This is a genomic window from Niallia sp. Kr1 (assembly GCF_050389805.1).
In the GTDB taxonomy this organism is placed as follows: domain Bacteria; phylum Bacillota; class Bacilli; order Bacillales; family Cytobacillaceae; genus Bacillus_BD.
This window is the reverse complement of record NZ_CP130945.1, coordinates 2464043-2579385: the sequence shown is the minus strand read 5'-3', so window position 1 is coordinate 2579385 and position 115343 is coordinate 2464043. Positions and strand designations below refer to the sequence as shown.

Genomic DNA, 115343 nt, shown 5'->3' with positions numbered 1-115343 from the left:
AAGGATCTATAATTTAAAGAGTATTTTGTAACTAGATTCAAACTTGATTCTTTTTCTGTAAATGACTTATACGCTAAATATAACAAATATACGGCTCCCGCATATGTGACTAAAGAGAAGGCTAAAGCTGAATGATAAATAACGGCTGATATTCCGATTGTCGCAGCAGTTATATGTACAAGTAATCCTGTGTAGAATCCGAATGTCGTATATATTGCATGCCTTCCTTTCCCTATTTTTTAGCCAAGCCGAATAAGTTATCAGGTACAGGCATAAGTGTAAGGACAATAGCTGCCCCCAAAAAAGATAAAAGCGTAAGAACTTCCATATATATTCCTCCACATAGATCTTAAAATGATTTTAACACAAACAGCAGCGTTCTTCTTGTATAATAGATATAAGCAGATGTATTCACTCCAAGATAAAAAGACAAATGATTGGAGGTGAAATGTATGCGTAAGCCCTTTTGGATCCCCTTATCCGTAGCTGTAGGAACCATAGTACTACTGTATATGATAGGCTTTATAGCTAATCTAGATTTTCTTCAATTTACACTCACACCCTCATATACGGAAATTTCATTAATGCCCATTGTTTTCGGAATATTGATTGGATTTATGACCGAGTATATCATCAAATTTAAAATCCAAAAATAAGAAGTTGTTTATGAAAAAAGGACATATCCTATGATTATGGCAAATAGGGTATGTCCTTTAAATTTGAAGTCGTTCATTTTTTATTAGATTTTCCACACTCTTAACACATATCCTCCGCATCCACATTGAGATTTAAATTCCGTTTTGATGGAATCGTTAAAATGGTCCACTAAGATTTTTGTTAAATAGTCATCAGGATTTCCAAAATTCGATGGTGTCACTACGTTTACATAGTAGCCAGCCTCCCGTGTCCTTCACCGCTTGGATCGCATCACGAACGACTAAACCTCTATCTTCTTCATATTCATCATGTTCAAGGGCGATTGACCAATTCTTCTCCATCATTTCACCTCTTTTTCTAAATCATATAATAAGAGTTTGAGATGAAATGTGATTTGTATCATTAGAACACTGACATAGATGATATAAATACGGATCCATGGCATTGCTTTGAGACGTTTGGTTATGAACAAAAATTTAAAAATCACCTTAAAGATAAACTATATTTATGTTAAAATAAAAAATGTAAACCATTATAGTATTTTAGTTTACAAATGTTCATTAGGAGAAAATTTATGTATAAATTACGAGGTCATCATCTATTTTGCCTTTTAGGCTATCAAGGCATGGGGTATTCTCAAGAATATGTTGAAAATATGACACAAGTTCATCAAACGTTAAGAAGTGATCCCCAAACCTGGGTACAAATCATTGCAGGACCTGATCATTTGTGTGAAAAATATCCAAATTCAGGTGAATACCATTGTCAAGACCCTCATATTGACAATAGAGATCGTATCATCTTGGAAAAGTTAGGACTAAAAATTGGTCAAGTGTTAAAATGGAAAGACATTGAAACGACGATCCAAAAAAATACAGTTCCCTCTGATATTGAGGTCATCTGTGAAACATGCTCATGGCGTTCATACGGGGTTTGTGAAGAAGGTATTCAGCATATTATGGAAGGTAAGGGCTTAAGGAAAGTACAATAAGTGAAGGGTGACAAAATTCCAGTCACCCTAATATTTAAAGGAAACTATTCATAATTTTCTTGCCCCTTAGCATTATTCTCATTATATAAAAGCAAGCGTTGAACCCAGTTGCCCAATATGTGGTGCGTCTGCCCAAAGAACAAAATATTGGTATCTAGTACCCTCTATTTCAATTGGAACAGGATATGTGACAATAAGTGCTGCTTGATTTCTCATCTCTGCCGGTTGGTCTGCAGAAGGGAAAATCAAACATGCTCTTTGATTTTGTATAGATAGATGCCTTGTTTGAGGAGACGATCCGTAAGGTAATAATGGATGAAAAGCTTCATTTTGACATACGGTTTCTAACCCTTCATCTGATGAAATGGCCGATATTTGAAAGAAACCATCCTTTCCTTCATACCTTTCTTCACTCACCTTTTGCCAATTGGATGGATATGAAAACCTTACTCGGTACAATTGACTGATAAAGGTGTTTATTGGAACCTCTGTAATTGGAAGCGGAGACCATTGAAGTGACGTTAAATGAGTACCCGATACCTGTCTAAACGGTACAGGATGGTTGATATCGATTATCCACATTTCAGTCGCAAATTCTTTTTGAGTACAACCAGAAAGATACCCAATGCTTCTACCAGTTATCGACCAGGTAACAGGAGTTGCAAAACAATTAGAAATAGCTAGAATTCGATCATTCTCCCCTCTTCTGCCGACTACTCTAATATGAGAAAAATAGCCCTGTGTTTCAGATGCGGTTGCACTATAGGCGATCCTAAAGGAATCTGGCGACCATGATGGGTAATAATTTTTGGCCAGAGGTCCTCCCGCTATTTCAAATACAGTACCCGTTGAAAGCTCCACAGTATAAATAATAGAAATACTTGCCCCAGGACTTGTATATAACGCAAAGTTTCCATCAGGCGAAAGCTTTACATCATTGATTGGACCCGTTGTCAGTTGCGTGATTTGTGTTTTTCCTGATCCATTAGTACGAATCCGATATAATTGATCAAGCCCTGATGAGTCATGAGCTTGAAAAAGTAATTCCACTCCGCTTGGAAACCATTGAACATCCCTTACACCAGGTTGAGGGATTCTTTGCGCCCGATGGGTAAGAATGTGATATAAAATGATCCCATTTTGCTTTACATAAGCTACTGTAGTGCTATCAGGAGACCAATCTAGCGTTAAACTTTCAGTTTCATTTAACTGATCAATAAGGGTAATGGCTCCAGTTTGAACATGAACGATATAAATATTTCGATTGATTCCCACAAAGGCAATATACTGACTATTTGGTGACCATTCCGGACGGGATAAAGAATCTCCTAATCCGTTCGTTAATTGACGATTACCTCCGGATTTGGGATTATACAACCAAATATCATCATGACCTCCACGTTGGGAATTATAAGCAATCAGACCCTCATCCCCTGTTGGAGCGTAAGGAATCGTTAACCTCATTCCTGGAAACAATCGATCGTTTGATAGTCCATTGGTTTTCCGAATAAGCTCAACGTTTGGTGAGCTTCCAGTGATAACATTAAACCTCAAAGCCAATTGATACAAAGTATCACCAGTCTGAACAACATAATAGGGAACTCCTGGCGGAACTTCTAACAGCTGTCCCTCGATGATCCAATACGGAGGCTGGAGTTGATTGGCTGCTATAATTACAGATGGAGGGATTCTAAAAAGTTGGGAAAGCTTATATACCGTATCTCCAGGCTTTACTCTTACCCGATTGACACCCAGAGGAATGGCTAATTGTTGCCCGATAAAAATCGTGTAAGGAGGTGATAGATTATTAGCAGCAATTAAACTTTCAAGTGGTAATTCCCATCTCCTGGATATTCCATATAAGGTATCACCTGATTGTACGCTGTAAAAATACTGCATACAGATTCACTTCCTTTTTTTCTAAAAAGACTTTAATTTGAAATGAGCTCTTTCATTATATTAATCAATAATCTGAAATATTTATGAACTTTAGGTTAATCAATCTTAATAAAGGCTCTTCCTCTAAGAAGTCAAAAATAAACAAAAAAAGGACGACTCTCATTCCATTATTAAATGTTGAGTCATCCTTTCTTGGTTTTGATCTGTAATGAAACTAATTAACACATAGTACGCCAAATCTCATTGTCGTCAATATTTAAATTACGTTCGATAATATTATAGGCAGCATCTGTGATGGCTTGTGCTTGCGTGTTACCAGTACCAGAAATATTGTTGAAACGAACTTCTGTTGGACCACTGTTTGTATACGTAAATCCAAATTGCTTCAACCTTTCCACAATTAGCATCGCATGTTCAATATTTTGCTCGGGTTGGAAATCTGAATCTTGGATAAACATACGGTTTTCATAATCGTACCAACGGTCCCATCTATTAAGTTTCCAACCAAGTATTCTTCTTGCAATAGAATCCACTTGTTTCATGTTACATCGCTCCTCTTTAGGATTTTCTTTTTTTAAAAATTAACTTACATCTTTCTCGAAATATTTGTTATATAACAAATAAATTAATTAAAGATATTATATAACAGAAGATGGATTTTTACCACTATTTTTTCTAAAAACTTTGATTTTACTCAAAAATACGTAAGACACCTATGACCTTCCGAAACTTTACAGTTTCGCGAAATAAAAAAATGATTTCTAAGATCCATCATCTATGAATCTTAGAAATCACCTTCTTGTTTCATTTCCTTATTAATCTGTAATATCCATATTTTCCATCATTTGCTCCATTAAATCTCTCGGATTAAAAATCAACTGATCAGTAGGCTGTGCTGGATCGTTTTCCTTTAAAATATTGATTTCCATATTGATCTGCTCCATTTTCCGATCGAGTTCAGCGACCATATCAGCTGCTTCTTTTAATTGTCTACTTAAATACTCAGGGATTTGCTTATTATATTTATAGTAAATTTTATGTTCAAGACTCGCCCAGAAATCCATGGCAATGGTACGAATTTGCATCTCTACGTACACATCTATTTTTCGATCAGACATGAACACGGGAATCTTCATAACAATATGTAGACTTTGATACCCATTTGGTTTTGGATGTTGAATATAGTCTTTCACTTCTACAACTTCAATATCTGATTGTGCTTGAATCATTTCACTAACACGATAAATATCTGATTCAAAGGAACAAATAATTCGAATTCCCGCAATGTCTTTAATATTCTCTTGAATCGCTTCTAATGATAGTGGCAAATTTTTCTTCTGCACTTTTTTCAAAAGACTTTCAATCGATTTCACTCGAGTATTGACATGTTCAATCGGATTGTAATCATGAACTAAACGAAATTCTTCTTTTAATATGTTAACTTTCGTACTAATTTCTTCTAAGGCAAATTGATAGGCAAGACCAAATCGGGTTATTTTCAAACGCAATTCATCTAATGTTTCTGTGTTAATTGGTTGTTGTTGTAATTTCATTCTTAGTGGGTTCCTTTCTATAAAGAAAAAAATCAAATACAATTGTTCAATTTCCTTCAATGTATAAATATTATTGAACTGCACCTACTGACTTATTCAAAGCTAAATGTTCATAATGTTTATATAAGGAATAGAATTTACCACTATAATGTTTCTTCCATGGTTTTTTCTTTCCGCAAAAATGAAGAATGACCGTATTTCTGAAAATAAAATCCATGTCACAGATGCCGCCATTCTTGATTTTATAATAATTGTAGTAGCGTACATCATAATTATACAATTTCTCATCTAAACTCTTTATTTGTTTCGAGTATAGAATATTAATCACATCTTGATCTGGCATAATTAATTTGGCTCGATTTTTTTCAACAAATTCAAAGATAGTGTTCTTGTCAATCCATTCTCTCTGCAATTCCAAATTCATTAATAGTACCCCTGAGTTATAATAAGCATCCATTTCGTAATGATTTAATCGAACCTTATTCACTCCTTTGACCATCACATGGTCATGGTATGCCGCTGCATACAAATAGCTATCCATATCCGTTTCATATAACTCTCTGACTGGGTTGATCACTAATATATCAGGGTCTAAATATAAAATTCGGTCTAATTCCTTCGGTAAGAATTCAAATGCTAGCAGTCGATAATACATTGCTTTTGTATAATGTAAAAGAGTCGGTGCGTCCTTAAAATAGCTATCGTCGATTCCAATTACTTCTAATTGACTACCATCATTTCGAATAAACAGATCTAAATCCTCTAATTCTTGTTTCGCTATACTAGAATGTATTAAATAGATAGTAAAGGAATTACCATGATTATTGAGAAAAAGAGATTTAAGCATCACTTTTAACGGTTTTATATAATTTGAATCCAACGTAACGAGTATATTCATTTTAAAATCAATCCTACCTCACATTCTTTTTACTCTTCATCATTTGAGAGTGTGACACTCTGTCATATATTGTATCACAAATGACACCGTGTCATAAAACATAAGGTAGGCTGATTGATCCCTTAATTTTTCATCTGCTAAAATAAGGATGTATAACTAATTAGTTGGACAAGACCTTCGATTTACTTTCATAAAGGATAGTCCAATTGTCAAGGCTATAATGGAATATTTCTCATGCCTTCAGATAAAATTAGGAGGAAACCGCAGTATGAATTCAAACAATCAATTAATGCTATCACCTTTAACCGTTCCTAAAAACATAGACATTTATAGTCATTCAATACAAATGCCTGTTCAAGAGATAAATTCTTGCACGTAAGACGAACAGTTTTTCTTACGAATCACGTTGGAGAGTCACGCTCCAAAACAAGAATGGAAACATCCATCTAGATAAGTTTTTAAACTCCAAATAGATTTCATTGTTTCCGTCACATGCCCATTACGTTGACCTTGAGTACAACGTACGCGCAAGGATACAGGAGTTCTATCTCGCTGTACTCTTTTCAGGCTGTTAGCCTCGCTATATAAAAAAATTAAATATGACGAGAACGGAAGTACGTGGTCCCTTCATTCCTTACAGGTATCAGGGAAGCGTTGCCCCCGTTCCAATGCAGTAAAGCCTGTTAGCGATCTGCCTTTAACAACTCAATTTTGTCCTGGAACGTATAATTCTTTTTGATATATTGGGTTAAACTCATCCAATTTCTATAATTGGATTTTTCTTTGTCAAATGTCTTTGGGAGTCCTAAAACCGTATCATATCTCGGTTGCTCTGTCCGGAAGCGAAAAGATTTTCTGGCAATCATACAAGCGGCGGAACCGTGTGAACTAAACCCGTAACGAGCCATAAACTTCATATGACCAATTTGACTTGTATAGGCGGGGTTAATAGACACTACACCTACACCCAGTTTCTTCCCCTTGGATTGGATGATTTCTTGGAATTGGGCAAAAGCAAATCCCGATAACATCCGAGCATATTTTTTTATTATTTTCTCCTAATGCTGCTTTTTTCTTGGAGAAGTTGAGGTTTTCAATCACTACCTGCTTTCCTTTTTCTTTGGCATACAGTAAGACACTTTGAATCCCATTACTCAGAGAAGCCGAAATTTGCTCTTTTCTTCTGTCATACATTTGGCAAGAAATCTTCCACTCACGTAATGGGTTCCCGAATCGATCAATTTCACAGGCAGTTAAAAAACCTGCATTTAAGTCAATTCCGATTGCTCCTCCAAGGTTTGTTGTCTCGATATCAGGTGTTTCTCTATCTACCGTCGCATAGAGATACCACCCTTTTTGTTCTCTTACAAAACGATAGGTGACGGCTTTAAAGTATTTCTGTGGTCTTCCACCTTTTGTGATACCGATGTACGCTTTCTTTGCTTCATCTAAAAAGGGTTGTCCATATGGAAATAACACGTTGGAAAAATAAATATATTTTCCGTATTTTCCTTCAAAGCAGTGGGAGACACGTAAACGAAGTTCATTCTCTAGATTGTAGGGAGCACTTTGATTTCCGAAGGTTTCGTCTTTTGACCCTACGACAAGAAATTGAGCACTGCGCTTGTTTTGCCAATCTTGTTTCCATTCTTCATGGGACTTGTACCCATTTTCTTCTAAATAAAATTGCTTGTGGAACAGTGCCTTCGAGCCAAAACAAATCCGGATTCGATTAACTTGTATATCATATTGTAACTTTGCTTGTTTCTGTTGGAGATTACGTAATTTTCGCTTCTTTTGGTGGAGGACAAACTTGATGTTTCGATATCTTTTAACGGTGTTCTCAAATTGGGGGTTCGTTGGAGTCAATTTTTGAATTTTTTCCTGCCACTTCTCTTTTTGTCTAAGATGCTTTTCGATCGATCGCTCAACTGCTATAATCTTCTCCGTTAATTGTTCGATTTTGAATTTTCTGTTTTCCTTGACCGAATCGATTTTTCCTTCCAATTGAATCCGAAGAGAATTGAATTGCCTCGCCGTGATTCCGTGATGGTTCGAAAAGGTAGACTTGATCGAGGAAACGGTTTGCTTATTCACATAAAATTGTACAAACAGTTTCCGTTCCAGTTGACCAAAAAACTCACCGTATTCCTGGAGGTAGTCTTCTGAACACAAACCGTTATTCAGTTGATTTCTCCTCAACCTTGTCTGGTAAGTTTGCAACATCGTGGATAGCTCCTTTCACTTTTTCTTGAATGATGTGATTTTTATGGCTGCGGCTTCCGTACAATTTTCCAGAAAAACTCGTTACAATTGCCAATAGATCTTCCACTAATTCCTCTTGAAGGGTTGGTTCCTTTTCTTTGTCATCCAGGACATGTAGTGTATCCCCATGACTATCGAAATAAATGTGTAAATATTCAAAGCCAAATCGGGTTAATCGATCTTTGTAGCGAACCGCCACGTCCGTAATTTGTTTGTTCTTTGCCAATGTAAGTAATTTTAGTAAACCTTTACGTTTATCATGTAAGCCCGATCCCACATCTTCTATGATATCAATCGTAGAGAAAAGAGAAGAATCGATTTTTTCTTTTATGATTTGTACTTGTCGTTCTAAATCTCCTTTTTTCTTTTGTTCGTGAGAGGAGACTCGGGCATAAATCACTAATTTTCTTTCCGTAGGTTGATCGGGATGTTTCCCTAAAATACGCTGAATCTCACTCTCAGGTATTCTCCGTTTCCCATTAGGCGTTCGTATACATTTAATTTTCCCAGCCACATCCCAACGCTGTATGGTGCGTGTGGAAACAGCTAAAATTCTTGCAACTTCACTTAATCGATATAATTTTTCCATAGTTAAATTATCCATTAATAACCACTGTTTGTCTATAAATGTCACGAAATAGACAAACAGTTTTTAACCCTTCCAAACGGAGTGGAGTTGAAAAAGCTAATCGTGATGGCGCCTATGACAAATTTCTCATCGAATCCAGATGGAACCGTTTCAGATGATGAGGTTAACTATTATGCCGGTCGATCAAAAGGTGTCAGCATGGTGATTACCGCTTGTACCTATGTTACTCCAAATGGTAAAGGTTTTCCTGGGGAGTTTGCAGGTGATTCCGATGATATGATCCCAAGCTTAAAAAGGTTAGCAAACGCAATTAAAGAACAAGGGGCAAAAGCCATTTTACAAATTTTTCATGGTGGAAGGATGTGTCCACCTGAATTAGTGCCAAATGGAGAAATTGTTAGTGCAAGTGATATACCTGCAGAAAGAGGTGGTGTTTCGACTGAAGAGCCCGAGGTCAAACCACGATCGTTAAGTGAATCAGAAGTTGAAGAAATCATTCATGCCTTTGGAGAAACGACTAGACGTGCCATTGAAGCAGGTTATGACGGTGTTGAAATTCACGGAGCAAATGGTTATTTAATCCAACAATTTTTTTCGCCACACTCCAATCGAAGAGAAGATCGTTTTGGGGGAAATTTAGAGAAACGAATGACCTTTCCACTTGCAATCATCAATGAAGTCATAAAAGTTGTAAAAGAACACGCTACCTCCCCTTTTATTGTTGGGTATCGCTTTTCACCCGAAGAGCCAGAAACTCCTGGGATTACAATGGAAGATACGCTTAAATTGGTAGATTCACTAGCTGACAAGGACCTTGATTATTTACACGTCTCATTATCGGATTTCTTTTCAAAACCTAGAAGAGGAGTCGAGAACCTTAATCAAACACGAATTCAATACCTGCTTGAAACCATTCGAGAGCGTGTTCCGCTAATTGCGGTAGGTTCCATCTACTCTGCCCAAGATGCACGTAAAGCCTTCGAAACAAGGATTCCACTGTTGGCAATCGGAAGAGAACTCATTATAGATCCTGATTGGGTTCAAAAAATAGCAGAAGGTAAAGAAAATGAAATTGTAACAGAATTGGATAAAAACAAACAAAAAGAACTGTTCATTCCCGACCCATTATGGAATGTCATCATAAATACACCAGGATGGTTTCCGGGTGTTTGATAACAAAAAAAGTTCATCTATTATAAAAGACGACTACCATTCATGTTTTGAATGTCGAGTCGTCTTTTATGATTTTGATCTAAAAAACTTTTAACACATTGTACGCCATATCCCATAGTCGTCAATGTTGCAGTTACGTTCAATTGTGTTTTTCAAATTCAATCGTTTTACTTGGAAAATTTCTATTGTTACAATAAATGGTGATTAAAGAATGGAGAGCCACTTCACTAGATTTTATAAAACAGCTAGAAAGGATGCGAATTTATGAATTACGTAACATTAAATAATGGTAGCAAAATGCCACAATTGGGATATGGTGTTTGGCAGGTACCGGATGAAGAAGCGAAACCTGCAGTTGCAACAGCTCTAAAGACAGGTTATCGTTTAATTGACACAGCAACCATTTATGAAAATGAAAAAGGCGTAGGACAAGCAATTGCTGAAAGTTCTATTCCAAGAGAAAATCTTTTTGTTACAACAAAGTTATGGAACGCTGACCAAGGTTATGAGAAAACACTAAAAGCATTTGATGACAGTTTAGATAGACTCGGTCTGGATTATGTTGATTTATATCTCATCCATTGGCCAACACCTAAATTTGATTTATATGTTGAAAGTTATAAAGCGATGGAAAAAATTTATAAAGAAGGTCGTGCCAAGGCAATTGGTGTGAGTAACTTCGATATTGAGCATCTGGAAAGAATATTAAATGAATGTGAAGTAGTTCCGACCGTGAATCAGGTAGAATGTCATCCATACTTCCAGCAGAAAGAGCTGAAAGAATTTTGTGCAAAACATAATATTTATATTGAATCTTATTGTCCATTAATGAATGGGCGCGATGTTCTACAAGATGAAGTAATCAAGGAACTTGCAACAGCGCATGGAAAAACGGCAGCTCAAGTGATTCTTCGTTGGCATTTGCAAGAAGGTTCAATTGTTATTCCAAAATCTGTAACACCTTCCCGCATAGAAGAGAACTTTAATCTATTTGACTTTGAATTAAGTGCAGACGATATGGCAAAAATCGCAGAACTTGATCGAAATATTAGAATTAACGCTGTGCCTAGTGAATATCATAGAAGATAAAGTAAAAATTCTATTTCTAGCAGTAGGGTCGTTTTCCGTCCCTACTGCTTTTTAGTGGATCTTATTGCCCATTAAGAGCGGGATAAGGTTTCGAATTTTATTCAAGTGTCTCAGAAGATTCGCACCTCTGACACACTGCTTATAAGACCATAAAAATAGAGTGGCAGATAGCTTCCATACAATAGAGGCTGTTTGTCACCCTATCATTTTTGCCTACCAACCTCCTACACTTATAGGGGCAAAGCCATAACTTTTCTTTATCATAGAATAAGCTCAAGGAATTGAATGACAAGAATCACTTCTATTTTTCTACTTTATTCCGTATACGATCATTTGTTAAAATATGATTATCATTAATAAACTTGTCCCTATAATTATATTGTTTTTGAAGATAAAAGGTTTTGGAGGAAAAAACAATGACTAGCATAGTCGAAAAAAATCTATCTGAGAGATTTGAAATCGCATTTAATCAGATTCATAGTTGGCTAAGGAAGAATATTAAAGGCGCCCATTCCGACAAATTTTCAGAGCTACTAAAAAATGGATTTCCGCAGCATTCAATCATTCGAAAAAATTATCATGATTTAAAGATGTTTGCCCGTTTACGAAATTCCATTGTTCATGAAAAGATTGGCAAAGGCTTCTATATTGCAGAGCCCCATGAAAAAGTAGTGGTACAGATCGAGAATATTGCTTCGTTAGTCTTTCAACCAAAGAACGCTCTACTAGTTGGATCCAAGCCTGTTGTGTATTACGATGAACATACTAAACTATTAGAGGTTTTAAGTGTCATAAAAAACAAACCCTACTCTATTTTTCCGATATATGACCAAAGAGGTTTTAAATGGTTGTTAACCGCAGAAAGCATTATTCAATGGCTTGCGCAAAACCTTTCGGATAAAACGATTCATTTAAATCATGTTCTAGTGAAAGATTTAGAAGGTATTAGCAAACCGAGGCCCGTTGAGTTTGTCGGTAGAGAAACAGATATGTTTGAAGTTGAAGAAATTTTTGAGGATTATCATCAAAAAAATCGGAGACTAGAAGCCGTTGTCATTACCGCTACAGGCAAAAAAACAGAAACCCCATTAGCCATTATTACTCCAAGGGACTTAGTAGAGATGGATACCATTGTTTAATTTGCAGAGTGACAGATTAAAACCAGACTGGAATACGTCTGCCGCCTATGTTAAGCATTCATGTGTTCTTTTGTTTTGATTGAAACTTTTTGACGGTGATGAAGATAATAGTAAATAATTGCTGAAAATATGACCAGTATGGCTGAGAAAAAGTACATCATTGAAAAACTAGTACCTGATACAATTATTCCTAACACAAAAGACCCAAGTCCGACACCAATATCAAAGAAAGTAAGATATGTTGCTGTCGCTAGACCACTTCTTCTAGTAGTCATTGATTTGACTGCAAATGCTTGAAGACTTGGACTCAACCTGCTGAAGCCTGCACCGATTATGGCTGCAGATAGTAAAAATACAACAGCAGTATTGGCTAGACAGAGGCAGATTAACCCTACTGTAAAAAGAAAAGCTCCACAATAGATGATGTAATGTTCATTATACTGGTCAAAAATTCTTCCAGTAACCGGTCGCAATAAAATTAGTGAGGTTGCATAAATAATAATAGAAATAACCCGCCACTGAACTCAGTTCAAGACTAAAGGTATATAAGGGAATATAAGTAAGAAAACCACTAAACGCAATGGCAACAAACATCGCTGTAATCGATACGGGAACCGCTTTGAGCTCGATCATCTTAATCCAATATGAGCACTTTTCTTGCTCACTTTTTTTCTCAAGCAGCATCTGATTGAGTTTAACCGTGCTGGAGAAAAAGAGTGACAGACAAGATAGACTAGCTAAAAAGATAAAATAGACAACATAGTTGAATTGATTAATCATCGTTAACCCAAGAAAGGGACCAACAAACATGGCCGTATTATAGGAAAGTGCATAATAGCCAATCCCTTCCCCTTTTTTGTTTGCCGGAAGGATCTCAGCAGCGATGGCTTCTGTTGCAGTCGAAGCAATTCCAAAAGATACGCCATGAAGAAAATGTAATAGAAAGAGCCCAATAAAATTTTATACAATGACGTATAGGAAGCTGGAAACAAGAAATAAAAGCAAGGATAAAACAAGAGCCTGTTTCTTGCCGTATTGATCCAGCCATCTTCCCAAAATAAACGAAATAAAACGGATGCGATGATAAAGATAGAGATGACTAGACCACTTTCATTCCCTCCGCCCCCTAATGCATCCGTCACATAAATTGGCATCGATGTAAGCAAGGAATAAAAAACAGTAAATAATAAAAAGGTACTCATCCATACCATGAAAAAGTTTCGATTCCATATTAATTGAGTATTCATATTGATCCTCTTTTTCATAAAAAGTGTATAAAACGAGAAACGAGGCCGCATAAAAAATGAAGGCATTCATGCGCGACCTCGCTATTTATCTACAATCAAATGCGCTAGTCGAATTTTAGTCTGTATACAATCTCTGAGCTTCCTCAAAACATTTCCTTCAAAAAATCCGAGACAGCCGGGGGTTGGACCCCCTGAATAGATAAAATCTTGCATTCATCTTGCCACATATAATCGTTAGGGACTTCTGTACCTGTTGCAAGCCTTCGGTACAAAAACACTTGCTGAAGGAAGTTACACTTGTAGCGTTTGTTTGACCGGCTTATGGCCCCATGCACTGATCGTATCATGTCTTGCTACTGTCCAATCATCATCAACCGGTCTTCCGTCCCACCCATACTCAACTTCTATTCCAGATGGTGTCATCGCATAAAAGGAAATCATATGATCATTGCTGTGTTTTCCAAGTGTTAACGTAATTAAATCCTCATTATCAAGACGATCGTAAGCATGCCCCACATCATCTAGTGATTTCACTTCAAACATGAAATGTTGAATCCGCTTCGGCATTGGCATACTTGCAAGGGCGAGCGTATGATGGCGTCCGTTACAGTGGAAGAAATAAATCGGGATCACGATATCAGGTCCAACACTCATTTCAATAATGTCGGATAATTTGAAATCTAATAGTTCCGTATAAAAAGTCATAGCCTCCTGAACATCTGGTACGTTTCGCACGATATGTCCAATTCCTTGTTCATCTGTAAGGAAACCTGAAACACCTGTTGGTGATACAAATGGCTTATTGAAAGCTTCAGTTGCGCCATAGTAGATTTCAAGTGGTAACCCATACGGATCTGTTAACGAGATGATATCAAGAACCCCGCGTCGTTTTGCTAGTTCTACATCACCTGTCTTTACTTCCACACCTGCATTGATTAACTTCTTCGTCAATCTTTCAAAACTTTGAGCGTTCGCAACTTCAAAACCTGCAAAAGTAACATCATCTTCTTCACCATAATCCACCGAGATTCTCCATGCTCTAGAATCTAAACGAAATAGAGCCGTTTCATGTTTACTTTCTACTTCTTCTAATCCCAGCCCACTCGTTAATAGTTTACGCCATGCAGGAACATCTTTTACGGAAAAACCTAGATAACCTAATTGTTTAATCGTCATTTTAATATCCTCCTTTTAATTATTTTTTCTACTTATTCCCCAATGAGCACTCCATCAAAATCGATATAAACGTCTTCCCCTTTAATAAGAGTCGGGTATGTTTTCAGCGGCTGACGAGGTGGTAATGATTTAACTCTTCCTGATTGAACACAAAATTTCCCCATATGCAAGGAGCATACAATCCGGTCTCCTTCCAAGTATCCAATTTCTGATAGTGACCAGAGCCCATGTGAACAAAGATCCTGAGTTGCATATACTTCTCTGCCTATTTTGAAGACAGCTACACTTAAGTCTCCATCCTTTACATTTAATCCCCTATCTTCTGGAATATCGATTAATGTACATACCTTTGTAAAAGTCATCTTCATTCACCTAACAATTTATTTTATTGAATAAAAAAGTACGCTTAAATGATCAGACATAATGACTCTTTTCCATACCGTCTTCGTTCCTGTTTACTATACTTCAATCGACTGTCCTATTTAGAACAAAAACTACAACTATAAATATAAGAAGCGATTCCCCTATTATTATTTAAATCTCCTAATTGGTGATTTTATCGTTTCATGATTGAATGAGGAAAAATTTTAAACTGAGTGCAACTTTTATTCATTAACCATTTCGTGTTGTTTCATAACCAAAGAGATTTTTACCGTAATCTGCAACCGAATCTTCATACAATGCTGTGATATGTGTTGCGACTGCTAAAATATCTCTCGTCATTATTTCTACGATGTCACCCTTAGAAAGGGCTGCTCCCCCTAAGGTTAACAGAATTCGATTGGCAATTTCTGTACAATGTTTGATCGCTGTTGCACGGATGGAAAAAAATTCCTCAGCAGAGGTCGGGTTATTTTCATCATAGTTTTCCAATAAATCAATATAATGGTCGACCAGTAACTCTGCTTGTTTATACTTCATCGTTAGCTCTGCAAGCACTCTCTGGCTGCGCGGAGATTCTTTTTCAGGAGTTCCGTCAAGACGAATTCGTTTTTCAGTTCGTTCTTTAAATTCTTTTAACAGACGTTTCGCTCCACCAAGAGCGATATTCTGGAAACCCAGATAGAAAGTTGAGAAAAATGGTTTATGGTAAAATGGATAATCCTTGTCATAATGGTCAAACGGTGGACGTTTCATTTCGACTGCAACCTTATCTAGTCGTAGGATTCGCTCAATCGGTACATACACATTGTCAACTACGACTGAGTTACTTCCTGAACCTCTTAAACCAAAGGTATCCCAATTATTTAAAATCTCTACTTCAGAAGTTCTCATGATCGGCATACAAAACTCAGGTCCTATGCCATCTGGCATTTCCATGATAACTCCTAGACCAATCCATTCACTATGCAAGACACCACTAGCAAAATGCCATTTTCCTGAAATGCGGTAACCATCGCCATCCCTCTCTGCTTTTCCTACTGGGGCAAAGACGTCAACGACTAATCCTTCGGACGTCGCAATTTCGTCCATTCCTTTTTCCGGTAGATAAGATGGGAGCGAATTATGAAGCGGGTAGAGATATGTCAACCAACCAGCTGAGATATTATGATAAGAAACCTTTCGAATAATATGAGCAAATGTTTTTAGATCAACTTGAGGACCGCCATATTTTTTCGGAAGTAAGATTCGTGAGATTTGGGTTTCTTTAATTAAATTGACAACATTTTTAGATACTGTCCGATTTTGATCTGCTTCTACCATTTCCTGTTCCGCAAGCTTACCAACTCTTTCAGCCCCAGCTAGCAGCTCTTCAACTGTTGTATTTTCTTCTTTTAATAATTCTCTTGACATCGTAAATCCCCCTTATTTTGAATATTCAAAATATTTATCTGAAATATATGCCAAGTATAATACTACCTGGCATATAACTATTTTTACATTATTAATCTAATTTACCTTCGAAAAACTGGGTTAATAGATTCAAGAATATTTCACGCTTTTCGATTTGAATCCAGTGACCACAGCCTTTGATTAAATGCAGTTGGGCATTTGGCAGATGTTGCAGCAACGATAAACTGCTTTCTTTTGCCACAAATCGATCTTCAACACCATGTAGGAGTAGAATTGGTTGTGTCATTTGTCTTAAAGCACTCGGAGGAATCACACCCTCCCCTGGCATCATTGGGAATGCATTATTGATGTAGGAATTTCTAATTTCAGGGCGCATGACGTTTTCATAACGTTCTTTTAGAACCGCTTCTAGTTCTCCTTCTATACTCTTTAAGTCATAAACAAACCAAGTCGTTAAATTCTTTAATGCTGTATACGTTGGGTTTTTATAAAATCCTACCATTCTTACAATTTCAGGAGTAGGAGCTGCTTCTCCACCACCACTTCCCATTAAAAGGACTTTTTCAAATCGTTCGGGTGCTGTCATCAACAAGTTCAATGAAATGGCGCCACCCATTGAGTTTCCTACCAGCTTTGCCTTTTCGATTTTTAAATAATCCATTAATTCCAGTATTTGCTCAACTCGGCATTGTGTCCACTCCCAAAAACTCTTTGGAGGTGTTTCAGGGTGATCTGAATTACCAAATCCGTGATAATCAGGTGCGATGACGTGATAGCGATCCTTTAATGCAGGTAGAATATTACGCCAGTTTGTTTCTGAATTCGCTCCTGGTCCTGAACCGTGAAGAAAAATAATCGTTTCGGAGTTTGATTCCCCGCCTTCACAGAAAAATGTATTGTAGTTTCCAGTATTGATTTTTTTCGTTTCATATGATCCCATTGTAAAACCCCTTTCTTGAACCTCTCATTTGATTTGAATTCGCTTTCAATTAATATAGCGAGAGTTTTGATGATCTTTGGTTCTAATTAAATGATATATAATTCTGAATAATTAGAACACAACAAAAACCTACTAAATTATTACTCTTTTTAGTAAATTTTTTATGGTACAGAAATGAGATCTGTATCAAAATTAAAAAAACACGGGAGTAATCCATGTTTTTTTAATGGGTTAGATGTAATTCACCCAAGGCAATCAAAGATTCGATTAAAAGTAATAATTGGTACGCATCTGTAGGGTTACGAAGATCTTTATCAATGAGGCTTTCAATCTTTTTAATTCGATACAAAAGACCACTCATGGAAATCGAAAGATCTGTAAGAGTTTGTTCAAGCTTTCCTCCATTTAGCAAGAATAGATATAATGTTTTCATTAACTCTTCCATTTTCGGATCTTCTCTATTGAGTAAAGGTCCCAGTTCTTGGTCCGCTAACATTTTAATGGCGCTCTTATTATTGGAGTTAATCAAAATTCCAACAATTCCCAAAGATTTAAATAGCACAACTTTTTGAGATGTATTAAGCCTTAATGCAACCGCTGCCTCCTCATATTGCTGCTTCAAATTCTTTATATTGTTTCCTTCATTGCTGATCCCTAGTTTAAATGAAAATTCCGGGTAATATGCATTTAATTCTTGGTACAATTCCAGCATAATGGATTGAATGTCGACCTTTTCTGTATCTTCTCTCGATATATAAAGAATGATATTTCCTTCATAGAGTCCGATTAAACTATTTAGATTGTTTCTTTTAAAATATTGAGAGATTGTTTCATAGATTTTTTCTTGAAAATGAAATGCAACCTCCATCGAAAGAGACTGATTATTATGTTCCAAAATAGCGATATAATAGGGTAATTCAAGATTTACCCCTGTATATCTACCTTTAGCAATCATTTCTTTTCGTGAAGTAATTGTTCCGTTTAAAACCTGCTCAAGAAATACCCCCTTCATTCTTGCAAACGATTCAAATCGAGCTTTCTCATTTAGTAGGAGCAAAGAAGCTGCATTTGCAATTCGTGCTAATAGAAAATAATCGTCTTCGTGATTAACAGGATCGATTTCATGATATAGAAATGTGCAATATCCAAACACTTCTTTTTCAATAAGGATCGGAACAATAAAGTGTACCCTATTCTCCATTTGGATAGTCTTTTTGCGAAAAGGCAGTTGAACCTTCTCTTTTCGGGTTTGAGGGAAGATTCCGCTATTTTCTTTCATATAATGATTCATTTCATCTTGAATCTGATGAAACTTATCCTGAGATAGACCTGAGTAAGCGATGTTTCGAAGGTCAATGTCATGAATGAGTATAGGAATATCAATTAAACGATACACCATGTCAATAATCGTTTGTAAATTACTCCCATTGGCGATCTCTTCTGTTAAAACCTTTTGAAACTCCATTAATCTTGTCACCGTATTTTTTTGTTGAAGCAATTGTTCATACGTATACTGCAGTTCTTCGACGATTGGTTGTTCATGGTAATAATGAAGTCCGCCCTTTAGTTCATCGTCCCATTCATGTTCAGTCTTCAAGACCCAGCGGCACTCTGAATCTCCCATGCCAATACAGGACACTTCTTTCGCTAATACTTGCTTTCCACTTATAGTTGACATGAAGCCACTTGCATAGCCAATAAGGGTATGACAAACGGGATACTCGGAAATGCCAAACCTTTTAAGATGCTCCATCGCCTCGTATGAATTTTCCCAAGTCCCAGATCCGGTTAAGGAGATAATCTGATCATAATCATCGATTTCAACACGACCGTCGTACACGGCACCTGAAATTTGTCCATTCATACAATGATAGATCGGTCCTTGTTTGAACAATTCTTCTGGTGAAAAGTTTTCATTCAAAGCTTGTTCTGCATCATACACACCCATTTCCCTACCAAATCGGATAAGAAATCCTTTTAATCGTTCTTGTCCAATATTTGAAACGAGAATTTCCCTTAGGATCCCAATAGCTGTCGCTGGAGTTTTGATTTGACGATTATGAATATCCACCTCATGATTATACGTTTTTCCTGATGAATGGATGATCATGAAAAATCCCCCACTTCTCTATTGTTCGCATCAATAATCATCGTTTTCTTACAATTATACTAGAAAAAATTATAGAGAGCATGGTTTTTTTAAAGATTATTACTTATTCGAATATTTAATGGATTTGTTACCAACATTTCACTTTTTTCACAAAGAAGAGGGGGTAAAAGTTGTATAATAAAAGAAAGGACATCCATGTTTATTTCAAAAGTGGCTTGTTGAAGGCTTAGGAAAAAATGTTCATTAATCCCCTTTTTGCTTACCTATCCGATTTAATAAGTGAGTAAAATAAAAGGAAGATTAGCATGATAAGAAAAAAAGCTTTTTTACTTTAGCCATTATGTTAGTGTTAGTCTCCTTGATTAACTTTTTCATTGAAAAAATTTGACAGCCGTGATCTATCTTGCTGGGGGCCGTATTATTTGGATTGCTTGCATTATATAAATCCATCTAATAAAAACCACTAAATGAATTGATATCATTTGAAGCAACGGGAATAGCATTCTACCCATTGCCCTTATTTTTAATCTTACTTAGAAAACGATCAAAGGAGCAAGTCCCTTGTCCATTTCCTAAGATACGTTATTTAATCACCTTTTTTAACAGCTTCAACCCATTTTTCCGATTTTGATAACGAAACGGAAAGTCAACCTTCGTGGTTTGTTTTAAGATACTTTTCTCATGGGAAAAGGTATCAAAGCTACCTTTTCCACGGTAAGCCCCTACCCCACTTTCACCGACTCCACCAAACGGCAGATAAGGAGAACTTAAATGATAGACGGTATCATTGATACACCCTCCACCAAATGAGATCTTTTCTAATATGGTTTGTTGGAAGGACTCACTTTCGGAAAACACATATAGAGCTAGTGGTTTCGGGCGTTGATTAATTCCATCTATCATATCACTGTGATCACTATAGGTTAACACAGGTAAAATCGGACCAAAGATTTCTTCCTTCATGACATCATCTTCCCATGTCACGTCCGTTAACACAGTTGGTTCAATCGTTAATGACGAGGATTCATGTTTTCCCCCATAATGTATAGACCCTTTTATAAAATGAGTGAGCCGGTTAAAATGTCGCTCACTTACGATCCGGGTAAACTCCCCACTTTTAAAAACATCATCTGTATATAATTCTACAATTGCTTTTTGGAACAACGATAAGAATTCATCTTGGACCTCTCGATGTATATATAGATAATCAGGTGCCACACAGGTCTGCCCCGCATTGATAAACTTCCCCCATGCAATCCGTTTAGCAGCCAATACTAAGTTGGCATCTTTATGGACAATACACGGACTTTTCCCACCCAGTTCTAATGTGACAGGGGTTAAGGATTTCGCAGCGGCTTCCATTATCATCTTCCCGACCGAAACACTTCCCGTAAAAAAGATATAATCCCATTTCTCCTTTAGGAGACCTTGACTAGTTTCCACTCCTCCCTGTACGACCGCAATATACTCTTCTGGGAAGGTACCTGAAATGATCTTTTCTAATAATTCTGAAGTGGCTGGTGTCAGTTCAGATGGTTTTAAAACAGCACAATTTCCAGCTGCAATTGCTCCAATTAAGGGTGCAACTGCTAATTCAAATGGATAATTCCATGGAGAAATGACGAGCGCTACTCCGTAAGGTTCTGTATAAATCATACTTTTTGCCCCAAACTGCGCGATGGAAGATTTCACTTTTCGAGGCTTAGCCCATTTTTTTATATGTTTAAGGGTAAATCGGATTTCTTCTAATAGAATTCCAATTTCGGTAATATAGGAATCAAATTCGCTTTTATTTAAAACCTTATTTAAAGCATCCATCAGTTCTTGTTCGTTGGATTTAATGGAATCTCTCAACTTTTGTAGAGCTTGGATACGGAACTCAAGACTTTTCGTATGCCCTTTTGAAAAATATTTTCTTTGTTTTTGTATTAATTCTTTGTAGTCATTCACTATGATCACTCTTTTTTAGTTATTAATTTTATCACCAACATTATTAGGGAAAGTTTCTGGTTAAGCAAGTGAAAAGTCAGTCGAAAAGAATCGATATAAAATCATTTTCGAAACATGGAAAATCAAGGAATCCCCCTTATGTTTTAAGGTATAATGGAACGGAGGTCACTAAATTGTATAATGGAGGGAAATTCATGTATCCAAATATTCTTAGACATCCCGGACCAACACCCATTCCGAAAAAAGTAGAGCTTGCTATGGCTCAGAATATGATTAGTCACCGCACCGAAGAGTTTGTGGAATTATACCAAAAAACAACACAACGTTTAAAACCTATTTTTGGAACAAAGCAAGATATACTGTTCCTACCCTCAGGAGGAACGGCCGCATTAGAAGCAGCAGCGGTCAACACTGTTTCCCCTGGTGAAGAGGTTGTCGTCATCACAGTTGGCGCTTTTGGTGATTATTTTGTTTCAATTTGCGAAAACTATGGATTCCATGTACATAAGCTCGAGAAAAAATGGGGCGAAGCCTGTACAAAAGAGGACCTTATTGAATTTTTGAAACCGTTGTCTAATATTAAAGCAGTTTTTGCTACGTATAATGAAACTTCAACTGGAATTTTAAATCCTATCGATCAATTAGGTGAAGTGGTGCGAACCCATACAGATGCTCTATTTATCGTCGACGGCGTCAGCGCTATTGGAGGAGCTGCCCCAAAAATGGACGAGTGGAATATTGATATTTTGGTAACAGGTTCACAAAAAGCGATGATGCTCCCACCTGGTCTTGCGCTTTTAAGCGTGAGTGATAAAGCGTGGAAAGTGATAGAGGAAAACAACACTCCTGCCTATTATCTAAATTTAATAAGCTACCGTGAGTGGGCTGCAAAAGGAATGACACCCAATACACCGTCGATTTCACTCATAATGGGACTTTCGGCTGTCTGTGATCTCATTGATGAAGAAGGTGGATTTCCAAAAACAGTTGAACGTCATCAATTAATGAAACAGATGGTTCGTGAAGCCATGATGGCTCTTTCGATTGAGTTATTAACAGGTGATGAATACGCTTCTCCAACAATTACGGCGATTAAAAAGCCTGAAGGAATCGATCTATCCACTTTTTTAGGACATTTAAAGAAAAAATATCACCTTGATTTTGCAGGAGGGCTCGGACCTTTACAAGGAAAAATTTTCAGATTTGGTCATATGGGCTATTGCTTCCCTTCCGATATTCTTGAAGCTGTTTCCTTAATCGAAGCGGGATTACAGGATTTTTCCTATCACTTTGATCCAGGTGCAGGTGTATTAGCGGCGCAAAAAGTTTTCTTAGGCTCACTAAGAAAGGAATAAATACAATATTAAGGGTGACAGGCGCCTTCCATAGAATGGAAGGTGCCTGTCACCCTTTGTCATTCAATCATATTAGGTAGGAATGTTACGATTTCTGGGAAAATAATGAGAACGACTGTTAAGGCTGCCATTGTAAGTATGGCTGGAATGACGCCTTTAAAGATTTGTTGAATCGGGACTTCTTTAACAATTCCACTTATGATATAAACGCTTAAACCTAGTGGTGGTGTTAATACACCGATATTAATGAGCATGATCATGATTACTCCAAACCATAATCCATCAAACCCGAGTTGTGTGATAATCGGAAAAACGATTGGTAAAGTCAAAGTCATAATGGCAATTCCCTCAAGGAACATGCCCAAAATAAAATAAACACCTAGAATTAAGAATAATATAACATATGGATTTACATCTAATGATCCTACTAAATTCGTTAAATACATTGGAATTTGGCTTAAGGCTAAAAATTTCCCAAATAAACCTGCACCAATTAAGATTAAAAATAACATAACCGTTAAACGTAATGTTTCATCTAATGAAGAAAGTAATTTTTTAAAGCTTAATTTTTTCGTTAAAACCGTTAGAAGAAAGGCTCCAATCGCTCCTACTCCACCTGCTTCACTTGGTGTAAAGATGCCTAAGTAAATACCGCCAATACTAATTGCAAAAATAACTAAAAAAGGCCATACACTTTTTAAAGATGTAAATTTTTCAGCCATCGATGTCGTTTCTTTTTTCGTTGGTGCAATCGCTGGATTTAAACGTACTTGAATGTTAATCATGACCATAAACAATAAAGTCATGATGATACCTGGTACAAGTCCTCCGATTAATAGAGGACCAATCGGTACAGACGTCAATGCTCCATAGATAATTAAAAGAACACTTGGTGGAATTAAAACTCCTAACGTTCCTCCCGCTGCTACTGCAGCAGTAGAAAAAGTCGTTTTATATTTGTACTCATTCATTTCTGGAATACAAATTTTTGATAAAGTTGCAGTCGTCGCATTGGACGATCCCGATATTGCTGAAAAGATCGATGCGGCGCCAATCGTCGCTATTGCAAGACCTCCACGTAAATGCCCAATCCATTTATCAACTGCAATAAATAAATCTTTGCCAAGTCCCGTATTGGACATAAACATCCCCATTAAGATAAACATCGGAATGACACTTAATCCATAGTTATTAGATGAACCAAATGCAGATGCCCCTAATTGGGATAATCCGACACTCCAATCGGATAACATCGATACACCAACAAAACCAACGAGAAACAAAGAAAGACCTACCGAAACTCTTAAAAGAATGAGAACTAATAATAAAACAATACCTAATACACCTATAATCTCAGGACTCATTTCTTATTCACCACCTTTAAAATAGATTGAAACATATCAAGTAAATAGGTGAGCGTAAAAGCTATGGCTCCAACAAAAGCAGCGAAAATAAAAATGTGTAATGGTAACCCTAAATCGCCACTTAACTCTCCACCAAGCATAGTTCTCATTCCGAATTCATACAATTGCCAGGTGGTTATGAACATAAGGACAAATAGGATAAAGGAAGATATCGCATATAAACCTGCTTGTATTTTTTCCGGCATCATATTGGTTAAAAAGTCGATCTCAATATGGTCTTTCCCTAGCTGACCAGATCCTAGACTAAAGAAAATCATTAATGCTAATACAAGTCCAGTAAGTTCATAAGTTCCCGTAATTGGACTATTAAAAATGTTTCTACCAATTACATCTGCAGCTGTTAAAAACATTAATAAGAAAAGAAACACACTTGAAATTTTGTGTAAAACATTATTTACGGTTTTTGTTATTTTTTCTAACCCATTGGTTAGTTTTTTTAAAAAAGAGACTTCGTTAGGAGCAGCTGCCCCTAACGAAAGATCTTGACCTACTTCTTGACTCATTTATGTCACCTCTTTTTATTTCTCTTCTATTAACTTCACAGCTTCATCATAAATTTTTTGTCCATCAATTCCTTTACTCTCCATCTTGGATAACCAATCTTCTGTTACCACTTTAGCAGGCTCTTTGAACTTCTTTAACTCTTCTTCTGATAATGTGATAAATTCAACACCTGCTTCTTTCGCCTCTTTTTCTGCTCTTTCTTTTTGACCATCAAAGGCTTGTCCAGCTTTTTCAGCCATTGATACACCAGTAAAGTTTTCTTCAATTAACTTTTGATCTTCAGGAGAAATTCGATTCCAACTATCTTTATTCATAGATACATAGAAAAGGTTCGTATTAAAGTTACCGATTGTCACATAATCAACAACATCCGTTAAATTGAAATCTTTAATTGCAGCAATTGGCAATACGCCTCCATCAATAACCCCTTTTTGCAGTGCATCATAGATTTCAGGAGCTGGTAATGATACTGGAGTGGCTCCCCAAGATTCAATCATCTTTCCACCTTCTACAGATGGTGTTCTTAGCTTTAATCCTTTTACATCTTCAAAGCTTTTCACTTGCTTCCCTTTTGTAATAATCGCATATGGATCAGCAGCGTGTACCCATAATAGTTTTACATCAGAATATTCTTCTTGAATTTCAGGAAATTGATCATGTAATTTTTGTGTTACAATACTTAATTCTGCAGCATTCCCATTTGCCATAAATGGTAAATTCATCACCGATTGAACTTCAAATTTCCCTGCATTATACCCGTGAATTCCTCTTCCTACATCCATAATTCCTGTTGTAATGTTATCAAGTGTTTCCTTTGGTCCCCCTAAAGAACCTCCCGTAAACATTTGAAATGAAACACGACCTTCTGTTAATTCTGTAACGTCTTCACTAAAATTTTTAAAGGTTTCAGAGTTCTGAACATGATCGGGAGCGTCCATACTACCGAATTTAAATTCTACATTTTTCCCTTCTCCACCAGAACCGCTACCACCACTTGCCCCACTCGAACAAGCTGTAAAGATCAATAACACCATTGCCAACAAGCTAACCATTGAAACTTTGAATCTTTTTTTCATTTTTTCTAAACCCCCATTGTTCAATATTCCGTTCTATATAGAACGCTTTCATTTTTTACAAAATCTTATCCTTAAAAAACTTCACCATTATATTTTATCTTGAATGGGATTTTTAAATATTTTATATTTTTTATATTATCTGATTATTTAACATAAAAACAACTTCTTTTTCCTCTATGTGGAACAATTAATGTTTTTTGTATTATTTTAATTATTCTGTTAAAATAATACAAATATATCACTATAGAAGGCTTAGCTAAATCCTTTTTCCTATTAGGAACTTATTTGTATTTTCATCGACCTTCTCCTTTCCTACTTTAATTAAGATAAAGTTTTCAAGCATCATCTTACAATACGAATTTTCTGAATAACACATTTTTTTACCTCTATTCGGAACAAAATAAATATATGAGGTGTTATAAGTGAAAAAAGAATCCATTCTTTCTTCTGTCCAAAATGGACTATCCATTATAAAAATTTTTACAAAAGAAAAACCAATTTGGGGCATTACAGAAATTTCTCGAACTTTAAATTTACCAAAAAGTACGGTAAGTAGACTCATTACAGACCTAGTCAACGAAGGGTATTTAAAGAAAGTAGGCAATAAATACAGCTTAGGTCTATCCATCCTTACGCTATCTGGTGTGATCATGTCCCGTTTAGAGATACATCGCGAAGCACATGAGCCACTCAAAGCTCTTGTCCGCAAAGTAAATGAAAATGCCCATATTTCCACTCTTGAAGGGATTCAACTCATCTATCTCTTGAAAGTAGAATGTAATCAGGCAGTAAGACTTCTTTCTCATGTTGGGCACTACCGCCCAGTTACATGTTCAAGTCCTGGAAAATTATTATTAGCCTACCAGACTTCGGATGTCATCAATGAAGTGATCAAGGCTGGACTGACTAAAAGAGGACCAGACAGTATAACCGATCCAGCGGAACTAGTGAATCGACTAAAAAAAATTAAACAACAGGGATACGATGTGTCCATTAATGAAATGAATGAGGATGTTGTTAGTATTGCTGCGCCCATTAAAGATTATCTCGGAAATGTGATCGCTTCTGTTAGTATTGCTGGACCTAGACATCGAATTGTTGATGAATTAGTTACTCAATATGTTCCTGAGCTTGTCAAAACAGGAGAGAATATTTCTCATCAATTAGGTTATATGGAAACACCGTTGTTTGGAGGTGGAGGATATGAATAAGATAGATTCCACAGAAAAAGTTTCTTCCTTAACGAATGCACTTCGTATGCTGAACTTATTTACAATGGATAATCCTGAACAGTCTTTAAACGAATTAGCGAATCAGCTAGGAGTAGGCTTGAGCACTGCATATAGACTGTCAAATACACTTATACAGGAGGGGTTTCTAAAAAAAGACCCGATGACAAAAAATTTACGTCTTTCGTCTAAAATCCTACCATTAGGACAACTTATCATCACATCCTATACGATCAATGAAGTCTCCCCCCCTATATTAGAAAAGCTAGTAAAGGATACAGGTGAGACGGTTCATTTATCCACAATAGAAGGAAATCATTCGATATTCCTTGCCGTATACGAATGTCAAAACTATGTTAATGTACGTTCACATGTAGGGAAGAAAAGTCCGATTCACAGTATGAGTGCAGGACAAACGATTTTGGCCTATCAATCCGAAACACGTATAAATGAAGTGATTGAAAATCACTTACCGAAGTATACAAAAACTACCATTACGGATCCAATTAAATTGAAAGAGCGATTGAATTTTATCCGAAAGAATGGATATACCATCAATTACGAAGAAATGGATAAGGGTGTTTCAGCCATTTGTGCACCCATTATAAATTCTAGGGGGAAAGTAAACTATGCTGTGAGTATTGCAGGACCTTCTTCAAGAATAAATTCTAGTACTTCTCCAAAACTGGTTAAGTTAGTCGTACAAGCAGCAAAAGAACTATCAAAAATGGTATAAAGTTCTATCCTTTCCTACCAAAATATTGTTTTTGTTCCACATAGCGTAATCCGTTTCTAGCTTTTGGAATGGTTAAATCATATGATAGAATAGTAATCTGAAAATTTATAAGTTTATAACTATTAATTGGAATGCTTCAAGGAGGAAAATATTTATGTTGTATGACTTTCATACTCACTTTATCCCAAGCGACGTTATGAGTTGGCTTAAGGATCATAAAAATAGGATACATGCCGAATGGGTACCTAAAGAACAAAAAGAAGATTTTCTCGTTATTAATGGCAAATGGGGATTTGAATTAAAAAAGGAATTTATCAACTTTGACCTATATAAGCAAAAACAGGAACATGTAGGTGTTGGGCATTCGATGCTTTCCCCTATCCCCCAGCTTTTTTTATATGAATTTCCGGAAGAAATCACGACAGAAATGTCGAGAGTTTATAACCATTCTCTGGCTCAATTAGCGATAGATGATCATGAAAACTTTTCAGCATTAGGAACAGTTCCACTTGCGTATCCAGAGAAAGCAGCAGAAATTTTAAATGAAGCGGTTGGACAAGGTCTTAAGGGCGCTATTATTGGTCCAGGAATTGGGGAACATATGCTGTCAGATCCCTTTTTTCAACCATTTTTTGAAGAAGCAAACCGGTTACATGCGATCCTTTTCATTCACCCATTACTTTGTGAAGAACCACGATTAAAAAGAAGAATGATGCCAAATTTAATTGGAGTACCTTGGGAAACGACTGTTACTGCAACAGATCTATTATTAAGTGGACTGATCGATCAGTATCCAAATGTTAAAATATTATTTGCTCATGGCGGTGGTTTTCTTCCATATCAAATAGGTCGTCTTGATAAAGGCTATGAGCAATGGGATCTCGTTTCTTCTAAATTACAAGCTCCCCCTTCCCAGTATCTAAAACGTTTTTGGTACGATACTGTTCTTTGGAACGAAGACAGTGTCAACCACCTTGTCAAAGTCGTTGGTGAAGATCGAGTTGTAGCTGGTTCTGATTATCCATTTGATTTAAGCGTATGGCCGCCTAAGCAAATTAATTCTACAGGGGCTCTATCTTTACTTGAATAAATGTTTTACAAAAATGCCTTAAATAAGACTCTTGTTGTTCCGCATGGAAGAATAAGAGTCTTGTTAACGGAAAAAGGAAACGCTATCATGAATTTGAGAACGGAATATTTTGATTAGTTTTTATTCTCAAATTTTATTGAGGGGGGATTTTTTCATGACAATTGAATTTAGTATTCTAGCGCCACATGTTCCAAGTATATGCCACGAAGATCAAGTACCTGAATTTCAACAACCAATGGTAGATGGAATGAAAGAAATCGCAAAGGAAATTACAACAGTTAAACCAGATGCGATTGTGTTGGTTTCCTGCCACTGGCCTTCCACATTTGCTCATTATGTAGACTGCCATCCTGTTCATAAAGGACTTCTTACCGCAACTGAAGCGCCGGAATTAATTAAAGATGTACCTTATCAATATCCGGGTGACGAAGAATTAGGGCTTCAACTGGTTCAAGCAGGTAAAGACGCCGGTATTCCAGTCATAGAAGTTCAAGATGACTATTTTGTATGGGATTATGGTACCGTTGTACCTTTACGCTATCTTGTACCAAATGAAGATATTCCAGTAGTCAACTTATCTGTAACTTTAGCTGCTAATCTTGAAGAAACCTATAAATGGGGACAAATTATTGCTAAGGTTTTACAGGAGAGTGATAAGAAAATTGTGTTTATTAGCAGTGGTGCCCTTTCTCATAATTTAGTTCGCGGTAGACATAACAAACCAACGTTGTCTGAACACGCACTTGATAAAGAGTTTGTTGAGCATATCATGAATAAAAATTATGACGCTGCCTACAATATGCTGCCACAATATGCAAATATGGCTAAAGTTGAATCGGGCGGTCGCCACTTATCCATGTTATTAGGGCTTTTGGATAAGGATTCAGAACCTACCTACTACGCAGACGGACAATCATCTGGAAGCTGGAATGCACTTATCACATTTGGAAAAACAAAGCTTTCACCTAAAAAAGAAAACAGCGAAAAAGAATACGCGAATTAAAAGGAAAGTACAGGCAAAACTGTGAACAAATTAGTACAAAAGCACAAAAAAGCAAGGAAAAAAAAGACTTGTTTATTTCCTTGCTTTCTTATGTTATGGATTCATCCGTCCCCTATCCTAAAAAAGATCGGTTAATTTTTCAAATTCATTTAAGGGGTCTTGGGATTTAGCGTGTATTTCTTCAAATTCCGGCTTTGCAGCCTCAAAAGCTTGGACTAAATTCGGATCAAACTGTGACCCGATTCCCATTTCTATTCTACGAAAGGCTTCTTCAATGGACAGCTCATTTCGATAAGCTCTCGTAGAGGTCATGGCATCAAAAGCATCGGCAATTGCCAAAATACGAGCCTCTAGAGGAATTTCGTATCCTTTTGCTCCAGTTGGATAGCCTTTTCCATCCCATCTCTCATGATGATATAATACACCACTCTTTAATTCTTCCAATCCTTCCACTTTTTCAAGCATATGAACTCCAAACGTTGTATGGGTTTTGATGATTTCATATTCTTTATCCGTCAATTTCATTGGTTTTGATAAGATGTGTTCAGGGATATTAATTTTGCCGATATCGTGAAGAAGTCCCGTTAATCTTAATTGTTTTAGTTTCTGTTCACTTTGATATTCTGGTAGCTTTTTAGCTATTGCAATCGCATATTGACTGACTCTTTCGCTATGACCATAGGTGTATGGATCCTTGGCTTCAACGGCGACAATAAAACTCTGTACCACTTGTTCGATGGTCTTTTCCATGGACTGAATCACCGTATGGGCTTGTTCCTTGTGAAGTTGCTTCAATTTATTTAACAACAAATAACCTAATGTAGCCACAATGATATAGAGTAAAAATCGATTAGAAATATCGATATTATCTACAGTATACGAGTAGTTTGGAAAATAGATACTAACAGCAGCCAAACAAAATAAACCTAAAGTGGAGTATGAAATTGATAAATAACGACTCCCATACAAGCCATTAATGATCGGAATCAGTAAAAAATAACTCCAAGACTCTCTATAACCCGAACCAAAATACAAACAAATGATGACAAATACCAAGTACAAGAGAACAATATGCTTTAAGATCACTTGAGGTACCTTTGTAAAGCGCGAGAATAGGAACACCCCTATCCATACAAAAGCACAGAGAAGTAATAAATTAAGATTTGCCCGAGAATAAGGCAGGTCAAACCACTGGAAAACTGAATTCCATGTAATACTTAGCATAATGTAGACAAAGGAAATTAATAAAATTTTATTATTTAATCCTTTTTCATGTTTTTTCAATAATTTTTTTAATAACTGTTCTTTCTCATTTACGAAACTATTCATATGTTGATCATCCTATATCTTTTATTACATGAAATGATTTTAACATTTTTGAAGATAATTAACTACAGTTATATAATGATATTGTCTATTAGTGTCGAAAAAGCTAGAAATTAAACTCTTACTGTCCTTTAATAGAATATGTAAGCGAAACTATTTTAGGAGAGTGAAAGATATGGATAAGAAAGAGTACTATTTTGGATGTGCAGAGGGAGATCTTCGACATGAGGCCATTACCTTACATCACACTCGCTATGAAGAAGTAGGTTTTTTCAAGAAAGATGAGGATGATCCGTATGCAGACTCTTCCACTTATTTTATAGTGCAGACGACCGATCCCAAGGAAGTAGTAGGTGTTACTCGCCTGATTTTTATGCCCGTAGACGAGCTTCCAACCATTAAACATTTCAATATTATGGATCTAAAAAAACGAAAGTTATTAAAGATGGATCAAAATCAATACGCCGAAATCAGCGCTTTTACAAAACTTCCAAAACATGATGTGGGATTAGGGTTAATTAAAACCGTTCTGAATTATTCATTAACCCACGATCTCACTCATTGGGTTTGTTGTATTGATGAAAGAGTATATAATTATATGCATCGTATTTTTAAATTTCCTTTTGAAGTAATTGGAGAATCAGATGTGTATCTTGGCTCCGTTACCATCCCGTGTCTGTTGAACTTAACAGAATGTCTAGACACACTTAAGAAAAAACGACCTCCGCTATATGATTATTTAACGGACGGTCTAGAACTAACAATGGAGGTAGTCAATAAATGATTAAAGAACAATTTATTCGAAATCTAGGAATTATGTCAGAAGAGGAAATTCAGAAGCTACACGAAACAACGATTGCCATCGCGGGCTGTGGTTGTATTGGAGGTTTTTCTGCTGAGTTGCTCACTCGTATGGGGATTGGAAAATTAGTGTTGGCAGATCCGGATGTATTTGATGTTTCGAATATCAACCGTCAATGCGCTGCAACCCATCTTACAGTAGGGCAGAAAAAGGTAGAAGCATTAAAGAACCATTTACGATCCATTAATCCTGACCTTGAAGTAGTAAGTTATATGGATGGAGTCAGTGAACAAAATATAGATTCTTTTGTAGACGGAGCACATTATGTGATTGATGCGATTGATTACTTTGCTTTTCCTGAAGCCGTAGCTCTTCATCGGGCTGCTCGTAAAAAGAACTTATTTGTGACAACTGCGGTTGCGCTTGGATTCGGAACTTCTGTGTTAACGTTTTCTCCTAGTGGAGTAAAACTTGAAGAATATATTGGGATATCTGAAGATGTATCGATTGAGGAATTAAAAGGACAAACCTTTCCCCCATCCGGTTATAGTCAATACCTTCCTGATTATGCGACGGAAGAAAAAATAACAGAATGGCTGACAAATCAAACCATCCCAACGATCAGTGTAGGTCAAGCACTAGGTCCTGGTGTGCTCGTTTCACAAATGGTGTTACATCTGTTAGGTCGAAAAACACCTCCGATTGTTCCAGAATCATTTCAAATGCAATTTGAGTAAGAGAGGAAAAAGGGACAGTTCCAGCTGTCCCTTTGTTGATGTGATTTAAATTTATTCGCCTCCCTCCCTATTCTTTGAGGTTCCGTTTTACGTGTGCTTAATAGGTGAAAGATTTTTCACCTATTTGAGACGCACCTTGCATTTTATGCTGCATTTGACACTTTTCTTTTTTTCATGACGTTACGAATATTTGAAACAGAAAACATCGCAATGGCGATCCAAATACAAGCAAAAGTGATGGCATGGTCTTTCGTAAAGGACTCCCCATACAGGACCACTCCTAAAATTAAACTTATGGTCGGGGAAAGATATTGAATGAAGCCTACTAGGTAGAGTGGAATCTTTTGTGCCCCTATCCCAAACCATAAAAGCGGAAGACCTGTCGCGATCCCTGATCCGATTAATAATAAATCATTTGAAAGGGATCCAGTTAAAAAGCTATGCTGTTCGTTTACACCTAAATACCCCAAAAATAAAAGAGCAAAAGGTAAAATAAATAATGTTTCTAAGAACAACCCTAGTGCGGAATCTACTTTTATTAATTTTTTAGACAATCCGTAAAAACCAAAGGATAAGGCTAATACAAGAGAAATCCACGGCAATGCCCCAACGGATATCGTCATATAGATGACCCCAATTGCCGCTACAACAAAAGAGATTGCCTGCAACTTATTTACTTTTTCACGTAATACAAAAACCCCTAACAAAACCGCAACTAGCGGGTTAATATAGTAGCCTAAACTAGCCTCTACGATGTGATTCGTATTCACAGCATATATATAAGTGAACCAATTCACACTGATAAATAAGGAAGCAAGTAAAAGTCCGAACCATGTTTTCTTCTGCCTCATTTGAACTTTAAAGAAATTTTTCAATAATTTTCTTTTTAAAATAGCCACGATGATTAAAACAAAAATAAACGACCATACGACTCGATGCGCTAAAATTTCAAGGGCTGGAACCTCTTCGATCCATTTCCAGTAGATTGGTAGAATTCCCCATAAGATATATGCACCTGCTGTATACATGATTCCTGTTGCTTGTTCACGTTCCATACTTTTACTCCTAGCATTTTAATTTAAATACGCTTATAAACATTAGCATTATATCATAATCATTTAATATTTGTTGTAGGTATGACATAACTTAGTGATTATCGGTTAAAATGGAAATATATTTTAAAAAACTAGTATGGTAGAAACGAATGGAAATATAAACGATGGAAGGAATTCTTATGACCAAAACATTTGCTATTCATGTGAAGGATTTCCCTTCTTTTTCAATAACGCAGGTCGAACAACGAGTTGTCCTTCATTATATGAGAATCCAAACGAATACAAGTAAATTTTATATAATGGAATTTCAGGAAGGTGTAGGAGATTGCCCTTTCCGAATTTATGTTGAATATGGGCGGATGGGAAGTCCTCCAAGAAAACATGAAAGGTATTTTCGATCCCGTTTGGAGGCTAGGAAGGAATTTGATCGAACGTTAACTACTAAACATAAAAAGGGATATGAATTAATTTTGATTGAGGAAGATTGGGATGATTTTTCTCATTTGATGCCAATTGAAGATTCCATTCCAAACTCAGATTCTCTTCCCCCTACTATCTACACGCCATTGGGGAAACTTTCGGAAATTCAGATTCAGAGAGGAATTCATATCCTGAATGAAATAGAACAGCGTTTACGTAATGGGCGGGAAGATATAATCGATTTGTCCAATCAATTTTATTCGGTGATTCCTGTGGCGCTTGGGAGTCAAATTGATAAAGGGTGTCTTTTGGATACAGTAGAAAAGGTGGATGCGAAAAAGGAATGGTTGAATCAAATGATTTACGGTTGATTCTATTGCTTTTACTTTTGCACCCCACAACTTGAAAAACAATTATTTTAAATAGTTAAGCGAGCAGCCACAATGTTTGCTCGCTTTATAGCTTTATATTAAAAAATTCATTTACAAATTTTCTCCTATCTAGATAATTTTATTTCCAACAAGTCTTTTAAACCAAATTTCAGAGCCGAGAACTTATCACTAATTTTATCTAAAACGTCAAACCATAAAATCCAACACGCATTCCACCTTCGTAATAGCTGATTAAGAATCTGTTAGCCCTCCCAAAAAAATTAACTCCTTCTAATCTATGTTAGATAAATTAATCAAATGAAGACTATCGCCAAACGTACACGAACGGAAAATTTTTAGTAATTTATCAAATATAATAATAGCTAAGTGAAATTTCATATTTTATTTAATTGAACGATTTTGACTCATTCTTCTGTTTTTTCTCCAAACGATCCATTATAAAAAGTCCGATTTGTCCCAGCCAAATGGACGAGATTAACCCGTATTTATACGTTTGGAAAAAATCTCGTCCAAAATCGAAAGCCGCGAACGTTACGGTCAATGCACCTAAAAAAGAAGTAAAGAAAAAGAACCCCTCAAGTATTTTTTTCACTTCATGATCCTCCAATAATTTTTTCAATCTCTTTGGTTTGAACGTTCTAACTCTCCCCGTTTAATGAGCGCCGTTAGATTCCCCACGTCTAACAGAAATGATTTGTGTTCCTTCTCCATATTCTGTTCGAACCGTTTTTCTTGCAGCTGCAGGAGTTCTCGCTTTCACCTGCTTTGTTTGTTTTTGTCCGTTCACTTCGATTTCAACTAAAAAGCATGCTGCTCCACATTGCACAAGAATTCCCCCTATAATAGATCTACTAATGATAATGATACACTTAATCGTACACGAACGAAAAAAATTTACATTCAACCTATCAAATTAAAATTTTTTTGGCTATAGGACAAAACACTCTTCGGAGATCCAAAAAATGGAAGGTGCCAGCGTATAATCACTAGCGTTGCTCAGTTGTAAAAAAATGGTATTTCTTACAAAAAACACCTGTCGCGTTCGGCTACAAAATTAAATTCGTAATGCAAAAGCTCAACACAGTTATAAAAATATAGACTTAATGTAAAATTTTACCAGTTATTTTCTTGATTTCAAATTAAAAAAGGGAACGAGGTTCTATTTGACCTTGTACCCTTTTTTTTTACAATTTTTCAAATAACTGCATTTCTTCTTTTACTTGTGTTTTTTGGGTCTTTTTTCCGTTTTCACTATAGCCACATTTCCAAAGTATGGTTTTTCCTTAGGTTTCGGAGGAACCTTTTGTCTTCCTTTTGAGTTCCTTTTCTTTTTAGATTTTAATGTTTTCTTAAAAGAACCCACTGTTTTATAAAGATAGGTTTGTAATAATCTAAAGAACTCCCAAGGTGTTTTATTAGATCCAGTTTGTATTTTTAGTATTAGCGATAATCCATATGCAATCAAAGCTAAAAACATTTGATTCCAGATTCCCTGTGGTTTCGTGCTCCATATCTTTGTTAATCTTAAATGTTGTTTAATCCACTTAAAAAATAACTCTATTGTCCAGCGTGCACGATACATTTCCATTATTTGTTCAGCGGTTAAGTCAAATCTATTTGTTAAAATTCGATAAGTTCTTTGCTTTTCATCCACGAATTCAATGTACCGAACAGGTTCTTCTCCTACTTGATAACACACTTTAGCATCTTGAATAACGGCTGGATGAGTAGAAGTGTACTCTTCTAAAATCCCTAAACGAAGGGATTTGGATATTCTAACTACGAACTTTATATCTTTTTTCTGCCAAGATGCAATATTCTCCTTAGAGGGATAACCTCGATCCATTATTTGTGTGGCATCTGATTCTTCTACGATTACATCAGAACTTTCATAATCACTAAAATTACCTGTTGATGGAACAATTTTGTCTGGGAAAGCTATATCTGACGATACTACAACTAAGCTCGTATGCATTTTTACAGCGCAGTGATCCTTTGAAATATACCCCCAATTACATAGATTTCGGGGTAATCTAATTTCAGTAGAATCGATGATTCGTAAGTAGCCTAGCCCGTTGGGCAACCCTTGCATTCCATCCGTTAGTTGCTTTAGCTTCATTACAATTTTCACAAATAGTTTCTGTAGTAATTCCGTTGGTAAATCATTAATACGACGACTTAATTGGGAACCACTTATACGAGTAATTCCTAGTTCTTCTCTACATAGTTTAGGGTAAGCTTCCAGCTTTTCCTCCATATGTCTGTAAGAACTCCACTGATCCAATTGGGCTGCGACAAAAATTTTAATTAGAGATTTCGTAGAAAGCTTTTTACCATAATCAATCGGAAGGTAATTGAAATCCTCTAGGGGTAATAAAGATAGACATTGACAAATGAGCATTTCGCGGTTTATACTTTTCTTGCTCAATTTTAAAACTCCTTTGTAGTAGACTTGTTTGTTTATGGGAACAAGACAAGGTCAACCAACTACTACAATAGGAGTTTTTTTCTTTTCTGTAAATACATATTTTTATAAAAATGGAAATTTTTTCAAGCTATGCAACGCTAGTGGCGTATAATGGTAAATAAGTCAAGGTTGAAATTTACCTAAAAAAGGCCGATTTTAAGTAAAACTCCACTTTCCATTTTTTGGAAGAAAGTTCAACTATCACAGAATTATTATAGAGCTCCTCTAGAACGTGAAAGGGATCTTGCGTTTTCACCCTGCAGAGGATACAACCTAGTAAATGTAAACTTAGATTTTCACGTATTATTCGTACTTGCAGGACAAGATCCATAACGCTGGCACACGAGGTCAAGAGCCTCAGGCACTAAGAACAATGTGATCTAACGTCCTAGAGGAGCTCCATTTTTTAAAAATCAATTTAATTAAGAGAATGGTCTAGTGACATTAACAAGTATAAATTGGCAAAAATACTTTGAAATAAACGACAAGGTCTATGCTATTTGTGCCGGTACTACAAATTTTTCATAAAATTTTTTTACGTTTGCGATATGCAGTTTCTTGTAAATTTGATCGTATAAAACGTAGTCTGGATTGTCTGTACGGTATAATGTTTGATGCTTAATCATAGAAAAGGCTAGACGAATCATTCGGTTTCCGAGAGCTATATACGCCTGACCTGTAAGTTTTCCACGGTCTTTTAGAGCTAGATATTTCTGTTTCATTTCGGGGTTATTTGCGGCTAAGGATTTTCCCACTTGATAAGTTATATTGCGGAAAGATCGCCTACCCTGCTTAGATATTGCATAATAAGAAGGCCTTTTTCCTCTGGATTGCTTAACAATAGGATTAGTTCCTGCCATTTTAATCAGTTGCCCCGCATGGTCAAAGTCAGAAATATCGCCCATTTCGGCATATAATTCAGCTCCAGTTACAACCCCAATTCCAGGAACACTTATGATTACAACTCCTTCAGTTTGAACAAATAAGTCTTCAATCTTTCTTTCTAATAATCGAATTTGTTTTTCCACTAAATCCAGTCGATCGAGACTTTGAATAAGCAAAAATTGTTCTGCCTCTACAAATTCCTTTGGTTGAGAGATTGATTGTTTTGCATAATTAACTAAACACTCAATTGACTGATCTCGTAATTTAAGATTTTTACGAATCGAAAGAGCCCGTAATCCCTCTTTTCCAAGGGAAAGAATGTCACTTGGATGTAGACAATGACGCATTAAATAGCGCGAAGACTTTCCCCAGAGATCTGATAACGGTTGTACATGTTCACGTTTTCCTTTTGTCCACACACTTTTCCCTTGAAACTCACGGAATATATGGTCCACATAAACGCGAATAAGATTCTTAGTAGCAGTTTGTTCTTGGACTAACTCACGGCGAGCACGTGTCAATTTTTGTAGTGTATGAACTCCTCCGCTAGGAAGCTCGTTTGACGTCCCACGCCCGTGAATGATTGACTGTAGTATGGCCATGAGATCTAGGTTATCGGTCTTTGACCAATTTAAAAGTGCTTCTCGTTCTCGAGCTGTGGTCGCTGCATTCAAAATGCGGACGTGATACCTCTCGGAAAAACAACTTCTTACTAGATCCTCGTAATAATGTCCTGTTGTTTCAATTCCCACAACTACCGCCTTCATGCCCATGCGCTCAACCTCAATTTGAATTTTCTTTTTAAGAATCTCAAATCCCGTTAGAGATGAGTCAAATTCAAATGGTTTTACTATTATGTCCCCATAAAATGTAGCTATCATAGCCTTGTGTGTGTATTTCGCTGCATCAATCGCCACTAGTAATAAATTTTCTGTACCTGTTTCCTTAATAAATTGTGCCCATCGACTTCCGTTTTTGCCCTGAATATGATTGAATAAGTTATACGCCATCATTTTCATCTCCTTGTGGTAGGGAATTGTAGTTTGGAAGTTCTGTGATAGGTACTTCCATTTTACTATGAAAATGGTGGCCTTTTTTATTGATTTGTTTATCTATTTACTATACTAGGCACCTTCCATTTTTTTCTCTATTTTTTTGCTAATTTTCCTTTTATTAATGCTATTATAAAAAGCAATGGTATGTAACCAAATAGTAAGATATGTCCAGTATGCATATAGATTTTACTCCATAGGAATGAAAATTGTAAATCGATTAGAAAGCTATTAATAAATAAGAAAATGCCTAGTAAGAAAATTAATAAATGAGTCGATTTTATTTTAGGGATTGTTAATTTGATCGAACGAATGGCGGACCATAAGTAGATGCAAGCCCCGGCAATAACGGATAAAAGCCAAGTAAAAATAAAGATGAACTCAAATCGTTCAATAAATGGAAACTGAATGATTTTAACCATGGTCAACGTTGGCCATGTTAAACGATTCAGTTTCCCCATCGTAAAAAACAAAAAAGTAAGAATCGCAATGCTTGTATACATAATTGTTGTAAAAAGCAATCCCAAATGCCCCCATTTAGGAGCCTTTTCACGATTTTTGATAAATGGAAAATAAATCAGTACATTTTCAAATCCTAAAAACAAAGGCACGGCTTCTCTTGCAGAGATAAGATGGTCCTTTACTCCGTGTAAAAAGATTGGCTGTAGATAGGATAGTTCTATATAATTAAAAAGGTATAAAAAGATAAGTAGAATTAAACTAGGTATAATGACGCCAAAGTATGCAATTGCCGCTATAATTCGAAAACCTCCTACAACAATGTAGAAAATAAGGATGATTAAAAGTATTGAGAATTCCCAGCTTAAAATTCCATCAAATACCCAAATCTGAAGAATATCGATATAGCTATAGATAGAAAAAAGACTCACGTTTAAAAAATAAATTGCCAAGATGATGTTTACTATCCCACCAAAAAACTTTCCAAAAACATCTCTGTGAAAAGAAAGGATATCTCCTCCACTTGATTGCTTCAAAATATAGAGCATCATGATAAAGATCACATGCATAACCAAACCTAACACTAAAACAGAGAGCCACGAGTTATGTCCTGCTCCCTTGATAATCTTAGTTTGAAAAGTTAACATGACAATCCCTGTTTGTGCGGCACTAATAAGAAAGAACAGAAAGTACGGTGATAACATTTTATTTTCTTTTACACTTGAATTCATCATAGACCATCCTAGAAAACTAGCCTTCAAGGCCAGAATGTATAATTTCTAAATTCACGTTGATATGAATTGGTAAGTCTGGATACTTTTTATAAAAGGATTCTGCCTCAAACGATTTATCCTTTGATCGCACGATATTTCCAATTCCAATTGGATCTACTCCATTTTCTTGAAAGTTAGTGATTAAATCCTCAAGCCCTGTTTTGATTTTTTGTGTAACAATTTTCCTCATTTCCTCTAAGTCTTTCGGATTTTCCACATCAAATTGATTTGGATATTGAAAGAGTGCCACTTCAAGTTTTAAATCACAATGTAATTCCTGATTTTTTTGATCCCAACCCCATTTCTTATTACTTCGGAAGGATCGAAAAACCATCACATCTCTTTTATTTTCCTGTTCATCAAAATTTACTTTATACGTGGCTTCTGTCTCACGATCTTTAAGAAATTTAAATAACACCGATTGTTCCGGATTTAATTGGAGTTTTAATTGATCATCTTTAAATACTCCCAGCCCTTCTACTTTGATTTTATCCTTTTCAATACCGAGAATAGGAACATAAGCATCCATTCCTTCACCGTAGAAATGATTTAAAAAAATATGAAGGTTCATTTTAGGAAGCATCTGACCTTGCATATTTTGTTGAATCCGTTCAGCAAGAGTAAAGGTTTTCTCTTTTTCAAATGTTTTCAACGTTTCCCTTGCAGATTGGGTCGTAACCACGATATGAGTATTTGTTCCAATCTGAGGGGTCATAATGAGTCGTTCTACCGTATCTCCAATGCCTGCTTTAGCAAAGTCTTTCCCAAATAAGATGACACGCATTTTAGCTATTTCTAATGGCATACTTGTATAGCTTGACATTTTTGATACAACTAAATTACTAGCCGGTGCTTGTTCTTCTAAATAACTAACCTTATCACCGGATTTGTTTTTCGTGTATTCAGGGTATAAAGCCGTTCCTACTAATTCCCCATTGCTGGCTTCATCGAATCCAAATAAATGAATAATACTAACTTTGTCGATAATTTTTGTTCTTGAGCAGCCGAAAAGAACAACTATGCAAAAAAATAAAATGAGTAACCCACGTTTTCTTTTCCATTTATTCATGTTGAGCCAGCCTTCTTCATATTATTATTCCGTATTAAGACCATCTTCTGGATCCTTTTTGGAGGACGGAGTATACCGTATAAAGCTTAATGGTCTTAAATACCAAGGACGCTTTTTATATTTGATAAAACCTGGTCTTACAAATGAAGGTGCAAGACCACCCTTTCGATAAGGATAAACGGGAAGTAGAAAGGGGACTCCTAATGATTTCAACCTTGCTAAATGTGCCGTTAAAAAGAGGATTCCTACATATATCCCGAAACCTCCCCAAATCGCGGCAAGCAGAATAAAAGGATAGCGCAATATCCGCACCGCATTCGACATTTTATAAATCGGTGTAGTAAAGGAAGACAGCGCTGCAAGCGCAACAATAATGAGTAAAATATTACTCGTTAAAGCCGCTTCAACCGTTGCTTGACCAATTACAATCGCTCCAACAATCCCCAAGGTTTGTCCAATTTTTGATGGTAGCCTGGCTCCTGCTTCTCGTAATAAGTCAATGGTCACTTCTAAAAACAACACCTCAATAACTGGTGGAAACGGTACATTTGCGCGAGAAAAGATAATCGGACCTAATAAATCCTTCGGGACTACTTCAAAATGATAAGTTAAGACTGCGACATAAAAAGAGGTAGCGAAAACAGAAAACAACATCCCAAAAATACGAATTAATTTAAAAAATGACGCAATGATCGATGGAAGGTAAAAATCCTCCGGGTTTGAAAAAAACTCCATTAATGTGGCTGGTCCAATGATCACATAGGAGGATTTATCACTTATGAGTAAGATCTGTCCTTGTAAAAGTCCCCCTACCGCACGATCCACTCGCTCTGTTGTGATAAAGGTAGGAAAAGGGGTACTGTCATTGTCCGAAATCAATTGTTCTAATTGTGTATTGTCAAAAGTGATATCGATATCAAGGTCCTTTAGCCGTTGTCTTGCTGTATGGATATATTCCGGATTGGTAACCCCCTCTAAGGATGCGATAACCACCTTTGTTTTTGATCTTGTCCCAATCATGATCTCCTCAAAAATCAAATCTGTTGTATTTAAATGGTCTCTAATTAAATGAAGATTCGTGGGTAGGTCCTCGATAAATCCCACTTTGGGACCAATCACACTAAATTCATTTTGCGTATCATTGACTTCACGCTGGCCCAACCTAGAATCACTTAACTCTAGAAGAGCGTATTCGTCCTTTTTGTCTTTAAAATAGATCGCAGCCGATCCATCGAGTAGTGCTTGTTCAATCTTAGTCGGGTCATTTATGATTTTGATATCACTAATCGGAACGATATTCTTTAGATCAGAAAGCTCTTTGACACGATCCCCCTTTTCTTTTATAAAAGGCAATACCGACTTTTGAAGGATGTTGGGATCAACCAATGATTTATAAAAACTCATGATTAAAAAATCACTATTTTGTAAAAGAGAAATGGTTGTAAAATCGCTTGATTTCTTAGCCTTATTAAAAACATCACTTCTCGTATTTTCTACCGTTTCATCATTTCTTCCGGGCTGTTGTTTCACTTTCTTTTTTCTAAACATTTCTTCACCTAACCCAGCTTTCAGAATCTTATCGTCATTTTAGTATTTAACAACAGAACTGGAATTATGTTGAAAATAATTTATTAGAAATTTATTGTTTTCATAGGTCTGTCCCTTTGTCGCTGTTCATGAAAGCTCTAAACGTTAATTCTGAGTAATGGATCATTTTATAAACATACATAAGATGGAAATAGAGTGGGAAAGTAAACTATACAATATTTTTCAAACGGGGGACTTTTTATGGATAACGAGAAGCAGATCAGGTTAACGGCAACGGAAATTTCCCAACTTTGGGCACAATTTTTAAACGATAGCGCAAGTGTGTGTATACTTACCTATTTCTTAGAAAAGGCTGAGGATGAAGAAATTAAGCCTGTTATCGAATATGCTCTAGAACTATCAGAAAAACATATAAAAAAACTAACTTCTATTTTCATCGAGGAAAAGAATGCTGTTCCTCATGGGTTTAAAATAGAAGAAGATGTTGATTTACATGCACCTCGGTTATTTTCCGACAATTACGTATTATCCTTTATCAACCAAATGTCAATGATTGGACTTACCACCTACTCAGCAAGTTTATCTGGTTCAAGTAGGTCTGACATAACAGATTTCTATATGGAATGTAACATTGAAACTATGGAATTATTTAAAATGTCAAAAGACTTACTTTTATCAAAAGGGCTTTATAATATGTCTCCTTATCTACCGAATTTAGAAAGGACCGATTATGTAAAGAAACAGCGTTTTGTATGGGATATTATTGGTGAAAAAAGACCATTATTAGCATCAGAAATATCCAACTTATTTTCAAACATTCAAAGAAATGCTTTAGGGGCAGCTACTTTAATGGGTTTTTGTCAGGTTGCTCAGGAGAAAAAAGTTAAGCAATTCTTTATGAGAGGAATCGAAATTGCTACTAAGCATATTAAACTATTCGGAAAAAAATTAGAAGACAGCTATCTCCCCGTTCCTACGAATTGGGCATCAGAAGTTACAAGTAGTAGCGTCTATTCTTTTTCGGATAAATTGATGATGTTTTTTACAACTGGTTTAATTGGATTAAGTATCGGATATTATGGAACAGCGATTGCTCAAAGTCCGAGAGTGGATATCGGTGTTATGTACAGCAGATTAATGGTAGAAATCCAGCTATATTCTGAGGATGGATCCAATATCATGATCAATAATAAATGGTTAGAACAGCCTCCTATGGCCTTGGACAGAGATGAGTTAGCCAAAGCGAATCTAAAGGATTAATTAAAAAAGGAATAGAGGGATCTATAAGTCCCTCTAAAAATGTTTTAGCTTATTTTAACCCTTTAAATCCCTGTTAGTTCTTTTTCAAAAACCTTTTCTGGTGAAACATAATCATACCCTAGGTCTTTTGCGACTGTTTCATAAGTTACATACCCACGTGCTGTATTTAACCCAGCTTTTAATGCAGGGTTTGCAGTAATCGCTTTTGTAACCCCTTTGTTAGCAAGTTGTAGGCCATATGGAACTGTTACATTTGTAAGAGCCATTGTGGAAGTTCTTGCAACCGCACCGGGCATATTAGCAACAGCGTAGTGAACTACATCATGTAGGATAAATGTTGGTTCATCATGAGTAGTTGGATAAGTTGTTGCTACTGACCCCCCTTGGTCAATCGCAGGGTCCACAATTACAGAACCTGGTTTCATGGATTTAACCATTTCTTCTGTTACTAGTTTAGGAGCTTTAGCACCAGGGATTAACACCGCACCAATAACTAGATCAGATTCTGCTACACATTTCGCAATGTTGTAAGGGTTAGACATTAACGTAGTGATTTGGAAACCGAAGATATCATCAAGTTGACGAAGACGATCGGCACTAATATCAAGTATGGTTACATCTGCACCCAGACCGATGGCCATTTTTGCTGCGTTTGTACCAACGTTACCACCACCAACAATCGTTACTTTCGCACGTTCAACTCCTGGTACACCTCCGAGAAGAATTCCTTTACCGCCATATGTTTTTTGTAAGTAGTGTGCCCCTACTTGCGTTGCCATACGTCCAGCTACTTCACTCATTGGAGCTAGTAACGGTAATGCACGTCCAACTTGAACCGTTTCATAGGCAACAGCGTTAACGCCTTTCTCAACTAAAGCTTTCGTTAATTCAGGTTCAGCTGCTAGATGTAAGTATGTGAAAAGAATTAATCCCTCACGAAAGTATTGATATTCGCTTTCAATGGGTTCTTTTACTTTCATAATCATATCAGCTTGTGCCCAAACTTCTGAAGACTCAGTAATAATTACGGCACCTGCTTCTTTATATTCCTCATCGGTAAAAGCACTTCCAAGACCTGCTCCAGTTTCTATTAAAACCTTGTGACCTGCTTGAACATATGAAACTACCCCTGCAGGTGTTAAAGCCACGCGATTTTCGTTATTTTTTATTTCTTTAGGGATTCCAATAATCATTGTAATACCTCCTATTAAATGTCTTTCTATGATTCTAGTATATATATTTATTATGCCTACTTCATTAGACATTCTGTCAAATACTTAGTAGAGAGTAAGCTACAATTTGGATATTTTGCAAGCATTTCATGGGCTTTTCCCTTTAAGATCATTCATTTCAATGGTCTAATTATGCATAACGTTTAAACAGGGACAAATTGTTATCCCTTTGTCCCTGCAAATTTCCCTTTTAACCAAACCCTTTTAAACGGAACGGATACTATCCTTCAACGTGTTGACGATGAAATGAAAGTCTTCCTCAGTAATGCTTAGAGGAGGAGCTAGTTGAAGGATATTATTATAACCTGCAACGGTGTCTCCATTCTTGCCTATAATTAGATTTCTCTGCTTACAAGCACTAATGATTTTATTGACAGATTCTACTTTTTCTGGTTTCTTCGTTTCTTTATCCTCAACCAACTCAATGCCAATTAAAAGCCCTTTACCTCGAACATCGCCCACAAATGGTAAATCTTTCAGTTCTTCCAATTCCTTTAGCATACGTTCACCCAAGACTCGAGAGCGATCAATTAACTTTTCTTCTTCAAAAATTTGAAGGTTTTTTAAAGCGAGGGCACAGGCGGCCGGACTTCCCCCGAATGTATTTACATGTCGAAAGCGGTCATATTGTGCGGTTCCACTATATGCTTCATAAACCTCTCTTTTTACTGCTGTAACTGATAGTGGTAGATAACCACTCGTAATTCCTTTCGCCATTGTAATAATATCTGGCTGTATATCATAATGCATGAAACCAAATGGTTTCCCTGTACGTCCAAATCCACAAATAACCTCATCACTTATCAAAAGCGCTCCATGCTTTTCACACACTTCTTTGACTTTTTTCATATAATTTTGCGGCGGCATCAAAATCCCACCACCTGTAATAATTGGTTCCATGATCATAGCTGCAACGGTTTCACTTAATTCCCACGTCATAACCCGATCGACTTCGTTCACACTTTCAAGGGTATACTCGTCCTCTGGATTACGGTATACATCAGGTGGATTTACATGGGTAAATCCAGTTGCAAGTGGTTCATATTTATATTTCCTTTCAGGCATACCTGTCGCTGCCAAAGCACCCATCGTATTGCCATGGTACGCCCGATAACGAGAAATAATTTTATATCGTCCATGTTCTCCTTTTTGCTGATGGTACTGTCGAGCAATTTTAAAGGCTGTTTCATTTGCCTCTGAACCACTATTGGAAAAGAAGAGTACATAATCATCCCCAAGCCATTCATTTAGCTTTTCTGCCAATTGAATCGCAGGGGTATGACTTTGAGTCATTGGAAAATAAGACATCTCAAGTAGCTGTTGATAAGCTGCATCTGCCAGCTCTTTTCTTCCATATCCAGCATTTACACACCAAAGACCAGACATCCCATCTAAATATCGATTGCCGTCAATGTCGGTTACCCATGCACCTTGCGCTTCTTTTATAATTAAATTACCTGCAACAGGAGCCGATCCTCTCATCGCATGCCATATATATTTCTCATCTTTTTTTTGTAAATCCTGTCCATTTTGGGTTACTTGCATATAAATACCCCCTCACTTTAATGGTTTCTTAAGAACTCACTGGTATCATCTTTTTCCGTGTCTAACATCCACTTTTTCCTTACCGTTAGCATGTAAGTCAGCGTAAAAAGAGTCTATTAGCCAAAAAACATGTAGAAGCCTATGGGGATCTGACTTCTACAATTGTTTTAAACTTAAAAACTACTTTTATTAAAAACCAATTGACACGTATTTCACTTCGAGATATTCATCCATGCCATAGTGACCACCTTCTCTACCTAACCCACTTTCTTTAATTCCCCCAAATGGAGCTTGGGCAACGGATGGAAGACCATCATTCAGGCCAATGATTCCATATTCTAGTTTTTCACTTATCCGAATCGCTTTGCCTAGGTTTTCAGTAAAAACATAGGCTGCTAATCCGTAATTGGTATGATTCGCTCGTTCAATGACTTCCTCCTCTGTTTTAAAAGTAGATACGGGGGCTAATGGTCCAAATGTTTCCTCAGACATACAAAGCATATCATCTGTAACATTACTGATAATCGTCGGTTCAAAATAATATCCATTGGAAATATCCGCTTTTTTCCCTCCGAGCAGGATCGTTCCACCCTTACCTACGGCATCTTCAATGTGCTCTTTTACCTTATCAATTGCATTTTGATCAATTAATGGTCCAACGTCTGTTCCCTCTTCTAAACCATTTGCCACTTTTAATTGTTTAACAGCTTCACTGAACTTCTCATTAAATTCAGCCTCAATCGACTCATGTACATAGATCCGGTTTGTACAAATACATGTTTGACCAGCATTTCTGAATTTAGAAGCAATAACGCCCTCTACTGCCTTGTTTAGGTCAGCATCCTCCATTACAATAAACGGTGCATGACCACCAAGTTCCAATGAAATCTTCTTTACCGTATCGGCTGCCCCTTTCATAAGGTGTTTGCCAACTTCCGTTGAACCAGTGAATGTAAGCTTACGTACGCGGCTATCTTGAAGCCATGCATCTCCGATCGCTTTAGAGTTTCCCGTAACGACATTTAACACACCTTTAGGAATTCCAGCTTCATGAGCAAGTTCAACAAGTCTAATAGCGGTTAAAGGGGTTTGTGTCGCTGGTTTCACAACAGCCGTACAGCCAACCGCAAGTGCTGGAGCTACTTTTCTCGTGATCATCGCAGCAGGAAAATTCCATGGAGTTATAGCGGCAATCACTCCAACCGGTTGTTTTTGCACAAGTAGTCGTTTATTCCGATGAGAGGATGGAATGGTTTCTCCATATACTCGTTTTCCCTCTTCTGCGTACCACGAAATGAAGCTATTTGCATAGTTTATTTCACCTAGTGCTTCTTTATATGGCTTTCCTTGTTCTTTTGTCATTGTAATCGCCAGTTCTTCTTTATTTTCCTCGATTAATTGAAACCATTTCATCAGCAATTGACTGCGTTCACCTGCAGTTTTAGCAGACCAGTCCTTATACGCAGCATAAGCTGCATCAACCGCTTTTATTGCTTCCGTTTTATTTCCATTAGGAACTTTTGCTATTACTTCATTGGTGGCAGGATTTGTCACCTCGATGAATTCGTTGTTTTCACTATTTACGCTCTCGCCATTAATCTGCATGAATTGTGTACTCATTTTATCTCTCCTATCCTCTTTATACTAAGCTTGTATCATTAGCTGTGATCATCGTTGCCTTGATGGATTCTTCTAAAATAGATAATCCTTCTTCCAACTGATCGTCTGGAATCACAATTGGCATTAAAAGTCGGATGACATTTCCGTATACCCCTGCACTCATCAGTAATAATCCTCGTTGATTCGCTTCCTTGATAATTTGGTTTGTTAATTCTTTTGCGGGTTCTTTTGTTTGGCGATCCTTTACAATTTCAATGGCACACATGGCACCAAGTCCTCTAGCATCGCCAATGCAGTCAAATTGATCTGATAACTGTTGAAACTTATCCATAACTGTTTTTCCGATTTCTTCAGCCCGCTTGTTCAATTCCTCTTCTTCAATAATATCTAAAACAGCCAATGCAGCTTGACATCCTAATGGGCTTCCACTATATGTACCACCAAGCTCTCCAGGATCAGCCCCATCCATGATTTCTTTTCGACCGATCACGCCACTAATCGGAACGCCAGCTCCCATTGATTTTGACACAGTAATTAAATCTGGAATCACGTCAAAGTGTTCAATAGCAAAATGTCGACCTGTACGGGCAAACCCTGTTTGAATTTCATCTGCTACAAACAAGATTCCATATTCTTTACAGAGTTCGTAGACTCCCAGTACAAAACGTTTTCCAGGAACAATGAATCCTCCCTCACCTTGTACCGGCTCCATGACGACTGCCGCGATGGTTTCTGGAGCAACGTCGCTGATGAAGAAATTTCGGAACTCCTCAAGTACATGATCTTCATACTGCTCTTCTGTTAACCCATTCGGGCGTCTGTACGTATATGGGTATGGGGCTCTGTATACTTCAGGAGCAAATGGACCAAATTCAAATTTATAAGGCTTCACTTTGCTTGTCATCGTCATGGTCATTAATGTTCTACCATGGAAACCTCTAGAAAAAGAGATAATTCCTTGCCTTTTTGTGTACTTACGAGCGATCTTTACTGCATTTTCCACCGCTTCAGCACCACTGTTTTGAAGAAGAACTTTCTTTTCATGACTTCCCGGAGCAAGCTGTGCAAGTCTTTCTGCCAACTCAATATAGGATTCATACATCATGACATTAAAGCCTGTATGAATAAATTGTTCAATTTGATCATGTAATGCTTGCTTGACTCTTGGATGACCATGCCCTACATTAATCACACCTATCGCACCCACAAAATCAATAAACGTATTTCCATCTACATCCGTAATTAGCGCTCCATCAGCACTTTCTGCAAAAGTGGGAACACCATTACTGACTCCCTTTGGCACAATATTTTTTCTTCTTTGTACCAACTCATTTGATTTTTGTCCTGGTAAATTTGTTTGAACGTTTGCATATCTCATGCTAATCTTCCTTTCTTCTGTGAAGTCATTATTTTAAAATCTTGAAACAAAGAGCAGGTTCCTACGTTTTGTTAGGAAAAGAAGGGAAATCAATAACAGCCCCATTTCTAGTCATTCACCTTTTAAGGTTCTGTATAAAATACAAGAACACCAGATGGACCATTTTACCCAAAAACGAAGGAGCACTTGAATCGATCCTGTGTTCATTCCTTTTTTGAAAAATAAGGGGGAAGGAGGAGCTCCCCCCTCATTTCACTTATTTATCATCTGAAAACCAGCCTGTTGGCTCAACAACCATGTTGATGTTAATTTGTTTGACTTCTTGGAATTCATCTAAGCCGTAGGTTCCAAGACTTGAACCGATTCCGCTCTGTTTGTAGCCATGCCATGGAGCTTCGTTATAAGTTGGACCAAACGTATTGATCCACGTGATGCCCGCACGTACTTCTTTAATGACGCGCAATGCTTTTGCCCCATCTGATGTAAATACACCACCGGCAAGACCATAGACCGTATCATTTGCTAGTTTAATAGCCTCTGCCTCGTCTTTGAACTTTTGAATAACGGCAACTGGACCGAAAATTTCTTCCTGAACAATCCGCATATCAGGAGTAACATCTGTGAATGCAGTTGGTTCAATAAAGAACCCTTTGTCTAACCCGTTTTCAGTTATACGATTTCCACCGCAAGCAAGTGTAGCGCCTTCGTTTTTTCCGATTTCAATATATTCAAGAATTGTATTTAGCTGCGCTTCGCTAACAATTGCCCCCATTTCGGAACCCTCTTCTAAACCTGGTCCGACTTGAATATTTTTGGCACGTCTGACAAACTCTGTAACGAATTGGTCATAAATGCTTTCCTCCACAATGATACGGCTTCCGGCAGAACATACTTGACCGGATCCATAGAATATACCCAATAATGCATGATCAACAGCCGCATCAAAATCCGCATCTGCAAAGATAATATTTGGTGACTTTCCGCCAAGTTCGAGAGAAATTTTCTTCAAATTGCCAGCAGCACTACGCATGATGCTTCTTCCCACTTCTGTGCTTCCAGTAAATGAAACCATATCCACATCATTACTTGAGGCAATCACATCCCCAACAACAGAGCCCTTTCCTAACACTAAATTTACGACGCCTTTTGGAACGCCCACTTCTTCAATGATTTCAATTAATTTCATCGCTGTTACCGGTGTGACTTCAGCAGGTTTGTAGACAATTGTATTCCCAGCCGCTAATGCTGGAGCAAATTTCCAAACACTCATGAGGAATGGGAAATTCCAAGGAACAATCAGACCTGTAACCCCTACAGGCTCCCGAACCACCATCGCTTGAACAGGTTCGCCAACATGATACGTTTCTCCATCAGGAGTACGAATCAGCCCGGCATAATAACGGAAACAAGATGCTGCATCACTGATATCAGCGTCAGCTTCTGCCCTAATTTTTCCATTATCCTTAACTTCCAATTCAACTAGTTCATCATGCTTTTCATCAATTTTATCGGCTATTTTCAAAAGAAAATTTGCTCGCTCTTCAGCACTTAATTTCGACCAAACTCCGCTTTCAAACGCTGCTTTCGCTGCTCCAATGGCTTCTTCCGCTTCCTCAACAGTTGCTCTTGGAGCGATCGCAATTAATTCACCGTTTGCTGGGTTAATTACTTTATTTGTATCCGGATTACTGGAAAATCTCCATTCACCATTAATATACATTTTCAATTCTAATACTCCCGTAGTTGTTGACATGACTATTCCTCCTATTATTTAAGTTTATGAATTTATTAAATGAAGTTTTTACAGATTTAGAACAAGCTCTTGTTGGGTTTCCTTTGCTCTCGAGCAACAAGTTAAAATAACGTTTTTCTTCCCTCTTTCTTCATCCTTATAGAAGTGATCTCGGTGATCCACTTCACCTTCAACCAGCTGTACTTCACAGCTTCCACAGCCACCTACTCTACAAGAATACGGGGCGGAAACCCCAGCTTTTAATAAGGCTTCTAATAAGGTTTCTTCTTCCGAAACCGCAACCTCCTTATTACTGTTTGCTAGTTTTACAACAAACGAATTTCTCGGGCCATCATCAGCTGCAGCAAACAGTTCAAAGTGAATCGTATGACTAGGATATCCGTAAGATTCAGCAGCATCCCTGAATTCTTTGACCATTGAAATCGGACCACAGAAATACACATGTGAACCAATCCGATGCTCCCCCATTGTAACCGGTGACATTTTATTCGGTTTTTCTGATCTTGAAAAATAGAAGTGGCATTTACCCGGATACTTCGCATTCAAGGTATCGTAAAAAGCACATTCTTCTTTCGTTCTCGCCGCATAGTGTAATTCAAATGATTTCCCTTCTGCTGATAAATCTTCCATCATCGTTAAAAATGGAGTAATCCCAATTCCAGCCGCATAAAAGACGTGATGTTTGACCCCATGGAAAGCGAGTGGAAAATGGTTTTTCGGCCAACTGATTTCTAACCTATCTCCGACTTTCATGTTTTCATGCCAATAGACGGAGCCACCACGAGATTGTTCATCCTTTCGAATCGCAATCTCATAACGAGTTCGATCCGTTGGATGACTAACGAGAGAATAGTTTCTTTCAATCATTTGGTCTCCATTTTTTACATATGTGACAATATGTGAACCACCGGTAAAGGCTGGCAGTAATTCGTCCTCAACTGGATATAAGCGGAAGCGCTTTACATAATCCGTTTCTTGGATAATTTCACCTACATATACATCTATTTTCAAAAATGATATCACTGTTATCACTCCTATCTTAGAAATTCAAAATCTATTTATTTAATAAAGCCATTGCAGGATTGTAAGGGTAGCCAATGTAGCCTTTACGCTCTTTCGAGAAGAATGGCCCCACTTCTAAGTCAATTTGGCAATGATAACAAGTTGTATCTGTTACCTCGGGTTCAATTTCTTGGAGATGGTAACATTTGATGCAATACAGATGCTTTCTCTTTTTACCCGTGATTTTCGTTTGGATTTCATCTTCTGAAAAACCAGCCTCAACTGCCTCAGTGAAAATTAGTACCGCATCGTCCCATTTCGCTGAAATATAAAGCTGCGTTCCCATCGTTTGGCAATTTAGAATCTCGCTAATACGATCGAGATTTAATTCACCGTTTACTTCCACTAATTCAAATTCTTTTCTACCACTGATTTGAAAAATAAACTCATCTTCATTGGATACGGTAGAAATAATCAAGCATTTTCTCCGATCTACTCTTAACGTAAATTCTTCTACGAGCGTTTCAGATTTATCGTATAATACCGGACTACTGTAAGTTGCCATTCTCCATCCCTCCTATTTTTATCGATTTGCCGCTTTGGTTTGTTCCAACAGATTTTTCAAATATTCTAAAGTTGGTTCAATAAATGGTGTAAACCCTTTATAATCAGCCATTGGCTTCGGAATATCTGAAAGGATAAAATAGGTTTGCTCCAACCATTCTGGCTTTAAGGCCAAATCTTCCATTGGTAGGAATTGAGTATTTAAGTTAAATAGAATTGCATTGCTTCTTGGCATCCGATAGAATTTCTGTTCTTCTACACGAAATCTTACAAGTTTCCCAGCATTTTCAGGAGTTATTAGCGAACGTGTTGGTCCCCATTGATCAAACGTTTCGTAGTTAACATCCCAGCGGTCTGCCATCAAGTTCCAATTAATCCTTGTCCATGGTTCACCTGGTAACACATTACGAATTAAGAAATCACGAACTCGTTGCGCTAACGGGACACCTGTGCGTGATACAAATGGAACAGGGCCATGAATCTCATCAAATGACATCCCCTTATTCCAATGTGGTGAAAAAAGAGCTCCATAAGATTGTTGTGCAACTTCTAAATAAAGATTGTCATCTCGATGAACCATTAAGACATAGTCAGGTGTAAAATGACGGCCAATTAAATCAAGTGGCTCAAGCTCGATGCTCGATGCATCCCCAAAGATGAACGATTCAGTTTCATTTAAAATTAAATTATGAAAGGTCCATTGATTTCCTTTCTTTTCAACTTGGAAATATTCAGGATAAGCTTCAACTGCCATATCAAGAAGCATTTCAGCAACTTCCCATTGCATTTCCATCGTATGTGGATAGGATTGGAACCTTACTTCAGGCTGTTCATTAAGCATTTCTCTTTTTCTCTTTATTTGCTTTTCATATTCTGGTGTAATTTGGATGGCGTTAAATTGATCCTTTTCTAGTTTTCTCATATCATTTGAATAACGATAATTTGTTCCTTCTTTGATCGTGTGAAAAGGATATGGAAATAGGTCGAGATTAGTAGATTTATACATAATCGTTCCTCCTTTTGATTTTTATACTTGAATATATTGCAAGAACTGTGCCAACTTTAAAACATTGATTTTTACCGTTTTTGATTACTTTCTATTTTCTAAATATTCCGTCTATGAAATATTCTTTCACGATTGAAATTTAGACCGTATCGATTCCTTCTTCAACCGATTCGACTCTTATTTTCTCCCCTTCTCTATCAACACTGTAGGCAAAAAGATATTTTGCTGAGATATAATAAGTAATAAGTGATGCAAAATAAGCAGGAATCCCAGCTGAAATATATTGAAAAAGTCCGCTCGCTGTATCTAACAGTGGGTTGTATAACCCCCAATAAACAATTGTTCCTATTACAAGACTTGTAATGGCTGAAGGATTAATCCCATGCCAATACTGGTATCTTCCTTTCGTATTATAAAGATCATATAAGGAGATCTTTTGTTTTTTTACAAAAAAGAAGTCTGAAATAACGATTCCACCAGCAATTGACATAATATACGCAATCACTGTCATAAATGAATTAAACGCATTATAGAAGGTTGAGCTTAATAGGAAGAAGATCGTTGGAACGGTTGTTAGCATTGCGAATAGCCAAGACTTCTTTGGAAAAATTGTTTTTAAACTAATCACTTGAGAATACATTAAAAAGATCGCCGCCGTTAAATTCCCTAGTGTCAGCAAGATTAGCCCAATTAATCCTAACCACGGTCCTGCAATCGCCATCATCCATTCTGTCGGATTTTGGGTACCTACCACTAATGTCGTTAATGCTCCTAATACAACAGCGATATTGAGTAGGATTCCGTAGCTGAAAAACGTTGCTTTGTAAGCTGCTTTTTCAGTTTTTACTAAGCGGGCATATTGTCCAAGATATGGAAGCCATGAAAATCCTAGCCCTACATTTAACTCCAAGGCGGTCATTAATGAGCGCGAATACTCTTCATATGGTTCGGGAGGAGTTAAAGCTAGAATGTTATCAAAGCCTTGCCCGACTACGATCATGATGAGTAAGCCAACTAATACAACTGCAATGGCTGGGACCCCAATCCAATTAAATTTACGAATCGCCAATGGACCTTTGAACGTGACGATGAAGGCGATGATAAATAGTAGAATCGCAAAAAATGGAACCCCAGTCGTGCTTGATGTGAAGAAGGCTGGCAAACTAGCAAAGCCTAATATTTTCACAATCGCTTCCCCTGCCATAAACAGAGCAACAGCCGTATAACCAAGCGTTAAGATCGCAAAAACAAAATAGAAGATTTTTGCCCCTAAGTAACCGAATGAACTTCTAAACCCAATAAAAGTATCAATACCATACCGGGCAAAATAAATCGTAATCGGGACAATTAATAAAATCGGAAATGCTTCCCCAAAAAGAATCGCCCCCATTCCATCCCGTGCATCAACCATTAGGCCTGTATATGCCCCTGTAAGAATTGCGATACAAGAAATCCCAATCCCCACTTGAATTAATATTAGATCCCACATTCCAAAAACACGATCGTTCTTTGACGCCGGGAGAAATCCAAACGCTACATCCTTTGAAATTGAAGCATTTTCCTTACTCATACGATACCTCCATTATTTTTTCGTTCTTTAGGTTAAAACAATATAAGCTAAAAATAACGTAATCAATCCAACAATAATGATAGAGCCGAAAGTGTCTGAGAACTTAATTTTTTCAACGACAGAATCATTCTCTTCATAATCTTTAATTCGGTTATAAAGATCTGAGTACATTTCTTTAATAAAAGGATCATTTGATTCCATATTTTCTTGGATATAATCTCCTTTGTTCAAGTCGATCCCTCCTTTCTAAGAAAGTGATAGTGATAGAAATGCAATTATCGTGCCAAAATTAGAATATTCAGAAAACAAATGTTTATAACATATTTCGACTTCCCGTTAATTCATAATTGAAATTTTCATACAATTATGAAATAATTTATTCAATAATCCTAATTTTCAAAATTTTAAATTAAGGAAGTGTGATTTTGGTGAAAACGCTCATTCTATCTAACGACCATCTGCTGCAAGCTTTTCAATCAAGTCTACAATTTATTTATGAGGAAATCCTAGTAACCAATGAAAACGGAATGATTTTATACCAAAGTGGAGAACTGAAAAACTTTTGGTCCACAGATGGGATTATTGGAAGGGTGATTACAGAAATAGAGGAAATTTCATGTTTTGGCGATTCTACTTTACAACTATTAAAAAGAGAGATTCGTTCTCTTGCATTAAAGGCTTGGAATGGCAGTCAAATATTAATAGCTGTTTTTCCAGTCACGGGACTTAATGATGACCTACTCGTATGGGGGCTTAAAAACATTTCCGACCCTTTAATAGAACCCATTGAGATAACCGATGGCCCAGTTGGGAACCCAGATCCATCTATTGTTGTCCATAGTCCAGAAATGAAAGAGGTACTTGGCACCATCGAAATGGTATCAAAAGTTCCCACAACCGTATTGTTATTAGGAGAATCAGGTGTCGGAAAAGAAATGATCGCTAAACAAATTCATCAATTAGGAAATAGAAAAACTCAACCATTCATTGCTGTTAACTGTGGGGCCATTCCAAAAAATCTTTTGGAAAGTGAATTATTCGGATATGTCGGTGGGGCCTTTAGTGGTGCCAACAAAAACGGTTCTCTAGGAAAATTTCAATTAGCAGATGGAGGCATTATTTTTCTTGATGAAATTGCCGAAATGCCCCTGAGCTCTCAAGTCAAGTTACTCCGAATTTTACAAGAAAAAGAGGTAACTCCCCTTGGAGGCACACAACCTATTCATATTGATGTTCAAATTATCGCAGCAACGAATAAGTCGTTAGAAAACATGGTTAAAGAGGGAAAATTTCGAGAGGACTTATATTATCGTTTAAATGTAGTACCCATTGAAATTCCTTCATTAAGAGAAAGAATTGAGGAAATTCCTTACTTTGTCTATCATTTCGTCGCAAAGTATAATGCGTTATACCATCGAAATATTACGATTTTACCAGATGCCGTGGATTTATTTTGCATATATGATTGGCCAGGAAATGTACGGCAATTAGAGAATACGATTGAACGAATTGTTGTGACTAGTAAAGAATTAAATGTAGACGCCAAACTCGTATACCCTTACATTCCATGGAAGAAGCCTATACATAAGGAACTACCAGTCATTCATCACATTATGCCTCTTCAAGAAGCTGTTGATATGATTGAAGAACAATTAATTACAATGACAATGGAAAAATATAAATCGGTTAAACTAGCAGCAAAAGTTCTAGATGTTAGCCAACCGACGATGAGCAGGAAATACAAAAAAATTCGTGAAAAGCTCCAACAAGAGACCAGCTCCCCATCAAGCAAACGAAAAATTTTAGAAGATCATTTAAATAAACAATTACGCTCCATGGCGATTATGACATCAGCCACTATCCTTCCAGAAGACATCTCTGAACTAGTGAGTCACCCTGGTTCAACATCGCATCCTACGTTTAAAAAGGTACAAGAAAGGTTAACGAAAATACGAGAACAAGAAGGAATTATCGAATGGGTCTATATTTTTAAAGCACTAGATAATAAACTATTGCTAACTATCGCAGCCGACGAAGGCTTTCCAATTCCACCTGGAGTCCTATATGACGGTCCCCCTGAAATTATGGAGGTCGCCTTAGGTGCAATGAATGGAAAAGCCGGTGTCACCCCACTATATAAAGATATATATGGAGAATGGAAATCGAGCTTTGCCCCTATAATGGATTCTAGCGGAAAAGTCCTAGCTATCATTGCCTTTGACCATAGTCGAGAATATATCGAAACTGAATTGAAGAGGATTGAAAACACGTTGTGAAAACGTAGGTGTTATTCCAGTGAAATTTAGGAAACATAGAATACGTGGGGGCGGGATGGTACCGACCCCCTTTTTTGGGAAGAATTCCAAGACACTTAAACTAAAACTATGTTCATTGCCTATTGAACCAAGCATCCATTCTTGTTTGTATTGCATCCATTGGTATATCCTTTTAGGTTTAAACAATCCTATAAGTTTAGACGTTATGTAAATCCTTCACTAGATATTTTCTACATTTACCACTAGTATAAATATTTAAATCTTGCTATTATCAAATTATCTAATTTATAAATTAAGGAAACGACTTCTTATGGATTTTGTCACGAAAGATCTACTCATCAGTTTTTTATTTATATTACTGGCTCTCTGTCTCTTACAAATCCTCTATATGGCTACCTATGTCTACCAGGCTAAAGAACTACAGAATTGGAAAATCGCTTTGTTCCCAATTGTTTCGCTTGTGTTGTGTATGGTATTTCCGGTATATGCAACTGATAATAATATTTGGGACCTACGCTATATTCCGTTTATTTTAGGTGGTTTATATGGGGGTTATAAACTAGGTTTGATTCAATTAAGTATCCTTCTATTTACTCGTTTCTTAGTGGGAGGGGTCGGATTTTATGCTGCAGCGACTGCGTCTATTATCATCGGGATTTCCATCTACTTCCTTTCTAAACCTTATTTAAACATGAAATTGAAGAATAAACTTCTCCTTTCATGCACATTATTGGTTATGGGCATTACCGTCTCTCAAACAATGGCATCGCTTTTAAATTCAGACATTTTGCCTATGCGATATCTCGTGGAATATTATAGTATTAATATTTTTGGAATCATCATTGTAACAATCCTTTGGGAAGGAATTCGCACCTACTCTAGTTTATTGCAAAACTTGATCAAGGCAGAAAAAATAAAAACGGTTAGCCACTTGGCAGCTAGTATTTCCCATGAAGTTCGAAATCCCCTCACGACAAGCAGAGGTTTTATTCAATTATTATCTGAAGATATTTCCCCTGAAAAGCGAGGAGAATTTGTCAACATCGCTTTAAATGAAATTGATCGGGCAACCAACATCATCAATGATTATTTAACGTTTGCTAAGCCGACCATTGAAAAAAAGGAAGAAATTAATATTCAAGAAGAAATTGAACAAGCAGTCAATGTGATTTCTCCGTTAGCAAACATGCACGGCGTCGGGATCACACAAAATATACAGAAACCAGAACATCATCAATTTATTACGATGGGCGAACGAAAAAAGTTCCAACAATGTTTGATCAATATGGTGAAAAATGGGATTGAATCAATGCAATCCCATGGCGGTAACCTTCATATTGACTTATCTAGTTTTCAAAATACCATCCAAATTGACATACAGGACCAAGGTCTTGGAATGTCACAAGAACAAATAAATCGTCTCGGTCAACCCTATTTCACAACAAAAGAAAAAGGAACCGGACTTGGCATGATGGTTTCCTATAGCATCATCAAAGGAATGAATGGAAAGATCGAAGTAAAGAGTGAACTTGGAAAAGGGACATGTTTTAGGATTATTCTTTCAAAAGAATAAAAAAGTTCAGAGGGAACTTTCATCAAAATCAATTCATAATGATCCAGCAATAAAAAGCAGGCAGAACCTATATGCATAGGATATCGCCTGCTTTTGTTTTTAATAGAAACATCAAAACTTGATTATCGTATTTAAAAAAATAACCGTAAATCATCAAATTGGTAGATTTACGGTTATTTCATTAAACAGATTCTCGCTGGAGCATTTCAAAGTCTTTCGTTTTCTCTATTTTAGAGGTATCTTTACGATTAATCATATATATGCTAAGTAAAATCAACACTAATCCAACGAATAGAGATAGTGTAAATGGTTCATTTAAGAAAATCGTTCCAAGTAATACAGCGATCAACGGTACCAGGAATGTAAAGGAACTGACTTTACTGGATTCACCAGAACGCATGAGTTTATTATATACGGCTGTAGCTCCTGTCACTCCTAACACGGCTCCAAATAAAAGAATAGATATAAATGTTAGATTCCATTGAATATCAGCCACATTCTCTACGCTAAGCCCAATCCCACTTAAAACGAGTCCGCCGATGATGTTTTGGATCGCAACAAGCCATAATCCATTGACCAAACGGCTTGTCTTTTTCACATAAACCGTTCCAATTGCCCATCCTAAACCTGTGATAAAAGCTAATAGGATCCCATAAAAGGAAACGTGCCCAGATAATCCATCAAAGCTGACCGCTACAACTCCTAGAAAACCAATGATCATTCCTACGATTTTCACAAGAGTCAATGATTCTTTTAGCCAAAGCCATGCCAATAAAACGACTAACACAGGCTGTAAGTAGACAATGACTGAAAACAAACCGGAAGGCAAAAATTGTAATCCGTACGTCTGCACCCCATTAAAAATCAAAATATTGAAGAAAGCAGCAATTACATAAATCGGCCATGTTTTCCTCCATTGGATTTCCTTCCATTTCGGCAGAAGAATTAGACTCAACAGCACCCCACCAAGCAATGTACGCATGCCAGCAAATAGAAATGGAGGTGTGTAATTTAATGCAACTTTATAGATCGGCCAAACTAACCCCCATGTTAATACAACAAAAGCAATTCCCCACATCGCTTTTGATCTAGACAACTTTCCCACCTAGGTCCCTTCTTTCGTAACAATCATTTTCTATTAAAAGATTGCTATCATTATATACGATATTTCGACAAAATGCCTAAAAATTGCCTGTACGTGAGATTCTATTAAGCTTTTTCTTGTAAAAATGAAGGATTCAAGCTCAAAAACACTCAGCCATATGCTTAAAGGACTAATTAATAAATGTAGAGAGATAAAAGGACATAACAAATGTTAATAAGTTACGTCCATTCAATCTTCTTTATTTTGCCCATACGTTTTCTTAAATTATCCTGTAAAGTCATCCGTTTATATAGGGTTTACTTTATGAGACGTTCATTATAAACTTAGTGCTAATTTGGTATTTATTACTGAGCCGAAAGTTCACTCTCTATAACCCACTTATGATTTTTAACGATCGGACCACCAGTAGTCGGAATGTAATCAATCATATAAACCGATGTTTGTACTGCTGAATCAATGATTGCTTTTGCACCCATCATACCTTCCATGTGGTTGGCTTCTAGAGTAACTTCCGTTCCAGGTTGGAGCGTTTTATTACCCGCATTTTTAATTTCTTCTTGGATCACCCACTTATGATTTTTAACGATTGGTCCCCCAGAAGTCGGTTTGGAGGTAACAACATATGCTGTTGTATCATAAGCACCAACAACGGTTGCTTTTGCACCATACATCCCCTTCATGTGGTGCGCTTTAACAATTACTTGACTTCCCACTTTATAAGTAGGATTTTTTGCATCTTTTAACTCTTTAGGGACATGTGCAGAACTAGAATGCATGTCGTCCATTTGTATTTATATTGAGACTATTTTGATTAGTACCGTTTGTCCATGCGGCTAACATTAGCACGAATAGCAGCATTAAAATCCCCGTTATCAATTTTTTATTTTTGATGATATCCTCCTAAAAACATGGTTTATGTACATTTATATATTTTCCTCACGCTTTATTAATTATTTATAAGTTTATAGAATGAATAAATTAGATCTCACAAAACAGATTTGCTCTTTTAACACACAACAATGGACTGCTAAAACACAGTCCATTGTTGCTATATTTTTGCGTCAACCATAGAATACGATAAAAAACAGTTTATTACATGATCGGATTTTTATGAATGGATTTATTACCCGGTGCAAACCATCCAATGAGCACGATACCGACTAATACCCCATAGAAGATGAGGGTCCAAGTCGTGCTATGTGGAAAGTCATGGTTTAACACACCAATATCTTCATGGGCTAGCGTAATGACAGCAAGTTTAACGCCTACCCAAGCAACAATGGCATAGGCGGTTGTTTCTAAAGCTGGTCGTTTTTCAAGAAGTTGCACAAACCAGGTTGCGGCAAATTTAATTAAAATAAGCCCTGCAATTCCTCCTAGTAGAACTACAATAAACTGCCCTCCGTCCATACCCCCAAAATTACCTAGTGGGGAGTCTGGTAATCCAAGTGCCAGGGCAACTGCAGCTAGAATCGAATCAATAGCAAAAGCTAGGTCAGCTAGTGCGATCTTTCCGGTTGTGACCCAGAACCCTTTACCTGCAGCTTCCTTTTCATTGTCTTTTCGTATCTTCTCATTATTTTTTCCAAAACGCGCCTGTATGACGTGTTTTAATCCCAGATATAGAAGATAGGCAGCGCCTATTGCCTGGATTTGCCAGACATTAGCAATAAATGAAATGGCAAAAAGGGCACCAAATCGGAACAGAAAGGCCATCATAATTCCGTAATTAATTGCTCTTTTTTTCTGTTTATCCGGCAAATGCTTGGCGATAACAGCTAGTACTAGTGCATTGTCGGCCGATAATAATCCTTCTAACCCGATTAGAATTAACAATGTCCAAGCATACTGTAGCCATAATGATTCCATCCACTTCTCTCCTCTCTAAATCGAAAATCATGTAAATGGACTGTAATCATAGAATTTCCCATAAACGTTAGACAATCCTGGTAAATAATGAAACGCAGGGACGGTTCTCGGGTTTCACTCCCTGCTTAATCCAACGGGTTCGAGTTCTAACGTTCGATTAAATTGCCAACTAGGAAACGCTAGAACCGTCCCGCTGTTTCACGAAAGAGTTCTTTTGTGATTTCGATAAATACTTGGACAGTACGTGAGGCTCCTTTTAATGAAGGCAAACCTAAAGCGATATGTCTATAAAGATTTGTTTCTAATGGTCGAACGTTTTCTTTTGGAAAGGATAGATTTTTCAATGAAAGTTCAGGTAGAATGAGTACCCCTAATCCTTCTTTGATCATCCCTAAAGATGTATTTAGGTTTGATGTATGATATTTCTCATTTATCGATATTTTTTCTTTCTTCATGAGATCGAGGATCGGAGCTTCATATCCGCCATTCGATACAATTAGCGGCTCTTTTCCCAATTCGATTAGACGTACCTGTTTATTTTGTAGCAATGGATGTCCATCAGGCAACATCACAAGATATCGATCCTTTACTAGAGGAATCGTATCTAATTCACGGCACGGCAAAACAACAAATCCAATATCAATTTCTCGTATGGACAACCATTCTTTGATCTCCTCGTGCGAACCCTCTTTAAACGTAATGGAAACATTCGGTCGCTTTTGTTGAAATGTTCGAATAATCTTTGGTAAAAAGTGAGCCGTTACACTAGGAAATGTCGCAATTCGAATCGTTCCTTTGACCAATCCTTTTTCTAGGGAGATTTCTTCGTCTATTTTTTCAAGGCTATTAAGGAGATTTCTTACTTGGACAAGAACACGTTTCCCTATATCTGTTACCATTAAATCTTTACCGCGCTCTCGAACTAATAAAGTCACTCCTAACTCTGTTTCTAGAGAGGAAATTGCATGACTAACCGCTGGCTGCGACATATGCAACTTTTGAGCAGCCTTGGTGAAGCTTCCCTCATCAATTACCTTTACAAAGATTTCAAATTGAGTAATGGTTGGCATAACTAATTACTTATCTCCTTCATAAAAAACATTCATTATATTTATCAATACTGGTATTGTATCATAAATATTACACTCGTCTTAAAACGATATCGTTCATTTCATACGATGTGTAAATTAGCGAATAAAAGGAGAGATTAGAAAATTGACTCGACCAAAGTTGTGGACAAAAGACTTCATTATGGTTTGTTTAACAAACTTACTTCTTAGTATGAACTATTTTTTACTTATGGTTATTTTTTCTGAGTATGCCGTAATCAAGTTCGATGCTCCCCAAAGTTTGGCCGGACTTGCATCAAGTATCTTTATTATCGGAACCCTTTGTTCCCGCCCATTAGCTGGGAAGTATCTGGATGTTATCGGAAGAAGAAAATTGCTTTACTCAGCTATTATTGTGTTTATCGTATCTACTGCTCTTTACTTAGTCATTGACAATTTAGCTTTGTTATTAGTTGACCGTTTTATTCATGGCGCAGCATTAGGGGTTGCTTCTACAGTCATTGCCACCGTTATGACAAGTTCAATTCCACATGAAAGAAGTGGAGAAGGAATTGGTTATTTCTCTATGAGTGTAACCATCGCGACAGCAATTGGACCGTTTATTGCACTGTTGATTGTTCAACAATTTGACTATAACATGGCATTTCTGTTGTGTGTTATTTTTGCCGTGATTGGATTGGTGCTTTCCTTAATTTTAAAGGTGGAAAATGTAAAATTGTCGAAAGAACAAGTGGAGGGCTTGAAAGGTTTCAAACTTAGTGATTTCTTTGAATTTACCGGTATTTCAATGGCTATATTAATGGTCGTACTGGGATTCGCCTATTCAAGTGTTCTTACATTCATTTCATCTTTTGCCAATGAGGTGAATTTAACAGAAGCCGCAAGTTTCTTTTTTATTGTATATGCAGTGTTCCTATTAGCATCTAGACCGATTACGGGGAAAAGATTTGATTTAAAAGGAGAAAATTCGGTTGTTTATCCATGTTTGATCTTATTTTTAGTCGGTTTGCTTTTCCTTAGTCAAGCTCAAAATGGCTTAATCCTTTTACTAGCGGGTGCTTTAATTGGGATTGGATATGGAACGACCATGTCTTCCGTTCAAACCATTATGATTAAAAAAGCACCGCCTCACCGTGTTGGATTAGCAAATTCAACATTCTTTGTTTCCTTTGATTTAGGTCTTGGGATTGGACCCTTTGTATTAGGATCCATCCTTCCATCATTAGGCTATCGAGGTATGTATATAAGCATGGCTGCCATTGTATTGTTAAGCATTGTTTACTACTTTTTCGCACATGGAAAAAAAGTTACACTTGTACAGGAAAATGTACAGACTGAAAAGTAATTGAAAAATGGTTCTCGCGTAAAGAATGGAAAAAGTCACTTGGAATATTAATTTATTTTGAACGATGAAACATCTTTCATGTCAACAAGTATGTGCAGTGAAACATGAGAACCGTCCCCTTGTTTCTATTCTTGCTTTAAATGAAACTATATTTCATTTTTAGACGTAAATTCTTTATAATAACTGAAATTTATTATAAAGGATTGGTCATATGATGGAATGGTTTGAAAAAAAGAAGCGAAAAACGAGAAAAAGGAAAAAGAATAGGCATGATTATACAGTTCTAGACTGTTTTTTAGACGTATTACTGTGGATACCTGAATTGCTTTTATTACCCTTTAGATTAATCTTTTGGCTATTTAGAGGAATTGGAAAATTAATGGATATCGTATAATGAGTTTGTTTATATGTAAACGATAAAAAGGACAGTCCATCGTTCATGGAGACTGTCCTTTTAACATTGCATCTATATCTTTTTCACATCTTTTTCACAAATTCAGATTTTAGTTTCACAGGTCCAAACCCATCAATTTTACAATCAATGTCATGGTCGCCTTCGACTAGGCGAATATTTTTTACTTTTGTACCTTGTTTTAAGACCGAAGAACTGCCTTTTACTTTCAGGTCTTTAATGACCGTAACAGCATCCCCATCGTTTAAAACATTTCCATTGGCATCTTTGATTACTTTTTCGTCCTCACCGTTTTCCTCGGCTTGATTGATTGCCCACTCATAGCTACATTCTGGGCAAATAAACAAAACCCCATCTTCGTATGTATATTCAGAATTACATTTTGGACAATTAGGTAAATGATTCATCGTTTCTTTCCTCCGCTTGTAAAAGTAGTATTACGTACCATACTACCCTATCTCTAAAAAATATCAATCGTTTTGAATATTTAAATATTATAAAGGTTTATAAATCGATAGACATGAACAAATTGTTTGTCTTTTTTCCCGTGAAGTAAATAGTACAGCCCTGAAGAGAACAGCACAACCATCCTATACTGATATAAAGGGTGCTGTAGTTGAACGTTGGAATAAAAAGTCCAAGGAGATTTGGACCAAATCCTATTCCTGCATCCAGAAAAATAAAGAATGTCGATGTTGCAAGTCCCATGATGAGGTGGTGTTAATTTAATGGCGATTGCCTATGTACATGATTGCATTTACCAAAACCTAATCCAATCAGGATTTCCAAATCGTTTTTTTAATAAACTATATCTTTTTGACTGTTTACAAAACTGAAACGCGAGAACCGTCCCCTTGTTTCAGTTTCTCAATTAGCTCATTTCCAAGTTCCACGCTTAATTCTGTCATTTGTTTGATTTCTTCTTTGGTGATGTTGTCGAGATGGGTACCACAGCAAATGGCAAAGTTCCCTTTAAAGTTTTTACGTAATTGTACTGCGATTTCTTCTGTGATATAAAATTCTTTATGGGTTTGAAGTTGGACCGTTTGAAGTGGTTCTAATCTAGCACCAGCAGTAATCGTTCCTAAATGGGGGCGATCCCCTCCCGAGATGAGGACGACTAAATCTTCTCCCATATAATAAGCATCAAGGGTTAAGGTAATCCGCCCCTGTATTTTTTCTAAATGGATCATGTTTTCTCACACCTTTAAGAAAATATCGAAACATGGGACCGTTAAAATCCATACGGACCTCATGTTTTAATGTAATGAAACGCGAGAACCGTCCCCCTGTTTCACTTGAGGTCGTTCTCATTTATTATTCCGTCCCATCTTTTTGCTTCTGGTACATGGATGCCAAATTGATCAACAACTCTGTAGACAATATGATTCACGGTATCCTCAATCGTTTGAGGGTGGTTATAAAATGCCGGCATGGGCGGAAAAATAATCGTACCCATCCGAGATAGTGCTAACATATTTTCTAAATGGATATCATTTAACGGGGTTTCACGGGTCATTAATAATAGTTTTTTTCGCTCCTTTAAAATCACATCTGCAGCGCGAGTAATTAAATTATCCGCTAGTCCCATGCGAATCGTCGCGAGTGTTTTCATGCTGCATGGAGCGACAATCATCCCATCCACTTGAAAGGAGCCACTCGAAATTCTCGCTCCTAAATCATGATAGGAATAATGACAATCTGCCAACTCCTTTACTTCTTTTACACGATAATCGGTTTCGGTTTCAATCGTAGCCTCCGCCCACTTTGACATCACCAAATGAGTTTCCACATTCATGTCACGAAGAACCTCTAAAAGTCTGATACCAAAAATCGACCCCGTCGCACCTGTCATGCCAACAATCAATTTCATTTCGTCTATTCTCCCAATCTTAGTGGCTTTTCAGTAAAAGCAGTATAAAAAGCATCATCTAAAGGACAGATGATTTTTTCCTAGAGATGATACTTTTTACTTTTATATACCAAATTAAAAATCATTTTTGAGGAATTCTTTTATATCGTTACCGTCAGCCGATCTAAAATTCCTGATAACACTTCTATTAAGTTTGAAAGCATTGCATTGAGATCGTCTTTTTCAATTACGAGTGGTGGTTGAAACGCTAAACAGTCACGGTTTAACCCGTTTTTTCCGATTAGGAAACCACGGTCTTTCATTTCTTCAAGAATGATATCTGTGATTTGAGCGGAGCTTACCTCGTCGTTTATTGCTTGAATTTGCAATCCAAGCATCAGACCTACTCCTCTAATTTCTTGAATAAAGGGTGAGGAAATCTCTTGTAATCTTTCTTTTAAATAAGAGCCTAATTCTTCTGCTCGTTGCACTAACCCATGTTGTTCAATATTGTTTAATACGCTTAGTGCGGTGGTTGCCGCTACTGGATTTCCACCAAAGGTTGAAGATGAAGCCTTATTAAAAGACTGAGCAATTGCATCCGTTGTTGAAAACGTGGATATTGGAATACCATTTCCAAGGGCTTTGGCAGTCACAATGATATCTGGCACAACTTCATAATGATTGATACCAAACATTTTCCCTGTACGACCGTATCCCGTTTGAACTTCATCCACAATTAATAAAACGCCATAATGTTCCAAAAGTGCTTTTGCTTTTATAATAAAATCACGGTGATACATAATGATTCCACCATTCCCCTGAATGGGCTCAAGAATCATTGCTGCTATTTTTTCACCATGTTCTTCTAAAATTGATTCTAATTGTTGTAAGGTATGATTCATAGCCTCTTCATCACTCTTCTCAAGAGAGTATGGACGATCGAGGAAAAAGATATCTTCCCTTACTAACTTTTCGTCTAATCTCCACATGGGGATTCCCGTTACACTTAGAGTTAAGTGGGTTCGACCATGTATAAGGGGTGTACACTACGGTTCTCGGTGTTTCAAAAGGAAAGATTGCGGTGAAATACTAGAACTACCCCCACTGTCTAAAGAAACCTTTCCGCTTGCCCCATCCTTGTCCAAACAAAAAAGGCACCTTTCATCTCTTCACATTGGATGCAAGACACCTTTTCAAGCCTATTTTATTTCGGTAAATGAATTACCAATCCATGTATTCCTAAATTCCGACAACGAATCCATGACGCCGCAATGACGGGACGTACAATGGATTCTTCCACGTTTCCTGACAACACAAATTGATTCCAAGCTTGTTTCACACTGGGCTTAATAGAAATGCTTGATGTCAGTAACAAATTCATCTCCCCTTTAGGTTAGAAAATGTCCTACTCAATCGATCTCAGTTCCGTTTGAAAACCTTTTCAACCGTTATTTTAACATATCAATTTGAAGATTTGTGTTATATAATTGTGTAGATTTTGAAATAGTTGGACGGTTCTTAAAGAGAACAATCGGAAGTTTCATGCGTAAAAAATCACATTGAGCGTTTTTAACTACACAATGTGATTTTTTTGTAATCTTGCTGAGGAAATTTGTCAATTATGAAGAGTTATATTTATTTTGTTCTAAAATCTTTTTAGAAGTACTCAAATAAGCACTACCACCAAGTAAAAACATCGAACTTACAAGAAATACGGATAAGATTCCCATCCATGATCCTATTATTCCGAATAATATAGGAGCAATTAATTGAGATAGTCTATTCGTGGAGAGTCTGAGTCCTAGAACTTCCCCTGTTCTAGATTTTGGAGAAACGCTATAAGTTATAGACATAGATATTGGCTGCCCACACCCTAAACCTACCCCCATCATAAAACTTAACATCCCTAACAAAATTGGATGACCTGTAAATGGCATGAATAGAAATGAAAATCCTGCCAAAACAATCGATAGTATCAAAACCTTTTTTTGTCCAAAAGCATTAGAGATCTTGGGTAATATAAAACGAATGATCATCATCGCAATCCCTTGAACCGATATAATCCATCCAATAGTTGAATCCGTAATTCCATTCTCTTTTGCAAACAAGGGAAAATAAGCGATAAAGATATCCCTAGAATATAATACTAGAGCACTGGATATTAAAGCTTGCTTTAAAATAGGGTTTTTTAACAGTCCGATTGAAGATAACAATGATCTCTTAACAAGCTTGTCTTTTTTGATAATCACCGGAATCAAAAATGATAAAAAAACTGGTATCACGCTAATCAAAATCGAAACCAGATAAACAAATGCATAAGAGTAATGTTCTGAAATATATCCACCTAAAACAGGTCCCACTAATACTCCCAAAGCAACTGCCATACCAAACATGCTATAATATTGATCCCGATTTTCAGCAGTTGAGATCTGGCCTAAAATATTCTGCAAGGACACTACTAAGAATACATTAGAAATTCCTACTATGAATTGACTTGCAAAAAGAGCCCAAATGTTTTGATAAAAAAATGGAACAGCTAATCCTACTGACATTCCAATCAATCCACATAATATCGGTAAACGATCTCCTATTTTATCTGCAATTTTCCCTGCTTGAATCGCAAAAATAAGTGGCAAAAAAGCAAAAGCAGCGGTTAATAAGCCAATTTCAAAGGTAGATGCACCTAATTCATTAGCATTTAATGATATTACTGGTCGAGTTAGGTTAAGGATCGTTTGAAAACCAAAAGTAATCACCATTACAAACCAAAAAATCATAAACATCCATCTCTCTTTTTAATTAAAATTTGGAAAAACACATTTTATTTCATTTATTTATGATCCTGAGTTATTTTTATTAACTTTAGAATATTCAAACTTTATTAGACAATTTAGTAAACCTTCCATTATAATGGTGATAATCCTATTCATATTAAAAGTCCTAATTTGGTTTTCTTATCATCTACTCAAATAAAGGGTGATACAAATGCAAGCAAAAATTGTCTACGTAGGTCATTCCCATTTCTCAAAGTTGGCGAAACAAGTATTAAAGGAAATTGACATCCCTCAATGGGTGAATGTTGAAGTAGAGGAATTCCCTTATAAATTTATTATTTCACTAGAATCGATTCAATCTTTACAAACCCTATTTGAACCCGCAACAATTGTTATTAGTGGTGACCGTAGTTCCATATTATTAAAACAATCTCTCAGTAATTTTGTGATTCCAGTAAAATTATCAGGTTTTGACATATTTAACCAAATTCAAAAACTTGATTCAGAAGAAGTTGTCGTTGTGAACTATCGGGAAAATATTCAGGCTTTAACCAGAATTTCAAATCTACTTAAAACTAAAATACGACAGATCTCATTTCGAGATCGGAATGAAGCATTTGAAATTATGGATCAATTAAAGGAACAAGGAGTACATGATGTGATCAGTGGAAGCTGGTTTTATGAAGCAGCTTCCAAAAATGGATTTAATGCTTACTGCTATTACACGTATCAATCCATGAAAGATGCCTCAAAAAATGCATTAAATATACTCAAGTCTTATCGAAACGAAATGGAAAAATCAGTTTTATTTAAGACCATTGTTGATATGAACCGAAGTGGAATTATTTCAACGGATACTCATTCAAAAATAGCCGTCATGAATCATTCAGCTGAGCGGCTGCTAGGAATCAAAAGGAACCAAACCATTAATAAAGATATCCAAACCATTATTCCTATTCTTATTGAAGAGTCACAGGTACCATTATCGAAAATTGATAAACCAACATTTAATATTGTTTTCGAGCACAAAGATAGAAAATTTGTAGCTGATATTGTCCCTGTTGAATTAAGTGGTGAAAACATGGGACATATGGTCGTTTTTGATGATATTGCTACCGTTCAACAAACGGAACAAAATATAAGAAAAAAAATGTCTCGTAAACCCTTAAAGGCTAATTATACGTTTAATGACATAGTAGGATCGAGCGAAGCGATTAAACAAACGATTTCACAAGCAAAAAAATATAGTCAATCTGACGCTTCTGTCTTGATACAAGGGGAATCGGGAACTGGGAAAGAACTATTCGCTCAAAGTTTACATCAAGCTAGTAGTCGTTCTTTAAATTCTTTTGTAGCTTTAAATTGTGCAGCCATTCCAGAAAATCTACTAGATAGTGAATTATTTGGATATGAAGAAGGTTCATTTACCGGCGCACAAAAAGGTGGTAAACCCGGAAAGTTTGAACTAGCTCACCGAGGAACCATTTTCTTAGATGAGATAAGTGAATTACCTTTACATTTACAAACAAGACTTCTTCGAGTCTTACAAGAAAAGGAAATTATGCGCATTGGCGGCGAGCAAATGATTCCAGTTGATGTTCGAATCATCGCTGCATCCAATAAAGATCTACTAGAATGTGTAAAAAATGGTACATTCCGTGAAGACTTGTATTATAGATTGAATGTGTTACAGCTACTCATTCCATCACTTCGTCAACGAAAAAAAGATATCATTGAGCTTTTTCGCTACTTTATAAGAAAAGAAGAGCACTTGAATGAAGCTCTCTCCGATAAAGATTTATTAATATTAGAACAGAATGAATGGAAGGGGAATATTAGAGAACTGGAAAATTTTGCTGAACGTTTCATCGTTTTATGTCAAAATGAGATCCTTTCACATGACCGGTTAACAAAATTACTTCGTAGTTCTTTAATCCCGTACACGTTTTCTCAAAATAATCTAGTCCAAATCCAAGAATCAAAAAAAGAAAATGAAAATCAAGAAAATGGGTTAAGTGAAATTACGCAAATTAAAGAGGCTCTACAACAATCGAACGGGAATAAAAGTTTAGCTGCAGAACTCCTTGGTATGAGTAGAACGACATTATGGAGAAAGTTAAAACAATATCATCTAGCGTAATTTTGATTAAAAGAATTTTAAAGCCCTTTTATCAAGATTAAATGGATAGAAGAATCCATCTAATCTTGATCAGGCATTAATAAAATTTTTCCTTGCGTTTTTCGATTCTCCATAAGTTCCTGAGCTTTTTTGGCCTCGTCTAGTGGAAAAGTTTCCCCGATATGCATGTTTATTTGTCCCTTTTCCAACAGCGGCACAACTTTTGTCGCTGTTTCCGCAACCCTTTCGGGGGAATACTTCTTAACAGTACCGAAACTGTATCCCAACACTGAACGACAACTTGAATGTACGTTAGTAGTTTCAACTGTCCCTGGCTGACCAGATGAATTCCCGAAATTAACTATCCTCCCAAATTGCGCTAGACATCTTAAGCTATCATTAAAGATCTTTCCTCCTATAGAGTCAAGAATAATGTCTACTCCTCTACCGTTTGTGGTCTCTAATACCCGATCTACGAAATCATCCTTACGATAATTTATTACTTCATCGGATCCCATTACTTTTGAAATAGATATTTTTTCATCACTACTGACCGTTCCGATCACTTTCTTCGCTCCGAGAATTTTTGCGATTTGACTTGCTGTCGTTCCGATTCCACCAGCTGCAGAATGAATTAATACGGTTTCCCCTCTTTGAATTTTTGCTATTTCTGCTAGAAGATTATATGCCGTAAAGGAAACCGTAGGACTTGCAGCGGCTATATTTGAATCCAAATAATCTGAAATCGGGAAGGTCAAATTTTCATTCGCTATTGCATACTGTGAATATGATCCTCCTATTGGAAAAGCGATCACGCGTTGCCCAACCTGTAGATTATGAACATTGGAACCTAACTTTTCAATGGTTCCCATTAAATCGATACCAGGAGTATATGGTGGTTTTTGACCACCATGATGTTCTCCTCTACGCACTTTTATATCCGCAAAATTAACACTTGTAGCATGAACTCGAATTAGCACTTCTTGTTCGGAAATTTTTGGAAAGGGTAATTCCTTATATATTAATCCATCTAATGATCCAAACTCTGTAACTACTATCCCTTTTATTCGAATCTACTCCTTATCTTTTATTCAACTCTATGAATAACTAAATTTAGGTTTTCTTTTTTCAAGAAATGACGCAACCCCTTCTTTATGATCGTCAGACGTATAGGATTCCATGACTAATCGTTTGGTTTCTTCGTTGTCCTCAATTATTCCCTCTGTAACTAACCCAATTATTCGTTTCATCCCACGTAAACTAGATTGTGATCTTGAACAAAGAATTCTAGCAAACTGATAGGTCTCTAACTCTAACTCCTCAGAAGAAAAGACTTGATGTACAAGCCCCATTTCTGCAGCCTGGTAAGCGTCAATTCTTTCACCTGACATTAATAAATATTTACCATTTGCACTTCCAATCAAGTCAATTAATTGTTTAGTTGAATTGAAAGAATAAACAAGTCCTATTTTGGACGGCGTGATCGCGAACACTCCTTGATCATCTGAAAACCTAAAATCACAAGCAACGGCAATTGCACATCCAGCACCAATACAATATTTTTGTATCATAGCTATTGTTGGTTTGCGAAATTGTTTAAGCATTTCCAGAGCGCGAGCCGTATATTTTTCATTGATTTCAGCTCGTTGCTCTCCTGTTTTAAATTCATGAAACTCACTCATATCAGCACCAGAAACAAAAGCTGATGAATCTTCGCCTCTTATAACTAGTACTTTGATTTCTGAATCTTGATCCGCTATCTCCAACAATCCAATAAGGGTTTCCCACATATTTTTATTAAAAGCATTTTTCTTCTCCGGACGATTGATATAGATCGTTCCAATTTCATCTTTTTTTATAAGATAAAGGTAATTTTCCATATTTATCATCCTCTATATATTTTGTTTTTCTTTTTTCTTCTGAAACTCTTCAAAATTCATACGAGGGATCGTAATATCATTTTCTACTGTTGTATAATTAAAGCCCGCCAAGCGACCTACTGGAGCTAATTTTAAGGTATCAATTCTACCCTCATGATATAAGGTTTCGTCAATATGAAAACAAACTACTTCTCCAATGATAAAATCCGAGCTGGGCACTCCATCCTTGTTCGATATTTCGATAATTTGACTTACTTTGCATTCCATTTGAATTTTTGCCTCTTTTATTCGTGGTACGGAAATATAATGACTTTCTTCAAGAGTAAATCCAACTTCCTCTACTTCACTATAATTCGGAGGAAATTCTATAGCTGCCTGAGTAGCTAATTCAACGATTTGTTCATCCACAATATGAACAACGAATTCTCCATTTTGTGATATATTCAAAGAAGTATCCTTTCGAACCCCCCCAGGCTTTCTTGCACAATTGATCCCAATCATCGGTGGATCACTGCAAACGACATTAAAAAAACTAAATGGTGCAGCATTGATTAAACCAGAGTTATTTTTGGAAGTAACCAGTGATGTTGGTCGTGGCAACACACTGCCAATCAAAAATTTGTAATTCTCTTTTCTGCTTTGTTTACTTGGATCGATCGAAATATTCCCCACTTTATACTCCTCCTTTTACTAAAAATTAGAACTAGATTATAAGTTTATGTTTTTTCCTTCGCTACTTTTGCGTTTAGATAGAATCATTCTGATTAACGGCAATATTAAAATGGCAATTGTAATGAATAATAGCGTTGCAGAAATGGGACGAGTGAAAAATACAGTATAGTCATTACCTGTAGAAGACAGTGTTTGACGTAAGCTTTTTTCCATCATTGGACCTAAAATAACGGCAAGAATCAACGGGGCAAATGGAATTCCGCATTTATTCATGAAATAACCAAAGAATCCGAAGAAAAACATAACCCCTACCTCAAAAAGACTGAAGTTCATTAAATAGACACCAAGAAAACAGAATACAGTAATGACAGGTACCATATAAGGATCAAGCTTTTTTACTAAGTAAGAAAAAACAGGGACACAAGCTGTGTTTAAGATTAAAAGTAAAATGTTAGCAATAAAAAACACAACTAAAGCTCCAGTGATAATATCGCCTGATTCTTGAAACATCATGGGTCCAGGCTGTAAACCGACCATCATTAAACCACCTAAAAGAATTGCAGTTGTTGATGAACCTGGTACACCTAAACTCAGTGTAGGAATAAGAGCCCCACCCACTGCAGCTGTTGACGCAGATTCCGGTGCACTTAAACCTTTAGATTCACCTTTACCGAAATTTTCAGGTTTTTTGGATAGTTTTTTTTCTGCGCTATAGGATAAAAATGCAGCTACTGTTGCTCCAGCTCCAGGTAATACTCCTACAAAGAAACCAATTAAGGATCCTCTAAGCATTGCCCATTTATCACTGATCACTTCACTTGCTTTTGGAAATAATGATTTAAAACTAAGTTTCGTATCTAATCCATTCATTTCGGAACCATTGTCCAAACGTGCTAAAACCTCTGATAGTCCAAATATTCCAATGGCAACAACAATAAAATCAATTCCTTCCCATAATCCTAACAAACCAAATGTTAATCTAGGCTCGCCTGTTACATTATCAAGACCAATTGTCGCGATTAGTAAACCAATTAATGTGGATAGAATCGCTTTAAATGGTTTCTTTTCGATTAAACCACTTGTCGCCACTAAGGCAAATGCCATTAAAGCAAAATACTCAGGTGGACCAAATGATAACGCAGCTTGTGCAATCGGAGCAGTTAAAAAGGCTAAACCCACGAATCCTATAACACCGCCAATAAAAGAAGCGATCGCACTTAATGTTAAAACATATCCAGCTTTTCCTTGCTTTGTCATCGGATATCCATCAAATGTTGCAACAACAGCTGAAGGTTCTCCTGGAACATTTACTAGGATCGAACTAATTCTTCCCCCGTACATAGCACCTAAATAGATACTCATCATCATGACCAATGCATTTAACGCACCTAATTCAAAAGTTAAAGGTAATAAAATAGCAATTCCTGATGAAGGCCCTATCCCTGGCAAAGTACCTGCAAGCATTCCAACAAAAACACCGACTAAACACCAAACCATCGTATTTAGAGAAATTAATTGAAACCCATCTAACAATGCATCAAACCCCACGTTTTCTCCCCCCTTTTAGTAAAATAATCCTGTTGGCATAACTAAGCCCAGCCATCGGACAAATACAACATGAATTAATACCATCATAGCAATTGTAAAAATAATAGATCGACGCCAAGACATTTTTTCAAAGAATTTTAAAATAGCAATCATAAATAGTCCTAAACTAACTAACATTCCTAACAAATTGATTAATGCTAATGTGACCAACAGGGCAAGACAAAATAGTAGTTGAACTTTAACTTTTTGTTTATCAATCGGCTTTGAAGTCTCTTGCTTATCATTATTGCGGAAGGTAGTTATAAAATAGAATAGAGTCATGATCATAACTAGAACGGATATGACTCTCGGAAAAAAGCCAGCTCCTAACAAACCACCGGTTACAGTCATTGATAGATTAAATGAAGCTACAAAAAACACTGTACTCATTAAAAATAGAAAACCTATAAATATGCGTTGAACTAACAAACTACTCCCCCCCAGATCGTTTTGGGTGGAATGCAGAATAACTTTAAATTCATGCATTCCACCATGTACTTATTATTTTATTTTTTTCAAATAATCTTGATACTGAGGTGCTTCTTCTAATATAGCAGCTTTATAATCTTCACTATCTTTAAACTGATTTAACATACCTTGGTCTTCTGAAAACTTCTTCCATCCTTCAGATTCTGTTAGTTCCTTGAAGGTGTTTTCCCAGTATTTTACTGCTGCTGGTGAAATATCGCCTGCAGCCCAGAAACCCCGTGTTCTGTAATAAGTGACATCATAGCCAACTTCTTTTAATGTAGGGATATCTGGGTATAACTCTAAACGCTCATCCCCTAGAACTGCTAGTGGTCTTAAACTACCATTTTCAACATTTCCTTTTAAAAGAGCTTGTGTAAGCATACCAGCATCAGAATGACCACCTAGTAAGTTTTGGAAGCTTTCAGCTTGCCCCCCAGTCGTCATAATATTAAGTTCTTTCTCAATACCATAAGCCTCTTTAATCGAATTCCATCTAAACGGTTCCCCTCCATCAATTGCACTAGAAGTACTGATTACAATTTTGCTTGGATCCTTTTTTAATGCTTCTAAAAATTCTTCAATTGTTTGATACGGAGAGTTCTTTTCTACTGTAATAATCATCGGCTCTGTTGCAACTTGGGCAATTGGCGTATAATCTGAAAACTCGGCATTGATTTTTCCTTCTTGCCAAAGTGGCTCAGCAATATTTGGAACTTGAATTAAGACATGCTCATCGCCTTTTCTTTTTTTCAATTCCATTAATGCAAGAGATCCACTAGCACCCGGCATATTGGTTACAACCATTGTTTCATCTACAATTCCTTCTTCAGCGAGAACTTTAGTAGCTGTTCTTGCTGTTAAATCACCGCCTCCTCCTGCCGCATAACCAACAATCATATCAACCTGTTTACTTGGTACAAATTCACCGTCATTTTTTACTTCCTTAGCAGTACTTGATGATCCTCCACAAGCAGTTAAAATGGCCGCAAAACAAAGTAATAAGCTAGCTAATACAATTTTCGAGAATTTCATATCGTTTCCCCTTTACACTTTATTTTATATATTTTCTCTATGAAAACACTTACACTATTTTGCAAAAAATACTATAATAGTATTTTTTTAAACACTAAAAAATATTATATCAGCGAATGTTGTCAAATACTATAATTTAAATGGAATATTCAAAATATTGTTTATATAATTTCTTCTTCTTTCATCTTTTCAATTTGTTCTTCGGTATATTTTAGTTCTGCTAGTATCTCTTCTGTATGTTGCCCTAATGTAGGAGGCGCTAATCTAATTTGAGCAGGCGTTTCCGATAGCTTGGCAGGGAATCCCAAAGTTTTCAGTTTACCTGCTACTGGATGTTCATATTCTAGAATCATATCTCTTGCTAACATATGTTCATCCTTCATCACCTCATCATACTTTTTGATATAGCTACAAGGAATCCCATTTTCTTCTAATTTCTCTATCCAATAATCAGAGGGTTCTTCTACAAAAATTTCTTCAATTTTCTGCTCTAATTCTTTCACATACTTAACTCTTTCTCGTCCGTTTTTGTATCGAGGATCATCTATCCATTCCGGTCGATTAATGACGTTTTGACAGAAACGAACCCAAAGTTTCTGATTTGCGGCTCCAACTAAAATATATCCTGTCTTTGTTCGATACCCTTGATAAGGAGCCATTCGTCGATGTGCTGTTCCCGTTGGTTCTGGAACCATGTTTGAGCCAAAGTATGCTGCCGCTTCCCAAACCGTCCAAACAAAAGCTGATTCTAGTAATGAAACATCAATATATTGACCTTTTCCTGTTCTCAATTTATGAATATAAGCAAACAGAATATAGTATAATGCTGTGATTCCAGCTCCAATATCATGGATTGGGACACCTACTTTAACAGGTCTTCCACCTTCTTCACCAGTCATACTCATAATCCCCGACATCCCTTGAGCCATGATATCAAACCCACCTTTATGACTATACGGACCGGTTTGACCATAACCCGATATAGAACAATAAATAATTTCTGGATTGATTTTCTTAATCGTTTCATAATCTACACCTAGTTTTTTAGCGACGCCTGGTCGAAAATTCTCAATAAAAATCTCTGCACTTTCAACTAGTTTATAGACAACTTCCTTTGCCTTTTCATTTCTAAGATTTAATCGCATGCCTTTCTTATTCCGATTAACCATAGAAAACCCATAGCTTTCTCCGTTTCGATGAGGCGGCATCGTTCGAATTGTGTCCCCCTCTGGATATTGTTCTATTTTAATCACATCTGCTCCCATATCTCCCAATGTCATTGTACAATACGGTCCTGACAAAACATGGGTAAGATCAATGACTTTTACTCCCGAAAGTGCTTGCACACCTTCCACCTCCAGCTTCATCGTAGATTTAGTATTCATTAAATATTAATGCAATAATCGTGCCAACCTAATTTTCGTTTAAAATTTAGCGAATATTACAAAAATTATAGTTTTATTTGGTTTATTGTTTCATTATTTGTTTCAAGTAGTGTTTCATGTTCAATGATGTTGAAACACTGTTTCAAACACTTACATGATTATGAAAAGAGGTATGATTGTTTGATATTAACATTGTAAATTCTCAACAATTGCCGTAATACCAAGTCCACCTGCAATACATAGTGTGACTAACCCATACTTCACTTCACGTCGTTCCATTTCATGTAGGAGCTTTGTCATTAAGATCGCTCCCGTAGCTCCAATTGGATGTCCGTGGGCAATAGCTCCTCCATTTACGTTGACTTTTACTAACTCCATATCCGTTTCTCTAATCACAGCAAGTGATTGTGAAGCAAACGCTTCGTTCAGTTCAATTAATCCCATATCTTTTATCGTTAATCCAGCTTGTTTCAACGCCTTAATGGTTGAGTAAACAGGTCCAATCCCCATAATCTGCGGAGATACCCCACTAACTGCATGGGCAATAACCTTGGCTTTTGGAACTACACCATATTCATTCATCTTTTCTTCCGTCATCATTAATAGGGCTGAGGCACCATCATTTCTACCACTAGCATTTCCTGCTGTCACGGTACCATTTTCCTTAAAAACAGGCTTTAAACGGTTCAACTGTTCCAATGATGTTTCTCGAGGATGTTCATCCATATCAAAGACGATCTTTTCCTTACGTCTTTTTATCTCCAATGGTACAATTTCATCTTGGAAACGACCGCTTTTGATAGCTTTATCTGCCAGCTCCTGACTTCGCAAAGCAAATTCATCCTGTTCCATACGAGAAATATGGTATTTTTCAGCTAAATTTTCAGCTGTCATCCCCATCGTTAGATTTCCATATATTTCAATTGGTTGTGAACATGGCTGACTTTCCGTATTAGGATCTAATATGAGTGCATTTCCTGCCTGAAGTCCAAATCTAGCATTTCGTATATAGTAGGGAGCTGTACTCATGCTTTCTGCTCCACCTGCAATCATCACTTCAGAGTATCCTAGTTTTAACTGCATATCGGCATTCAGGATGGCTTGTAAGCCTGACCCACACTGTCTATGCACCGTGTAACCTGTCACTTTTTCAGGAAGACCCGCTTTGAGGGTAGCAATTCTAGCAAGATTAGATGTATCAGCACTTTGTTTAGCCTGCCCAAGAATCACTTCGTCCACTTCAATATCTCTAGAAGTCCGATTTAATACTTCGCGAATCACTTTTTCCGCTAAAATATCGACGGTTGTATCTTTTAATGTACCTCCAATACGGCCAATAGCTGTTCTAACTGAATCAACGATATATACTTCTTTCACGATTATACCTCCACTAATGTATGTTCCCGTTTTAGTTCACCGGCAATAATATTGCGCTGAATTTCAGATGTACCTTCATATATTTTGGTGATTCTAGCATCACGATAAAATCTTTCAATTGGATATTCCTTCAAATATCCTTTACCACCATGAATTTGCACAGCCATATCAGCGATTTTGTTATAAACTTCTGAAGCATATAATTTAGCGATTGCAGCTTCTTTAATAACGCGCATATTTTGATCGGTCATCCATGCAACGCGATAAATCATCGAACGAAGCAGTTCAATTTGCATACTCATTTCCGATAACATATGTTGAATAGCTTGAAGCTCAATTAATGGACTTCCAAATTGTTCACGAACTTTTGCGTAAGAAACAGAATAGTCTAGTAGTTTCATACATGATCCTAAATTTCTTGCGGCAAGCCCTGCACGACTATTCGTTAATATTTTCAATGAATTGATATATCCTTGGCCCATCTCACCTAAAATGTTTTCTTCAGGAACTTCAACATTTTCCAAAATAATTTCAGCAGAGTGGGAACCTCTCAGCCCCATCTTCTCTTCAACTTTTCCTATTTGAAAACCAGGAAAATCTTTCTCTACTAGAAATGCTGTAATCCCCTTTGCCCCTTTTGAGGGATCTGTTACAGCCATAACAGTGAAAACATGAGCCTCTGGAGCGTTCGTAATATAGTGTTTTTTCCCATTTAAAATATATTTATTCCCATTCCGAACAGCTGTGGTTTTGATAGCAGATGCATGGGATCCAGCCATTGGCTCGGTTAAAGCGAATGCGCTAATCCATTCTCCAGATGCCATTTTAGGGAGATACCTCCTCTTTTGCGCATCATTTCCTAATTCCACAATCCCAACAGAACCAATGCCCGTATGCGCCCCAATCAATGTGGTAAATCCATTATGGGTTTTTCCTAATTCTTCATAAATGGCACACTTGCCAACCATATCTAACCCTAACCCTCCATACTCCCTTGGGATACTTAATCCAAATAATCCTAACTCTTGAGACTTTTGAACAATGATTTCTGGAATCTGATCCGTTTCTTCAATGATCGATGCAATAGGTTCCACCTCTTCTGTTACGAATATTTCTACTTTTTTTCTTAATAATTCAATTTCATTAGACAAAGTAAAATCCATGATCTTCACTCCTTTAGTTACTTCCAAATTGAGCAGGTCTTTTTTCTAAAAATGCTAAAGTCCCTTCAGACTTATCTTCTGTACCAAAGCTGATTGTTTGACACAGTTTTTCAATCAACATTCCTGTTTCAAGATCAACATCAAAACCTTTATGAATCGCTAGCTTTGCTAGTTTTATAGCAATGGGTCCTTTCTTCATGACCTCCCTCGCTATGTTTCTAGCTTTTGCTTCTAACTCTTCCATATCAGACAAATAAGAAGCTAGTCCGATTCTCTCAGCTTCAATTCCGTCAATGATTTTACCAGTAAGTACCATATCAAGTGCCCTACCCTTTCCAACGATTCTGGCAAGTCGTTGGGTACCTCCAGCACCTGGAATAATTCCTAGATTTAATTCTGGTAAACCAAATTTTGCCTTTGGTGTTGCTATACGAATATCACAAGAAAGAGCTAGCTCACATCCCCCACCTAAAGCGTAACCCTTTACAGCAGCAATGGTTACTTTACCACATTGTTCGATTTTCTTATAAAGACCCTGCATTCCTGGAATTAAAGCCTCAAGCATCTTTCTTTCATGGAGTTGTTGAATATCTGCTCCAGCTGCAAATGATTTTTCACCTGCACCCTGCAAGATGATGACTTTTATTGAATCATCCTGTTCAACATAATTAAAAACATCTTGTAATTCTGATAGGGTTTCTTTATTTAATGCGTTACGGTATTCTAGGCGATTAATTGTTAACCACAAAATTCCATCATCTTTGTTTAATAGTAGATTTTGATATGTCTTCATTGCTATTCTTCTCCTCATGATAATCGTAGAATCCTTTTCCATTCTTTTTACCCAATCGACCAGCCTTAACATATTTCACTAACAGTGGACTTGGTCGATATTTTTCACCTAATGTTTGATACAAATACTCCATATTTCTGAGTCGAGAATCTAATCCCACTAAATCTGCTAATTCCAACGGTCCCATTGGATGATTTAGTCCTAATTTAACAGCTTTATCAATATCCGCAGCAGAAGCAATTCCTTCCATTAACATATTCATGGCTTCATTTCCGATCAAACAATTCATACGAGATGTCACAAACCCTGGAAACTCATTTACTTCGACAGCCTCTTTGTTTAATCGAGCCGAAATTTCTTTAACCTTTTCAATTGTTTCATCCGACGTTTCTAATCCCCGAATGATTTCAATTAACTTCATCTTATGAACAGGATTAAAGAAATGCATGGCAACTACTTTATCTGGTCTTGATGTTTGCGCTCCTAATTCAGTAGGACTCATCGTAGATGTATTTGTTGCTAAAATCGCATCTTTTTGACAAATTTCATCTAGTCTTTTAAAAATATCCGCCTTAATTTCCATTTTTTCTATTACTGCCTCAATTACCAAATCTACATCTTTACCTGCTTTTACTATATCGCTTTCAATATATAAATTTTCTTTTGACTGAACTAATTGTTCTTTTGTCAAATAGCCTTTTAAGAAACTTCTTTCCATTAAGAGATAAATCTCTTTTTTTGCTTTTTCCAATACGTCCTGATTTAAATCATTCAGATATACTAAATATCCTGATGTTGCACAGGCGTAAGCAATTCCTTTTCCCATTACCCCTGCACCCACAACCATTATTTTTTCCATTTATTTTTCCTCCTTATTTTTAATGAGCAAATAACAATTTTCCTGTTTTTAGTCTTTTGGGAATATTCTTGCTTATTTATAATGCAATTTGCATGCCAATATTTTAAAAAAAGAACTAAATTTTTATTTTTCATTATTTAGCGCTCTATTTAGAGGCTAGTTTGAATCATCATTTTACATTCACATACATTAGTTGGTCCTAAAAACTTTTTAACTCCTCCCAGAGCGTTTCATGTTTCACCAATATGTTTCACGCGTTTCATTATGAAACACCTTTGAAACACAGGGACGGTTCTGCGCGTTACAAAACTGGAAGAATCCAGTGAAACACCGAGAACCGTCCCGCTGTTTCACTGTTATTAAATAATTATTAATTTTCAGTAAAACACTGGATTAGGTGGCATTCATGTTATATGCTAAATTACGTTACTCACTATTCAGATAAAGGGGTTCAATTTATGAAGGAAAATGGTTCTTCTTCTACATATGAATATTTAGCAGATGATCCGCGTTTTAAAGTTATGCCGATTATGATTAGCTTAATTATAGGTGCCTTTTTTGCCATTTTAAACGAAACCTTATTAAACATTGCCTTAACGACTTTAATGGAAGAGTTTTACGTTTCCCTCCCAACGGTTCAATGGATGGCAACAGGTTTTATGTTGGTTATGGGAATTGTTATTCCTGCATCTGCGTTATTGCTTCAATGGTTTACGACCAGACAGTTGTTTTTAGGAACGATGATCATTTTTACCCTAGGAACGACCATCTGTGGTCTCGCACCAAACTTTCCTATTTTATTGACTGGACGTCTGATTCAGGCCGCTGGTACTGGATTATTAATGCCTGTGATTTTTAATGTTTTTTTACTTATTTTCCCACCCCATCGACGGGGAAAGATCTTGGGATTAGTGGGACTCGTCATTATGTTTGCACCTGCAATTGGTCCCACCCTTTCTGGTGTGATTGTTGAATACTTTGGATGGCGTTTCTTATTTATTTTCGTAATTCCCTTTGCCCTTTTTTCCATTGCATTTGCCTTTAAATATTTAATCAATGTGTCAGAAGTAACCAAACCCAAAGTCGATGTATTATCACTCGTTTATTCGACGATTGGTTTCGGTTCGATTGTTTATGGATTTAGTTCATTAGGAAACGTAGAAACTGGATTCTTGAGCCCAAAAGTTTATCTTTTTATTATTATGGGAGTCGTGGGGGTTTTTCTCTTTACTTTGAGACAATTTAAACTAGAGGATCCTGTTATGGATTTAAGAGTGTTTAAGTATCCCATGTTTACGCATGGAATTCTTATGTTTCTGATTATTATCATGACGATGTTTTCATCTGAGATCATCTTACCTATATTCATGCAAGGACCATTGGCTTTATCTGCTGCAACAGCAGGTCTCCTGCTTTTACCTGGAAGTATCTTGAACGGAATGATGTCACCTGTGATGGGACATCTATTTGATAAATGGGGACCTCGAGTACTAATGATTCCTGCTTCCATTGTATTAGCTGGCACGATGTTCATGTTGAGCCGACTCGATGCCAACACGCCACCTTGGGTGATTATTGTCGGTTATATTTTAATCATGCTTAGCGTATCAGCCATTATGATGCCAGCAGAAACAAACGGTTTAAATCAGCTTCCTAAGCGGTTATACCCTCATGGAACTTCCATCATGACGACCCTGCAACCCGTTGCTGGGGCTATAGGGGTTTCTGTTTTCATTAGTATATTAAATGCCCGAAAAAATCAATTTTTACTGGAATCACCGACACCTGAGGCTCCCGCCACCATCAATAATGCGATGATCGCGGGGGTAGAGCTTGTCTATTTTATCGCCTTTGCGATCTCCATCATAGCCGTAATTTTAGCCTTCTTGGTTTATCGTGCAGAGCCTCATGTTCAAGAGATGGAAATACAGCAAGAGGAAAAACTTACTTAATCACCGAAGACAGACTGTTTTTAGTGTAGGACACTGAAGTCAGTCTGTTTTTATTCCTACACCCATTTGATGAATAGGAATCACAATGAATGATATCCATTTAAGAAAGTTTTAATGTTCTACCAATCACTAGAATAAGATAAGGTAATAAAGTCGTAGAAAAACGGAGGTTTGGTGCTTTGGGAGAATTTCTCGATTTTATTTATCAAGATGTTAAATATAAGGTATATGTTCCTGGTGATTATCATGAAGCTCAAGAGTATCCAATGCTCGTCATGCTTCATGGATGTGGACAAAATCCGGATGATTTTGCTATAGGTACCAACATGAACACACTTGCTGAAAAGGAAAAATTCTTTGTCCTTTATCCGGACATGAACAAATTCTTCAATCCTACCAATTTGGCTGGGTACAATCCTTATGGCTGCTGGAATTGGTTTTTAGATCAAAATCAACACCGCGGCAATGGACATCCAAAACTCATTTTTGAGATTATTCAGGAGGTCAAAAGAAAATACACGATTGATTCTAATAGAGTGTACGCTGCAGGCTTATCAGCAGGTGGATCACTAGCCTGTATTCTTGGTGCTACGTATCCCGAAGTCTTTAACGGGATTGGTATTTGTGCCGGACTTGCCTATGGCGCAGCCAATGTATTTTTGCTAACTGACCCGATGGCTGATGGCGCTAAACAAAAGATGGAAAAGGGCGTGCCTGACCCATTCTCATGTGGAAACCGTGCCTTTATTGAAATGGGAGAGAATAGAAAAAAGATGCGGGTGATTGTTTTCCACGGCATCTCTGATACAATTGTCCACCCCATCAACGGTCAACAGGTGATTACGCAATGGGCTCAAACCAATTTTCTCGTTGATGGCGGTATTGGTCGTGTAGATGTGACACCTTCCCTCATTCATTCAGATATCATGAATGGAAAAAGTTATACGCAGCATGTATACCTTGATGTAGACGACGAACCGTTAATGGAGCTTTGGATGGTCGATAATATGGGGCATACATGGTCTGGAGGAAACCCGAATGGTTCTTATACAGACCCATCCGGTCCGAATGCAACAGAAATCATATGGAACTTTTTCAATCAACCTCAGCAACAGACAGAAAAAAGATTAATGAATGATTTGGCACAGTATCCAACCCCAGCTCCACCACTTGAACTGATCGTTCATCCAACAGTCCAACCATCAACAGAAGACGCACCAGAATTATCAAAGCCATCATCAGTCAAAGAAACCATTGAGGCAACGGAAAAAACGCAACATGAACGAACAAACGAATCACCGATAAAGACCTTTTTCAGCAACCTTATTTCTAAACTGAGGAAAAAATAACGAAACATGGGGACGGTTCTCGCGTTTCAAAAAAGGAAGAATGTAATGAAACGCCAGAACCAATCCCTTTATCACGGGATTCACGATGACTTTTTGATGGAGAAGCGAAACAGGAAAGCCACCTAAAGATACGAAGTGTCAAGGTGGCTTACTCGTTACTGAGCTGCAAGCGATGTGCCTAATACGGAAACCAACAATCAAGTTCCAAAAAAGGATACTTTCTTCTAATGATTTCTGTTCTAGTTCAATAGAACAATCTAAAATCCATGTAAATTTGCGCTTAACCAAAAAGGAAAGCATCCTGTTCAACACAGAACACTTCCCTTTTAGATCTATTGAGTAATTTCAATTGTCAATGATTAGGCTTTTGGTTTTTCTTTCCCCATCGAGTTAAACAATTGTGTAGAGGATAGAGCATTAAATGGCATAGAAATATTATGTTTAATTCCTTCGTTGTAAGTTGCAATTAAATCTTTGAGTAAAACGGCTAAAGCCGTGTCTGCTGTCCATTCAGAAACATCACTCCAGTTTCTAACGACCCAGCTGTCACCCGTACTTACTTTTAATAAATTAAATATTTCTTCTTCTGGTAAGCCATAATGGTTACCTAATTTTAAACCTTCTGCAACAGCATTCATGTTAACACCTAGAATCATATTGTTTACTAATTTTGCCACTTGGCTGTTGCCTGGTTCAGCACCATAGTAGAATGTATTTGAGCCAATTGCATCAAAATATGGCTTGAAAGATTTCACGATCTCCTCAGAACCTGAAGTCATAATGGATAATGTTCCAGCTTGAGCACCTGAAGCACCCCCACTAACCGCTGCACTAATTAATGTTAATTCACTTTCTTCTCCAACTTTTTTGCCTAATTCATTCATAGTATCAGGAGCAAGTGTACTCATCACAATAATCGTTTTATTTATTGGCTGTGCAGATAATAAACCGCCTTCACCAAAAATAACATCAACATTTTGAGCATAGTCACGAACCATAGAAATAATTGCTTCGTCTGCTTGTTGCGCCACTTCTGTTATTGTTTCTACCATGGTAATTCCAGCAGCACTAGCTTTCTCATAAACTCCTTTAAAAGCATCATAACCAATGACCTCAAAACCAGCTTTCTTTAAATTTACTGCCATTGGGAAGCCCATTGTTCCTAGTCCGATAAATCCAATTTTTTTACTCATGTATAATTCCCCCTATATCGATGTTTTTAATCAGAATAAAATATATATTTAGTTTAAATACTTTGTTATGGTTGAATGTTCCATAAAAAGTATTAAACTTACTACAGTTAGATCGTTAAGCTAAACCTAAGATTGCCATGATGACAATAACGGCCATAGCTACCCAGTGGGTAACACTTATACTAATAAATCCATTTTTGAAGGTGTCTTTCATCGTTAATCCCGTTAAATTGTTAAAGATTATCAAGAATCCAGAGTAAGGAACAATTGATAGGGCTCCTGATCCAATTGCGATAGCACGGTGAACTGTTTCCGGATCTAATCCCATTTCCAAATAAATAGGTGCAAAATTCGCAACAGAAATCCCAATTGCTCCAACAGCTGAAGCCGTAATACCACCTATTAGTCCTGTACCAATCATTAATGAGAGTACAGGAGGTCCTGGAATCGATTGAATCAATTGGAATACACCATTAAATGCTGGAACACCTGTTGCAATGCTACCAAACGCAATGGTACTACCCGTTGTGATCGTTGATGATAACGATTCGGTAGCGCCTTGATTTAATGCTTCCTTTTGGTTAGAAATTTGTTTACGGAATAATATAGCACTCAATAGTATGGCAACAATTAAGGCGACAATAATAATGTTACTCACTGAACTAAATAGTAATATGATGCCCAATAATACGATGATAGGAAGTAAACTGAACATGAACGATGGGAGCTCAAGTTTGGATGTCGTATTACTATTTTCATCCTTCGCATTCACATGGAATGTCTCGTTCTTACGCAAGCTACTAGACAACGAGAATTTCATAAAGACGAGTATGAAAACAATGGCTGCGATAGAAGTGACAATTCCGATAAACGGAGCAGCTGTTAATGTCGTTCCCAAAGCCGTTGAGGGCACAATATTGTGTAAGGAAGGTGCCCCAGGCAACATAGTCATTGTAAACGTTGATGTTCCACCAAACACAGGAATGGTCACTAATTTCCATGAAATATTAAGTTGCCTGAAAATTGGTTTAGCCATAGGAATTAATGCAAATATAATAACGAATACATTAATCCCACCGTAAGTGAGAATGGCAGAGATAATAAATAATGCCACTAATGCATTGTACGGGTTCTTCGTTCCTACGACCGACAATACTTTATTTGCAATGGATATCGTTGCCCCACTTTTATCCATGTATTTCGCGAGTATGGAACCTAATAAGAAAATAGCGAAATTGGATGCAACAAACCCGGCAAGTGCTGTCATATACGAATTTTCTTTGCCGAATACAGTTTCAAGTATAGGTACTCCGCTAAACAGCAATACCACAATTGTTGCTATCGGCGCAGCAACGATGATACTAAACTTTTTAATAATGAAGAGAATAATTGTTAAGATTCCTAACAATATTCCTAGTAAACCTAAAATATCCATTTGAAGGATCCCCTTTGTTCTTTCTAACTCTTAACCTATTAAGTTAAAGATGAATTTCTAAATTCCAGTGATAAAAATAGTAACGTCGACCGATCTAAAAAATACTTCTAGTTACGTAATTCTAAAATTACTAATCTCGAATTCGAGATAATTGGAAAATATAAAAATACAACCGAAGACTAATTTGATTAAAAAAGTATTTAACTAAAGATATTCTTCAGTGTTATCCTTATCTCGACACTGTGGTTTCAACAATTGTGCACCATTCATTTCAGGTAGCATTAAGTGGTGCCGGTTACATTAATCTTGTAAAACCAATGAAACACCAGAACCGTCCCTATGTTTCACACCTTTCTTTTATAAAGTTCACAAATTGTTTCTTTTTTTGTTCACATTTTGTTCACAAACTAGTATACAACACAAATTAATATGAGTAAAATGAATTATAGGAATGAAACATATGCATATAATTCATAGATTGGAGATTATATTCATGGACATACGTCATCTTACTTACTTTATAGAAGTGGGCAAATATAAAAGTTTTACAAATGCTTCCACCTCCCTTCACTTATCACAATCTACACTAAGTAAAGCCGTCAAGAGTTTGGAAGAAGAATTAAAAGTAGAACTGATAGACCGTTCCTCAAAGAAAATTGAATTAACAGAAGCAGGCGAAATCGTTTTGGCGGAAGGGGAAATGATTTTGGAATCGCTTAACGATTTATCGTTGAATCTATATGATTTATTGAATTTAAAAAAAGGAAAAATAAAAATTGGGATTCCCCCTATCATTGGTTTTTTATTTTTCCCTAAAATAATTAAAGGGTTCCATAATCTGTTCCCCGATATCAAAATTCATATTTCGGAAGATGATTCACAAAAGGTTAAACAGGAAGTCAGTGATGGAATATTAGATCTAGGTGTAGTTATGCTTCCAGTGGATGAAAAGGAATTTGATGTTCTCCCTTTAGTTCATGGAGAACTATCGCTCTTCGTTCATCCTACCCATCCATTAGCGAGGAAAGAAAAAGTTGAAATGAAAGAGTTACAAAATGAAACCTTCATTCTATTTAGACATCCCTATATTCATGACCTCATTATTCAGGAATGCCAAAGAGCTGGTTTTCGTCCGGAAATTGCTTATGAAATTTCGGAGTGGGGTTTTATGAGTGGTATGATTGCTGAAAACTTAGGGGTTTCGATTTTCCCAAATCCCGTTGTTGAAAGGGTTGGTCAAGATGTAATTAAGGCGATCCCCTTTCAGCCAAGTTTTCCTTGGGATTTAGGACTGATCACCAAAAAAAAGAAACGCGCTTCACCAGCGGTTAGTGAATTTATTCAATATATTTCAACTGCATTTCCAAATTCATGATGAAGCAGCGAATACTGTGTCTACTCACTTATAATATCATCGAGTCTTATACCTTATAGAAAAAACCGTATGCCCTGATCTCTTCAGACATACGGTTTTTTCACCTCACTCAGTTTTGACTAGCAGCCGTCAATGTGTTCTTTTGCTTTTCATAATCCTCAATTGTGATCAATTCTAGATTACTTTTTGGAGTCATGCAGCAAGCTAATGCGAAATTATTTTTTAGTTCTTCATCAGAAAGATATTCATGTGATCGCGTCGTTTCGTGATCGTACTCCCCTTCTAACACTTTAACCTTACACATCCCGCATCCTCCACGCTGGCATCCAGTTGGAAATGGAATAAAATGTTCCCGAGCTGCTCTTAATGGCGTTTGGCTCGGTGCACACTGATACTCAAACTCTTGGTTTCTAGCTTTTAATGAAACTTTATACATGCCTTCACCTCACTTTGTAAATATAGAATTAGGTTAATGCCTTCATAAAGGATTCGGACAATTCTCTACGGTGATAGAAAATTCCGGTTCCAATTTCAGATGCATCCCATGTAATCGTCGGCATATCACGGAATGCCATATAGCCGCCAGCAAATGCTTCATTTCGGTTTCCAGAAGGATCGAAGAAGTAAATCGTTTGTCCTCGTGTAATACCATGACGAGTAGGTGTCACATCAAACGGAACTTTATGCATCGATAAGAGGTCTGCTGCTTTAAATACATCGTGTAGGGAATCCACATGAAAAGCCACATGGTGCAACTTCGCATCCGGTCCATGGACAAACGCAATATCATGTGCTTTATTACTGGAAAACAAGAAACTACCTAGTAATTGTTCTTCGCCTTCCGTTACAACTTTTTCGCTTTGTTTAAAATTAAGCACTTCGACAAAGAATCGAGTAACAGTCTTCAAATCATCTCCTGTTAGTAACAAGTGATCAAGACGATGCGGTGCAATCCCTTTTGCGGTTAATGGCCATGGATGTGGGTTGCGTGTACCCACTGCCGTACCAAGGAAACCGATTTCATAATAGAGTTCACAGTGATGACCTGTTGGTAAAATAAAATGGACCGCTTCCCCTTCGGCTAATCTTGAATGACTAGAAATACGAGAAGTGGTACAGCCAAACTCCTCAACCTTCTTTTCATAATAAGCTAAATCATCAAGGCTCTCGACCTTAAAAGCCATATGAACCAAACCCGCTTTATTCGATTTTGTAAGAATTAAACTGTGATGGTCAAATTCATCCCATGCTTTTAAATAAACACTGTTTCCTGCCCGTCCAGTTTCTTCTAATCCAATCACATTTGTATAGTAGTCTACCGATTGATCTAAATCTAGTACATTTAATTCTACACGGCCAAGACGAAGTACATTTCCCATATTAGTCCTCCTTAGATTTACTCGGTTCTTTAACTCGTTCCACTAACTGCAACAACTCACGGTTCGGTCCATGAAAAAGGATCATTCGTCCACCTTCAAGAGTGGGTTTTACGTCCTCTGAAGTAAAGGTAATATCCTTCTCCCTCAAAAATTGAATGGTCTCTTCAATATTTTCGACAGTGAATGCAAGGTGATTGACAATCCCCGTTTCACTGTATTCGCTTCCTTCTGTTAGTTGCTGAATCAGCTCAATTTCCATGCTCCGCTGTGTATCAAGATATAAAAAAGCCATTTCACGGTCAGATTTACGACCACGAAGTCGTACTTTAAACCCAAACGTTTCTGAATAAAACTGAATGGTTTCATCCATATTGCGAACGATAATCGCTACATGCTCCATTTTCTGAATCATCTTAGTCCCCTCTTATTTTACTAAGTTTATAGATAGCTAGATTGAACTCTCTTTTTTATTTCGTTTGATATAATTAACCATCAACAAGAATGAAGAATCTCACGTTGATGGAAGTTTTACACTATTGCTGTACATAATTCAAATTGTTTTTTAATGCCTGTACCCACTGCATCGATTTCTCGTAGCAGTCCCCAATTTGCAGTACTCTTTGATCAGTAAAAGGCTTTCCAATCAACTGCAATCCGACTGGCAGTTTTTCTGAAGTAAACCCACAAGCAACTGAGAGAGCCGGAAAACCGAGAATATTGGCTAACGGCGTTTTACCTAGAGTAAACATATTGCTGATCGCCATTTCCGGTACCATGGTTCCAATTTCAAACGGTGGCTGAACATTGGTTGATCCAACTAAGGCATCGATGCCATGCATTTGTTTGATCGTTTCCTTAACAAACTGTTCTCTCCTACGCTGGGCACGAAGGTAAACAGTTGCAGATATATCACTTCCAAAATCAAAACGGTATTTCAAATCATCTCCATATAAATGACCATATTTTTTCAAGAATGGTTCATGCACGGAGACGACTTCTGATTGGGCAATCGCCTTTAACGCGTTAAGGGCATCATCGATTCCTGGTAAATCAATTGGGATAATTTCCACTCCTAATGATTCGAGTTGTTGGAAGGCTTCTTCTATCACCTTTTTCACATCATCATCGATTCCGGCAAACATATAAGGTTCATAGAAACCAAGCTTAACTCCTTTTAAATCTTCTAAAGAGTCTGATAGAACATTCACCGTTTTTTTGGCAGACGCTGGATCCGATGCATCATGACCTTTCATGACCTCAAGCATAATAGCCGCATCCTGAACCGTTCTTGTCATTGGACCGACATGATCCAATGACCAACTAAATGGTAGACAGCCGCGTCTTGAAACCAGTCCGTAGGTTGGCTTAAATCCAACGGTACCACACATCGCTGCTGGTAGTCGTACAGACCCTGCTGTATCGGTTCCTACCGCTCCAAAAGCCATTCCTGTTGCGGTTGCTACCGCAGATCCCCCACTTGAGCCACCTGGAATTCTTGTCACATTCCAAGGATTCTTCGTGCTGCCATAATGTGGATTTTCTGTCGTCGCACCCATGGCAAACTCATGCAAATTCGCCTTGCCAATGATCACTGCACCGGCATCGATTAATTTTTGAACCGCTACCGCATCCTCAGAAGGAATCCAGTTATCGAAAATTTTGGAACCACCTGTTGTTTTTACACCCTTTGTTTGTAAAATATCTTTAACAGCAATAGGAATTCCGTGTAACGGTCCTCGTACTTGATTGTTCGACATCTCTGCTTCTAGTTGTCTTGCTTGGGACATTGCCTCTTCTTCCATAACCGTAATAAACGCATTCACTCTTGGTTCATGCTCAGAAATTTGTTTTAAGGTCATCTCTGTTAATTCAACCGGTGAAATCTGTTTATTTTTAATGGCATTCGCTGCGTTTTCAATCGTTTCAAAAAGAAGTTCATTCATAGCTAGTCACCTTATAACCTTCTAAACTAAAAGTAAAGGCCGGCTCTAGTATCGCTAATTCTACTTCTTCTTCATTTAAAATTGTTCGTAGATACTCTTCTAAAGTCATGCAATCCCTGCTTTCACTTCAAAATTCTCAATCTATTAAACAAGATATCAGAGGGGTGATTTCCTTTTGAAAGGAAATCACCCTACTTTCATATGGTTTGTCGTAACCTACTTAAGTCAATCTAGTTAAAGTCAAATGGATCGATTATGATTTTACCTCTTGTCCATCCACTTTAAATTGTTCCTTCATTGGAAATGCCTCTTGCCATGATTTTTGATTGCTATCATAGATTCCAGCACTATATAAATCCTTTAAGGAGTTATTATCTAACTTAAAATTCTCTGCCCCTTCTTGGAATGCTTTCACTTGCTGAAGCAATAAGCGACGCATATGAATAATTGGTAAATCACTTGTTCCAAGATGCTCCTTCGAACGGTCAACAATCGGTCCCATCGTTTCAGTTGCGGCATGGTCCTGATTAGCTATTCCACGAATACCCGTGAAGTTTCCTGTTCTTTGTAGCTCACGATCCTGAGCATAATCATTTTCAAGACTGATTTGCTTTTTGAAATGTTCATCTAGTTTTAAACCACGACGCTCATGGTTAGCTTGAACATCGATTGGTCGATCATGGGAAAATTGGACATCCCATGACCAAGTGCTATAGTCATCTCTAGGAATGAACGCATGCCACATTCCATCTTCTCCTTCAAATCTTGGCGGATACGTATAGAACGGGAAGATATAGTGAATTTCCATAAATGCGTTGTCTGTTTCGTTGCCTATTCCAACCGCTACACAACGTTTTCCATAGTTGGCATCCTCGACATCTTGCTTAACCGGTGGGTTTTTTACAAGTGGATGATCCGGATCAATTCCTAAATCTGTACTTAAAATCCCTTCACCTGTTTCTTGTTTTCCATGTGCTTTATGGAGAAACGCCGCATGGACATAATCAAGATCATTTTCCATTACTTGTGCATAGTTACATTCCTGCCAAACTCGCTCAGACATCATATAATCATCAGGCAATCCCATCCAATAAAATTCAGGGAAGTCAGGTTGAGTATCTTCTGGTCCCATATACGTCCAAACCATTCCTTTTACCTCTTTTACTGGATAGCTTTTAATTTTGATTTTCTGTCTAAACTTCGGATCTCCTTCTTCTGATGGAATCTCCGTACAATCACCATTCGTATCAAACTTCCAACCATGGTACATACAACGAAGACCACAGCCATCATTAATTCCGTAATAGAGTGATGTACCACGGTGTGGACAGGCTTCCTCCATCAAACCAATTTTCCCTTCTGTATCACGGAAGGCAATTAATTCTTCACCTAGTAATTTCACTCGTTGCGGCTTACCATCAGGCTGTAATTCATCTGATTTTAAAGCTGGAATCCAATAGCGTCGGAACAATTCTCCCATCGGTGTACCAGGACCTACTCTAGTTAATAAATGATTATCTTGTTTTGATAGCATATCAATTCCTCCATTTTATATTTACTGTGTTTTTTGAAAATTTAGATTATATGTTTATATTATTAAATCAAACGCTTTCAATCAATAGACGATTAGGTTGGAAAAAATCAATAGGATGTAACCGAAACATACAGTTCACTTGTTTTAAATACGATCTGTAATAAAAAACAGTAACTACAATTTTAACAAAAATAAAATCCCCCACCTTAAGCTAGCGGGAGACTTCTGCTAAATGTGAAATGTTGAAATAATTTTTCCATAATCGGATAAAATCGGGCCACGATCGGACCGAGTGATACAACCATAATAATGGTCCCTACACCTATTGGACCACTAAAAAGGAAAGCAAGTACGACAACAGCACCCGAAAAGATGGTCCTGGAGGTGGCGCGATTCATTCTAAATTGTTCTTCTAGAAGAAGGACCATTCCATCAGGCGGTGCTGGAGAAAACTTTGCTTGTAAATAAAGCGATACACCTAGCCCAATGAAGATTAAACCTAGACAGAGGAATAGGATCTTCCCCACCCATAGTTCAGGAATCCACACTTGTTTCGTAATAAATAACCACATATCTATTCCCATACCCGTTAAAAAAGATGAGAGAAAGGCCAATACATCGGGACGACTTCTTCGGATAACTGCCATGATGGTAACCAAAATTGCCCCTATGAGAAACTCCCAAGTGCCGACCGTTAATCCAAGTGTTTGCTGCAAACCAACTTGTAAAGAAGGCATAGGAGCAGCCCCCAACTGGGAATTAATTGAGCAACTAATCCCAAATGAGAGGCAAAGGATCCCGATTAAATAAAACGCGAGACGAACCTGGAATTGTTTACTAAACGTCAAACCAATCACCCCAATTATATATAATCCCGAAAAAAAGCTATGGGGAAAACCACATAGCAAAAATAAACCTGTACCTACTTTTTATGGATATTCCTTCCCTTTATACTCATTTCGAGAACCATGTCGTTTCCACGCGATTGTGCGTCGTTTTCAGGGATTATGTGTCATTTTATCTTATTTTCCAGGAAAAGGTCACTTTCCCATTAATGGAAGTCAATTACAAGAGGTTAAACACCATATACGTTTGTAAGGAAATTTGAATTTCAAATTTTGATGAGGCCTTCGACAAATCAACCCCTATGATCTCTTCAATTCTAGTTATTCGATAGCGCATCCCACTTATCGAAACATTCATTTCTCTTGCGGTTTTATGGAGATTGCATTCATTTTCAATATAATAATAGAGTGTCCGTATCAGTTCTGTAGAATTTTTCTCATCATAGGACTTTAAGTCAGCTAAAAACTCATGAGCATATGCCAGCAACTCCTCTGGTTTCCTTGCATCTAGCAAAATCATAATGTGTCCTAATTCATCAGCATGGACGATCGTACTGTTTATCGTATTCATCAATCGGTTTCTTGCCTTTGACACCTCAATCGCTTTAATAGACTCTTTATATCGTTTGCTGTATTGCTCAGCGTCTGTACATATTTTGCTTACTCCGATATAGACTAAATCCGTTTTTTGCTCTTTTTGGATCAAAGCATAACATTCCTCAGCGAATCTTTTGATGTCTATTTTTTTCTTATGAAGATACCCCTCTGAAATTAAAACAGTTACTTTGTTATACTTTTGCAACTTTACAAAGTTCGTGTGGAAGTGCGTTTCCTCTCGATCAAAAAAATTCATCAATGCTTTTAAGGGACTGTTCCCTTTATTTGTGTTAGGTACTTCAGATTCAGGGAAGAGGCTATAATTTGGCAGTTCGAAAGTTACCACATAATGGGGCGTATTCATGTTATAACCAAAATAAGAAAATCGTTTAACAATATCAGCCGTATTGGTCTCACTCTTAAAGAGTTCTTCCAACAAGTCCCCCTTCATTCTCTCTTCCGTTTGAATCGCTGTCCGTTCATTTAACATTTTTACGGCACAAATACTTGCAGCCCTTTCGAGAAAATCGGTTTCAGCATCTCCGAAAGGGGCCCGTTCCCGATAAATAGAAATGTAGCCATATACATCATTTTGAATAATAATTGGTGAAACGAGTAAATGCTGATGCGAAGTCATTTCATAGGACTCCGTTTGCGTCAAGACACGATCTGACACTTTTTGTTTTATAAATTCTCTCATGTTTTCCCATTGATACTCTTGAATATTTACATACGTTTCTTCCGCATAATGAGCAATGTCCTCAAAGTACTGATTCTGGATAAAAACAGGAAGACTTAAGTCATCAGCAAGGATCTTTGCAAAATCATTCATTCCCTTGTCCTGAAGGAGTGCAAACGTCAAGTTCTTGGTGATCGATGTCCCGACATGCAGAATCTCACTCTGTCTTTCCACACGACGATAGACGATATCGAGTTCATCGGCAATGTCTTGTTCTTCATAGTTAATCAAATCATCATCAATTTCAGAACCCCATTCTTCCACCGTTTTGGCCACATAGCGACACTGTTTATCGCCTTTTCCAACACATTCCGTTTCTTTAAAAATAACCCTTTTCCCCATGCACTCACTTGTATAGCCCCCGCCATAACCAATTAGAAAATAACAAATGGGCTCATGGTACAAGGCGTAATGCTGCAAATGCTGCTTGGCTTCATACGAATCAACCCAGTGACCGGAAACATGAAATGTTCCTTTCTCCATATCTACCTGAAAGTACTCTGGATAAGATAAAACACGTCCACCAATTTGGTGCATTTGTGAACCCGCTACAAGCCAATCCATATCATTCTCCCAATCAACTAGATCCTTTAACATCCTTGCTTCATTTTTCCCGCAATTCCAACCATATCGAAGAAGAAACCTTTTTGCCCTTTGGATACCCAACGTATCGATAAGGTCCTTTCTTAATACCCCCCATGCATCCGTACTTGAAATGACCATTCGCTTTTCTTGGAAATAATAATCTCCCCCATGATTAAAAAAGGAAAAAATATTTGATAACTCGTTATTTTTTGTTGATGTCAAACCGACCTACCTCTTTCCTTATAAAACTATTAATAAACGAATATTGTAAAACACAAGATATGAATGTGGTTTAAAATAATTCTGATATCATAGAAAATTTTGAACTTTCCTTTATTTTACCTTATACATCGTAGTTCTTCCATTTTTATAACTTATATTAGTAATATTTTTATAGTTTTTATTTTTATAAATATAGGGAAATGATTGAGAGGATAATCGCTAAGTTTTGGGGGTTTAAATACTTTTTATAAATTAATGATTGAATCAAAGAGCTTATCAGTATTCATCCCTGTATTTCCACACAGGGGATGAATACTGATGAAACCATCATTCAACAATTCTTTAAATGAAGCCCGGGAATGGCTTTGTACCAAGTAGTACGGAACCAGCACCGTCATACATGCCTTCGCTTAAAAATGCGTGCTGCGTTACGACCATCGCATCTCTCAAATAACGTTGAAGCGGATGCCCGTCATAGATGGCTGTAATACCAGCGAGCATGTAAGCGGATTGAACAACACTCGCACCTACACGGGTTGCCTCTGCTCCAGCTAAACGAAGCATACTTGTTTGCTCAGGAGAAACACCGTCGCCTTTTAAAATCGATTCCCATGCGGATTCAGTTGTCTCGTAGAAAAACGCTCTTGCTGATCGAAGTTTAGCTTCTGCCTCTGCTATCCCCATTCGCACATATGCGCGATCGGCCATCTTAGGGGCACCAGAAACACTATTGCGCCCAGAAGCCATTACAGAAACTTCATCAAGAGCAGCACGAGCTACACCAAGGTTCACTACTGCTAGAACCTGAGCCGCATAAGCGATCGTTGGGTACTGGAAAATCGGTTCATCTATCGTTGGAACACCGCCGCGAACAAAAGTCCATTCTTCAGGAACGAATACGTCATTCACCTTTAAATCATGACTACCTGTTCCACGCATTCCCATGACTTCCCAGTTCTCTACGATTTCCACGTCCTCAGGTCTTAATACCGCCGTTAAAGGTTTACCGCCTTCCCCAACGCCAATCCCGACACCAAGCACATCAGCGCCCTTTGAGCCACTTGCAAACTTCCAAAGACCATTCACATCATAGCCGCCTGCTACTTTCTCGGCAGGTTGAACTGGGAATAGACCGCCTGCGAAGGCAACGTCCGGTCCATCGGCATATAATTTGGCAAGTGTCTCTTTCGGCAGAGCTGCTAAGTAGACATTAGCAGAGCCAAAGCTTGCTACCCATCCTGCAGATCCGTCTGCTTCAGAGATTTTCTCGATTAGCTTAAGAAATTCTGATGGCGAAGTACCAGCCCCGCCAAAGCATTGTGGCACGTGAGCACGATAAACACCCAGTTGCTTTAGCTGTTGAATCATATCACGAGGAACATGACGCTTTGCTTCAAATTCATCCTTTCGATTTCGGATTTCATCCAGTACATGGTTTAGTAGGTCCTTACTTTGAATCTCAACAGTCATCTCTTTTTCCTCCCCATTTCGTTTCATTTTTTTCTCCTCTTTATACCAATTGGTTTCTAGCCTAAGGATTAAGCGTTGCTTTACCTCATCAGTCTTCCACCATTAATGTCGAAGGTGGCTCCAGTTGTAAATCCACCTGATTCTGAAGCTAAATAGGAAACCAAGTCAGCTACCTCCTTTGGTTCTCCTACGCGTTTAACTGGAATGCTCTCAACCATTTTTGCTATTTTTTCGGGGTCCATTTTATCCATCTCTGGCGTACGCACAGAAGCTGGAGTGACTGCATTAACAGTAATTCCATATTCCGCTAAGGATCTAGCAAAGGTTTTACTTAGGGCTATTTGACCTGCCTTTGACGCAGAATAATGAGCACCTGAAGTTAATGGACCCGCCTGACCACCGAATGAAGACATATTAATGATTCGTCCCCAGCCTCTTTCTTTCATCGCTGGAATAACGGCTTGAGAGAAAAAGAATGTGCTTTTTAAATTCACATTCATGACTTGATCCCATTCAACTTCATTAATCTCTTCGATAGACGTTTCATAACGGATCCCCGCATTATTAACGAGAATATCGATTCTTCCCCACTTCTCTACAACTTGATCAACAGCTCTTTTAATTCCGTTAATATCAGAAACATCTAATTGGACAAACATTACTTGCTCTTTATCAAATGCTTCTTGAAACTGCTGCTTTGTTTGTTCAAGATTCGCTTTGTTTCTAATGACGAAGACGACCTTTTTTTCCTCATTGACAAAATTTTCAGCAACGGCTAATCCGAGACCTTTATTTGCTCCTGTAACAATCGCAACTCTTTGCTCTTTCATTTCCATTAAACATCTCTCCTTTTGGACTCCGGCTATAAATTTGAAAAAACCAATTATTATTGAACTAAAACGTTTTCATTAGGAAGATCGATTTCATAAGAATTAGTTCATCTACAATATTTTTCTCTTTGAGTATAATATAGAATATTTAGAATAATCTAACTACAACAGTTTAGGTTTGAAAAACTAAGAAATATTAGTACGATTCATATCAGATCATTCTTATCCCGCATTTGTTATTAAAAAAAGTGCCAAAAACCGTAGAACAACCTATCCAGTACCTAGTCTAAAGTACTAAATGGCATTCTTTGGTTTCCAGACACTTTTAATGATCAAAAGATTCTGAACCTTAAACCAAAAATGTCACGATTTCTGGGAATAGGATAAGAATGGCCACAAGAATCGTGTATGTCACGATAAAATACCCAGTCCCTTTGAAAACCGTTGTGATCGGGATTTCCTTTGATATCCCTTGAACGATAAAGGCGTTCACCCCAACTGGCGGTGTAATCCCACCAAGGCTTGTTACGATACATAGAAGAATTGAGAACCAAACCGGATCGTAGCCAAGTGCAATGATCGCTGGAAAGAATATCGGAATCGATAAGATTAAGAAGCCTAACGCATCCATAATCGCCCCACCAATTACATAAATCAAAAGAATCGCAATAAGGATCACAACAGACGGTACCGCAAGATTACTAACAAATTCAGCAACTGCAAACGGAAGTCTTGTTGCCGTGATAAAACGTCCGAACACGACCGCACCTACGACTAAAAATAACACCATGGCTGTTGAACGAATCGTACTATCTAATGCATCTTTAAATCGTTGCCATGTGAATTTTCTCATCGCTATGGTTATGATCAGGGCACCAAATGCTCCAAATGCCCCAGATTCTGTTGGGGTAAATAAACCATAGAATAAGCCCCCAATAACAAAGGCAAACAAGACAAATACTGGAATAACTCCTCTTAACGATTTTATTTTTTCCTTTAAAGGAAATTTAGGTCCTGCCGGTCCCATATTAGGGTTCTTTTGGCATAGGAAGATAACCGTTAAAATCATTAGAGTAGTAAGGAGAAATCCTGGCAGTAAAACCGCAGCGAACAAATCCTGAACCGATTGCTGGGTTTGAATCGCAATAACGATTAACACGGTACTCGGCGGGATCAAGATTCCTAATGTTCCTCCCGTTGCCACACTACCTGCACTAATAGCAGGGTCATATTTATATTTTTTTAATTCAGGTAAGGCGATGGTGCCCATTGTGGCTGCCGTGGCTGTATTCGATCCACAAATGGAGGAGAAACCAGCACTCGCTAAAATGGTTGTGCTTGCCATGCCTCCTTTAAATTGTCCCAGCCACTTATAGGCTGCATCAAACAAGTTTTGCGTGATCCCAGAACGGAAAATGATTTCACCCATAAAGACATACAATGGAATAATGGCTAATGTATAACTAGAAAATTGACCCCAAATATCAGCACTAAGTACATTGAAAGCCGCTTCTTTTCCCATAAAGAGGAATAATCCAACAAATCCGACGATAAACATCGTGAAACTGACAGGCATGCGCAGAAAAATGAGAACTAATAAGGCAATAATCCCGATTAATCCGATACTAATTGGATCCATGAGTTTTCCCTCCTTTTATTTCAGCAATAAGGTCTGTTAAAAGAACGATTACGAAAACCAAAAATCCAAGAGCAGAAAGAAAAACAAATGGGTAATAGATGATCCCTAATGTTTGCGAAACATTTTGATTGCCAGATAAGGTAATCGCATATTGAAATAGTTGCCAGCCCACGATACTAAAGAAACCTAGCGAAACAAAAGCAATCACAATTCTTAGACCCTTTTGAACTACTTCAGGGAATTTTACAACAAGTAAGTCAATCTCTACATGACCACGGTGTATTTGTGTATAACCAAGTGCAAATGAAACGGAAATGGCAGCCAACCAGCCGACTATTTCGGTTGTTCCTAATATGGGGGTTGAAAAGGATCGTTTAATCCCATTGATAACAATCAGAAGCATCATCGCCATCACGGCACTTCCGGAAATCCAGGCGAATAATTGACTAACTCTTAGGGCAAATATTTTTAATGCACCCTTATCTCTTGTTTTATTTTCTATATTCAGGCTCACTGTCCCTTTTTCTGTTGTTAACTCTGTAGCTTCACTCAACTTAGATCCCTCCCGAATGCCCATTTAGATTAATAAATGATTACCCCCTAGTGAAGGTGGAATAGGGAGTAATCATTTTTTTTATTCTTGACTATATTTTTCAACAAGTTCCTTTAAACGCTCATGATATTCTTTCCCAGGTAAACCTGACTCTTCTGCTTTTTTCACGGCGTCTAACTGTAGTTTTTGACCAATTTCATCCCACTTATCTTTATCTTTAAGGGAAACGACTTCAATGTTATGTTCAGCTTCGCTCCACTTTAAGACTTCATCCACATAAGTGTCTAAATAGTCACCTGTAAAATCAGTCATTTCCTTATTTAACTCATCAATTACCGTCTTTACATCTTCAGGAAGGGAATCCCATTTACTTTTATTCATAACAGCAACGAATGTATTTAGTGTAAGTGGGTAATCAGTTACATAGTTCACCATTTCAGCGTATTTCATATCTTTTAATACTTCACGCGAAGACACATAACCATCAACAATTCCAGTTTGCAGTGCTTCTGCGACTTCCCCTTGTGACATCCCGACTGGAGAAGCTCCTAGTTCTGTAAATAAATCAGTTGTTGCACCTGAAATACGTAATTGTTTTCCTTTTACATCTGCCAAGCTTTCAACCGGCTTTTGTGATTGAATATAAGCTGGTTCTGAAGCAAAGGCTGTGATAATTTTGAAATCTTTTAACGCATCTGGTGGATACTCATTTACTAAATCGGCCACAACTTTACTGGCTACTGCTGCATTTGGGTATCCAGAAGGCATATCAGAAATCGCTAATAATGGAAATCTTCCAGGTTCATAGGTTGTTGACGATAACCCAATATCAGCAAGTCCATTCGCTACTCCATCATACATATTTTCCGCAGTCAATAAAGAGCCACCAGGGAATGTATTTACCTTTACTTTTCCATCTGTTCGTTTTTCTACTTCTTCAGCCCACTTCTCCATTTGAACGGCTGGGAAGGTTCCAGCAGGAGCAAAGAAAGCATAATTTAGTTCAATGACATCTCCACTACTTGAATTTCCGCCGCTTGATGATGAACCACTACAGGCTGTAATAATTAGCATTGTTATCGCCATTAGAATAAATAGTAATCTTCTTTTCATAGTTTCAATCCCCTTTTATTTTTCAAGTAAGAAAAACGGTCTGCCAATTACAGCCTCTAATCGGAAATACTTGTCCAAACCTGTTGCACGGAATGCATTCGTCATATCTGCAACAGTTTGTAAATCTGGAACATTATAAAGGAAGCATGCATGCCATCCAGCACTTCCCGCTGGTCCAGCTGTTAAAATGTCTCGATCAATAGTTCCTAGTAACTCGGACCCATTCTCTCTCCATGAAGCAACAATTACATTTAATTGAGGTAAAATCTTATTCGTTTTTTCCTCTCCAGTTGTGTTAAACCACCCTGTTGATTCAAAATAGAACATAACTCGTAGTGGTGATGGTACTTGTGGGGCATCATGCTTAATTCCAGCCATTTTTAAATTCCTCCTTATTTTTAAGACAATATCGTTTGTAAAACTCGTAATGCATTTCCACCGACAATTTTCTCGATTTCTTGAACCTTGTAATTTTTCTTAATCAACCATTTAATCATATTGCTCATTGCTTCGGTTGGGTTCTCTAGACCTTTGACATATGGAGAAGCATCATAATCTTGATTTCCATGTGACTCGTGAAGCGAAAGCATCGAATCAAACGCATTTTGCAGGGCAACATGGTCTCCAAAGAATGTATCAGGTCCTAATCCCACATGATCAATTCCGACTAAATCGATTAGATACTCTAAATGCTCCATAACCGATTCAATCGTATGCTCATTCGGATTTTTTGAAGAAAGTGTCGTATTTGGTGCGGCACAAACTCCAATCACTCCACCTTTCTCAGCACAGGCTAAAAGCACTTTATCTGGTTTCATTCTAGGTGAATCCCAGACTTTTCTTGCTCCCGCATGAGTAATCATGACAGGAGACTGACTTGCTTCTATCACATCTAGGCTTGTTCGATCTCCACAATGAGAGATATCGATGACCATTCCTAGCGTGTTCATTCTTTCAACTACTTTTCTACCAAACTTCGTTAATCCGCCATCAAAGCTTTCCGTTAATCCAGAGCCTAGTGTATTGGCGTCATTATACGTAATTCCCATACAGCGAATGCCGAGTCCATACAGAACATCTACTCGATCCACTTCATTTTCAAGAATGCTAGCCGCTTCTAATGAAGGCAGAATCGCTACTTTCTTTGATATTTTCGCTTCCTCAAGGTCTTTGTAGGTTTTAGCCAGATAGACTGTATCCTGTTTGGCTATGTCACAATAACGAATACCCAATGTTAAAATCACATCGTCCCACTTAAGCCCATTTTGAGAGGTAATAATGGAAATCCCATCCATAAAATTCTCAAAGATCACATCAACACCGGAACGTGCTAAACCCTCATAATCAAATTCTGTATGAAGCTGGCGACAATATGAAATGATATCGTCGGGATTTTTCGGAACTATAAAACCATGGTCCCTTAGTGAAACGATCGGATAGTATTTTTGAATCGTATCGAAAATGCGTTTCTCCGAATCCAATAGCTTCATCTCATAAGTTTGCCGGTATCTTTCCGATTGAGGGAGAGGATACGGTTTATAGTGTTTTCCCGGTGTTAAATATTGAAAGGATCGGTATCCGTCATACTGTTTTTCTGTCATCATCTTCCCCCCTGTTAGTGAAATTATTGTCTACAATCGGTTCCTTGTAACCGTTAACACTTCATGCAATTAAAAGAAAACACATCGTGTTAATTGGATAACTAGACACAATTTTTGAGGCAGTTACAATCCGTTGTTCTCTCCTTCACGACCATTCACTTATGCGAAAAATGGATCTTTCTGTATTCTCTTGCTAGTTTATATCATAGAATATTCTAAAAGTTCTGACTACAGCACAATCAGTTGGAAATACATGTTTCAATTCATATGAATCGTACAGTGAGACAGAGGGAGAGGTTCCTTGACCTGAAATGGCAACAACTGATACATGGTTTTCAGCTGTTTGGTTAATTACAAGGGACCTGTCAACCTTTCACTTATTGAAAAATAGAGATCAAGCAGTGATACATGATCACGGTTCTTATGTTTCAATAGATAAGAATGTGGCGAAACGCCCAGAACCGTCCCCCTGTTTCATATCACTATAGTAGAAGCAGATAAGCGATAACATCTACCGTTATAATTAGACAGATGGTATATCCCAAATTCCATCGAACTAGTCGAATGGGATTGATTCCGATTATATTTGTCATCATAGATGAAACTACATTAAATGGATTGACCATTAATAACGCTAATAATGTTGCAATTAATAAAAAGGCAAGACCATTTTCATTCCCAATAAAAAATGGATTTAAGATTTGGGCTAACAAAACAATTAAGACAACAGCATGGATCCCTAAGTAAGATAAAAACCACAGGACCAAAGATACGAAAATACAAAAAATAAACAAATGCATAAAATCAAACTGGGTCACTAATATTTCATTTAGAAAGCTGAATACAGGTGATTTTTGTACCATCGTTAGGAAAAAGCTGGCTGATAGAAAGAGAATATTAAAGTTTGCCATTTTTATCACACCTTCTGGCCACGTTTTTTTCAGCCTCCGAATGAGAATGGGAAACTTACGAATACACATACTCCATATTAAAGAAAATGGTGCCAAAATGAAAATGATCGAAATCAGCATACCAAAACCTAATAGACGATTCGTTAACATAACCATCGCGAATAGCACCAAGATGACGAGTAATAATTGTCCTGATTTTTGTAGTTCTTTTTTGGGAAATGCCTCGATCGGTTTTTCTTCAAATTCATGGATTAATATAGTATATTTTTTTCTTTGCAAGAACCAATCGAAGGTCAAAAAACAGATACTGACCCCTAAAAGAATAGGCAAAATCACTCCATAATCGGCATTCGTTACATCTACTCCGACAAGCACCACCATTTCAATCGGACTCCAAAAGAGTGCGAGAGCAAATGGACGTATCATCGAACTGTTTAAAAAATGCTGTTTCAATTCATTCGTGATAACGGGTATTTTTTTACCAAAACTATGTGCACCAATCGGAATTGCAGCAATCGCTAAAAAGACACTTAAAATATAGACCCCCAATGAGGTTCGACAGTATACACCATGTACGGTTTGCACGCGATAATGAAGCAATTTATTCATGGACTTGTCATACTTCCCTACTCGTATGATGCTTTGTATAAAAGGCAGGACGACAAATAAACCAAGGATACCAGCCATTTGATGGAAGGCTGTTCGCAATATATCAAGCTCGAAAGATGAATAAGACCATAACCAAATCCCAATTAGTAGGAAAATACATCCAACCGTACGGTATAACCGATTTGCTTGCTTGAATGAAAACACAATAGATAGGATCGCAAAAGTTAATATAAGGGTATCAATGATTCGAACATTCATAAACAATTGGGTCAAATATAAAATAGGTACTGCAGCATAAACGAAAACTCTCACAAGCACCCTTCTTTCAAAAGTCTATTTTTTCAACCTATTGTTCTCTTACAATAAAAAACTCTGGGATTTCCCAGAGTTTTGTCGCTGTTCACCCCTTAGGCTTTCATAAAGCCTGTCAACCAAGTGGCTAGTGAAGGGAACAAGATAATTAAAACGATTAGGACTAAATTCAAACCAATAAACGGTAAGATCGCCTTATAAATTTGACCCATCGAATAATGTGGTGCCGCAGCTTTAATAGCAAATAAGTCCATCCCAAATGGCGGCGTCATCGTAGCCATTTGCATGTTGATTAAGAAAATGACACAGAACCAAATCGGGTCGATTCCCATTGCGCTAACAATTGGCATCACAACTGGCAATGTCATCATCATAATTGACATCGGTTCAAGGAAACAGCCTAGAACAATTAATACAAGTTGTATTAAAATGATTAGCATGATTGGCGTCAAATCTAATGTTGAAACAGTTTGCACCAGACCTTGCGTAACACCTGTAAAACTTAGAATTTGACTAAAAGTCGTCGATCCAACCATAATCATCAGGATCATTACCGTCATTCTTGCTGTTCCAGTTAAGGATTCCCATAATAGTTTCCATGTGAACTTACGATAAGCAATCGCCATGACGGTTGTCCCAGCAGCACCTAGTACAGCAGATTGAGTTGGCGTTGCAATTCCAAGAATAATCACACCTAATACTAAAAAAACGATAAAGCCGAGAGGAAAGATATACTTAAAGAAATCCGTTATCTTTTCCTTTATGCTATAGGTTTCAACTTCATAAGATGGTGCTAAGTCAGGTTGCAGAAAACAACGCACAATAATGTAAGTTAAAAAAAGCACAGCAAGAATCAAACCTGGAACAACAATCGCTACGAGAAACGTTCCAACTGGGACACCCGCAAGTGTTGCCATTAAAACACCAAGTGCAGTAGGAGGGATTAAAATGGCTAAACCTGCACTACCTGTAATAGGACCTAAAGTCATAGCAGAATTATAGCGATGTTTGTCCATTTCAGGAACTAGAAGGGATCCAAGCAACGAGGTAGTTGCGACACTTGATCCACATAGTACAGCAAACAATGTTCCGCTACCAACAGCCAAAATACTCAATCTCCCTGGAATTTTCCCCATCCATTTTCCCAATGCGTTAAATACTTGTGTTCCAATCCCTGTTCGAAACATAATTTCTCCCATAAAGAGGAACATTGGAATTGCAAGCAAGGAAAATAATGAGATCGATTTAAACATATTTAAAGGCAATTGTTGTAATCCCGAAGAGCCGCCCCATAAAAGATACACGCCTACAATATCGATAATCAAAAAGGAAAAGATAATGGGTATACCTAATGCAAACAAGATGATTAACGCTAAGAATATTAAAGGTAAAACAATATACCATTCCATTGTGCTCTAACCCCCACTCACTTGTTTGTTTAGCTCTTTAACAAAGCTTTGAAATTTGTTATATGCTGGATAGAGCGACGAATCAACTGTATGGCAAGCAAGGCAAATCCAACTGGTATAGAAGCGATAAAAATCCATCTTGGCCATTGTAGGACAGATTCAAATAGTGCTCCTTTTTCATAAAGACTGATAACCACCTCAATACCTGACCACACAATTACTAAAGAAACAAGGAGACATATAATAGAAACAAATATTTCGAGAAACGATCTTATTTTCTTCGGTAATTTCTCTAGTACCATTTCAAATCGCAAATGTCCTTCCTCTCTCATCAGCCAACCCGCTCCTAAAAAGGCTATAAAAGCTAGCGCATATTCAGAAACCTCCAATGCCCACTGTAGGGGGGCATTGAAGAAATATGTCATGATAACATCTAGAATTACAATGACGATTAAAAGGGACATGAGTACATTTACGATCGCTAGGCAACCATCAAACAATCGGTCTAGCACATTCTTTTTCTCTTTTATCATTACTCATTCACCCTTTATTCGCTTAATTTGCGTAGGTTCTCCACTTCATCTGGAATTTCAGACTTTAGATAATCCCACTCTACATCATAGGCTTTATCTATCATTTCTTTCGCATCTTCCTCTGGTAATGTAATAAATTCAACTCCAGCTTCAGCTAACACTTCTCTTTCTTTTTGTTCAGCTTCCGTATGGTAATCGACCATATAACGTTCAAATTCTGCAGTGGCTGTTTGAATGGCTTTTTGTTGTTCTTCTGAGAGTGAATCCCATTTATCTGGATTCATAATAATGGCACAGTTCGCATTCCAAAATGGATGATCTAATACATATTTAGATGAATCGGTCCATCCATTTTTATGAGGACCACTTAATCCGCCAAACGCAAACCCTTCCACTACGCCTGTTTGAAGAGATGTATATACCTCACCTGGATCAATAATAACGGTTTTGATTCCTAAACTATCGAAATAACGAGTGTAGTTTCCTGTAGCTCTTATCTTTTTATTTTTTAAATCTGCTAAACTGCTAATTGGTTCATTTAACCAAATTTGTGGAGAAGTATTCAACCATCGTCCTAGGTAAACTAAATCAATCTTTTTATGAGCATCTACCATTGCTTCATAGAAACCGCTTTCTCTTTCTTCCCATGGTTCTAATTTAGAAAGAGGCATCGCTTGAACAGCACGGTTTTGCGATTCATATTGACCTGTGTGAGCAGCAATTACCATATCAATAACACCCGTTTGGACAGCATTTGCTTGCTCTCCGACCGGGATAATATCAGCACCGCCGCGCCAATTAATTTTAACTTCACCATTTGTGGCTTCTTCGACCATTTTGACATATTCATTGAGAGGTTGAACCAATGGATCATCTTTTGGTAAGAAACTTACAGCATTAATGGTGATGCTATCCCCTGAGCTTTCTGATGAGGAAGAGGTAGAATCAGAAGAACAAGCTGCCAAGAATATGACTAATAAAATTAGGGAAAATCTACTTAAAACTTTTTTCATTGTTTTGGTACCCCCTTGGATATAGTTGTTATTTAGTTGTGAAGTAATATTACAACTGGGTTTTAACGGATTACCATCTTCCTTTGTGAAAATGATAAGGTTAAGCAATATGCATTTTTACACTTTTTTATTGAATGATCTGTGTAGCTATTTCCACCCCACCTTGTCAAATTGTTCATTCTGATGACTCCCCTTAAAGACCCATCATTATGAGAAAAATGGCTCTTTCTGTAGTTTATATAATAGAACATTCCGAAAATTCTGACCACAACACAACCAGTCGGAATTACAAGTCCTCATTCATACGAATCGTACAGTGAGACAGAGGGTTCCTTGCCCCAATTAAAAAATTGAAACAATTAACAGTGTTTTCAGCAATTTGGTTAATATCAAGAGTTTTGACAACCCTGTACTTGATGAAAAAATATCAGCAGTCAAATAAGGTCACCATTCTCATGTTTAAATAAGTAAAAATGTGGCTAAACGGCAGAACCGAACTCTGTTTCGTACCGGTAGAAATAAAATCAAAAAAGCACATTAAGCAATTAATCTCGCTCAATGTGCTTTATTTTAAAAAATGAAACATGAGGTCTGTTCTCGGGTTTCAATAGATTTGGTACTAGTGCGAATAACACAGAACCGCCTCCCTACTGTTTGACCGCTTTTTAAAAATCTCCCTAAATTCATATATTAGTAGAAGAAGTACAGACTCCTTGTCTCACTGCTTGTTTTTCCCGTTTAAACACAAGTAAATGATTGAACTTGCCTCAAACTAGTTCCAAAAAACACCCATCTATAACCGGTCCAACGCCATCCTGATACAGATGTTCGACCTACAAAAGTTGGATAGAACCAGAATTGTTCACGATTTCTTAGCCATATATAGGTATATCTAAATAAACATCCACGAATGCTGCCAGGATCCACAGCAAAGGTTCCAGCTTGCTGTTGTTGAGTTTGTGCTGGAACAAAGGTTGGTGGTGGTGCACTCGGAGGTCCTGATTGGGCTCCTTGTCCCCCGCCTTGCCCAGGGAATCCGGGTGGTCCAGGTGGTGGTCCCATTGGTCCTCCTGGTGAAGGGAAAGACGGGAATGATCGATCATCAAAAAACTCAGGAACATCATATTCAGAATAATAAGTTGTTTCACTTGTTGGGTCATACGGATGATAATAATCGGCATGAAAATGATATGGATACATAAAGGCACTCCTTTTTTGATTTCTACACCATCCTATTCAAATGAAACTATATATTCAACTTGTACCCCGTTAAGTGTGTATATGCCTATTATCAGTTAAGAAACAAAGGGACGGTTCTCGCGTTTCAAATTGAAATAATACGGTGAAACACCCAGAACCGTCCCCCTGTTTCAAATGCGGTGAAACAATAGAACCGTTGTTTTAAATCTTCAAACTTACTTTTTCTCCTGGTTTGTACCGTTTTTGGGTTGCGGAGGTTGTTACGTTGATATTGCGTTCTTTGATTAAGATGCTATAGTGGATTTCGTTTCCTTGGAATTGTGAGTATTGGACTTCTCCTATGATTTCATTCTGTGCTGGATGGTCTATTGTCCATTGTTCTGGTCTTACAGGGAAAACTTGTTGCTCTTTCAGCTCTGGAGGAATACCGATATCCTTCCATGAGACTCCTGGAAATTCGTCTGGAACAAAGGTAGCCTCTGACACCCACTTCCCCTTGATGATAGTGCTTTTTCCTACAAAAGTTGATACAAAGATCGATTTAGGCTTACTGTAGAGAATTTCCGGTGGATCGACTTGTTGGATTTCCCCATGATTCATTACGACAATTCGATCAGCCATCGCGAGTGCCTCTCCTTGATCATGGGTGACAAACACAATCGTCGTCCCTAATTGACGATGGATTCGTTGAATTTCCTTTCTCATTTCCATTCTTAATTCAGCATCTAAGGCACTAAGTGGCTCATCCATTAATAAAAGATTTGGTTTTGGTGCAATTGCTCGAGCAAGAGACACTCTTTGCCTTTGACCTCCAGATAGTTCGGATGGGTAGCGTTTCCTTAACTTTTCTAAACCTACCATTTCCAACACTTGGTTGACAACTGCATCTTGTGCAGATTTGTCCAATATTTTCCCGTAATGATGATGCTTCAATGGAAAATAAACATGTTCCTCAACAGTCATATGTGGCCAAAGCGCATGGGATTGAAACACCATACTGATATTTCGTTTTTCAGGAGGAATTAATGTTTTATCAGACGCAATCAATTGCCCATCCAACAGGATCTGCCCTGATGATGGCTGCATAAACCCTGCTAAAAGCTTCAACAATGTCGTTTTCCCACATCCGGATGGTCCAAGGATGGCGACAAATTCATTTTCCTGTAATTGAAGATTAATATTTTTTAAGGCAGTAAAATCGCCGTATTGTTTACTGATTTCTTGAAGTTGTATCATCTGTTTTGATCACCCTTTTTTCCCACATTTTATTAACAATTATATAGAGGATCCCAGCCAGCAGAATTGCGAGAACAATGATGCTCGAAAACGCCGTTGAATGAGTGCTAAACCCACCTTGTTCATAACTAAAGATCACAACGCCAATCGTTTCAGAGCCGCTTGACCACAGTAAACTTGAAACCGTTAATTCGGTTAATGCCGTAAGAAAGACAAGCAAGGCACCGCCCATGACGCCAGGTAATAACAATGGCATGAGGATTTTTTGCCATTTCACCCACACTCTTGCGCCAGACACACGTGCAGCTTCTTCCATGGAAGGATCTAATTGCGAGAATGCCGCAGCACTGCCACGAACTTGTAAGATCGTAAATCTTGTCACATACGCAATGAGTAAAATCCATATCGTCCCATATATACCTGGTTGCCAGCCGGGAATAGGCTGAAGCCACATTAAAATGATCGATAAGGCAAAAACAGTACCTGGAAGAGCATATGGAATTGTAACCAGAACTTCTGTTACCTTTATGAGAAACGAAGGCTTTTTAAAGCGAATATATGCAATCGCTGTTCCGATGATGAGACAGCAAAGCAACGTTACTGAAGCCAGTAATAAACTATTTCCTACTGCATTCATGACTTTTTGGTCTTCAAACAAAATGAATCGATAATTCTTTAATGAGAGGTTTTCCCATTTTAACGGTAAACCATAGGCTTTGATGAACGATGTGGCACCCATCGTTAGAAAAGGGATGAAACTTGTTAAAAGGATAAACCCCCAGAGGCAACATTCGACGGTAAGACGTTTGCGATTCGATAAAAAATAACGCGGCTCCATTTCCATTTTCGTCGTTTCGTTTACTTTACTTTTTCGCACAATGACCCATTGAACAATCGTTCCAATAATAGCAATCACTCCGAGCAAAACAGACAGAACAGAAGCCCTTGCAAATGCGCTTGGTCCATACCCAATCACCTGCTCATAAATATACGTACTTAGCACGCGAATATTCGCCGGGATTCCTAAAAAGGCTGGAATGCCAAAGTTATCTAAACTGGATAGAAAAGCGAGTAATCCCCCACCGGCAATTCCTGGTAGTGCCATCGGGAGTACAATTTTCCGAAAAATCGTTCCGTTTGAAGCTCCCCCTACCTTTGCGGCATCCTGAAGTTCTCTTGGTATTTTCCGAAAAATCGCCACACTGAATAAATAGACAAGTGGAAAATGAGTGATTCCTAACATAAAGATAATGCCTTCCATACTATACAGATTCAAATTAGGAGCCTCAATCGATAAAAGCTCAAATATCGCTTGAATCGGTCCATTTTTTCCAAGAAATTGAACCCAGGCAAGCGTTGTGATGTAGGATGGGATAATAAATGGCAGAAAGATTAATAATTGGATCCACTTTTTCCCTCTAATATTGACATAGGCCATAATCCATGCCAATAAAACGCCCACTACAAGTGCAATCAGCGTACTGATCACCGTAATGATGACGGTACTTTGCACCGTTTTCCACGTAATAGGATTTGATAAAACCTCTTCATACATCGCTAAGCTTAGTCCATCTTCAGAAGAAATGCTTAGCCAGACCAACCGGATAATCGGCAATATAAATAGAAAAACGATGAGAACAAAACCTACTAATCCATAGCAGCTTCTAAAGAATGAAGAAAAGGAAAACGAGTATGACCTACTCGTTTTCCTTTCCGTTTGTAGATGCTGTGGAATCATATGTCCACTTCCTTTGCTGTCAATACTAAAATTGATTATTGTGCCGTCATTTCTTCAAATTTCTTTTTGTCATCTTCTCTTGCTTTGTACAGCTCTTTCATATCAGCCGAAATAACGGTTAATTCTTCAATTGTCTTTAACCCTTCAGGAGCTTCTACTCCTTCACGGATTGGTGAGTAGCCAAGTTCAGCTGCTAATTCTTGTCCTTCTTCTGATAAAACGTAGTCAACAAAGCTTTGCGCAGCTGCTTCATTATCAGTGCCATTCATAATTCCAATTGGTTCTGTAATAACTGGAACCCCTTCTGATGGGTAAACAAACGCAACAGGAGAGCCTTCTTGTGCCGCACGCGCAACAAGATAATCAACAATCATCCCATAATCCTTCTCGCCGCCTGCTACTCCTTTTAACACATCCCCGTTTCCTTTTGTTACTTGTACATCGTTAGCTTGAATTTTCTCATAGAATTCCCAGCCAAAGTTATCTTGGCGAGTTAAAACCCCAAGGTTATAGGCTGCCGCGCCAGAATATAACGGACTTGGCATAATAATTTTCCCCTTAGAGTCTTCAGCTGTTAGAACGTCCCAGCTCGTTGGTAACTCTTTTACG

General features: G+C 37.3%; 105 protein-coding genes (2 of these 105 running past the window's edge). 21 read left to right on the top strand and 84 right to left on the bottom strand.

Annotated features, from left to right (window positions below; genetic code table 11):
• Positions 1-173, bottom strand: the 5' portion of a protein-coding gene (locus Q5760_RS12430; protein WP_428912568.1) for a LysE family transporter. The gene continues 31 nt to the left of window position 1, outside the view; the window shows 173 of its 204 coding nt (coding positions 1-173); it begins with the start codon at positions 171-173; its stop codon lies beyond the left edge, outside the window.
• A gap of 675 nt (positions 174-848) precedes the next feature.
• Positions 849-998 carry a hypothetical protein gene (locus Q5760_RS12425; protein ID WP_428907964.1) on the bottom strand — a complete coding sequence of 50 codons (150 nt, stop codon included), beginning with the start codon at positions 996-998 and terminating at the stop codon, positions 849-851.
• 233 nt (positions 999-1231) lie between these two features.
• Between Q5760_RS12425 and Q5760_RS12420 the strand changes: the two genes are divergently transcribed.
• Positions 1232-1648, top strand: a complete 417-nt coding sequence (locus tag Q5760_RS12420) for a DUF1284 domain-containing protein (protein ID WP_428907963.1) — start codon at positions 1232-1234, stop codon at positions 1646-1648.
• 81 nt (positions 1649-1729) lie between these two features.
• Here Q5760_RS12420 and Q5760_RS12415 read toward each other — a convergent pair whose 3' ends face one another.
• The 7 genes from Q5760_RS12415 to Q5760_RS12385 all read right to left on the bottom strand — a co-directional run bounded on the left by Q5760_RS12415 (position 1730) and on the right by Q5760_RS12385 (position 8852).
• The gene (locus Q5760_RS12415; RefSeq protein ID WP_428907962.1) at positions 1730-3547 is read right to left on the bottom strand and encodes a LysM peptidoglycan-binding domain-containing protein; all 1818 of its coding nucleotides are present in this window, start codon (positions 3545-3547) and stop codon (positions 1730-1732) included.
• 218 nt (positions 3548-3765) lie between these two features.
• Positions 3766-4089, bottom strand: a complete 324-nt coding sequence (locus tag Q5760_RS12410; protein ID WP_428912462.1) for a BC1872 family protein — start codon at positions 4087-4089, stop codon at positions 3766-3768.
• Positions 4090-4362: 273 nt separating this feature from the next.
• A complete protein-coding gene (locus Q5760_RS12405; RefSeq protein WP_428912461.1) occupies positions 4363-5100 on the bottom strand; it encodes a GTP pyrophosphokinase in 738 nt (245 codons plus the stop codon).
• A 70-nt stretch (positions 5101-5170) separates the two neighbouring features.
• Positions 5171-5998, bottom strand: coding sequence for a glycosyltransferase family 8 protein (locus Q5760_RS12400; protein WP_428912460.1), 828 nt, complete (start codon positions 5996-5998; stop codon positions 5171-5173).
• 683 nt (positions 5999-6681) lie between these two features.
• Entirely contained in the window at positions 6682-6954 is a 273-nt protein-coding gene (locus Q5760_RS12395; RefSeq protein ID WP_428912459.1) for a hypothetical protein, read from the bottom strand.
• The gene (locus Q5760_RS12390) at positions 6944-8224 is read right to left on the bottom strand and encodes a hypothetical protein (RefSeq protein ID WP_428912458.1); all 1281 of its coding nucleotides are present in this window, start codon (positions 8222-8224) and stop codon (positions 6944-6946) included. The genes Q5760_RS12395 and Q5760_RS12390 overlap by 11 nt, the downstream gene beginning before the upstream one ends.
• Positions 8178-8852 (bottom strand): IS607 family transposase, encoded by a 675-nt coding sequence (locus tag Q5760_RS12385; RefSeq protein WP_428912457.1) that lies wholly within the window; start codon positions 8850-8852, stop codon positions 8178-8180. The genes Q5760_RS12390 and Q5760_RS12385 overlap by 47 nt, the downstream gene beginning before the upstream one ends.
• 48 nt (positions 8853-8900) lie before the next feature.
• On the opposite strand from Q5760_RS12385, the gene Q5760_RS12380 reads away from it, so the two are divergent.
• The 3 genes from Q5760_RS12380 (at position 8901) to Q5760_RS12370 (ending at position 12253) form a co-directional block, all read left to right on the top strand.
• Positions 8901-10025, top strand: a complete 1125-nt coding sequence (locus Q5760_RS12380; protein ID WP_428912567.1) for an NADH-dependent flavin oxidoreductase — start codon at positions 8901-8903, stop codon at positions 10023-10025.
• A 264-nt stretch (positions 10026-10289) separates the two neighbouring features.
• Positions 10290-11114 carry an aldo/keto reductase gene (locus Q5760_RS12375; protein ID WP_428912456.1) on the top strand — a complete coding sequence of 275 codons (825 nt, stop codon included), beginning with the start codon at positions 10290-10292 and terminating at the stop codon, positions 11112-11114.
• 416 nt (positions 11115-11530) lie between these two features.
• Complete coding sequence (locus Q5760_RS12370; RefSeq protein ID WP_428912455.1) at positions 11531-12253, top strand: CBS domain-containing protein; 723 nt, start codon at positions 11531-11533, stop codon at positions 12251-12253.
• A gap of 50 nt (positions 12254-12303) precedes the next feature.
• Here Q5760_RS12370 and Q5760_RS12365 read toward each other — a convergent pair whose 3' ends face one another.
• The 8 genes from Q5760_RS12365 to Q5760_RS12330 all read right to left on the bottom strand — a co-directional run bounded on the left by Q5760_RS12365 (position 12304) and on the right by Q5760_RS12330 (position 21470).
• Positions 12304-12726 carry an MFS transporter gene (locus tag Q5760_RS12365; RefSeq protein WP_428912454.1) on the bottom strand — a complete coding sequence of 141 codons (423 nt, stop codon included), beginning with the start codon at positions 12724-12726 and terminating at the stop codon, positions 12304-12306.
• Positions 12698-13162, bottom strand: coding sequence for an MFS transporter (locus tag Q5760_RS12360; protein ID WP_428912566.1), 465 nt, complete (start codon positions 13160-13162; stop codon positions 12698-12700). The genes Q5760_RS12365 and Q5760_RS12360 overlap by 29 nt, the downstream gene beginning before the upstream one ends.
• A gap of 629 nt (positions 13163-13791) precedes the next feature.
• Positions 13792-14676, bottom strand: coding sequence for a biphenyl-2,3-diol 1,2-dioxygenase (bphC, locus tag Q5760_RS12355; protein ID WP_428912453.1), 885 nt, complete (start codon positions 14674-14676; stop codon positions 13792-13794).
• 32 nt (positions 14677-14708) lie between these two features.
• A complete protein-coding gene (locus Q5760_RS12350; protein WP_428912452.1) occupies positions 14709-15038 on the bottom strand; it encodes a non-heme iron oxygenase ferredoxin subunit in 330 nt (109 codons plus the stop codon).
• 250 nt (positions 15039-15288) lie between these two features.
• Positions 15289-16470 (bottom strand): acyl-CoA dehydrogenase family protein, encoded by a 1182-nt coding sequence (locus tag Q5760_RS12345; protein ID WP_428912451.1) that lies wholly within the window; start codon positions 16468-16470, stop codon positions 15289-15291.
• Positions 16471-16561: 91 nt separating this feature from the next.
• Positions 16562-17410 (bottom strand): alpha/beta fold hydrolase, encoded by an 849-nt coding sequence (locus Q5760_RS12340; protein WP_428912450.1) that lies wholly within the window; start codon positions 17408-17410, stop codon positions 16562-16564.
• 223 nt (positions 17411-17633) lie between these two features.
• Positions 17634-19520, bottom strand: a complete 1887-nt coding sequence (locus Q5760_RS12335; RefSeq protein ID WP_428912449.1) for a V4R domain-containing protein — start codon at positions 19518-19520, stop codon at positions 17634-17636.
• Positions 19521-20102: 582 nt separating this feature from the next.
• Positions 20103-21470, bottom strand: a complete 1368-nt coding sequence (locus Q5760_RS12330; RefSeq protein WP_428912448.1) for an aldehyde dehydrogenase — start codon at positions 21468-21470, stop codon at positions 20103-20105.
• A 194-nt stretch (positions 21471-21664) separates the two neighbouring features.
• On the opposite strand from Q5760_RS12330, the gene Q5760_RS12325 reads away from it, so the two are divergent.
• A complete protein-coding gene (locus tag Q5760_RS12325) occupies positions 21665-22825 on the top strand; it encodes a pyridoxal-phosphate-dependent aminotransferase family protein (RefSeq protein ID WP_428912447.1) in 1161 nt (386 codons plus the stop codon).
• A 59-nt stretch (positions 22826-22884) separates the two neighbouring features.
• Here Q5760_RS12325 and Q5760_RS12320 read toward each other — a convergent pair whose 3' ends face one another.
• Genes Q5760_RS12320 through Q5760_RS12310 form a run of 3 tightly spaced genes read right to left on the bottom strand, consistent with a single transcriptional unit; the run spans position 22885 to position 25829 of the window.
• Positions 22885-24189: a TRAP transporter large permease gene (locus tag Q5760_RS12320; protein WP_428912446.1), complete on the bottom strand. Its 1305-nt coding sequence runs from the start codon at positions 24187-24189 to the stop codon at positions 22885-22887.
• Positions 24186-24752 (bottom strand): TRAP transporter small permease, encoded by a 567-nt coding sequence (locus tag Q5760_RS12315; RefSeq protein ID WP_428912445.1) that lies wholly within the window; start codon positions 24750-24752, stop codon positions 24186-24188. The genes Q5760_RS12320 and Q5760_RS12315 overlap by 4 nt, the downstream gene beginning before the upstream one ends.
• 15 nt (positions 24753-24767) lie before the next feature.
• Positions 24768-25829: a TRAP transporter substrate-binding protein gene (locus tag Q5760_RS12310; RefSeq protein WP_428912444.1), complete on the bottom strand. Its 1062-nt coding sequence runs from the start codon at positions 25827-25829 to the stop codon at positions 24768-24770.
• 422 nt (positions 25830-26251) lie between these two features.
• Between Q5760_RS12310 and Q5760_RS12305 the strand changes: the two genes are divergently transcribed.
• The 4 genes from Q5760_RS12305 to Q5760_RS12290 all read left to right on the top strand — a co-directional run bounded on the left by Q5760_RS12305 (position 26252) and on the right by Q5760_RS12290 (position 29887).
• On the top strand, positions 26252-27040 hold the full coding sequence (locus Q5760_RS12305) for an IclR family transcriptional regulator (RefSeq protein WP_428912443.1): 789 nt from the start codon (positions 26252-26254) through the stop codon (positions 27038-27040).
• Entirely contained in the window at positions 27033-27794 is a 762-nt protein-coding gene (locus Q5760_RS12300) for an IclR family transcriptional regulator (protein ID WP_428912442.1), read from the top strand. Before Q5760_RS12305 ends, Q5760_RS12300 begins: the two co-directional genes overlap by 8 nt.
• Before the next feature lie 157 nt (positions 27795-27951).
• Positions 27952-28884, top strand: a complete 933-nt coding sequence (locus Q5760_RS12295) for an amidohydrolase family protein (protein ID WP_428912565.1) — start codon at positions 27952-27954, stop codon at positions 28882-28884.
• A 154-nt stretch (positions 28885-29038) separates the two neighbouring features.
• Complete coding sequence (locus Q5760_RS12290) at positions 29039-29887, top strand: extradiol ring-cleavage dioxygenase (RefSeq protein WP_428912441.1); 849 nt, start codon at positions 29039-29041, stop codon at positions 29885-29887.
• A gap of 117 nt (positions 29888-30004) precedes the next feature.
• Here Q5760_RS12290 and Q5760_RS12285 read toward each other — a convergent pair whose 3' ends face one another.
• Positions 30005-31216: an HD-GYP domain-containing protein gene (locus Q5760_RS12285; protein WP_428912440.1), complete on the bottom strand. Its 1212-nt coding sequence runs from the start codon at positions 31214-31216 to the stop codon at positions 30005-30007.
• A gap of 172 nt (positions 31217-31388) precedes the next feature.
• Here Q5760_RS12285 and Q5760_RS12280 point away from each other — a divergent pair, with 172 nt between their 5' ends.
• Both Q5760_RS12280 and Q5760_RS12275 read left to right on the top strand, forming a co-directional pair.
• Positions 31389-31997, top strand: a complete 609-nt coding sequence (locus Q5760_RS12280) for an N-acyl amino acid synthase FeeM domain-containing protein (RefSeq protein ID WP_428912439.1) — start codon at positions 31389-31391, stop codon at positions 31995-31997.
• Positions 31994-32752 carry a ThiF family adenylyltransferase gene (locus Q5760_RS12275; RefSeq protein WP_428912438.1) on the top strand — a complete coding sequence of 253 codons (759 nt, stop codon included), beginning with the start codon at positions 31994-31996 and terminating at the stop codon, positions 32750-32752. Before Q5760_RS12280 ends, Q5760_RS12275 begins: the two co-directional genes overlap by 4 nt.
• A 143-nt stretch (positions 32753-32895) precedes the next feature.
• Here Q5760_RS12275 and rarD read toward each other — a convergent pair whose 3' ends face one another.
• Positions 32896-33807: an EamA family transporter RarD gene (rarD, locus tag Q5760_RS12270; protein ID WP_428912437.1), complete on the bottom strand. Its 912-nt coding sequence runs from the start codon at positions 33805-33807 to the stop codon at positions 32896-32898.
• 179 nt (positions 33808-33986) lie between these two features.
• Between rarD and Q5760_RS12265 the strand changes: the two genes are divergently transcribed.
• Positions 33987-34598 carry a WGR domain-containing protein gene (locus Q5760_RS12265; protein WP_428912436.1) on the top strand — a complete coding sequence of 204 codons (612 nt, stop codon included), beginning with the start codon at positions 33987-33989 and terminating at the stop codon, positions 34596-34598.
• Between the two features lie 406 nt (positions 34599-35004).
• On the opposite strand, the gene Q5760_RS12260 is transcribed toward Q5760_RS12265, so the two are convergent.
• The 7 genes from Q5760_RS12260 to Q5760_RS12230 all read right to left on the bottom strand — a co-directional run bounded on the left by Q5760_RS12260 (position 35005) and on the right by Q5760_RS12230 (position 42872).
• Entirely contained in the window at positions 35005-35238 is a 234-nt protein-coding gene (locus Q5760_RS12260) for a hypothetical protein (RefSeq protein ID WP_428912435.1), read from the bottom strand.
• A 33-nt stretch (positions 35239-35271) separates the two neighbouring features.
• Positions 35272-35445 carry a hypothetical protein gene (locus Q5760_RS12255; protein WP_428912434.1) on the bottom strand — a complete coding sequence of 58 codons (174 nt, stop codon included), beginning with the start codon at positions 35443-35445 and terminating at the stop codon, positions 35272-35274.
• Positions 35446-35835: 390 nt separating this feature from the next.
• Complete coding sequence (locus Q5760_RS12250; protein WP_428912433.1) at positions 35836-37047, bottom strand: IS4 family transposase; 1212 nt, start codon at positions 37045-37047, stop codon at positions 35836-35838.
• A gap of 530 nt (positions 37048-37577) precedes the next feature.
• A complete protein-coding gene (locus tag Q5760_RS12245; protein WP_428912432.1) occupies positions 37578-38981 on the bottom strand; it encodes an IS110 family transposase in 1404 nt (467 codons plus the stop codon).
• Between the two features lie 137 nt (positions 38982-39118).
• Positions 39119-40213 (bottom strand): GerAB/ArcD/ProY family transporter, encoded by a 1095-nt coding sequence (locus Q5760_RS12240; RefSeq protein ID WP_428912431.1) that lies wholly within the window; start codon positions 40211-40213, stop codon positions 39119-39121.
• Between the two features lie 19 nt (positions 40214-40232).
• A complete protein-coding gene (locus tag Q5760_RS12235) occupies positions 40233-41324 on the bottom strand; it encodes a Ger(x)C family spore germination protein (protein ID WP_428912430.1) in 1092 nt (363 codons plus the stop codon).
• A gap of 24 nt (positions 41325-41348) precedes the next feature.
• Positions 41349-42872, bottom strand: a complete 1524-nt coding sequence (locus Q5760_RS12230) for a spore germination protein (RefSeq protein WP_428912429.1) — start codon at positions 42870-42872, stop codon at positions 41349-41351.
• Positions 42873-43112: 240 nt separating this feature from the next.
• Here Q5760_RS12230 and Q5760_RS12225 point away from each other — a divergent pair, with 240 nt between their 5' ends.
• Complete coding sequence (locus Q5760_RS12225; protein WP_428912428.1) at positions 43113-44132, top strand: DUF3231 family protein; 1020 nt, start codon at positions 43113-43115, stop codon at positions 44130-44132.
• 62 nt (positions 44133-44194) lie between these two features.
• Here the strand turns inward: Q5760_RS12225 and ald are convergent, their stop codons facing one another.
• The 10 genes from ald to Q5760_RS12175 form a co-directional block, all read right to left on the bottom strand.
• A complete protein-coding gene (gene ald, locus Q5760_RS12220; protein WP_428912427.1) occupies positions 44195-45325 on the bottom strand; it encodes an alanine dehydrogenase in 1131 nt (376 codons plus the stop codon).
• A 243-nt stretch (positions 45326-45568) separates the two neighbouring features.
• Positions 45569-46909 carry an aspartate aminotransferase family protein gene (locus tag Q5760_RS12215; RefSeq protein WP_428912426.1) on the bottom strand — a complete coding sequence of 447 codons (1341 nt, stop codon included), beginning with the start codon at positions 46907-46909 and terminating at the stop codon, positions 45569-45571.
• Between the two features lie 189 nt (positions 46910-47098).
• Positions 47099-48514, bottom strand: a complete 1416-nt coding sequence (locus Q5760_RS12210; protein ID WP_428912564.1) for an NAD-dependent succinate-semialdehyde dehydrogenase — start codon at positions 48512-48514, stop codon at positions 47099-47101.
• Between the two features lie 34 nt (positions 48515-48548).
• Positions 48549-49907, bottom strand: coding sequence for a 4-aminobutyrate--2-oxoglutarate transaminase (gene gabT / locus Q5760_RS12205; protein WP_428912425.1), 1359 nt, complete (start codon positions 49905-49907; stop codon positions 48549-48551).
• A gap of 256 nt (positions 49908-50163) precedes the next feature.
• Complete coding sequence (locus Q5760_RS12200) at positions 50164-51660, bottom strand: aldehyde dehydrogenase family protein (protein WP_428912424.1); 1497 nt, start codon at positions 51658-51660, stop codon at positions 50164-50166.
• Between the two features lie 48 nt (positions 51661-51708).
• Positions 51709-52683, bottom strand: coding sequence for a PDR/VanB family oxidoreductase (locus Q5760_RS12195; protein ID WP_428912423.1), 975 nt, complete (start codon positions 52681-52683; stop codon positions 51709-51711).
• 31 nt (positions 52684-52714) lie between these two features.
• The gene (locus Q5760_RS12190; protein WP_428912422.1) at positions 52715-53227 is read right to left on the bottom strand and encodes a hypothetical protein; all 513 of its coding nucleotides are present in this window, start codon (positions 53225-53227) and stop codon (positions 52715-52717) included.
• Between the two features lie 18 nt (positions 53228-53245).
• Positions 53246-54232 carry a heme-dependent oxidative N-demethylase family protein gene (locus Q5760_RS12185; protein ID WP_428912421.1) on the bottom strand — a complete coding sequence of 329 codons (987 nt, stop codon included), beginning with the start codon at positions 54230-54232 and terminating at the stop codon, positions 53246-53248.
• Between the two features lie 139 nt (positions 54233-54371).
• The gene (locus Q5760_RS12180; RefSeq protein WP_428912420.1) at positions 54372-55802 is read right to left on the bottom strand and encodes a purine-cytosine permease family protein; all 1431 of its coding nucleotides are present in this window, start codon (positions 55800-55802) and stop codon (positions 54372-54374) included.
• Positions 55803-55829: 27 nt separating this feature from the next.
• Positions 55830-56033, bottom strand: coding sequence for a hypothetical protein (locus tag Q5760_RS12175; protein WP_428912419.1), 204 nt, complete (start codon positions 56031-56033; stop codon positions 55830-55832).
• Between the two features lie 197 nt (positions 56034-56230).
• On the opposite strand from Q5760_RS12175, the gene Q5760_RS12170 reads away from it, so the two are divergent.
• Complete coding sequence (locus tag Q5760_RS12170) at positions 56231-58078, top strand: sigma-54 interaction domain-containing protein (protein WP_428912563.1); 1848 nt, start codon at positions 56231-56233, stop codon at positions 58076-58078.
• 310 nt (positions 58079-58388) lie between these two features.
• On the top strand, positions 58389-59651 hold the full coding sequence (locus Q5760_RS12165) for an ATP-binding protein (RefSeq protein ID WP_428912418.1): 1263 nt from the start codon (positions 58389-58391) through the stop codon (positions 59649-59651).
• Between the two features lie 181 nt (positions 59652-59832).
• Here the strand turns inward: Q5760_RS12165 and Q5760_RS12160 are convergent, their stop codons facing one another.
• The 4 genes from Q5760_RS12160 to Q5760_RS12145 all read right to left on the bottom strand — a co-directional run bounded on the left by Q5760_RS12160 (position 59833) and on the right by Q5760_RS12145 (position 63695).
• Positions 59833-60756 (bottom strand): DMT family transporter, encoded by a 924-nt coding sequence (locus Q5760_RS12160; RefSeq protein ID WP_428912417.1) that lies wholly within the window; start codon positions 60754-60756, stop codon positions 59833-59835.
• Positions 60757-61100: 344 nt separating this feature from the next.
• Entirely contained in the window at positions 61101-61541 is a 441-nt protein-coding gene (locus tag Q5760_RS12155; RefSeq protein WP_428912416.1) for a YdhK family protein, read from the bottom strand.
• A 307-nt stretch (positions 61542-61848) separates the two neighbouring features.
• The gene (locus tag Q5760_RS12150) at positions 61849-62625 is read right to left on the bottom strand and encodes a TerC family protein (protein ID WP_428912415.1); all 777 of its coding nucleotides are present in this window, start codon (positions 62623-62625) and stop codon (positions 61849-61851) included.
• A gap of 179 nt (positions 62626-62804) precedes the next feature.
• Positions 62805-63695 carry a LysR family transcriptional regulator gene (locus Q5760_RS12145; RefSeq protein ID WP_428912414.1) on the bottom strand — a complete coding sequence of 297 codons (891 nt, stop codon included), beginning with the start codon at positions 63693-63695 and terminating at the stop codon, positions 62805-62807.
• Positions 63696-63840: 145 nt separating this feature from the next.
• Here Q5760_RS12145 and Q5760_RS12140 point away from each other — a divergent pair, with 145 nt between their 5' ends.
• Positions 63841-65040 (top strand): MFS transporter, encoded by a 1200-nt coding sequence (locus Q5760_RS12140; RefSeq protein WP_428912413.1) that lies wholly within the window; start codon positions 63841-63843, stop codon positions 65038-65040.
• 477 nt (positions 65041-65517) lie between these two features.
• Here Q5760_RS12140 and Q5760_RS12135 read toward each other — a convergent pair whose 3' ends face one another.
• The 6 genes from Q5760_RS12135 to Q5760_RS12110 form a co-directional block, all read right to left on the bottom strand.
• Positions 65518-65859 (bottom strand): zinc ribbon domain-containing protein YjdM, encoded by a 342-nt coding sequence (locus Q5760_RS12135; protein ID WP_428912412.1) that lies wholly within the window; start codon positions 65857-65859, stop codon positions 65518-65520.
• A gap of 417 nt (positions 65860-66276) precedes the next feature.
• Positions 66277-66645 (bottom strand): hypothetical protein, encoded by a 369-nt coding sequence (locus Q5760_RS12130; RefSeq protein ID WP_428912411.1) that lies wholly within the window; start codon positions 66643-66645, stop codon positions 66277-66279.
• 101 nt (positions 66646-66746) lie between these two features.
• Complete coding sequence (locus Q5760_RS12125) at positions 66747-67325, bottom strand: non-oxidative hydroxyarylic acid decarboxylases subunit B (protein ID WP_428912410.1); 579 nt, start codon at positions 67323-67325, stop codon at positions 66747-66749.
• Positions 67326-67465: 140 nt separating this feature from the next.
• Positions 67466-68341 (bottom strand): aminotransferase class III-fold pyridoxal phosphate-dependent enzyme, encoded by an 876-nt coding sequence (locus Q5760_RS12120; protein ID WP_428912562.1) that lies wholly within the window; start codon positions 68339-68341, stop codon positions 67466-67468.
• A 170-nt stretch (positions 68342-68511) separates the two neighbouring features.
• Positions 68512-68682, bottom strand: a complete 171-nt coding sequence (locus Q5760_RS12115) for a hypothetical protein (RefSeq protein WP_428912409.1) — start codon at positions 68680-68682, stop codon at positions 68512-68514.
• Between the two features lie 244 nt (positions 68683-68926).
• Entirely contained in the window at positions 68927-70084 is a 1158-nt protein-coding gene (locus Q5760_RS12110; protein WP_428912408.1) for an MFS transporter, read from the bottom strand.
• Between the two features lie 208 nt (positions 70085-70292).
• Between Q5760_RS12110 and Q5760_RS12105 the strand changes: the two genes are divergently transcribed.
• Positions 70293-72221 carry a sigma 54-interacting transcriptional regulator gene (locus Q5760_RS12105; RefSeq protein WP_428912407.1) on the top strand — a complete coding sequence of 643 codons (1929 nt, stop codon included), beginning with the start codon at positions 70293-70295 and terminating at the stop codon, positions 72219-72221.
• 59 nt (positions 72222-72280) lie between these two features.
• Here Q5760_RS12105 and Q5760_RS12100 read toward each other — a convergent pair whose 3' ends face one another.
• From Q5760_RS12100 to Q5760_RS12050, 11 genes are all read right to left on the bottom strand, one after another.
• Positions 72281-73267 carry a quinone oxidoreductase family protein gene (locus Q5760_RS12100; RefSeq protein ID WP_428912561.1) on the bottom strand — a complete coding sequence of 329 codons (987 nt, stop codon included), beginning with the start codon at positions 73265-73267 and terminating at the stop codon, positions 72281-72283.
• Between the two features lie 30 nt (positions 73268-73297).
• Positions 73298-74080, bottom strand: coding sequence for an enoyl-CoA hydratase/isomerase family protein (locus Q5760_RS12095; RefSeq protein WP_428912406.1), 783 nt, complete (start codon positions 74078-74080; stop codon positions 73298-73300).
• 12 nt (positions 74081-74092) lie between these two features.
• Positions 74093-74752, bottom strand: coding sequence for a flavin reductase family protein (locus Q5760_RS12090; RefSeq protein ID WP_428912405.1), 660 nt, complete (start codon positions 74750-74752; stop codon positions 74093-74095).
• 36 nt (positions 74753-74788) lie between these two features.
• Positions 74789-76300, bottom strand: coding sequence for a tripartite tricarboxylate transporter permease (locus Q5760_RS12085; protein ID WP_428912404.1), 1512 nt, complete (start codon positions 76298-76300; stop codon positions 74789-74791).
• 15 nt (positions 76301-76315) lie between these two features.
• The gene (locus tag Q5760_RS12080) at positions 76316-76768 is read right to left on the bottom strand and encodes a tripartite tricarboxylate transporter TctB family protein (RefSeq protein ID WP_428912403.1); all 453 of its coding nucleotides are present in this window, start codon (positions 76766-76768) and stop codon (positions 76316-76318) included.
• 72 nt (positions 76769-76840) lie between these two features.
• A complete protein-coding gene (locus Q5760_RS12075) occupies positions 76841-77842 on the bottom strand; it encodes a tripartite tricarboxylate transporter substrate binding protein (RefSeq protein ID WP_428912402.1) in 1002 nt (333 codons plus the stop codon).
• 161 nt (positions 77843-78003) lie between these two features.
• Positions 78004-79188: a CaiB/BaiF CoA transferase family protein gene (locus Q5760_RS12070; protein ID WP_428912401.1), complete on the bottom strand. Its 1185-nt coding sequence runs from the start codon at positions 79186-79188 to the stop codon at positions 78004-78006.
• Between the two features lie 225 nt (positions 79189-79413).
• Positions 79414-80604, bottom strand: coding sequence for a thiolase family protein (locus Q5760_RS12065; RefSeq protein WP_428912400.1), 1191 nt, complete (start codon positions 80602-80604; stop codon positions 79414-79416).
• 2 nt (positions 80605-80606) lie between these two features.
• The gene (locus Q5760_RS12060) at positions 80607-81767 is read right to left on the bottom strand and encodes an acyl-CoA dehydrogenase family protein (protein WP_428912399.1); all 1161 of its coding nucleotides are present in this window, start codon (positions 81765-81767) and stop codon (positions 80607-80609) included.
• Between the two features lie 13 nt (positions 81768-81780).
• Entirely contained in the window at positions 81781-82560 is a 780-nt protein-coding gene (locus Q5760_RS12055; RefSeq protein ID WP_428912398.1) for an enoyl-CoA hydratase/isomerase family protein, read from the bottom strand.
• The gene (locus Q5760_RS12050; RefSeq protein ID WP_428912397.1) at positions 82523-83419 is read right to left on the bottom strand and encodes a 3-hydroxyacyl-CoA dehydrogenase NAD-binding domain-containing protein; all 897 of its coding nucleotides are present in this window, start codon (positions 83417-83419) and stop codon (positions 82523-82525) included. Before Q5760_RS12050 ends, Q5760_RS12055 begins: the two co-directional genes overlap by 38 nt.
• Before the next feature lie 458 nt (positions 83420-83877).
• Between Q5760_RS12050 and Q5760_RS12045 the strand changes: the two genes are divergently transcribed.
• Positions 83878-85371 (top strand): MDR family MFS transporter, encoded by a 1494-nt coding sequence (locus Q5760_RS12045; RefSeq protein WP_428912560.1) that lies wholly within the window; start codon positions 83878-83880, stop codon positions 85369-85371.
• A 179-nt stretch (positions 85372-85550) separates the two neighbouring features.
• Positions 85551-86720 (top strand): extracellular catalytic domain type 1 short-chain-length polyhydroxyalkanoate depolymerase, encoded by a 1170-nt coding sequence (locus Q5760_RS12040; protein ID WP_428912396.1) that lies wholly within the window; start codon positions 85551-85553, stop codon positions 86718-86720.
• A 359-nt stretch (positions 86721-87079) separates the two neighbouring features.
• On the opposite strand, the gene Q5760_RS12035 is transcribed toward Q5760_RS12040, so the two are convergent.
• Together Q5760_RS12035 and Q5760_RS12030 are read right to left on the bottom strand one after the other, a co-directional pair.
• Positions 87080-87913 (bottom strand): NAD(P)-dependent oxidoreductase, encoded by an 834-nt coding sequence (locus Q5760_RS12035; RefSeq protein ID WP_428912395.1) that lies wholly within the window; start codon positions 87911-87913, stop codon positions 87080-87082.
• A gap of 115 nt (positions 87914-88028) precedes the next feature.
• The gene (locus Q5760_RS12030; protein ID WP_428912394.1) at positions 88029-89348 is read right to left on the bottom strand and encodes a GntP family permease; all 1320 of its coding nucleotides are present in this window, start codon (positions 89346-89348) and stop codon (positions 88029-88031) included.
• A gap of 493 nt (positions 89349-89841) precedes the next feature.
• Between Q5760_RS12030 and Q5760_RS12025 the strand changes: the two genes are divergently transcribed.
• Entirely contained in the window at positions 89842-90723 is an 882-nt protein-coding gene (locus Q5760_RS12025; protein ID WP_428912393.1) for a LysR family transcriptional regulator, read from the top strand.
• A 109-nt stretch (positions 90724-90832) separates the two neighbouring features.
• Here the strand turns inward: Q5760_RS12025 and Q5760_RS12020 are convergent, their stop codons facing one another.
• The 14 genes from Q5760_RS12020 to Q5760_RS11955 all read right to left on the bottom strand — a co-directional run bounded on the left by Q5760_RS12020 (position 90833) and on the right by Q5760_RS11955 (position 105773).
• Positions 90833-91159, bottom strand: a complete 327-nt coding sequence (locus Q5760_RS12020) for a 2Fe-2S iron-sulfur cluster-binding protein (RefSeq protein WP_428912392.1) — start codon at positions 91157-91159, stop codon at positions 90833-90835.
• A 28-nt stretch (positions 91160-91187) separates the two neighbouring features.
• Positions 91188-92102: a catechol 2,3-dioxygenase gene (locus Q5760_RS12015; protein ID WP_428912391.1), complete on the bottom strand. Its 915-nt coding sequence runs from the start codon at positions 92100-92102 to the stop codon at positions 91188-91190.
• Between the two features lies 1 nt (position 92103).
• Positions 92104-92514 (bottom strand): VOC family protein, encoded by a 411-nt coding sequence (locus Q5760_RS12010; RefSeq protein WP_428912390.1) that lies wholly within the window; start codon positions 92512-92514, stop codon positions 92104-92106.
• A 121-nt stretch (positions 92515-92635) separates the two neighbouring features.
• A complete protein-coding gene (locus Q5760_RS12005; RefSeq protein WP_428912389.1) occupies positions 92636-94045 on the bottom strand; it encodes an amidase in 1410 nt (469 codons plus the stop codon).
• A 253-nt stretch (positions 94046-94298) separates the two neighbouring features.
• Positions 94299-95579, bottom strand: coding sequence for a Rieske 2Fe-2S domain-containing protein (locus tag Q5760_RS12000; RefSeq protein ID WP_428912388.1), 1281 nt, complete (start codon positions 95577-95579; stop codon positions 94299-94301).
• Positions 95580-95785: 206 nt separating this feature from the next.
• Positions 95786-96316: a YczE/YyaS/YitT family protein gene (locus Q5760_RS11995; protein ID WP_428912387.1), complete on the bottom strand. Its 531-nt coding sequence runs from the start codon at positions 96314-96316 to the stop codon at positions 95786-95788.
• 328 nt (positions 96317-96644) lie between these two features.
• Entirely contained in the window at positions 96645-98567 is a 1923-nt protein-coding gene (locus tag Q5760_RS11990) for a XylR N-terminal domain-containing protein (RefSeq protein WP_428912386.1), read from the bottom strand.
• 342 nt (positions 98568-98909) lie between these two features.
• Positions 98910-100064, bottom strand: coding sequence for an acyl-CoA dehydrogenase family protein (locus Q5760_RS11985; protein WP_428912385.1), 1155 nt, complete (start codon positions 100062-100064; stop codon positions 98910-98912).
• 53 nt (positions 100065-100117) lie between these two features.
• Positions 100118-100873 carry an SDR family NAD(P)-dependent oxidoreductase gene (locus Q5760_RS11980; protein ID WP_428912384.1) on the bottom strand — a complete coding sequence of 252 codons (756 nt, stop codon included), beginning with the start codon at positions 100871-100873 and terminating at the stop codon, positions 100118-100120.
• A 343-nt stretch (positions 100874-101216) separates the two neighbouring features.
• Positions 101217-102506, bottom strand: coding sequence for a TRAP transporter large permease (locus Q5760_RS11975; protein ID WP_428912383.1), 1290 nt, complete (start codon positions 102504-102506; stop codon positions 101217-101219).
• Complete coding sequence (locus Q5760_RS11970; protein ID WP_428912382.1) at positions 102493-103059, bottom strand: TRAP transporter small permease; 567 nt, start codon at positions 103057-103059, stop codon at positions 102493-102495. Before Q5760_RS11970 ends, Q5760_RS11975 begins: the two co-directional genes overlap by 14 nt.
• A gap of 81 nt (positions 103060-103140) precedes the next feature.
• On the bottom strand, positions 103141-104172 hold the full coding sequence (locus Q5760_RS11965; RefSeq protein ID WP_428912381.1) for a TRAP transporter substrate-binding protein: 1032 nt from the start codon (positions 104170-104172) through the stop codon (positions 103141-103143).
• A 15-nt stretch (positions 104173-104187) separates the two neighbouring features.
• Positions 104188-104550 (bottom strand): hypothetical protein, encoded by a 363-nt coding sequence (locus Q5760_RS11960; protein WP_428912380.1) that lies wholly within the window; start codon positions 104548-104550, stop codon positions 104188-104190.
• A 20-nt stretch (positions 104551-104570) separates the two neighbouring features.
• Complete coding sequence (locus Q5760_RS11955) at positions 104571-105773, bottom strand: dipeptidase (RefSeq protein ID WP_428912379.1); 1203 nt, start codon at positions 105771-105773, stop codon at positions 104571-104573.
• Positions 105774-106084: 311 nt separating this feature from the next.
• Here Q5760_RS11955 and Q5760_RS11950 point away from each other — a divergent pair, with 311 nt between their 5' ends.
• Positions 106085-106261, top strand: coding sequence for a hypothetical protein (locus Q5760_RS11950; protein ID WP_428912378.1), 177 nt, complete (start codon positions 106085-106087; stop codon positions 106259-106261).
• Here Q5760_RS11950 and Q5760_RS11945 read toward each other — a convergent pair.
• From Q5760_RS11945 to Q5760_RS11910, 8 genes are all read right to left on the bottom strand, one after another.
• Entirely contained in the window at positions 106256-107605 is a 1350-nt protein-coding gene (locus Q5760_RS11945; RefSeq protein ID WP_428912377.1) for a hypothetical protein, read from the bottom strand. The genes Q5760_RS11950 and Q5760_RS11945 overlap by 6 nt on opposite strands.
• A 95-nt stretch (positions 107606-107700) precedes the next feature.
• Positions 107701-109014, bottom strand: coding sequence for a TRAP transporter large permease (locus tag Q5760_RS11940; RefSeq protein ID WP_428912376.1), 1314 nt, complete (start codon positions 109012-109014; stop codon positions 107701-107703).
• A 29-nt stretch (positions 109015-109043) separates the two neighbouring features.
• Positions 109044-109547 (bottom strand): TRAP transporter small permease, encoded by a 504-nt coding sequence (locus Q5760_RS11935; RefSeq protein WP_428912375.1) that lies wholly within the window; start codon positions 109545-109547, stop codon positions 109044-109046.
• 14 nt (positions 109548-109561) lie between these two features.
• Positions 109562-110560 carry a TRAP transporter substrate-binding protein DctP gene (dctP, locus tag Q5760_RS11930; RefSeq protein WP_428912374.1) on the bottom strand — a complete coding sequence of 333 codons (999 nt, stop codon included), beginning with the start codon at positions 110558-110560 and terminating at the stop codon, positions 109562-109564.
• Positions 110561-111298: 738 nt separating this feature from the next.
• Positions 111299-111760, bottom strand: coding sequence for a hypothetical protein (locus tag Q5760_RS11925; RefSeq protein WP_428912373.1), 462 nt, complete (start codon positions 111758-111760; stop codon positions 111299-111301).
• Between the two features lie 201 nt (positions 111761-111961).
• Entirely contained in the window at positions 111962-112996 is a 1035-nt protein-coding gene (locus tag Q5760_RS11920) for an ABC transporter ATP-binding protein (protein ID WP_428912372.1), read from the bottom strand.
• On the bottom strand, positions 112971-114734 hold the full coding sequence (locus Q5760_RS11915) for an ABC transporter permease (protein WP_428912371.1): 1764 nt from the start codon (positions 114732-114734) through the stop codon (positions 112971-112973). Before Q5760_RS11915 ends, Q5760_RS11920 begins: the two co-directional genes overlap by 26 nt.
• Before the next feature lie 35 nt (positions 114735-114769).
• A protein-coding gene (locus Q5760_RS11910; protein ID WP_428912559.1) for an ABC transporter substrate-binding protein crosses the window boundary here: on the bottom strand, positions 114770-115343 show its 3' portion. Its footprint extends 467 nt past the window's final position; the window shows 574 of its 1041 coding nt (coding positions 468-1041); its start codon lies beyond the right edge, outside the window; the stop codon is at positions 114770-114772.

What these genes read in the sequence shown, in the direction of transcription:
- Q5760_RS12280 (WP_428912439.1), top strand. Translation starts at nt 31,389, where the DNA reads ATGGATAAGAAAGAGTACTATTTTGGATGTGCAGAGGGAGATCTTCGA.
- Q5760_RS12185 (WP_428912421.1), bottom strand. Translation starts at nt 54,232, where the DNA reads ATGTATAAATCTACTAATCTCGACCTATTTCCATATCCTTTTCACACG.
- rarD (WP_428912437.1), bottom strand. Translation starts at nt 33,807, where the DNA reads ATGGAACGTGAACAAGCAACAGGAATCATGTATACAGCAGGTGCATAT.
- Q5760_RS12125 (WP_428912410.1), bottom strand. Translation starts at nt 67,325, where the DNA reads ATGAAATTGATTGTTGGCATGACAGGTGCGACGGGGTCGATTTTTGGT.
- Q5760_RS12135 (WP_428912412.1), bottom strand. Translation starts at nt 65,859, where the DNA reads ATGAATCATTTACCTAATTGTCCAAAATGTAATTCTGAATATACATAC.
- Q5760_RS12060 (WP_428912399.1), bottom strand. Translation starts at nt 81,767, where the DNA reads ATGGATTTTACTTTGTCTAATGAAATTGAATTATTAAGAAAAAAAGTA.
- Q5760_RS11995 (WP_428912387.1), bottom strand. Translation starts at nt 96,316, where the DNA reads ATGCCTTCTTTACAAGTTGGTTTGCAGCAAACACTTGGATTAACGGTC.
- dctP (WP_428912374.1), bottom strand. Translation starts at nt 110,560, where the DNA reads ATGAAAAAAGTTTTAAGTAGATTTTCCCTAATTTTATTAGTCATATTC.
- Q5760_RS12020 (WP_428912392.1), bottom strand. Translation starts at nt 91,159, where the DNA reads ATGTATAAAGTTTCATTAAAAGCTAGAAACCAAGAGTTTGAGTATCAG.
- Q5760_RS12345 (WP_428912451.1), bottom strand. Translation starts at nt 16,470, where the DNA reads ATGTCAAGAGAATTATTAAAAGAAGAAAATACAACAGTTGAAGAGCTG.
- Q5760_RS11920 (WP_428912372.1), bottom strand. Translation starts at nt 112,996, where the DNA reads ATGATACAACTTCAAGAAATCAGTAAACAATACGGCGATTTTACTGCC.
- Q5760_RS12015 (WP_428912391.1), bottom strand. Translation starts at nt 92,102, where the DNA reads ATGGGAAATGTACTTCGTCTTGGCCGTGTAGAATTAAATGTACTAGAT.
- Q5760_RS12420 (WP_428907963.1), top strand. Translation starts at nt 1,232, where the DNA reads ATGTATAAATTACGAGGTCATCATCTATTTTGCCTTTTAGGCTATCAA.
- Q5760_RS11925 (WP_428912373.1), bottom strand. Translation starts at nt 111,760, where the DNA reads ATGTATCCATATCATTTTCATGCCGATTATTATCATCCGTATGACCCA.
- Q5760_RS12340 (WP_428912450.1), bottom strand. Translation starts at nt 17,410, where the DNA reads ATGGGATCATATGAAACGAAAAAAATCAATACTGGAAACTACAATACA.
- Q5760_RS12035 (WP_428912395.1), bottom strand. Translation starts at nt 87,913, where the DNA reads ATGAGTAAAAAAATTGGATTTATCGGACTAGGAACAATGGGCTTCCCA.
- Q5760_RS12385 (WP_428912457.1), bottom strand. Translation starts at nt 8,852, where the DNA reads ATGGAAAAATTATATCGATTAAGTGAAGTTGCAAGAATTTTAGCTGTT.
- Q5760_RS12285 (WP_428912440.1), bottom strand. Translation starts at nt 31,216, where the DNA reads ATGAATAGTTTCGTAAATGAGAAAGAACAGTTATTAAAAAAATTATTG.
- Q5760_RS11950 (WP_428912378.1), top strand. Translation starts at nt 106,085, where the DNA reads ATGGCAACAACTGATACATGGTTTTCAGCTGTTTGGTTAATTACAAGG.
- Q5760_RS12415 (WP_428907962.1), bottom strand. Translation starts at nt 3,547, where the DNA reads ATGCAGTATTTTTACAGCGTACAATCAGGTGATACCTTATATGGAATA.
- Q5760_RS12390 (WP_428912458.1), bottom strand. Translation starts at nt 8,224, where the DNA reads ATGTTGCAAACTTACCAGACAAGGTTGAGGAGAAATCAACTGAATAAC.
- Q5760_RS11980 (WP_428912384.1), bottom strand. Translation starts at nt 100,873, where the DNA reads ATGGAAATGAAAGAGCAAAGAGTTGCGATTGTTACAGGAGCAAATAAA.
- Q5760_RS12030 (WP_428912394.1), bottom strand. Translation starts at nt 89,348, where the DNA reads ATGGATATTTTAGGTTTACTAGGAATATTGTTAGGAATCTTAACAATT.
- Q5760_RS12310 (WP_428912444.1), bottom strand. Translation starts at nt 25,829, where the DNA reads ATGAAAAAAAGATTCAAAGTTTCAATGGTTAGCTTGTTGGCAATGGTG.
- Q5760_RS11985 (WP_428912385.1), bottom strand. Translation starts at nt 100,064, where the DNA reads ATGAAACGAAATGGGGAGGAAAAAGAGATGACTGTTGAGATTCAAAGT.
- gabT (WP_428912425.1), bottom strand. Translation starts at nt 49,907, where the DNA reads ATGAGATATGCAAACGTTCAAACAAATTTACCAGGACAAAAATCAAAT.
- Q5760_RS12110 (WP_428912408.1), bottom strand. Translation starts at nt 70,084, where the DNA reads ATGATTTTTTGGTTTGTAATGGTGATTACTTTTGGTTTTCAAACGATC.
- Q5760_RS11960 (WP_428912380.1), bottom strand. Translation starts at nt 104,550, where the DNA reads ATGGCTGGAATTAAGCATGATGCCCCACAAGTACCATCACCACTACGA.
- Q5760_RS12190 (WP_428912422.1), bottom strand. Translation starts at nt 53,227, where the DNA reads ATGGCAACTTACAGTAGTCCGGTATTATACGATAAATCTGAAACGCTC.
- Q5760_RS12145 (WP_428912414.1), bottom strand. Translation starts at nt 63,695, where the DNA reads ATGCCAACCATTACTCAATTTGAAATCTTTGTAAAGGTAATTGATGAG.
- Q5760_RS12400 (WP_428912460.1), bottom strand. Translation starts at nt 5,998, where the DNA reads ATGAATATACTCGTTACGTTGGATTCAAATTATATAAAACCGTTAAAA.
- Q5760_RS12300 (WP_428912442.1), top strand. Translation starts at nt 27,033, where the DNA reads ATGAATAAGATAGATTCCACAGAAAAAGTTTCTTCCTTAACGAATGCA.
- Q5760_RS12290 (WP_428912441.1), top strand. Translation starts at nt 29,039, where the DNA reads ATGACAATTGAATTTAGTATTCTAGCGCCACATGTTCCAAGTATATGC.
- Q5760_RS11915 (WP_428912371.1), bottom strand. Translation starts at nt 114,734, where the DNA reads ATGATTCCACAGCATCTACAAACGGAAAGGAAAACGAGTAGGTCATAC.
- Q5760_RS12375 (WP_428912456.1), top strand. Translation starts at nt 10,290, where the DNA reads ATGAATTACGTAACATTAAATAATGGTAGCAAAATGCCACAATTGGGA.
- Q5760_RS12315 (WP_428912445.1), bottom strand. Translation starts at nt 24,752, where the DNA reads ATGAGTCAAGAAGTAGGTCAAGATCTTTCGTTAGGGGCAGCTGCTCCT.
- Q5760_RS12265 (WP_428912436.1), top strand. Translation starts at nt 33,987, where the DNA reads ATGACCAAAACATTTGCTATTCATGTGAAGGATTTCCCTTCTTTTTCA.
- Q5760_RS11955 (WP_428912379.1), bottom strand. Translation starts at nt 105,773, where the DNA reads ATGACAGAAAAACAGTATGACGGATACCGATCCTTTCAATATTTAACA.
- Q5760_RS12410 (WP_428912462.1), bottom strand. Translation starts at nt 4,089, where the DNA reads ATGAAACAAGTGGATTCTATTGCAAGAAGAATACTTGGTTGGAAACTT.
- Q5760_RS12350 (WP_428912452.1), bottom strand. Translation starts at nt 15,038, where the DNA reads ATGACTTTTACAAAGGTATGTACATTAATCGATATTCCAGAAGATAGG.
- Q5760_RS12155 (WP_428912416.1), bottom strand. Translation starts at nt 61,541, where the DNA reads ATGGACGACATGCATTCTAGTTCTGCACATGTCCCTAAAGAGTTAAAA.
- Q5760_RS12245 (WP_428912432.1), bottom strand. Translation starts at nt 38,981, where the DNA reads ATGGCGTATAACTTATTCAATCATATTCAGGGCAAAAACGGAAGTCGA.
- Q5760_RS12225 (WP_428912428.1), top strand. Translation starts at nt 43,113, where the DNA reads ATGGATAACGAGAAGCAGATCAGGTTAACGGCAACGGAAATTTCCCAA.
- Q5760_RS12405 (WP_428912461.1), bottom strand. Translation starts at nt 5,100, where the DNA reads ATGAAATTACAACAACAACCAATTAACACAGAAACATTAGATGAATTG.
- Q5760_RS11935 (WP_428912375.1), bottom strand. Translation starts at nt 109,547, where the DNA reads ATGATAAAAGAGAAAAAGAATGTGCTAGACCGATTGTTTGATGGTTGC.
- Q5760_RS12425 (WP_428907964.1), bottom strand. Translation starts at nt 998, where the DNA reads ATGGAGAAGAATTGGTCAATCGCCCTTGAACATGATGAATATGAAGAA.
- Q5760_RS12050 (WP_428912397.1), bottom strand. Translation starts at nt 83,419, where the DNA reads ATGGAAAAAATAATGGTTGTGGGTGCAGGGGTAATGGGAAAAGGAATT.
- Q5760_RS12275 (WP_428912438.1), top strand. Translation starts at nt 31,994, where the DNA reads ATGATTAAAGAACAATTTATTCGAAATCTAGGAATTATGTCAGAAGAG.
- Q5760_RS12000 (WP_428912388.1), bottom strand. Translation starts at nt 95,579, where the DNA reads ATGCTATCAAAACAAGATAATCATTTATTAACTAGAGTAGGTCCTGGT.
- Q5760_RS12215 (WP_428912426.1), bottom strand. Translation starts at nt 46,909, where the DNA reads ATGCAAGTAACCCAAAATGGACAGGATTTACAAAAAAAAGATGAGAAA.
- ald (WP_428912427.1), bottom strand. Translation starts at nt 45,325, where the DNA reads ATGATTATTGGAATCCCTAAAGAAATAAAAAATAACGAAAATCGCGTG.
- Q5760_RS11940 (WP_428912376.1), bottom strand. Translation starts at nt 109,014, where the DNA reads ATGGAATGGTATATTGTTTTACCTTTAATATTCTTAGCGTTAATCATC.
- Q5760_RS12025 (WP_428912393.1), top strand. Translation starts at nt 89,842, where the DNA reads ATGGACATACGTCATCTTACTTACTTTATAGAAGTGGGCAAATATAAA.
- Q5760_RS12230 (WP_428912429.1), bottom strand. Translation starts at nt 42,872, where the DNA reads ATGTTTAGAAAAAAGAAAGTGAAACAACAGCCCGGAAGAAATGATGAA.
- Q5760_RS12055 (WP_428912398.1), bottom strand. Translation starts at nt 82,560, where the DNA reads ATGAAGACATATCAAAATCTACTATTAAACAAAGATGATGGAATTTTG.
- Q5760_RS11965 (WP_428912381.1), bottom strand. Translation starts at nt 104,172, where the DNA reads ATGAAAAGAAGATTACTATTTATTCTAATGGCGATAACAATGCTAATT.
- Q5760_RS12005 (WP_428912389.1), bottom strand. Translation starts at nt 94,045, where the DNA reads ATGAATGAACTTCTTTTTGAAACGATTGAAAACGCAGCGAATGCCATT.
- Q5760_RS12240 (WP_428912431.1), bottom strand. Translation starts at nt 40,213, where the DNA reads ATGAATTCAAGTGTAAAAGAAAATAAAATGTTATCACCGTACTTTCTG.
- Q5760_RS12105 (WP_428912407.1), top strand. Translation starts at nt 70,293, where the DNA reads ATGCAAGCAAAAATTGTCTACGTAGGTCATTCCCATTTCTCAAAGTTG.
- Q5760_RS12010 (WP_428912390.1), bottom strand. Translation starts at nt 92,514, where the DNA reads ATGATTCAGAAAATGGAGCATGTAGCGATTATCGTTCGCAATATGGAT.
- Q5760_RS12320 (WP_428912446.1), bottom strand. Translation starts at nt 24,189, where the DNA reads ATGAGTCCTGAGATTATAGGTGTATTAGGTATTGTTTTATTATTAGTT.
- Q5760_RS12200 (WP_428912424.1), bottom strand. Translation starts at nt 51,660, where the DNA reads ATGTCAACAACTACGGGAGTATTAGAATTGAAAATGTATATTAATGGT.
- Q5760_RS12235 (WP_428912430.1), bottom strand. Translation starts at nt 41,324, where the DNA reads ATGAATAAATGGAAAAGAAAACGTGGGTTACTCATTTTATTTTTTTGC.
- Q5760_RS12210 (WP_428912564.1), bottom strand. Translation starts at nt 48,514, where the DNA reads ATGCAGATTAATGGCGAGAGCGTAAATAGTGAAAACAACGAATTCATC.
- Q5760_RS12075 (WP_428912402.1), bottom strand. Translation starts at nt 77,842, where the DNA reads ATGAAATTCTCGAAAATTGTATTAGCTAGCTTATTACTTTGTTTTGCG.
- Q5760_RS12150 (WP_428912415.1), bottom strand. Translation starts at nt 62,625, where the DNA reads ATGGAATCATTATGGCTACAGTATGCTTGGACATTGTTAATTCTAATC.
- Q5760_RS12335 (WP_428912449.1), bottom strand. Translation starts at nt 19,520, where the DNA reads ATGATCATCCATTCATCAGGAAAAACGTATAATCATGAGGTGGATATT.
- Q5760_RS12325 (WP_428912447.1), top strand. Translation starts at nt 21,665, where the DNA reads ATGTATCCAAATATTCTTAGACATCCCGGACCAACACCCATTCCGAAA.
- Q5760_RS12180 (WP_428912420.1), bottom strand. Translation starts at nt 55,802, where the DNA reads ATGAGTAAGGAAAATGCTTCAATTTCAAAGGATGTAGCGTTTGGATTT.
- Q5760_RS11975 (WP_428912383.1), bottom strand. Translation starts at nt 102,506, where the DNA reads ATGGATCCAATTAGTATCGGATTAATCGGGATTATTGCCTTATTAGTT.
- Q5760_RS12095 (WP_428912406.1), bottom strand. Translation starts at nt 74,080, where the DNA reads ATGGAAAATTACCTTTATCTTATAAAAAAAGATGAAATTGGAACGATC.
- Q5760_RS12130 (WP_428912411.1), bottom strand. Translation starts at nt 66,645, where the DNA reads ATGATCCATTTAGAAAAAATACAGGGGCGGATTACCTTAACCCTTGAT.
- bphC (WP_428912453.1), bottom strand. Translation starts at nt 14,676, where the DNA reads ATGACGATTAAACAATTAGGTTATCTAGGTTTTTCCGTAAAAGATGTT.
- Q5760_RS12370 (WP_428912455.1), top strand. Translation starts at nt 11,531, where the DNA reads ATGACTAGCATAGTCGAAAAAAATCTATCTGAGAGATTTGAAATCGCA.
- Q5760_RS12045 (WP_428912560.1), top strand. Translation starts at nt 83,878, where the DNA reads ATGAAGGAAAATGGTTCTTCTTCTACATATGAATATTTAGCAGATGAT.
- Q5760_RS12165 (WP_428912418.1), top strand. Translation starts at nt 58,389, where the DNA reads ATGGATTTTGTCACGAAAGATCTACTCATCAGTTTTTTATTTATATTA.